The organism is Mesorhizobium sp. M0991 (assembly GCF_040318915.1).
Classification (GTDB): domain Bacteria; phylum Pseudomonadota; class Alphaproteobacteria; order Rhizobiales; family Rhizobiaceae; genus Mesorhizobium.
The window spans coordinates 1-115343 of sequence record NZ_JAMYNE010000010.1; the positions used below are offsets into that span (position 1 = coordinate 1).

The window sequence follows — 115343 nt, forward strand, 5'->3', positions numbered from 1 at the left end:
GGCCTCCACTCCAGCCAGCATCTTGAATCACAAAACAGATAAATCTGGAATCCCCTTTGATTCCGTCAAAGGGGGAACCGCTCTAAAGCACGTCGCGTTCGACCTGCCTCATGCGACACGCTTTAGGTTCTTGTTTTGACGCATGTCGTCATCGCAAAACCGCTGCACACCTTGCGCGACATGCATTAACTATCGAGCAGCGCCTGCAGAGTCTCGATGCGGTCGGCTTCGGCCGCCGGCTTGTCCCAGCGCAGCCGCGAAATGCGCGGAAAGCGCATGGCAACGCCGGATTTGTGCCGCGTCGAGCGGTTGAGCCCTTCGAAGGCTACCTCAAGCACCAGCCCGTTCCTGCGGTCGGCACGCACCGAGCGGACCGGGCCGAAGCGCTCGATCGTGTTGTCGCGGACATATTTGTCGATTTGCCTCAGTTCCTCGTCGGTGAAGCCGAAATAGGCTTTTCCCACCGGCACCAGCTCCTCCGATCCTTCCGGCCCGGACCAGACGCCGAATGTGTAGTCGGAATAGAAGCTCGAGCGCTTGCCGTGGCCGCGCTGGGCATACATCAGCACCGCGTCGACCGTGTGCGGATCGCGCTTCCATTTGAACCACGGACCCTTCGGCCGCCCGGCCACATAAGGCGAATCCCAGCGCTTCAGCATGACGCCTTCGATGACCGGATGCAGCGGCTTGCGGCGCAATTCCTCCAGCGCCTGCCAGTCGGTGAATTCGACCAGTGGTGAGATATCGAAGCGACTCGGATCGAGTGTCCTCACGAAGGCCTCAAGCCGGCCGCGCCGTTCGCGGAAGGGCAATCCCCGCACATCCTCGTCACCAATCTGCAGCGCATCGTAGCAGCGCATGAAGGCCGGGTATTGCTGCTGGATCTTGGGTGACACGCTCTTGCGGTTCAGCCGCTGCTGCAGGTCCGAGAAGGTGCCCGTCGCCTGCCTGGGGTCACCGACCAGAAGCTCGCCGTCGAGGGCGCCGGAAAAATCCATCGCCTCGGCAAGGTCCGGAAAGGCGCCGGAGACATCGTCGCCGGTGCGCGAATAGAGCCGGCGAATGCCGCCTTCGCAAACCGCCTGGACGCGGATGCCGTCCCATTTCCATTCGGCCGCGTAGTCGGCCGGGTCGAGCTTTTCGAGATCGCCGTCACCGACGGCATTCGACAGCATCACTGGCCTGAACAGCGCCAGCGCCGTTTTCCTGGGTTTTTCCGCCTTGCCCTCCAGCCAGGCGAACAGCGCCGTATAAGGCGGCGTCAGCCCGTGCCAGAGTTCCTCGATCTCGGCGATATCGACCTTACCGAAATCGGCCAGCGCCTGCTTGGCCAGCCGCGCCGAGACGCCGATGCGCAGGCCGCCGGTGACCAGCTTTATGATGGCGAAGCGCGCCGAAGTGCTGGCGCTGTCGAGCAGCCGGGCCAGCACTTGCGGCCCGTCGGAACGGCTCGCCGCCTGCAGCTTGGCCACCACCTCGGCCAGCGTCGGCTCGTGGTTCGCAATATCGACCGGCGCTTGCGGCCAGACCAGCGACACGGTCTCGGCCAGATCGCCGACATAGTCGTAGGAATAGCCGAACAGCACCGGATCCATGCGCTCGATCACCAGCGTGCGCAGCATCGCCGGCTTGACCGCGGCGATGGACAGATCGCCGGTGATGGCCGCCAGCGCCAGCCCGCGATCCGGATCCTCGACGCTGCGGAAATAGTCGGTCAAAAGCGTCAGCTTGCCATTGCGCGACGGCGTCAGGACGAGACGGTCGAGAAGCTCGGCGAAGCGGTTCATGGGAGGGGCGCCAACAGGATAGGTTTGCGCTCTGTCACACCCCAGAGGGGGGTGTGAAGGATCGCGGCGCCCGCGATTGGTGGTTCAACAATTGCCATCAATCGCCCTCGTCCTCATAACCGACGAGATGCAGTGGCCTGGCGGCGATGCCTTCGAGTTCGCACCAGCGCACCAGCGCCTCCTCGCGGCCATGCGTTACCCAGATTTCTTCCGCGCCGGTCTCCTTGATCGTCGCCGTCAGTTCGTCCCAGTCGGAGTGATCGGAGATGATCAGCGGCAGCTCGACGCCGCCCTGCTTGGCGCGCTGGCGAATGCGCATCCAGCCTGAGGCGAAGCACGACATCGGATCGGGAAAACGCCGCGCCCAGCGATCGGCGAAGGCGGATGGCGGGCCGACGACGATGGCGCCGGCAAAGTCGCTTTTTTGGCCGGTCTCGACGGTCGCCGGTTCCAATGTGCCGAGATCGATATTTTGGCTCTGGTAATACTCGCTGAGCTTGGCCAGCGCGCCATGGATGTAGATCGGCTTTTCGTAGCCGGCATCGCGCAGCAGGCGCATGACGCGCTGCGCCTTGCCGAGCGCATAGGCGCCGACCAGATGCGTGCGCTCGGGAAACTGCTCGGTCGATCTCAGCAGCCGGGCGATCTCTTCGCTATCGGGCGGATGGCGGAACACCGGCAGGCCGAACGTCGCTTCGGTGATGAAGACGTCGCATTTGAGCGGCTCGAACGGCTCGCAGGTCGCGTCCTTCTGGCGTTTATAGTCGCCGGACGCGACGATGCACGTACCTTGATGCGCCACCTTGATCTGCGCCGAGCCCAGCACATGGCCGGCCGGGTGAAAGCTGACGGCCACACCGCCAAGCGCAATCGTCTCGCCGAGCACCGCGGCTTGCGTCGTTCCGGCAAAACCTTCGCCGTAACGCAGGCCCATAATGTCGAGCGTCTGCTGCGTCGCCATCACCGAGCGGTGGCCGGAGCGGGCATGGTCGGAATGGCCATGCGTGATCAGCGCCCGGTTGACCGGCCGCACCGGGTCAATGAAGAAATCGCCGGGCGGGCAATACAGCCCTTCCGGCCGGGGATGAAGCAGGTCGCTGGCGCGCATGGCCCCAAGATAGGCGCTAATTCCGGCGCGGGAAGCCTTTTGTAAGTCACTGCTGACTCCAGCATAGAGCGCAAGCCGGCTGCAACACCCGGCGGAACTCGATCACAATGAAACCGCTCCAGACCTCGTCCGGCGATTTGACCGCCGACCGCCGCGCCGACTATGCCGAAATGCTCTATGCATCCGGCGATCATGCGGCAGCGGCGGAATTGCTGCTCGGCGCGCTCGAACTGGCGCCGCAATGGGCAGCCGGCTGGTTCCGCCTCGGCGAGATGCAGGAGACGGCGGGCGCGCCCGATCTCGCCGCGCAGGCCTGGACGACGGCACTGCGGCTCGACCCGGCGGACAGGCTCGGCGCGGTGCTCAAGCTGCAATTGATCGGCAGGACAGCGGCGGCCCAGGCGCCGCCCAGCGCCTTTGTCGAGACGCTGTACGACCACTATGCCGGGAGCTTCGAGGGTGAGCTGGTCGACAGGCTCGGCTATCGTCTGCCCGAATGCCTCGACCGCGCCATCCGGGCAGCACGGGCGGGCCGGTTTTCGCTGGTGCTCGATCTCGGCTGCGGCACCGGCCTCATGGGCCAGAAGCTGCGGCCGATAGCGGATCGGCTGGAGGGTTACGACATCTCGGCCGGCATGCTGAGGCAGGCGCGCGCCAAGGGTGTCTACGATCTGCTCGTCAAGGCGGACCTGCAGGAGTTTTCCTATTCTGGCCCGAAAGCCGATCTGGTTACGGCGGCCGATGTGTTCATCTATGTCGGCGCACTCGACAAGGTGGTGAATAAGATTGCCGGAATGCTTGCCGGCGGCGGTTTGTTTGCGTTCTCCGTCGAGACGCTCGCCGGCGGCGACTCGTCTGGCAGCGGCGATTTCGCCTTGCTGCCGTCCCGCCGCTACGCGCATTCGCAAAGCTATGTAGAGCGGGTTCTGGACGCCAACGGCTTTTCGGTCCTGTCGCTGCAGGCAACGATTATCCGGCAGGATCGCCGCGAACCGGTCGAAGGGCTGGCCGTAGTGGCAAGCTTGCTTTCCGGCAGCGTAAAATCTGGCTAAGACTCCTGCCGCTGCGCAGGAGCGCGGCAGCTGCGAAAGACAAGGAGCACGTTCATGCGCTGGAACATGATGGTCTTGGCGTCTTGCCTGGCGATGGCCGGCTGCGTCGGCAATTCGATGTCCGAACGGCAGGACGAAAACGTCCAGTCCTCGCTGCTATATGACAAGGTGCCTTGCGATCAATTGCTGGCGCAACGAAACGGCCTGGCGCAGCAATATCATTTGCCGGTGGACGCCAAGCCGTCCTTCTCCAACCCGGCGACGGGCTTTGGCCCGTTCACGCCGGACACGCGCTCAAAAGCCAAGCGTGACGCCGACCAGGCAAGCGGCAAGATCGACGCCATGAACCGGTCGATCAGCCGCCGCGAATGCGGCAAGCCGGCCAAACAGAACAAGTTCGGCCTGACCTGACCGGATCCTAATCCGCCACCTTCCATTGCTCCCGCGAGGCGCTGGCGGGATAGACGCCGAGTATGCGCATCTCGCGCGAGAAAAACCGCAACTCGTCGAGTGCCAGCTTCACCAGCGGATCGTCGGGATGGCCCTCTATGTCGGCGTAGAACAGCGTCGCTGTAAACGCACCGAGCTGGTAGCTTTCCAGCTTGGTCATGTTGATGCCGTTGGTGGCGAATCCGCCCATCGCCTTGTAGAGCGCCGCCGGCACGTTGCGGACGCGGAAGATGAAGGTCGTCATCATCCTGGCGTCGGCCGAGGGGCGTTCGGCCCATTGCTTGTTCTTAGTCAGCACGACGAAGCGGGTGACGTTGCTGTCGGTGTCCTCGACATTCTCCTCGATGATGTCGAGCCCGTAGAGCGTCGAGGCCAGCGCCGGCGCCAGCGCGGCCATGGTGCGGTCCTTCATCGCGGCGACCATCTTGGCGGCGCCCGCGGTGTCGCCGGCAACCGTCGCCTTCCAGCCGTTCTTGCGGATGTATTTGCGGCATTGGCCGAGCGCGTGGATGTGGCTGTGCACGGTCCTGATCTCGTCGCGCCTGACGCCGGGCAGCACCATCAGCTGGAAGTGGATCGGCAGGAAATATTCGCCGATGATGTGCAGCTTCGATTCCGGCAAGAGGTGATGGATGTCGGCGACGCGGCCGGCAATGGTGTTCTCGATCGGGATCATGGCCAGATCGGCCTTGCCGGTCTCGACCGCGTTGAAGGCGTCCTCGAAGGTCGGGCACGGCAACGGCTCCATCGACGGGAACATGTTGCGGCAGGCGGTGTCGGAATTGGCGCCCGGCTCGCCCTGGAAGGATATTTTGTTGGTCTTTTCAGGCATGCGCAGAGTCTCGGGAATTGGGGAAGAATTTCTTAGTTGGAAAGGAGCGCCCTGGCGCGTTCGAGATCGTCCGGCGTATCGACGCCAAGCGGCACCGACTGCACGATCTCCGCATCGATGCGCATGCCGGCCTCCAGCGCCCGCAATTGCTCCAGCCGCTCGCGGCGCTCCAGCGGCGACGGCCTCAGCGCAACGAAGCGTTCGAGTGCGGCGCGGCGATAGGCATAGAGGCCGATATGATGGTAGAGCGGGCCTTCGCCCCAGGGCGCGGTGGCGCGGGTGAAATAGAGCGCCCTGAGCCGTGTCGCCGAGAGTGGCGAGCCGACCAGCTTGACGACATTCGGATTGGTCTTTTCCTCGTCGCGGACGATCTCGACGCAGAGCGTGGCGATATCGACCGCAGCGTCCTCGAAAGGCTTCAGCGCGGCGCCGATAATAAGGGGGTCGATAGTCGGCAGATCGCCCTGCACATTGACGATCGTCTCGACGCTGTTGCCAGGGTCGAGAATGGTCAGCGCTTCGAAGATGCGGTCGGAACCGGTTTCGTGGTCCGCCCGCGTCATCACCGCCTCGAAATCATGCGCGCGCACCGCCTCCGCAACGCCTTGCGTATCGGTGGCGACGACCACCCGGCCGAGCCCCGCTTCGGCGGCGCGGCGGGCGACGTGGACGATCATTGGAGTGCCGGCAATGTCGGCCAGCGGCTTGCCCGGCAGGCGGGTCGAGGCCATGCGGGCCGGGATCAGGATGAGCGTGGACATGAGGCGGGCAGGGGCTCGAAAAAGAGGAGGACAAAAGTGGCAAAAGGTCTCACTGGCAGCGCCCTTATAGGTGTTGCAACGCCGGAGCAAAAGACCTAGTTTCCGCGCGATTTGACCGCCTCGCAGGGTGGTTCACGATACCGACGGACGGAGTGGACGGATCGGTCCGCCGGAAAAGGGAGCCTGGGGCGTATGGATTCCAACGAAGTCAACAAGCTGCTCGCCGCTTTCCTCGGCACCGTGTTCATTGTCTTTTCCGTTGGCATCGTGTCCGACGCGCTGTTTGCCTCTCCAGCGCCGGAAAAGCCCGGCTTCGCCATCGAGGCGACCGAGCCCGCCGAAGGCGGCCCGGCCGCTCCCGCCGCGGAGGCCAAGCCGATCGCCGAGCTGCTGACCACCGCCAACGCCGAAGCCGGCGCCGCCATCTTCAAGAAATGCCAGGCGTGTCATTCCGGCGAAAAGGGCGGCCCCAACAAGGTCGGGCCCGATCTGTGGGACATCATCGACCGTCCGGTCGCCGAGCATGAGGGCTTTGCCTATTCTGCCGGCATGAAAGAGTTCTCCAAGGGCGGCAGCGAGAAGTGGACCTACGACAACCTGAACCACTTCATCACCTCGCCGAAGAAGTTCGTGAAGGGCACGGCGATGGGCTTCGCCGGCCTGCCGAAAGATGAGGACCGCGCCAACGTCATCGCCTATCTGCGCACGCTGTCGGACAATCCGAAGCCGCTGCCGGCACCCGGCGCCTCGGCCGAGAACGCGCCCGCCAAGCCGGCCGAAGGTGCAGCCCCTGCCAAGCCGGCAGAAGGCGCGGCGCCAGCCGCTCCGGCCGCACCCGCAAAATAACAAAACTGTAATGACATAATCCTTGAAAAAGCCGGGTTCAGCCCGGCTTTTTCGTTAGGAAAAATGCATATGCGACGACAAAGCCGCTCGGTTGCGGTTTTCAGCGGCGCCAAATGATCTAGATTGGGCCCAGACGCTATGGTGACGGCGCTATATCGCGAAGGGGAGAACGCATGACGGTTGGCCGAGCGCGGACGCTTCTGAAATCGGTGCTGATGCTGGCTGCTTTTGCCGGCGGCCTGCAGGCGGCCTTCGCGGACGAATGGCGCACGACCTCGTCGCTGATCGGCGAATCCAAATACGGCGACAATTTCAAACACTACGATTATGTCAATCCAGATGCACCAAAGGGCGGCACGCTGAATTCGGTGGCGCCCGGCACGTTTGACAGCTTCAATCCCTACATCGTCCAGGGTTCTGCCGCCGCTGGCTTCGTCCCTTTTGGCGGCGGTCTGCTCTACGACACGCTAATGGAGCAGGCGACCGACGAAGGCAGCACCAGCCATTCGCTGGTCGCTGAAGCCTATAAATATCCGGCCGATTATTCCTCGGCGACCTACCGGCTCGATCCGCGGGCGAAGTGGCATGACGGTCAGCCGATTACCGTCGACGACGTGATCTGGTCGTTCCAGGTGCTAAAGGCCAACAGCCCGCAATATAGCCGTTATTTCGAGAACGTTACCGATGCGGTCGCAATCTCCGATCGAGAGGTCGAGTTCCATTTCAGCCAGAAGGGCAATCGCGAACTGCCCAAGATTCTCGGCGATCTCGTCGTACTGCCCAAGCACTGGTGGGAAGGCAATGACGCCAACGGCAAGAAGCGCGACGTCACCCGGCCGACGCTGGAGCCGCCGCTGGGTTCGGCCGCCTACAAGATCGCCAGCTTCAAGCCAGGTTCGGAAATTGTATGGCAGCGCGTGCCTGACTATTGGGCCGCCAAGTTGCCGGTGAAGATCGGCCGAGAGAATTTCGACACGAAGCGGTACACCTACATCCTCGATGAGAATGCAGCTTGGCAGGCATTCACCAAGGGAGGGCTTGAGGACATCAACGCGGAAAACAGCTCCAGACGCTGGTCGACGGCGTATAACTTTCCCGCGATCAAGCAAGGCGACGTCATCAAGAGGGAGTTCAAGACCGAGTCGCCCGAGCCGATGCAGGGTTTCGCGCTTAATCTGCGACGTCCGCAGTTTCAGGATCGACGCATACGCGAGGCGTTGACCGACGTGCTCGATTTCGAAAGCATGAATCGTACGCTGTTCTTCGGTCTTAACACCCGCACGAGCAGCTATTTCCAGGGCACCGACCTGGCGTCCAGCGGCCTGCCGAAAGGCAAGGAGCTGGAGATTCTCGAGCAATATCGTGACAAGCTGCCGCCTGAAGTGTTCACCGAGGAATTCAAACTGCCGGTCTACGACACGCCGCAGGCGGAGCGTAAATACCTGAAGTCCGCGGTCGACCTGTTCGCCAAGGCTGGTTGGGTCATCAAGGGCGGCAAAATGGTCAATGCCCAAACGGGCCAGCAATTCAAGCTGGAGATCCTGGGACGGGACCCGACAGACGAAGTCATCGCAAATCCCTACGTCGATAATTTGCGAAAGATCGGTATTGATGCCGCACTTCGCATTGTTGACCCCAGTCAATATGTGAACCGCACCCGCAGCTTCGACTTCGACATGGTGACGGGGATCTTCCCACAGTCGGATTCGCCCGGCAACGAGCAACGCGACTTCTGGAGTTCAAAAGCCGCCGACGCACCTGGCTCACGCAATCTGATGGGCATTAAGGATCCGATTGTCGACGCGCTGGTCGACCGCGTTATCTACGCCACCGACCGCGACGATCTGGTTGCTGCCACCCATGCGCTCGACCGAGTTCTATTATGGAACTACTATGTCGTGCCGCAATGGCATAGGCCGGTGGTCTGGCTGGCCTACTGGAACAAGTTCGGCATGCCTGAAAAGCAGCCTGCCTATTTAGGCGTGGACACGGATTCCTGGTGGATCGATCCGGACAAGGAAAAGGCGCTGGCGGCCAAATACAAGAGTGGCAATTGATGGCGGCGCTGCCCCGTCGCTACTTCCTCGCCCTGGGCGGTGCCGCCGCGGCAGCTGCATGGCTGCCCGGCCGGGCTTTCGCCACGATCCCGACCGGCGTGAAACTGCACGGCCTGTCCGCCTTCGGCGATCTCAAATACGCGCCGGATTTCAAGCATTTCGACTATGTCAACCCGGACGCTCCCAAGGGCGGCCGGATGAATTTCGCCCCGCCGAACGCTACCTTCAATCAAAGCTTCCTGACTTTCAACACGTTGAACTCGCTGGTGTTGAAGGGGGATTCGCCGCCGCGCACCGAGCTCTGTTTCGATTCGCTGATGACAAGCGCACTTGACGAGCCGGATGCGGTCTACGGCCTGCTTGCCGAATCCGTTACCTTGTCGCAGGACCGCAATGGCTTCCGCTTCAGCCTGCGGCCACAAGCCCGCTTCCATGACGGCTCGCCGCTAACCGCGGAGGACGTTGCCTTCGCATTGAACCTCTACAAAGAGCGCGGACATCCGAATCTTTCCCAACCGCTGCGGCATATGACGGATGCGGTCGCAATCGATCCGCTTACAGTCAGCCTTGCCTTCAACGGCCAACAGTCCGCGCAGAATATCCTCGCCATCGTTGTTATGCCGATCGTGTCGAAAGCCTTCTACACGGCCAACGATTTCGACGCCTCGACGTTAACCCCACCGCTTAGCTCCGGACCATACAGGGCGGGACGGGTCGCGGCCGGGCAGACTGTCGAATATGAACGCGTCGCCGATTATTGGGGCCGCGATCTGGCCGTGAACCGCGGGCTTAATAATTTCGACCGCATCCGCATCGATTTCTATCTTGATCGCCAGGCAGCGTTTGAAGCTTTCAAGAAAGGGGACACGCATTTTCGCGAAGAATTCACATCGCGGGTGTGGGCGACCGGTTACGACTTTCCAGCGCTGAAGGATGGCAGGGTCATCAAACGGGAATTTCCCGGCGAGAAATCGCCCTCCATGCAGGCTGTCGCGCTGAACCAGCGCCGTCCACAATTCCGCGACATACGCGTGAGACGGGCAATCGCCTATTGCTTCGACTTCGAATGGACCAGGCGGGTGCTGTTTTTCGGCGCCTACGAGCGTTCGCAATCGAACTTCGAACGATCGGATTACAAGGCCGAGGGCCTACCCTCGCCCCAGGAACTGAAACTGCTGGAGCCATTTCGAGCCGAGTTGCCGCCGGAGACCTTTGGCGAACCGGTGATGCAACCCGTCTCCGACGGTTCTGGCCATGACCGTAAGTTGCTGCGCGAGGCTTCGAGGCTGCTTGCCGAAGCCGGCTGGAAGCGAGCGGGCAATTTCGTCGTCAACGATAAAGGCGAGCGGCTGCGGGTGGAAATGCTGGCCGAGGACGAGGGCCTGGTTCGCATGTTGGCGCCCTGGTCCGAGAATATGAAGGCGATTGGCATCGACGCTTCGGTCCGGCAGGTCGATTCGACGCAATTTGAAGCGCGGCAGAGCAATTTCGACTTCGACTTCAACATGCTCGCATGGTTGATCGGGGCGACGCCCACCACCGACGGTTTAGAGATCCTCTATGCTTCGCGGATGGCGAAAACGCCGGGGATGCGCAACTATCCAGGTACGGAAAGCAAAGCCATCGACGCGCTGATCGAGGCAGCCGGCAAGGCGCAGACCCGCATCGAACTCGTCACCGCGCTCAATGCCCTCGATCGGGTCTTGCGCGCGCGGCTCGACTGGATTCCAACATATTATCAGGCGAATCACCGAGCGGCCTATTGGGACATGTTCGGCTTTCCCGCTCAGAAGCCGGATTACGGCTTTCCGGTCGAGACGTTGTGGTGGTTCGACAAAGACAAGGCGGCACAGATTGGCAAAGCCTGAGATTTTCGCACAAGCGAGGCAGAGAGCCTGATGGGCGCCTATATACTGCGCCGCATCCTGTTGATGATCCCGACCCTGTTCGGCATCATGGCGGTGTCATTTGCCGTCATCCAGTTTGCTCCGGGCGGGCCGGTCGAGCAGGTCATCGCCAGGCTGACCAACCAGGGCGGCAGCGATCGCCTCGGCGGCGGCGGGGGTGATGCCGGCGGCGCCAATTTCGATGTGGCCGGCGACGTCGGCTCGAAATATCGCGGTGCGCAAGGGCTCGATCCGGAATTCATCAAGAAGCTGGAGAAACAGTTCGGCTTCGACAAGCCGCCGCTCGAGCGCTTCGGCATGATGCTGTGGAACTATCTCCGTTTCGATTTCGGCGACAGCTATTTCCGCGACATATCGGTGCTCGACCTGATCCTGGAAAAGATGCCGGTGTCGATCTCGATCGGGCTGTGGATCACGCTTTTGTCCTATTTGATCTCGATCCCGCTCGGCATCCGCAAGGCAGTCAAGGACGGCTCCACCTTCGATGTCTGGACCAGCGGCGTCGTCATCGTCGGCTACGCCATTCCGGGTTTCCTGTTCGGCATATTGCTGATGGTGCTGTTTGCCGGCGGCTCGTTCTGGGACTGGTTTCCGTTGCGCGGAATCACCTCGGACAATTGGGACCAATTGTCATGGCCGGCGCGGATCGGCGACTATTTCTGGCACATGACCTTGCCGTTGACGGCGCTGGTGCTGTCGGCCTTCGCCACGACGACGCTTTTGACCAAGAATTCCTTCCTCGAGGAAATCCGCAAGCAATATGTGGTCACCGCCCGCGCCAAGGGCCTGTCGGAACGGCGGGTGCTCTACGGCCACGTCTTTCGCAACGCCATGCTGATCGTCATCGCCGGCTTCCCCGGTGCCTTCATCTCGGCGTTCTTCACCGGTTCGCTGCTGATCGAGAACATCTTTTCGCTCGATGGGCTCGGCCTGCTCGGCTTCAACTCGGTGGTGCAGCGCGACTATCCGGTGGTCTTCGCCAATCTCTACATCTTCTCGCTGCTTGGCCTGTTCGTCGGGCTGTTGTCCGACCTGATCTACACCTGGGTCGATCCGCGCATCGATTTCGAGCGGAGAGACGTCTGATGGCGCAGGCCACAGCCGAAACGGCGCCGGCACGGATCGCGCGGCCCTTTCTGTCGCCGCTCAACCAGCGGCGCCTGCAGAACTTCAAGTCCAACCGGCGCGGCTACTGGTCGTTGTGGATCTTCCTGTTCCTGTTCGTGCTGTCGCTGGGTTCGGAACTGGTCGCCAACGACAAGCCGATCATCGCCTCCTACAAGGGCGAGATCCTGTTTCCGGTCCTGGTCGCCTATCCCGAGGAGAAGTTCGGCGGCTTCTATGCGGTCACCGACTACCGCGACCCGGTCATCCAGGACGAGATCAATGCCAATGGCTGGATGATCTGGCCGCCGGTGCGCTACTCCTACCAGACCGTCAACAACTCCATTCCAGAGGCAGCACCGACCAAGCCGTCCTGGCTCTACGACAAGAAAACGCGCTGCAACCAGTATCCGAAAGGCGAGGCGGACCCCAATTGCATCGTCGGCAACTGGAACTGGCTCGGCACCGACGACCAGGCCCGCGACGTGCTGGCGCGCGTCATCTACGGGTTCAGGGTCTCGGTGCTGTTCGGCCTGATCCTGACCGCCGGCTCGGCGCTGATCGGTGTGGCGGCCGGCGCCTTGCAGGGCTATTTCGGCGGCTGGACCGACCTTCTGTTCCAGCGCTTCATCGAGATTTGGTCGGCCATCCCGGTGCTGTATCTGCTCTTGATCGTTGCTGCCATCCTGCCGCCCGGCTTCTTCATCCTGCTCGGGCTGATGCTGCTGTTTTCCTGGGTGGCACTGGTCGGCGTGGTCCGGGCCGAGTTCCTGCGCGCCCGCAACTTCGAATATGTCAATGCGGCGCGCGCGCTCGGCGTGTCCAACGTCACCATCATGTTCCGGCATCTGCTGCCCAACGCCATGGTGGCGACGCTGACCTTCCTGCCCTTCCTGCTCAGCGGCTCGATCTCGACGCTGACCTCGCTCGACTATCTCGGCTTCGGCCTGCCGCCCGGCGCCGCCTCGCTCGGCGAGCTGTTGAAGCAGGCGCAGCGCAATCTCAACGCGCCATGGCTCGGCATTTCCGGCTTCGTCGTCATCTCGCTGATGCTGTCGCTGTTGGTCTTCGTCGGCGAGGCCACGCGCGACGCCTTCGATCCGCGCAAGACGTTCAGATGAGGGCGATGCGGGCTGGCATTCGGCATGTTATATTCCCGAGAATGGCAATCCGGACAAAAGCGGACGTATCCTCAAGGCGTTGGGGAAGGAAAGGGTTATGAATAGGGTCATCCTTGAACACTACCCGGCATCGAAGCTCCCGGATGAACTGCGAAAAGGCATAGCTCCGAGCGCTTCGGTCAAAGTGACAGTGGAAGAGGAGGCCAACAGGCCTCTTGGCCGCGAACAATTGCTTGAACTCATGCGGAATGCTCAGGCCAACGCGCCGGGAACAAGCCTCGACGAGGCTGTCGCGCGTGTTCGTGCCCTCCGCGATGAGTGGGAGGATTGATGGCTGCAGTCCGGATTTATGTCGATACCAATATTTTCATCTATGCCTTTGAAAACAACGATGCGCTTGCAAAAAAACTGCTTCAGGTCATTTCACTGAACGGGGGCAGAAAGCAGCCTTTCCTGACGACGAGTGAGATCGTCCTCGCAGAGTTGATGGTCGATCCCTTGAGAAAGAACAATGAGCGACTGATCGAACTCTACGACAATATATCAATCGGCAACGCCTTCATCTCAATTGGGGCGGTAACTCGCGAGGTTCTCTGGCACGCAGCACAGTTGCGTTCGGAATTCGTTTCCTTGAGATTACCGGACGCGATCCATCTCTCCACAGCGATGCACTTCGGCTGCACCCAATTTCTGACTGCGGATACGAGATTGAAAGAGACCTATTCTATCGCGCCAAATCGTCTCGTTCCCCCTCAAATGGCAGCCAAAATTTCGATCATACGACCGGAAATTTCCGCCTTGGACAGGGTTGTCGCGGAAATTGAGCCATGACCGCCTCTCTCCTTTCCGTACAAGACCTCAGCGTCGCCTTCACGCAAGGCGGCGACCAGTCGATCGCCGTCGACCATATCTCCTTCGACCTCGCCAAGGGCGAGACGGTCGCGCTGGTCGGCGAGTCCGGCTCCGGCAAGTCGGTCACCGCGCTGTCGGTGCTGAAGTTGCTGCCCTATCCGACCGCCAGCCACCCGTCGGGAAAGATCCTGTTCCTCGGCGCCGACCTGCTTGCCGCCGACGAGAAGGACCTGCGCCGGGTGCGCGGCAACAAGATCACCATGATCTTCCAGGAACCGATGACGTCGCTCAACCCGCTGCATACGATCGAGCAGCAGATCGTCGAGGTGCTAAAGCTGCACCAGGGCCTGGGGGACCGCAAAGCCAAGGCGCGCACGCTGGAACTTCTGCACGAGGTCGGCATCCGCGAACCGGAGAAACGGCTCGACGCCTATCCGCACCAGCTTTCCGGCGGCCAGCGCCAGCGCGTCATGATCGCCATGGCGCTGGCCAATGAGCCTGAACTCTTGATCGCCGACGAGCCGACGACGGCGCTCGACGTCACCGTCCAGGCGCAGATCCTCGAACTGCTCGCCGGCCTGAAAAGCCGCAAGAACATGTCGATGCTGTTCATCACCCACGATCTCGGCATCGTCAGGAAGATCGCCGACCGGGTCTGCGTGATGACCAAGGGCAAGATCGTCGAGACCGGCCCGACCAAGGAGATATTCGCCAATCCGCAGCACGCCTACACGCGGCATCTGCTTGCCGCCGAGCCGAAAGGCAAGCCGCCGGCGGCCAACCAAACCGCCAAGCCGGTGATGGTCGGCAAGGAGGTCAAGGTCTGGTTTCCGATCAAGAAGGGCTTCTTCCGGCGCACCGTCGACAATGTGAAGGCGGTCGACGGCATCGACGTCACGGTGCGGGCCGGCCAGACGCTTGGCGTCGTCGGCGAATCCGGTTCCGGCAAGACGACGCTCGGCCTGGCGCTGGCCAGGATGATCTCGTCGACCGGGACCATCCAGTTCAACGGACGCGGCATCGATCAGCTGTCCTTCAACGAAATGCGGCCGCTGCGGCGCGAGCTGCAGATCGTCTTCCAGGATCCGTTCGGTTCGCTCAGCCCGCGTATGTCGGTCGCCGAGATCATCGAGGAAGGGTTGAAGATCCACGAGCCGAAACTGTCGCCCGATGCGCGCGACGAGCGTGTCGTCGACGTGCTGAAGGAAGTCGGCCTCGATCCGGCGACGCGCAACCGCTATCCGCACGAATTCTCCGGCGGCCAGCGCCAGCGCGTCGCAATCGCGCGCGCCATGGTGCTCAACCCGCGCTTCGTCATGCTGGACGAGCCGACCTCGGCGCTCGACATGAGCGTGCAGGCGCAGGTCGTCGACCTCTTGCGCAGCCTGCAGGCCAAGCATGACCTCGCCTACCTCTTCATCAGCCACGATCTGAGGGTCATCCGCGCGCTGGCCAACGAAGTCATCGTCATGCGCAATGGCAGGATCGTCGAGGCCGGCCCTTCCGAACAGATTTTTGGCAACCCGCGGACCGACTATACAAAGGCGTTGATCTCGGCCGCCTTCAAGATCGAAACGGCGCCGGTCGGCATCGTCAGCGAGTAGATTTTCGCCAGAGATCATGCACAAAATCAAAACGCTGCCGCGCCCTTGCACGTTGGGACGCGAACGCTGTTGGTAAAAAGGGATAAACAATCCGCAATGGAAAAAGGCCGCATACTGCTTGCCCTCACCGGTATTCATCCGCTGCGCTGGCGCGAACTGCTGTCGGCGGAACGCGAAGTGGTGCTCGAGCCGAATGGCGCCGGCGATCCCTCGATCACCTATGCGGTGGTGTGGAAACAGCGGCCGAACCTGTTGTCGTCGCTGCCCAATCTGCGGGCCATCTTCTCGATCGGCGCCGGCGTCGACCACATTTTCGCCGATCCCACCTTGCCCGACGTACCGGTCGTCAAGGTGGTGGCCGACAACCTGACCCAGTACATGACCGAATACGTCGTCTGGCGGGTGCTCGACCACCATCGCCAGGGCATGCTCTACCGCGCCCAGCAGCAGAAGAAGATCTGGCACGAACCGCAGCAGCGGCCGGCCAGCGACATCTCGGTCGGCATTATGGGGCTCGGCACGCTTGGCCGCGCGGCGGCATCGGTGCTGTTGTCACTCGGCTTTCCCGTTAATGGCTGGTCGCGCAGCGACCGGCCGATGCAAGGTGTCTCGACTTACGCGGGCGAGGCCGGCCTGATCCCGTTCCTAAACGCCACCGACATCCTGGTGGTGCTTCTGCCGCTGACGCCACAGACGCACGGCATCATCAATTACGGCGTGCTGAAGGAGCTGCGCAAGCGCAACGGGCTCGGCGGCTCGGTGCTGATCAATGCCGGGCGCGGCAGGCTGCAGAAGGACGCCGACATTTTGCGCGCGCTGGACGACGGCACGCTGAAGGAAGCCAGCCTCGACGTGTTCGAGGTCGAGCCGCTGCCGAAGACCAGCCCGCTATGGAGCCATCCGAAAGTGTTCGTGACGCCGCATGCGGCGGCGACCTCCGATCCGGTCCACCTGGCGCCGATCATGCTGCGCCAGATGGACGCCTTCGAGCGCGGCGAAGCGCTGGAAAATGTGGTGGATCGCGACGCGGGGTATTGATTTTCTAGAGCGCCGCTTTCCAGTCTCAGCCCCAGCCAAGCGGCACGTAGTCGATCTCCATAAACGCCGCGACCTCCGGGATCCAGCGGTCGCGGACGAAGGCGACGTGGTCGGGATGGTCGTTATAGCCGGAATAGGCCCGCTGGTCGGCGAACTCCATCGAGAAGCCGAAGCGGTAGTCGTTCTTGGGGCTGACCTGCCGCAACTGCTCGAAATGCGTGACGCCCTTTATCGCCGTGAGGATCCTCTTGGCGTCGGCGAGGAACCTTTTTTCCTCGAGCGAATGCGGCGGGTGTTTTAGCGTGAACACGACGGTGTGACGGATCATTTTCTGCTCCTGCGATGTCGATCCTGCTATGCGCTGTCGGCCCAGGCGCGGATCAGGTTATAGGCGATCGCCCCCTTCGGCGGCGTCACCAGGCCGCCCGGATGCTCGCGGGCCAGCATCGAGAGCACCTCGTCGCGAAAGAACCAGCGGCAATCTTCCAACTCGTTGAGGTCGGGCTGGATATCGTCGTTGAGCGGTTCGCCGAAGCAGCCGATCATCAGCGAATAGGGGAACGGCCAAGGCTGGCTGGCGTGGTAGACGACGCGGCCAAGCCGGATGCCGGCTTCCTCCAGCGTTTCGCGGCGCACCGCCGCCTCGATCGTCTCGCCCGGCTCGATGAAACCGGCGAGCGCCGAATACATACCGGGCCCGAAGTGCCGGCCGCGGCCGAGCAGGCATTTTTCGGGCGTTGCCGTCAGCATGATCGCCACCGGGTCGGTGCGCGGAAAGTGCTCGGTGCCGCAGGCCGGGCAACGCCGCTTGTAACCGCCCGCCCGCATCTCGGCTTCGGTGCCGCATTTGCTGCAGAAGCGATGGCTGGCATGCCAGGCGAGCAGCGCCGCCCCTTGCGCCAGCGCGCCGGCCGCCGCTTCGTCGATCAGCCCCTGCATATAGACCGAGCGATAGTCGATCGCCTTGATCGCCTCGGGAAGCTGCTCGGGCTCGACCCCGGCCGGCACCGCCAGCACCGGGCCGCTTTCGGAAAAGCCGAGCAGGACGCCGTTTTCGAGCGATGCTTCGAGCGGCCGGCTTTCGGCCGCTCCGAACCAGGGGTCGAATGCGCCTTGCGCAAGCTTCAAATAGAGCCGGCCGCCACGCATCAGCAAAAGCCGCGCCGAGGGATCGGCGAGCGCCTTTTCGACGGAATCATCGGCGCGGTTTTCGGACTGCCGGTCGATAATGTTGCCGGCGAAGCCGACGAACTGGCTCGGCTCGCGCAAGGGCGCGTCAAACAGGCGAAAGCTCATGCAGACTCGGGAAGGTTCAAGGTGGACACGGGAGAGGCTTATAGCGCTGCCTTGATCTTTTCCGCAAACTTGCGAAGGTCGGAGCGCTGATAGGGCTCACGCAGGCCGTGCCCCCACACCGGGCCGGGCCAGCCGGGATCGCCTTCCGAGCGCGCAATGACGTGTACATGCAACTGTCGCACGATGTTGCCGAGTGCGCCGGTGTTGATCTTGGTGCAGCCGGTCACGCGCTTCAGCGCCAGCGCCACCATGTTGGTCTCGAAGGTCAGCATCGCCTGGTCGAGCGGCGTCATATCGTGGATTTCCTCGATGCCCGGCCGCTGCGGCACCAGCAGCAGCCATGGCCAGCGGCGGTCGTTCATGACGCGCAATTCGCACAGGCCGAGCCACATCAGCTGTTCGCTGTCGGCTTCCAGCTGGGCGTCAAGCGTGAATCCGGCCTTGAGGCCCGGCAGCATCGGCGTTTCCCTCACTTTTGACGTTTTTTGAACTCCATCGACGCTAGAGCGGCTTCCGAAGGGCCGCAAGGGGCAGCAAGCAACATTGGCCGTCGTGGCGCTTATTGTGCGCGAAGAAGTGAGGGCCCGGGCAAATTGCATCAGGTTGGGCGCTGCCCCGCCGAGGTCGACAATTTTGATCACGGCCACATTTTGTTCTTGCTTTGTGCCGGCAGCTATGCTACTAATCTCGCTATGGTGATTATTCGCACCAACGACCCGCCCGCCGAGGCGGGTTTTTGGTTTCAGCTGTCGTCGTCGCTCACGACCTCTATCATCCGCACTTGCATTTCATCGCCGGATTGCCGATATGGAGGCTGGGAGGTTGGTGGTGGACGGTCCACTCGCCAACCGGGTCAGGTCCGGAAGGAAGCAGCCCTAACGAGCCCGGAACGGGTCATTGTTCCAGCCTCCCGCCTCTTCGCCTTTTGCCCCGACATTGACGGCGCCAAGCCGTGCGGGCGAAACTATGCGCAGGAATCGGCCGCCTCCAGTGGCAGCCCTTGGAGCTTAACGGGCGAATGAGCGAAGCCGGAAACGAGGCCGGGAAATTGGACAAGCCTGCCGCCTATCGCGTGCTGGCGCGCAAATACCGACCGTCGAATTTCTCCGAGCTGATCGGCCAGGAGCCGATGGTCCGCACGTTGACCAATGCCTTTGCCACCGGCCGCATCGCCCAGGCCTGGATGCTGACCGGCGTGCGCGGCGTCGGCAAGACGACGACCGCGCGCATCCTCGCGCGGGCCCTGAACTACAAAACACCGACGGTCGACCAGCCTTCCGTCGACCTTGCTGTGCTCGGCGAGCATTGCCAGGCGATCATGGAAGGCCGCCATGTCGACGTCATCGAGATGGACGCCGCCTCGCATACCGGAATCGACGACATCAGGGACATCATCGAACGTGTGCGCTACGCCCCGGTGTCGGCGCGCTACAAGGTCTACATCATCGACGAAGTGCACATGCTTTCCACCCAGGCCTTCAACGGCCTGCTGAAGACGCTGGAAGAGCCGCCGCCGCACGTCAAGTTCATCTTCGCCACCACCGAAATCCGCAAGGTGCCGATCACGGTCCTGTCGCGCTGCCAGCGTTTCGACCTCAGGCGCATCGATGCGGCGATGATCAAGGCCGACCTTGCCAGGATAGCCGGTCTGGAGGGTATCGAAGTCGAAGACGATGCGCTGGCGATGATCGCGCGCGCGGCCGAAGGCTCGATGCGCGATGCGCAGTCGATCCTCGACCAGGCGATCGCCCATGGCGGCGGCGCGGTCAGCGCCGAAGCGGTGCGTGCCATGCTCGGCCTCGCCGACCGTGCCCGCATCGTCGACCTGTTCGAACATGTCATGAAGGGCGACGTCGCCGCGGCACTTGCCGAATTCCGTGCGCAGTACGATACGGGCGCCGATCCTGCCGCTGTGCTGACCGACCTTGCCGAGTTCAACCATCTGGTCACCCGTCTGCGTTTCGTGCCGGCTGCCGTCGACGACGCCTCGCTGTCCGAGGACGAGCGCCGGCGCGGCGCCGATTTCGCCAGCACGCTGTCGGTCAAGGTGCTGTCGCGGACGTGGCAGATGCTCTTGAAAGGCATTCCCGAGGTGCAGACCTCCAACCGCCCGGTCAGCGCCGCCGAGATGGTGCTGATCCGGCTGGCCCATGCCGCCGACCTGCCGACGTTGGACGAGGCCCTGAAATCGCTGGAGAACGGCGGTACCCTGCTGGGCGCCGCGCCGCGCGTGAATGGCACGCCGGCAAGCCCCGGCCCTGCAAACCATGCGCCTGCAAGCGGTGGTGCCGGCGCCGTGGCGCAGGCGCGGATGCCGACGGCCAATGGCGGCGCGCAGACGATGCGCCTGATCGAGGCCGAGCCCGTGCCGACGAACTTCGTTGCTCCGCCGGAGCCGGCGGTCGAGGCGCCGCCGGTGCCGGTGAAATCGCTGGCAGACATTGTCGCCCTTGCCGACGCCCAGCGCGACATGGCCTTCAAGGTGCTGGTGAAGCGTTGCGTGCGCCTGGTGCGCATCGAGCCCGGCCGTATCGACGTCAGCCTGACCGACGATGCGCCGAAGATGCTGCTCAATGATTTGACCGCCAAGCTGCGCGCCTGGACCGGCCGGAACTGGCTGGTGTCGCTGTCGAGGGAGGAGGGCGGCCAGACGCTGGCAGAGATGGAATCGACAAAGCGCGAAAACGCCTTCCTCGATGCCAAGAGCGACCCGACGGTCGCCGCCATCCTGGCGCGCTTTCCCGGCGCCAAGATCATCGACGTGCGCATTCCCGACGCGCCGGAAGCCGATGCGGCCGAGGCCGAAATGCCGGTCGAGCCGCCGCCTGACGACGACGAAACCTGAACAACCAGCACCAACTGCAAAGGACAGTGCGATGAAAGATCTTCTTGGCCTGATGGGCAAGGCAAAGGAAATGCAGGCCAAGTTCCAGGCCATGCAGGATGAGATCGCCACGCTGGAAGCCACCGGGCAGGCCGGCGGCGGCCTGGTCAGCGTGACGCTGACCGGCAAATTCGAGATGAAGTCGCTGAAGATCGACCCGGCGCTGTTCAAGGAGGACGAGGTCGAGATTCTCGAGGACCTGCTGCTCGCTGCCCACAACGACGCCAGGACCAAGGTCGAGCAGACCATGCAGGAGAAGACCAAGGCGCTGACCGCGGGACTGCCGATCCCGCCGGGAATGAAGCTGCCGTTCTAAGGTGTGTTGATATTCAGGTGATGCCGGCCTGCAAACGGCGGCTTCCTGCGCTTCCGGTGCTCACGTACGAAAAGTACGCTCCGCTCCGGGTTCTCGGAAGCCACCATTTTCGGCTCGGCCTGACCTGAATCTCAGCACACCTCGAGCTGTGTTTACAGTTACCGCGTCGACTGAACCAATCTCTCCAGGCTTGGGCAAGCCCTCCTGCGGAGATTGCGGCGCCCCAAGGTCACGGCATGAATCCTTGGAACCATGCCGGCACCTGACCGAAGAGGGCAGCGATCCAACGCTCTTCGCCCGCCAGCTGTGTCTATTGGGCAACTCCCCACACTTAATAACGCTTTAGCCATCTTTTTGCCCGAAAGTGTCTCATTCTTGCCGCAACCAGGGGCGGGCTGGCAGCAGAATGAGGGGACGCCTGTTTGATCTCTACCCGATGGAAGACGCCGTTGCGGCTCGGCGTCGTTGTCTCGCCGCTGTTTTTGGCCGCTTGCAGTCAGACCGCCTCGCACGGCATGTCCAGCCTGACCGATGCCATTACGCCGGGTTTCCTGAGCTCGCGCTCCTACAATTCCACGCCCAAGGAGAAGGAGTGCCTGGAGCGGGCAATGTTCTTCGAGTCTAACCGGTCGAGCCGTGACGGCATGATTGCGGTCGGCACGGTGGTGATGAACCGGCTGCGGTCCGGCAAGCACGGCGACACCATCTGCGAAGTGGTTGGCGAGCGCGGCCAGTTCGCGCCGGGCGTCATGACACGGCCGATGAATTCGAAGGCGATGCCCGACGTCGAGGAAGCCGCCGAGGCGGTGCTCAAGGGCGAGCGCAAAGCCAAGCTGAAGAACACGATGTATTTCCACACCGCCGGCCTGCGCTTCCCCTACAAGAACATGCACTACACCATGGTCGCGGGCGGCAATGCCTTTTATGAAAAGCGCGGCCGCAACTGGCAGCCGCTGCCGGACGAGCCCGTGATTGCCATTGCCCAGGCCAAGCCGCAAGCGCCTGCCGCTCAGGCCATACTTGTCGCCTCGGCGGAGCCGGCACGCGAGGTCAAGCCGACATTCGCCAAGGCGACCTATGTGACCGCCGCTGCATTGCAGCCGGCAAAGCAGACAAGGGTGACTGCCGGAATGGCAACCGCGGAGAGGGCGACGGCGGAGAAGCCGATGCTTGTGGCGCTGCAAGAACCAATGCAGGAGCCCGATGCGGCCCGTTTTGGCGGAACCGTGAGCGAGCGGCCTGTCACCTCCTTCCAGGCCGCGCCGGCAGAGCCGACAATGTCATTCGAGGCGACGCCCGAGAACACCGACGCCATCGGCGCGATGATCGCCGGCCAGACCCGGCCGCTAGAAGACAACTGAGGCGGTCAACGTCGGCGCCGCCCCTCATCTGGCTGCCGCCATCTTCTCCCCGTATAGTGACGGGGAGCAGGACGCCTTTGCCAAGGATTTCGCCAATTTCCGGCGCTACAAAAAGGGTGCCGAGGTTGCGGTCAGCCCTTTCTCCCCGTCACTATACGTGGAGAAATGCCCGGCAGGGCAATGAGGGGCGGCGCAAACCCGGGCGATTGCCTCTTTGCGCGTTGAACAGCACGCGCCCCAGCAGTGTTCCAAAACCCGTTGAAAAATCATAGAGCCTGATCCATTCCGAAAGATCGGAATGGGGCTCTATCGTCTTGTTTGACCATGATCTTTTCCGAAAACCGGTTTCCACTTTTCGGGATCATGGTCTAAACCGGTGCGATGTCGAAGCGAATCGCCGGTCCCGAGATCGAACGCCTGATCCAGCTGCTGGCCAAGGTGCCGGGGCTCGGTCCGCGTTCGGCACGGCGCGCCGCGCTCCACCTCATCAAGAAGAAGGAGCAGCTGCTGGCGCCGCTCGCCGCCGCCATGGGCGAGGCGGTCGACAAGGTGCGCATCTGCTCGACCTGCGGCAATGTCGACACCTCAGATCCATGCATGATCTGCACCGACCCGCGCCGCGACCCCACCACGCTCATCGTCGTCGAGGACGTGGCCGACCTTTGGGCGCTGGAGCGGGCGACCGCCATGAACGTGCGTTACCATGTGCTCGGCGGTACGCTGTCGCCGCTCGACGGCATTGGCCCCGATGAGCTCAACATCCGCTCGCTGGTCGATCGCGTCGCCGGCGGCGAGGTCAAGGAAGTGATCCTCGCCGTCAATGCCACCGTCGAGGGCCAGACCACCGCACATTATCTCACCGACCAGCTTTCCGGCTTCGACATCAAGGTGACGCGCCTGGCGCACGGTGTTCCGGTCGGCGGCGAGCTCGATTATCTCGACGAAGGCACGCTGGCCGCCGCACTGCGCTCGCGGACGGCGTTTTGAGGCGAGCTGCGGGGAGGGTGCGAATGATGACTGCAAACTTGGCACTCCGTCCGCAGGAACCCAAACCTCTCCGATTGGCTCTGCTTTCCCTGTTTGCAGCCCTTATCGCCTTCCTCCTCGCCACCCCCGCCTCCGGGGCAAAGATCGACGACCAGTTCCGCGCCTGGCTTGGCAACAACCTCTGGCCCGAAGCCAAGGCCAAAGGTATCTCAAAGAAAACCTTCGATGCCGCCTTCGACGGCGTCAAGCCGAACCTCAAGCTGCCCGACCTGGTGAAGCCGGGCGAGAGGGCGACGACGCCGCAGAAGCAGCATCAGGCCGAGTTCGGTTCGCCCGGCGCCTATTTCGCCGAAAGGATAGTCCGAGCGGTGACCGCCGGCGGCCGCACCCGCGAGGCGGCCAACGCCAGCACGCTTGCCGCGATCGAGAAACGCTACGGCGTGCCTGGCGAAGTGCTGCTGGCGATCTGGGGCCGCGAGAGCGGCTTCGGTGCGGCAAAGCTGCCCTATGACGCCTTCGAGGTGCTGGGCACCAAGGCGTTCATGTCGACGAAGAAGGCGTTCTTCCGCACCGAGCTGCTGGCGGCGCTCGAGATTGTCGAGCGCGGGCTTGCCCCGGTCGACGCGATGAAATCGTCCTGGGCCGGCGCGCTTGGCCAGCCGCAGTTCATGCCGACATCGTTTCTGAAGCATGCCGTCGATTTCGACGGCGACGGCCGCACCGACATCTGGAATTCGACGCCCGACATACTGGCATCGATCGCCAATTATCTCGTGCATTATGGCTGGGTCAGGGGCCGCGGCTGGGGCTTCGAGGTGACGGTGCCGGACAGCGTCTCGTGCTCGCTCGAAGGTCCCGACCAGGGCAGGAAGATTTCGCAATGGGCTGATATGGGCATCAGGCGCGTGTCGGGCAAACCGTTTCCGGCGAGCGAACTGAAAGCCGAAGGTTTTCTTTTGATGCCGGCGGGACGCAGCGGCCCGGCCTTCATCGTCACCCCCAATTTCTATGTGCTGAAGCAGTATAACACCAGCGATCTCTATGCCCTGTTCATCGGCCATGGCGCCGATCGCATCGCCCATGGCGACAGCAATTTCTCGGGCAATTGGGGCGCGGTCGGCGGGCTCTACCGCTCCGACATCGCCGCCCTGCAGCGGGCGCTGGAGGCAAAGGGTTATGATGTCGGCAGCGCCGACGGCCTGCCCGGCTTCAAGACGCGCCGCTCGATCGGCAAATGGCAGGCCAGCAACGGCCGTTCCGCCACCTGCTTTCCCGACGCCGACCTGGTTACCGCGCTGAAATAGCCGGGTTTTCGCACCGCCGGTCTGGCCCAATCAACCGTTCTGCAAATGCTCGTTGCCGCGCTCGAAACCGCCGGATATGGTGAGCCGGAACTGCACAAAAAATTGCCTAGACAACGGTCCGGGGATCACCGTTCGACGCGGCAAGAAATGCCACAACCCTGAGCCGGGAACTCAGGTCAACAAAAACAGGGAACAGTTAAAATGATGATGGAAAAGTTTGCTCTACGCTCCCGCTTCTTGCTCGCGGGCGCGGCAATGTCCGCGCTACTTCTGGCCGGTGCGCCTGCCTTCGCGGTCACGCCCGCCGACACGCTGGTCGAGGGTTTCGCCATCGACGACATCATCTCCATGGATCCGGGCGAGGCATTCGAATTGTCGACCGCCGAAATCACCGGCAACACCTATGATCTTCTGGTGCGCCTCGACCTCAGCGACACCTCCAAGGTCAAGGGCGATCTCGCGGAAAGCTGGAGCGTCTCCGACGATGGCCTGACCTACACATTCAAGCTCAAGCCCGGCCTCAAATTCGCTTCCGGCAATCCGATCACGGCGGCGGACGTCGCCTATTCGTTCGAGCGCGCCATCAAGCTCGACAAGAGCCCGGCCTTTATTATCGGCCAGTTCGGCATCGATGGCGGCAACGTCACCGAGAAGGCCAAGGCTGTTGATGATACGACGTTCCAGTTCACCGTCGACAAGGCCTATGCGCCGAGCTTCGTGCTGAACTGCCTGTCGGCGACGGTCGCCTCGGTCGTCGACGCCAAGCTGGTCAAGGAGCATGTCGCCGCGGTCACGCCGAGCGCCGATTACAAATGGGACAATGATTTCGGCAATGCCTGGCTGAAGACCGGCTATGCCGGCTCCGGTGCCTTCAAGCTGCGCGAATGGCGCGCCAACGAGGCCGTCGTCCTCGAGCGCAACGACAATTACAACGGTGAAAAGGCAAAGCTTGCGCGGGTCATCTATCGCAACATGAAGGAAAGCTCCGGCCAGCGTCTGGCGCTGGAAGCCGGCGACATCGACGTTGCCCGCAATCTCGAGCCGAACGACCTCGATGCGATCGCCAAGAATGCCGACCTCACCACCACCAGCGCACCGAAGGGCACGGTCTTTTATATCAGCCTCAACCAGAAGAACCCGAATCTCGCCAAGCCCGAGGTTCGCCAGGCCTTCAAATATCTGGTCGACTACGACGCCTTGAGCTCGACCATCCTCAAGGGGATCGGCGAGATCCACCAGACCTTCCTGCCCAAGGGCGTGCTCGGCGAACTGGACGAGAACCCGTTCAAGTTGGACGTCGCCAAGGCCAAGGAACTGCTTGCCAAGGCGGGTCTCGCCGACGGCTTCAGCGTCACCATGGACGTGCGCACCGGGCAGCCGACGACGGGCATGGCGGAATCCATCCAGCAGACGCTGGGACAGGCCGGCATCAAGCTGGAGATCATCCCCGGCGACGGCAAGCAGACGCTGACCAAATACCGCGCCCGCAACCACGACATCTATATCGGCCAGTGGGGCCAGGACTATTTCGACCCGAACTCCAACGCCCAGACCTTTGCCAGCAACCCCGACAATTCGGATGAAGGCAAGACCAAGACGCTGGCCTGGCGCAACGCCTGGGACATTCCGGACCTGACCAAGCAGACCGAAGCGGCTCTGCTCGAGAAGGACGCGGCCAAGCGCGCCGCAATGTACCAGGATCTCGAGAAGAAGATCCTCGATACCAGCCCGTTCGTCATCATCCACCAGCAGCTGGAAGTGGCCGGCCTGCGCAAGAACCTCAAGGGCTTTGCCCTCGGCCCGAGCTTCGACACCAACTTCGTCGGCCCCGTCTCGAAGGAGTGACGGCGGCGGACGCGCCGTATGAGTGTGGCTGAAAGCGAAGCGATGGCAGGGCGCGGCGGCGCCCGCGCCGTTGCCGTGGCCTCATCGATCGCCAGGTTCCTGGTCATCGCGATAACGACCTATCTCGGTCTGCTCGCGGTGACCTTCTTCATCGGCCGTGTGATCCCGATCGACCCGGTGCTGGCGGTGCTCGGCGACCGGGCGCCGGCCAATGTCGTCGAACGCACGCGCCGCGAGATGGGCCTCGACCTGCCGCTGGTCGAGCAGTTCTACATCTATGTCAAACATGCCCTGAACGGTGATTTCGGCACCTCGGTGCTGACCACCAATCCGGTGATGACGGACATCCGCCGCGCCTTTCCGGCGACGCTCGAACTGGCAACGCTGGGGACGCTGATCGGTTCGGTGATCGGCGTGCCGCTCGGCGTGCTGGCCGCCGTGCGGCGCGGCAGCATCATCGACCAGATCGTGCGCATCATCGGTCTTGTCGGCTATTCCGTGCCGATCTTCTGGCTGGGATTGCTGGCGCTGGTGCTGTTCTATGCCAAGTTGCAGTGGGTCGCCTTTCCCGGCCGCCTCGATGTCGTCTACGAATACACCTTCACGCCGATTACCGGCTTTTACCTGCTGGATGCACTCTGGCAGCGGCAGTGGGACGTATTTGCCGATGCCTTCCGCCACATCATCCTGCCGGCCTCGCTGCTCGGCTATTTCTCGCTCGCCTATATCAGCCGCATGACGCGCTCCTTCATGCTGAACGAACTTACCCAGGAATACATCGTCGCGGCGCGCGCCAAGGGCCTGTCGGAAACGCGCATCATCTGGGGTCACGCGCTGCGCAACGCTGCGGTGCCGATGGTCACGGTGATCGCTCTGTCCTATGCCGGGCTGCTCGAAGGCTCGGTGCTGACCGAGACGGTGTTTTCGTGGCCGGGCATCGGCCTCTACATCACCAACTCGCTGCAGAACGCCGACATGAATGCTGTGCTTGGCGGCACCATCATCATTGGCTCGGTCTTCATCGCCATCAACCTATTCTCCGACCTGCTCTACCGGGTGCTTGACCCAAGGACCAAGGCGGGATGAGCACCGAAGCGATTCAAACCCGCCGCGACTGGCTGCTCAGCGAGCGGCCGGCGTCGCGCGTGCAGGCAAGGCTCGGCCGCGCCTATGTGGCATGGCGGCGCTTTTCCGCCAACCGGCTGGCATTCATCGGTCTGCTCATCATCATCGCGCTGCTGGTGGTCGCGGCCTTCGCCGATGTGCTGGCGCCCTATTCGCCGACATTCGGCGACCTCAAAGGCTCGCGGCTGCTGGCGCCGAGTGCCGGGCACTGGTTCGGCACCGACGATCTCGGCCGCGACATCTATTCGCGCATCATCTTCGGCTCGCGCTGGACACTCTACGTCGTCATTCTGGTTGCCATCATCGCCGCGCCAATCGGCTTGCTGGTCGGTACCGTCGCCGGCTATGCCGGCGGCTGGACCGATGCGATCCTGATGCGCATCACCGACATCTTTCTCGCCTTTCCGAAGCTGATCCTGGCGCTGGCCTTCGTCGCCGCGCTCGGCCCCGGCATCGAAAACGCCGTGCTCGCCATCGCCATCACCTCGTGGCCGCCCTATGCCCGCATCGCGCGCGCCGAAACGCTCACGGTGCGCAATTCGGACTACATCAAGGCCGTGCAGCTGATGGGCGCCTCGCCGTTCCGCATCGTGCTTCGCCACATCATGCCGCTCTGCATCTCCTCGCTGATCATCCGGGTGACGCTCGACATGGCCGGCATCATCCTGACCGCCGCCGGCCTCGGCTTCCTCGGCCTCGGCGCGCAGCCGCCGCTGCCGGAATGGGGCGCGATGATCGCATCGGGCCGCCGCTTCGTGCTCGACCAGTGGTGGGTTGCGGGCGCGCCGGGCTTTGCCATTCTCATCGTCAGCCTCGGCTTCAACCTGCTCGGCGACGGCCTACGCGACGCGCTCGATCCCCGAAGCGGTGACCAATGAGCACGCTTCTCGAAGTCGACGACCTGTGCGTCACCTTCCCGACGCGCACCGGCCTGATCGAGGCGGTGCGCGGCGTTTCCTTCTCGCTCGGCCGCGAGCGGCTCGGCATCGTCGGCGAGAGCGGTTCGGGCAAGTCGCAGACCGGCCGCGCCATCATGGGCGTCACCCCGCCGCAGGCCGAGGTGACCGCGAAGACGCTCGCTTTTGACGGCATCGACCTGCTTGCCGCCTCGTCGCGCGAGCGCCGCGCGCTGCGCGGCAAGCGTATCGCCATGATCCTGCAGGATCCGAAATATTCGCTCGACCCGGTGATGAGCATCGGCCGCCAGATCGTCGAGACGCTGCGCACGCATGAGAAGGTCTCCAAGGCCGAGGCTCGAGACCGCGCGCTGGCCATGCTGGAGGCCGTGCAGATCCGCGATCCGGCCCGTGTCTTCGACCTGCATCCGCACGAGGTCTCCGGCGGCATGGGCCAGCGCGCCATGATCGCCATGATGCTGATCGCCGGGCCGGAAATGATGATCGCCGACGAGCCGACCTCGGCACTCGACGTCACCGTGCAGCTCGACGTGCTCGGCATCCTCGACCGGCTGGTCAGCGAGCGCGGCATGGGGCTGATTTTCATCTCGCACGATCTGCGCCTGGTCTCGTCCTTCTGCGATCGTGTCATCGTCATGTATGCCGGCAAGGTGGTCGAACAGCTCAAGGCCTCGGAGCTCGGCCGCGCCCAGCATCCCTATACGCGCGGCCTGCTCAACTGCATGCCCAAGATCGGCGCCGACCGCCACCCGCTGCCGGTACTCGACCGCAAGCCGGAGTGGGCGGCATGACGGCAGCCCTTTCCGTCGACAGGCTGGAGGTGATGTTCGACCGCTTCCGCGCGCTGAAAGGCGTCAGTCTCGAAGTCGAATCCGGTGAATCCTTCGGCCTCGTCGGCGAGTCCGGCTCCGGCAAGTCGACGCTGCTCAGGGCAATCGCCGGCCTGGCGCCGGCCGCATCAGGCACCATTACCGTCAACGGCAAAACGCTCGGCGTGCGCCGCGACAAGGCGTTCTACCGCGAGGTGCAGATGGTGTTCCAGGACCCGTACGGCTCGCTGCACCCACGCCAGACCGTCGACCGCCTGCTGCAGGAGCCGCTCGCCATTCACGGCTTCGCCGACGGCGAAAAGCGCATCCAGCGGGCACTCGACGAGGTCGGCCTGGGCACCGGCTTCCGTTTTCGCTATTCGCATCAATTGTCCGGTGGCCAGCGCCAGCGCGTGGCGATCGCGCGCGCCCTGATTCTGGAACCGTCGATCCTGCTGCTCGACGAGCCGACCTCGGCGCTCGACGCTTCGGTGCAGGCGGAGGTGCTGAACCTGCTGGAAGAGATCAGGCGGCGGCGCAAGCTGACCTTCCTGATGGTCAGCCACGACCTCGCCATCATCACTCACATGTGCGAGCGGCTGATGGTGATGCAGAACGGCGAGGCCGTCGAAAATCTGGCGGCGAGTGACCTTGTCGAGCGTCACGTGACCAAGGACTATACGCGCAACCTGTTGAGGGCGAGCGACGGGTTTGTCAGGGCTTAGCGGTATCTTTCTATTCCACGTGCTGCGACTCAATTCGCAGCCGTGCGGTCAGGCCACGCTGCCTATAGGAACCTCGTCGCCACCGTTTGCGCTCTCCTCGTTTTCAGGCGTTCCTTTCGGCTCCTTGATCCTGAACCACGTCACATAGAGCGCTGGCAAGAACAGCAGTGTGATCGCCGTGCCGGCGATGATGCCGCCCATCATGGCATAGGCCATCGGCCCCCAGAACACTTCGCGTGCGATCGGGATCAGCGCCAGGCTCGCGGCCGCCGCGGTCAGCGCGATCGGCCGCATGCGATGCTCGGTCGCCTCGATGACGGCGGCCCAGCGGTCCTTGCCCTCGTTCACAAGATCCTCGATCTGGACGATCAGGATGACAGAATTGCGGATCAGGATGCCGATCAGCGCCAGCACGCCGAGGATGGCAACGAAGCCGAGCGGTGCCCCGCTCGGCACCAGCGCGGCCACCACGCCGATCAGGCCGAGCGGCGCCACCGCCACGACAAGGAACAGGCGCTGGAAGCTCTGCAACTGCACCATCAGGATGGTCGCCATGATGAACAGCATCAGCGGCACCACGGCGGCTATCGGCCCCTGGCTGTTGGCGCTTTCCTCGACCGAGCCGGCGGTGGCGATCGAATAGCCCGGTGGCAATTTGGCGATGAAGGCGTCGACCGACGGTTTCACCTCGTTGACCACGGTGGCGGGCAGCACGTCGCCGACCAGCCCGGCGCGCACGGTGATGGTCGGGATGCGGTCGCGGCGCCACACTGTCGGCTGTTCGAGCTCGTAGCGGAAGTTCGCCACCGCGGCCAGCGGGATCGCCTCGCCGGTTCCGGTTGGCAATTGCATGTTCTGCAGTGTGCCGATCGAACCCCGTTCGGCCTCGCGCGAACGGGCCACCACATTGATCAGATAGGTCGCGTCTCGCACCTGGGTGATGGTGGAGCCGCCGACCGTGCTGTTCAGCGCGCTGGCGATATCCGAAGAGGTGATGCCGAGTTGCCGTGCCTTGTCCTGCAGCACGTCGACCCTCAGCACGCGCTCGGGTTCATTCCAGTCGAAAGTGGGTGCGGCCAGCTGCGGATTGGCGGAAATGATGCCGGCGAATTCCTGCGCCAGTGTCCGTACCGTCTGGACGTCAGGACCACCGACGCGGTACTGCACCGGCCGCCCGACCGGCGGCCCGAGTTCGAGCGGCTTGACAAAGGCGTCGGTGCCGACGAACTCGTCGCGCAGCAGCTTTTCGAGCGCCGGCTTGACCCGATTGCGCGCCTCGATGCTCTTGGTGACGATGACGGTCTGGCCGAAATAGGGATTGGCCGGTTGCACGTCATAGGCCAGCACGAAGCGAACCGCGCCCTGGCCGATATAGGAGCTGAAGTGGTCGATATCGGGATTGCCGACCAGCGCCCGCTGTTCGAACCGCTCCATCTGGTCCCGGGTCTCGGCAATTGAGGAGTTCTGCGGCAGATTCCAGTCGACGATCAGTTCGGGACGGTCGGATGGTGGAAAGAACTGCTGCTGGACGAGGCCAAAGCCGGCCAGCGACGCCGCGAACAACAGCACCGTGGCGATGATGGTCAGCCAGTGATGGCGCACCGAGCCGACGAGGACGCGCCGGAACAGCGCGGTGAAGCGGCCGGGCTTTTCATGGTGCTGCTTCATCGTCGCCGGCAGGATGGTGACGCCGAGCAGCGGCGCAAACAGCACCGCGACGATCCATGACACCAGGAGCGACACGGCGATGACGACGAACAGCGTGAAAGTGTATTCGCCGGCGGCGCTGTTGTTGAGGCCGATCGGGATGAAGCCCGCGACCGTCACCAGCGTGCCGGTCAGCATCGGAAAGGCGGTCGAGGTATAGACATATGTCGCCGCCTTGCGCAGATTGTCGCCGACCTCCAGCCGCGCCACCATCATCTCCACGGCAATCATGGCGTCATCGACCAGAAGGCCAAGCGAGATGATCAGCGCGCCCAGCGAAATGCGCTGCAGCGATATGCCGAGATAGGCCATGGCCGTGAAGGTGATGGCCAGCACCAGCGGGATCGACAGCGCCACGACGAAGCCGGCGCGCATGCCGAGGCTGATGAAGGACACGGCAAGCACGATGGCGACCGCCTCGAACAGGGCGCGCGTGAAACCGGAAACCGCCTCCTCGACGATGACAGGCTGGTCGGCGACCAGATGCACGCCGACGCCGACCGGCAGGTCGGCCAGTACCTTGTTCATCTCCTCGTGCAGGGCCTCGCCGAACTCCAGCAGATTGGCATTGGGCTTCATGCCGATGGCAAGGCCGATCGCGTCCTGCCCGTTGAAGCGGAACAAGACCGTCGGCGGGTCGACATAGCCGCGCGAAATCGTCGCCACGTCGCTCAGCCGGAAGAAGCGATCGTTGACGCGCAAATTGATGGCGCGAAGGCTCTCTTCCGAGGTGAACTGGCCGCCGACGCGCACACTGATGCGCTCCGGCCCGGACTGGATGACGCCGGATGGGGTGATTGCGTTCTGCGCCTGCAGGCTGGCCACGATCGCTTGCTGGTTGAGGCCGAGGGCCGCGATCTGGCGGGTCGAGAATTCGAGGTAGATCGCTTCGTCCTGGGCACCGACCAGATCGACCTTGCCGGCATTCGGCACGGTCAGGATCTTCGTCCTGACATCCTCGACATAGTCGCGCAACTGGCGCGGCGTCAGCCCGTCGGCGGTGAAGGCATAGATGTTGCCGTAGACGTCGCCGAAGCGGTCGTTGAAGAATGGTCCCTGCACGCCTTGCGGAAACTGCGCCCAGATGTCGTTGACCATGTTGCGCACCTGCAGCCAGGTCGGCACGACGTCGCGCGCCTTGGTCGTCGGCTTCAGGTTGACGAAGATGACGGTCTTGCCGGCAGAGGTGACGGATTTGGTATAGTCGAGGCTGTCGAGCTCTTCGAGCTTCTTCTCGATGCGGTCGGTCACTTGCCGCACCGTCTCGTTGACCGATGCGCCCGGCCAGTTGGCCTGGATGACCATGGTCTTAATGGTGAAGGCGGGGTCTTCCTCGCGGCCGAGATTGAGATAGGCAAAGACGCCGGCCACGACGAAGACCAGCATGAAATACCACACCAGCGAGCGATGGCTCAGCGCCCAGTCGGAGAGGTTGAAGCCCTCCATATGGCCTCTCCCTCAGAGATCTTGACCTTCTGTCCCTCGGTCAGGCTGTGGACGCCGGCGGTGACGACGCGCATGCCTGCATTGAGGCCCTCGGCGACGGTGAAAGTGGCGGCACCCTTGGAGGCAATTTTGATGTCACGGGCACTCACGCTCGACGTCTGCTGGTCGACGACCCAGACCTTTTCTCTGCCGTTCTTCTCCAGCAGCGCCGACAGCGGCAACTCGATCGTCGGCGTGATCTTGGCAATGCGGGTCGCCGTCACCGTCGAACCAAGCCTGAATGCCGGCGGCGGATCGATGAGCATCAGCCGGACGCGGCGCGTGCGGGTCGAACCTTCGGCCTGCGGGGCGATCTCGCGCAGCTTGGCGTCGCTGCGTATCGTGGGCAGCGATTGCAGGATGATCTGGAAGGGGGTGCCGAAGGCGAGATCGCCGGTCAACTGGTCGGGAATGTCGACGACTGCTTCACGCGGGTCAGAGCGCGCCACCGTGACGACGGTCTGGCCGGGCGAGACCGTCTGGCCGACCTCGGCGCCGACGGCGGTGACCACGCCATCGAAGTCCGAGAACAACCTGGTATAGCCAAGCTGTTCCTGCGATTTGGCCAGTGCGGCATTGGCCCGCTCGACACCGGCCGCGGCGGCCTGCCTGGCTTGGCGCGCGGCGTCGAAGACGGCCTGCAAGGTGTTGGCGGCGACAAGCAACTGGCGCTGGCGCTCCTCGCTTGCGGCGGCATTGGCAAATTGCGCCTGCGCGTTGGAGAGTTCTGCCTTCGCCGCCTGCACGGCAAGCTCCAGCGCCGTCGGATCGAGCGCCGCGATCGTCGTGCCCCTGGTGACGATATCGCCGACCTTGACATCGCGGACGACGACCCGTCCAAGCAGGCGGAAGGCAAGGTCGGCGCTGAACTGCGGTTCGACAGATCCGGCGAATCCGAAGGTCTCTACGGTGCGGGGCTCGACCACCACCGACAGCACAGGCCGGATGATCTCGGGCGGCTTCTCTTCCGATTGCGAGCAGGCGCCGAGCACGAGCCCAAACAGGGCAGGAACAAGCGGGGCAGGGCTGCGCAGGAGCCGGTTCATTGCTCCGCTCCCGCTATCTCGACGGTCTGGCCGGGGCTGAGCAACTGGCCGCCGGCGGTGACGACGGTTTGGCCTGCCTCGAGCCCCTTGTCGATGATGACCGAGCCGGATCCGAAGGCCAGCACCTCCACCTGTCTCGCTGCCACCGCCTTGGTCGCTTGATCGACGACCCAGACGGCCGGCTTGCCCGCGTTCAAGGTCAATGCCTGCCACGGCACGATGACGGCCTTCGACGGCTGGGCGCTGACCGACCCGATGACGGCCGCGCCGAGCGGCATGCCCGCGGGCGTGTCGGGAATGGCGACCTTGACCCGGATCGAGCCTGAAGTCGGATCGACCGCCGGCGAGATTTCACGCACCTTGCCCATCGCCTTGATCTGCGGATCCGACAACAGCGTGATTGTCACCGCGGGTGCTGCCGGCGTCTTTGCTACCATCGTTTCCTCTACGTTGAAGACCGCATCGCGGTCGCCGTCCTCGGCAAGGGTGAAGACGGTCTGCGCCGCCTGCACCACCTGCCCGGCTTCGACCTGGCGCACTGTGATCACGCCTGCCGCACCCGCCTTGAGTTCGGTGAAGGAAAGGTCCTCTTTTGCATTGGCGAGCGCGCTCTGAGCGGCATCGACGCTGCCTCGCGCCACCTTCGACGCCTGCTCGGCCGCATCATAGTCGCGCCTCGTGGTGTAGCCCTGGGCAAGCAGTGTCTTTTGCCGTTCGAAGGCGGCGGCGGCCTGGGTCAATTGCGCCTGCGCGGCGTCGAGATCGGCCTGCGCCGAGCGCAGGTCGAATTCCTGTTCCTGCGGATCGATGCGGGCGAGCACGGTACCTTGATCGACATGTTGCCCGACGTCGACAAGCCGTTCGGCGACGCGGCCGCCGACCCGGAACGAAAGATTGTTTAGCGTGCGCGCCGCGATCACGCCGGTGAGCGAAGTCCTTGGCGCATAGTTGGCGGTCGCCACGGTCTCGGTGAGGACCATGATCGGCAGTTTCTTCGCCGCAGCCTCCTGCTTCTGGCAGCCGGCCAGAAGCAAAGGCAGCATTGCCATTGCGCAGGCTAGAATTGTGGAGGCAGGAAAAGACAAATGGCTGGGGGTTTTGACCGACGGCGGCGAGACGGACAATGTCGCGTTCCTGCTCATAACTCCCTCAACCGCGCGGACCGCCCCCTGTAGCAAGACGGCGCGGACAATGGCGAGGATAATTGATCCCCGCAAAAAGGAAACCTCTTCTCGTACGCGTATAGGCGGTTGGGTAAGCTGGCCAGTTAACGCATCGGCGACAGGCCCAATCACCCGCCGCCAGTGCCAACTTGAGGAAAACCTGAAATAAGCCCAGAAGAGTCTCAACAGCCATCAAACGAGAGCGGGCGCTGGCCCGGTAAGGGATACGATGACAAATTCAGCCATTTCCGAACGCAAGAGCCAGTCGATTTCGCGCGGCGTCGGCATGACCACGCAGATCTATGCCGATCGCGCCGAAAACTCGGAGATCTGGGATGTGGAAGGCCGCCGCTACATCGATTTCTCGTCCGGCATCGCTGTCGTCAACACCGGCCACCGTCATCCGAAGGTGATCGAAGCGGTCAAGGCGCAGCTCGACCGCTTCACCCACACCTGCTACCAGGTCGTGCCCTATGAGAGCTATATCAGGCTGGCCGAACGGCTGAACGGCATGCTGCCTGGTAAGTTCGACAAGAAGACGATTTTCGTCACCACCGGCGCCGAGGCGGTGGAGAATGCGATCAAGATTGCCCGCAACGCCACCGGCCGGCCGGCGGTCATCGCTTTTTCCGGCGGCTTTCACGGCCGCACCTTCATGGGCATGGCGCTGACCGGCAAGGTCGTGCCCTACAAGGTCGGCTTCGGCGCCATGCCGGCGGATGTCTTCCATGCACCGTTCCCGGTGGCACTGCACGGCGTGTCGGTCGCCGATTCGCTGGCCGCGCTCGACCGGCTGTTCAAGGCCGATGTCGATCCGGCCCGCGTCGCCGCGATCATCGTCGAGCCGGTGCAGGGCGAGGGTGGCTTCTACGAGGCGCCGCGCGATTTCATGACTGCATTGCGCAAGATCTGCGACCAGCACGGCATGCTGCTGATCGCCGACGAGGTGCAGACCGGCTTTGCCCGCACCGGCAAGATGTTCGCCATGGACCACCACGAGGTGGCGGCCGACATCACCACCATGGCCAAGAGCCTGGCCGGCGGCTTCCCGTTGGCGGCGGTCACCGGGCGTGCCGAGATCATGGATGCACCGAACCCCGGCGGGCTCGGCGGCACCTATGGCGGCAGCCCGATCGGCGTCGCCGCGGCGCATGCCGTGCTCGACGTCATCGACGAGGAGAAGCTCTGCGACCGCGCCAATACGCTGGGCAACCGGCTGAAGCAGCGCCTGCAATCGATCCGCGACGAAGCGCCGGAGATCGTCGACATCAGAGGCCCAGGCTTCATGAACGCGGTCGAGTTCAACGATGTGACGAAGGGCCTGCCGTCGCCGGAACTCGCCAATGCGGTCCGGCTGAAGGCGCTCGACAAGGGCCTGATCCTGCTGACCTGCGGCGTCTACGGCAACGTCATCCGCTTCCTCGCGCCGATCACCATCCAGGATGGCGTCATGAACGAGGCGCTCGACATTCTGGAAAGTTCGATCCGCGAGGCCCGCGCCGCCTGAGCGATACGATTATCCTGCCGCGCGGGCAGGCTCTGCCTGCTGGAAGGCGGCGAGCGCTGCCTTCAGCCCGTCGGGCCCGGTCGCAACAATCTGCGGCGACGGCGAAAAGCCGGCGCCGAGCATCTTGCGGCCAAGCATGTGGTCGCCGGGCCGGTTGACCGATTCGATGCCGAGCAGCCGGCTTCCGGCGTAGTGGTAGATGGAGAATTTGTTCTCGGCCACGTCGCCCAGCACGACATGGCTGTCGCCGCCCGAAATCAGGCCGACCATCTGCAGCTTCATGTCGCCGATATCGGACCAGAACCACGGCACCGCTGAGTAGTTATCGGCGTGGCCGACGATGGTGCGCGCGGCGAGCCGCGCCTGGTCAGTGGCGTTCTGCACCGATTCCAGCCGCACATCGCCACCGGTGAACCAGTGCCGGTAGGAGGCGGCATCGCCGATGGCAAGGATTTCCGGCACCGACGTGCGCATCTGCTGGTCGACGCGGATGCCGTTGGCGATGGCAATGCCGGCGGCTTCGGCCAATTCGACATTCGGCACGACGCCGATGCCGATGACGACCATCTGCGCCGGCAATCTTTCGCCGGATGAGGTGATTGCAGCCGAAACACGGCCGTTCTCGCCCTCCAGCCGTTCGATGGTGGTGCCAGTGAGGATGCGCACACCGGTGGCTTCCAGCCGCTGGCGGACATGGCCGGCGATGACCGGCGCCACGGCGCGGCCGAGCAGCCGGTCGACCGCCTCGACCACCGCAACCTTGCGGCCGGCCGCGGTGAGCGTCGCGGCAATCTCCAGGCCGATGAAGCCACCGCCGAGGATGACGACGTCCTCGCTTTGCGCGCTCAATTCGCGGATCAGGCGGGCATCGCCGAGCGAGCGCAGCGACACAACGCCGGAAAGCTCCGAACCCGGCAGCGGCAGCAGGCGCGGCCGCGCGCCGGTGGCGAGGACAAGCCGGTCGAACGGCAACACACCGCCGCCCGATATCTCCAGCCTGCGGCCGCCTACATCGATGCGCTCGATCCGGAGGCCTGGCCGGTAGTCTATGGCGCTGCCGGTATAAAAAGCCTCGCCGCGCAACGGCTGCGGCTTTGCTTGCTGATCCTTGATGAAGGTCTTCGACAGCGGCGGCTTGTGGTAGGGCAATTCGTTTTCGTCGCCGACCAGGATCACCGGGGCTTCATAGCCCTCTTCGCGCAGGCTGGCGGCCGCTTGCACGCCCGCATGTCCCGCACCGACAATGACGATCCCGTTCTTCATAACAGCCCGATTCCTCATCCAAATCTAGGACGTCTCGCCAGGTGGCGATTGTCCGGCGCCGCCGCAAGAGCGCCGATCCGGGTCGCACCCGGAACGGCCGCCTGTCAACCGCGTCATGCGCCGGCATTCCCTATACATCGATGTTAAAGTTGACAGTTCTAGTTTAGAATAATTCTAAACTATTGTTTCAATTGAATTTTTTCTGCGCCACCAGTTGACATCCGGCGTCTTCGCCGTTTTATGGAAGCTCGCGCGTCAGCGCATCCCTTTGATGTCTGGGCCTTGAACCCTTTCGATTGGAGGCATTTCGGTGTCTTTCTTCCGCGAAGCGCGCGATGGCGCGACCCCTCTTTGCCCGCTGGCAGCTGCCCGCCGCGGCGCCGGCATTTCATTGATTCCCGAGGAGAGACAGTCATGAGAACGATGATGACCGCGCGGTATGGCGGCAGGCTTGCGGCGATCGGCGCCGCCGCGATGCTTACTGCGGCGGTGTTCGTGCTGCCGGCCAAGGCGCAAACCGATGCCAAGGCGGTCATCAAGACTTATTCCGACATCGCGCTCGCCAAATACGAGGATTCGCTGATCACGGCCGAGGCGCTCGACAAGGCTGTCGATGCGCTGCTCGCCAAGCCATCGGCCGAAACGTTGAACGCCGCCCGCGAGGCCTGGAAGGCATCGCGCGTTCCCTATCAGCAGACCGAGGTCTATCGCTTCGGCAATGCCATCGTCGACGACTGGGAAGGCAAGGTGAACTCTTGGCCGCTCGACGAGGGCTTGATCGACTATGTCGCCAAGAGCTACGGCACCGAGTCGGACGCCAACGCGCTCTACACCGCCAATGTGATCGCCAACAAGTCGATCGAGATCAACGGCAAGAAGGTCGACGCCACCAATCTGACGCCGGAGTTCCTCTCCGGCACCCTGCAGGAGGCCGGCGGTATCGAGGCCAATGTGGCGACCGGCTATCACGCCATCGAATTCCTGCTTTGGGGGCAAGACCTGCACGGCACCGGTCCGGGCGCCGGCGAGCGGCCCTACACCGATTACGACCTCGCCAATTGCACCGGCGGCAATTGCGACCGTCGCGGACAGTACCTGAAATCGGCGAGCGACCTTCTGGTTTCCGATCTCAAGGATATGGTCAACGACTGGAAGGAAGGCGGCGCCGCCCGCAAGAACCTTGTCGATGGCGAGCAGAATGCCGCCATTTCGACCATCTTCACCGGCATGGGCTCGCTGTCCTACGGCGAGCTCGCCGGCGAGCGGATGAAGCTCGGCCTCTTGTTGCACGATCCGGAAGAGGAGCACGATTGCTTCTCCGACAACACCTACAACTCCCACCTATATGACGCGATCGGCATCCGTGCCGCCTATCACGGCAGCTACACGCGGCTTGACGGCACTGTCGTCGAGGGGCCGTCGGTGGCCGACATGGTCAAGGCGGCCGATCCGGCGATCGACAAGGAATTGTCGGCTAAACTGGATGTCACCATCGCCAAGATGGAGGCCATCAAGGCGCGGGCGCTTGCCGGCGAGGCCTATGACCAGCAGATCGCCGAGGGCAACGCTGACGGCAACGCCACCGTGCAGGCGGCGATCGACGCGCTGGTCGATCAGACCAAGTCGATCGAACGCGCCGTCGGCACCCTGAAGCTCAATGCCATCGCCTTCGAGGGCTCGGACAGCCTCGATTCACCGGACAAGGTGTTCCAGTAAACTTCGAAACCAACAGCCACGCGGCGCAATGAGCGCCGCTAGCCAGAGCGACAAATGCTGATCTGCCATTGCAACATCATCACCGAAAAGGAGATAGAGCAGACGATCGTCGGACTGCTGGATGAGGACCCCTGGCAGCTGATCGTGCCGGCGAAGGTCTATCATGCCATGCACAAGCGCGGTCGCTGTTGCGGCTGCTTCCCAAATGTGGTCGAAACGATCATTCAGGTCACCGAAAATTACCACGCCCGCTCGGCGGCGAGCGGCGTGGACATCGTTTCACACCTGGATCGCGTCAGAGGCCTGCGCGTCCAATACGGGAGCAGAACCCATGAAAGGCGAACAGCAGATCATAGAGCGGCTTAACGAGGCTCTGTTTCTGGAACTTGGAGCGGTCAATCAGTACTGGGTGCATTTCCGGCTGCTGGAAGACTGGGGATACGCCAAGCTGGCGAAGAAGGAACGCGCTGAATCGATCGAAGAAATGCACCATGCCGATCGGCTCGTGGCGCGCATCATCTTCCTCGAGGGCCATCCGAACCTGCAGTCCGTGGCGCCGCTGCGCATCGGGCAGAATGTCAAGGAAGTGCTCGAATCCGATCTTGCCGGCGAATATGACGCGCGCACCGCCTACAAGCGTTCGCGCGAGGTTTGCAACGAAGCAGGCGACTACGTGACGATGAAGCTGTTCGAGGAATTGCTGGCTGACGAGGAAGGTCATATCGACTTCCTCGAGACGCAACTCGACCTGCTCGCCTCGATCGGCGAGGAAAAGTACGGCCAGCTCAACGCGGCGTCGGCCGACGAGGCGGAATAAGGATATGCGGGAATGCGGCGCTCCCTAGAGTTCTTGCGCCGCTTGCGGCCGGCCGAAGGTTGCGGCCTGCCGCCTCAGAAGAAGCCGCGATACGGTATCCTTCGCGGCGCTTTTCTTGTCGTGGTGGCGACGCTCACAGCCTCGGCGCTGGCCGGAGCGCCGCGACCGGCGGGGCTTGCCACCAGCCGCACCGATCTGACGCCGAAGGATCTGGCGCGCGTCACCGCCATTACCAGGCCGACCAGCGATTTTTCCAAGCCCGAGCAATTCGAGCTGATGCAGGGCGGCGCCGGCACCTCGAAGAAGGACGTCAACAAGGACGCCTTCTCGCAATCCTCCGCCAACATCAGCTTCGAGGAAGAGGGCACCTTCAAGCTCGGCAACGCCATTTTCCGCAAGAACTGGGTGTCGTCGCCATCCTCGACACAGGCCTCGGATGGGCTCGGTCCGCTGTTCAACGAGCGCGCCTGCCAGAACTGTCATCTGAAGGACGGTCGCGGCCATCCGCCCGAAGGCGACAGCGGCACCACCTCGATGTTCCTGCGCCTGGCAAGGGAAGCCAGTACCGAGGAGGAGAAAGCCGCGCTCGCCGATCACAAGGTGCTCAACTTCCCCGACCCGGTCTATGGCACGCAACTTCAGGAGCTAGCCGTTCCCGGCCTGCAGGGCGAAGGCAGGATGCATGTCGATTATCAGGAGCAAAAAGTAAAACTGGCGGATGGTAGCGCAGTGTCGCTGCGCAAGCCGAGCTATTCGGTCGAGGGCCTCGCCTACGAGCCGCTCGATCCACACACCACGCTGTCGCCGCGCATGACGCCGCCGATGATCGGCCTTGGCCTGGTCGAGCAGATCGCTCCTGCCGACATCCTTGCCCGCGCCGATCCGGCCGACCGCGATGGTGACGGCATTTCCGGCAGGCCCAACATAATACGCGACGGCAGCAGCGGTGAACTGACGCTCGGCCGTTTCGGCTGGAAGGCGCAGGCCGCATCGATCCGCCAGCAATCGGCGGACGCTTTTGCCGGCGATATCGGCATTTCGACGCCCGAGGTGCCGAAGCACTGGGGCGATTGCACTGCCGTAGAAAAGACCTGCCTTGCCCTACCCAACGGTGTGCAGGAGCGCCTCGGTCCGGTCGAAGCGCCGCCGCCCGTCATGGACCTCGTGACCTTCTATTCGCAAAACCTTGCCGTGCCGGCCCGGCGCGACCTCGACAGACCGGACGTGCTCGCCGGCAAAAAACTGTTCTACGATATGGGCTGCATCTCCTGCCATACGCCGAAATTCGTCACCCGCCGCGGCACCCCGAACAAGGCGCAGGCCTTCCAGCTGATCTGGCCGTATTCCGATTTCCTGCTGCATGACATGGGACCGGGCCTTGCCGACGGCCAGGCGGTGGGCGAGGCCACGGGAAGCGAATGGCGCACGCCGCCGCTGTGGGGCATCGGGCTCACCCAGACCGTCAGCGGCAACACCTTCTTCCTGCATGACGGGCGCGCGCGCAGCCTGGCCGAGGCGATCCTGTGGCATGGCGGCGAGGGCCAGAAGGCGCGTGACCGCTTTGCCGCTGCCGATGCGGCCGACCGCGCCGCGCTGATCAAGTTTCTGGAGTCGCTCTGATGCCGAAGCGTCTTGCGTCTGCACTCGTTCTGATGCTGGTCCTCGCCGGTGCGCTGCCGGCATCCGCGGTGGTGAAGGCTTCGGATGTGATCCAGCGGGCGATCGACGGCTTCGTCCGCCCGGCCTATGCCAGGCTGCATGACCATGCGGACAGCTTGACCGAGGCCATGCACACGCTTTGCCAGACGCCCTCGCAAGACAATCTCGATGCGGCGCGCGCCGAATTCTCGGGTGTCGTGGATGCCTGGTCGGTGGTGGAAATCATCCGTTTCGGGCCGATCGCGGAAAACAACCGGCTTGAGCGCATGCTGTTTTGGCCGGACCGCAAGAGCATCGGCCTGAAGCAGGTGCAGGCAGCACTTGCCGGCAAGGATCCGACAGCCGCCGATCCGGCCCAGCTGGCGACAAAGAGCGTCGCCATGCAAGGGCTCGGCGCACTGGAATTCGTGCTCCATGGCGACGGCGCCGATCAATTGGCCGGCAGGGACGACGCCTATCGCTGCGCCTATGGCGCGGCCATTGCCGGCAATATCGAGGCAATCGCCGGCGAGGTCGGCAATGCCTGGACCAAGCCCGACGGCTTTGCCGCGCTCTGGGCCAATGCGGGTCCGCAGAACGCGCTCTATCACGACGGCGCCGAAGCGGTGACCGAACTGGTCGGCGTCTTCATCAACGAGCTGGAAATGGTGCGCGACGTGCGCCTGAAAAGCTTCCTGGGCGCCAAGCCGGAGGCCGACAAACCGAAACAGGCGATCTATTGGCGCTCGCAAAACACCGCCCGCTCGCTGACCGGGAATCTGGCGGGAATGGACGCGCTATTCCAGGCCTCGCAGCTTGGCGAAGCGCTGTCGCCCGATGCGCGCTGGATGGCGGAATCGGTCCACATCCAGCTCACCAACGGGATCGAGGCGGCCAAGGCATTCAGGGGTCCGATCGACAAGGCACTTGCCGATCCGGCGCTGCGCCAGAAGCTCGACTATTTCTCGCTGGTGACATCCAGCCTGACGAGCCTGATCGGCACCAGGCTGACCGCCGAATTCGGCCTGACCGCCGGCTTCTCGTCACTGGATGGCGACTGATCATGAGGACGCCGCTGATCGATCGGCGCGATTTCCTGAGGGCCGCAGGCGCTGGTTTCGTCGCGGCGATGGCGCCGTCAGCCTGGGCAAAGACACTCGACGCCGACGCGGTCTTCGCCACCGCTTTCGTCAAGCGCGACGGCGGCTATGGCGCGGCCATCCTGTCCGAGGCCGGCAAGTTGTTGCACACGATCGATCTGCCCGATCGGGGCCACGACGTTACCTTCGACCCGGTGTCCAAGCGTTCGGTGGTGTTTGCCAGGCAGCCGGGCACCTTTGCTGTCGTCTTCGACCATACCGGCCGCGGTGAACCGCACACCATTGCCAGCGTTGCCGGCCGGCACTTCTTCGGCCATGGCGTGTTCTCGGCCGACGGTGCGCTGCTCTACGCCACCGAGAACGATTTCGACAATGCCGCCGGCGTCGTCGGCATCTATGACGCGCATGCGAAATTCAAGCGCATCGGCGAGTTCCCGACCTATGGCACAGGCCCGCACGAGCTTTTGCTGCTTTCCGACGGCAGGACGATTGCTGTGGCCAATGGCGGCATCGAGACGCATCCGGATTATGGCCGCGCCGAGCTCAATATCGCAACGATGAAGCCGTCCTATGTTCTGGTCGACCGCCTTACCGGCGATCTCACCGAAAAGCACGAATTGCCGCCGGCCCTGCACCAGCTATCGATCCGCCATATGGATGCCGACCGCTCCGGCACCGTCTGGTTCGGCTGTCAGTATAGGGGGCCGGGCACCGATCGCCCCCCGCTGGTCGGCCGCGCGGCGCGTGGCAAGGACTTGCAATTGCTCGACATGTCGCAGGATGTGCTCTCCGGCTTCAGGAACTATATCGGCTCGGTCGCCGCCAACCCTGCCGCCGGCACTATCGCCGTGTCTTCGCCTGAGGGCAATTCGCTTGCCGTGATCGACGCGGCCAGCGGCCGCATCGTCGCCACCAAGGCGCTGGTCGAGGTCTGCGGCGTTGCACCCGATGGGGAGAGCTTCATGGCGACGACCGGCGCCGGCGAAATCGTCGAGGCCGGTGGCTCGATCCGTTCCGAGCCGGACTATGTCTGGGACAATCACGTGCTGCGTATCGAGCAGGTCGGCTAGTCCCGATACTTATTGTGGCGATTGCGTGCGTTGAAACTTACATTCGTGGACCCGCGCCGAAGCAAAGTCGCCTGACGATTTATCCATTATTCCCTTGCGGGGATCAGCCCTGGCGGGCAGAGGGAAGCTGTTTTCGAAACTGTCTCAACCGGCCGCTTCATGAAATTGCTTGCCATCGACTGTGCCGCCAATCTCTGCGCCGCCTGCGTCTACGACGCGGCGGACGGGAAAGAGCTCGGCCGTTCGGTGCTCGATCTCGGCAAGGGTCATGCCGAGCATCTGATGGGTGTCCTCGAAGGGGCGTTGAAGGCGGCCGGAACGGACTTTAGCGGCCTCGGCGCCATTGCCGTTTCCACCGGTCCGGGCTCCTTCACCGGTCTGCGCGTCGGCGTCTCGGCGGCGCGCGGCCTTGCGCTGGCACTGAAAATCCCGGCGATCGGCGTGACGACTCTGGAAGCACTGGCGGCGCAAGCGAGAGTAACGTTTCCCGGCCGCGCCGTTCTCGCCGCGCTCGATGCAGGGCGCGAGGAAATCCATGCGGCACTTTACGATGAAGCATCCGTTTTGACTTACGGTCCCTCGGTGACCACGCTTTCGCAAGCCGCCGCCATCGCGGTTGACTGCTCCGCGGTTCTTGCCGGCACCGCGACATCGCAAATTGCCGCCTCGGTCGGGCGCGCTTTTGATACAGGCCCGATCGGGGCCACCGCCGACATCGCCGTCTATGCCCGGCTGGCCGCGGCCCAAGGTGCCGGTAAAAAGGGCGAGGGCGAAAAGCCGAAGCCGCTCTATCTGCGCGGCGCCGACGCCAAGCCGCAGGCCGGCTTTGTTTTATCGAGGCAAAAAAACTGATGCGCATTCCGTTCCTCCAGCCGCGCCGCAGGGACTATGCGCTCGAGCCGCTGACGATTGCCGACAGCGCGGCCATGTCGGTGCTGCATCGCGAGGATTTCGCGCGGCCGTGGACCGACGACGAATTCGCCGCACTGCTCGAGCAGGATACGGTGTTCGGCTATGCCGCGCGCGAGACCGGACAGGGTGCCAAGCCGCCGGTCGGCTTCGTGCTCGCGCGGCTGGCGGCCGGCGAGGGGGAGATCCTGACGGTCGCGGTGGCACGTTCGCATCGGCGCCGGGGGCTCGGCTGGCAATTGATGGACGCGGTGCTGCGTGAACTGCACGCACAGCGCGCCGAGGCACTTTTCCTCGAGGTAGACGAGACCAATGTCGCCGCGATCGCGCTCTACCGGCGGCTCGGCTTCCGCGAGGTCGGCAAGCGCGCCAACTATTACAAGTCGCCGGAGCACGGCCCGACCGGCGCGCTTGTCATGCGCCGCGATCTTCGCTAGCCAAACGCCGGGGTGGTGCGGATGATCGGAAAAATCAGGATTTTCCTGGCGCTGGGGCTGGTTGTCGTCGGCTCATTGGTGCTTGTGCCGCTGCAGATCCTGTCGATGAGGACCGGACTCTGGCGCGAGACCTTCATCCTGAAGATCTGGCACAGGATGATCGTCAGGGCGCTGGGGCTGCGCATCCATGTCAAGGGAGCGCTGTCCGGCCAGCGCCCATTGCTGATTGCTGCCAACCACATCTCCTGGACCGACATCATGGTGCTGGGGTCGATGGTCGACGTGACGTTCATCGCCAGGGCCGACATGGCCGGCTGGCCGCTGATCGGCATGCTGTCGAAGCTGCAGCGCACCGTCTTCATCGAACGTGAGCGTAAGCGTTCGTCGGGCGACCAGGCGAGCGAGATCGCCGGCCGCATGGCCAAGGGCGACGCCATGGTACTGTTCGCCGAAGGCTCGACCGGCGACGGCAACATGATCCTGCCGTTCAAGAGCACGCTGTTCGGCGCCGCTACAATGGCGATTGCTGAAGGGGCGGCCGAACAGGTCTTCATCCAGCCGGTGGCCATCGTCTATACGCGCCTGCATGGCGTGCCGCTCGGCCGCCGGCATCGGCCGGTTGCCGCCTGGATTGGCGATGAGGAGCTGATGCCGCACCTCAAGGTGCTGATGGCCGAGGGCGCCCTCGACGTCGAGGTGCATTTTGGCGAGGCGATTGCTTTCTCCAAGGGCTCCAGCCGCAAGGAGACGGCAAAGCAGATGGAACGCCAGGTGCGCGAGATGGTGCAGGCGGCGCTCGCCGAACCGCGCCCAAGCCGGTAAGCTGCGCGGGTTCCGGCCAGATTCGTCTGTTTTTTGTCAGGGAAAGGCGCTAGAAGCCGCGAAATGGAATTGAACACGATAGAACGCGACGACATCGGCGCTGCCGCCGAAGACCTGGTCGTTCCGGCTGCCGCGACCAGGAAGGTCTTCGTCAAGACCTATGGCTGCCAGATGAACGTCTACGATTCGCAGCGCATGACCGATGCTCTGGCGGCCGACGGCTATGCCGCGACAGACGCCATCGGCGAGGCCGATCTGGTGCTGCTCAACACCTGCCACATCCGCGAAAAAGCGGCGGAAAAAGTCTATTCCGAACTTGGTCGCATCCGTGAGTTGAAGGCGGAACGTGCCAAGGCCGGGCGCGAAATGCTGGTCGGCGTCGCCGGCTGCGTGGCGCAGGCCGAGGGTGCCGAGATCATCCGTCGCTCGCCGGCCGTCGATCTGGTCATCGGTCCGCAGACCTACCACCGGCTGCCCGGTGTGCTGGCGAGGGCGCGTGGCGGCGAAAAGATCGTCGAGACCGACTATGCCGTCGAGGACAAGTTCGAGCATCTTCCGCAGCCAAAGCGCGCCGAACTGATCAGGCGCGGCGTGACGGCGTTCTTGACCGTTCAGGAAGGCTGCGACAAGTTCTGCACCTTCTGTGTCGTGCCCTATACGCGCGGCTCGGAAGTCTCGCGGCCGGTGGCACAGATCGTCGCCGAGGCCGAGCGCCTGGCGGATGCCGGCGTGCGCGAGGTGACGCTGCTCGGACAGAACGTCAATGCCTGGCACGGAAGAGGCGAAAACGGCGAGGAATGGGGCCTTGGCCGGCTGCTGTTCAGGCTGGCCGAGATTCCGGGTCTGGCGCGGCTGCGCTACACGACCAGCCATCCGCGCGATATGGACGATGAATTGATCGCCGCCCATCGTGATTTGCCTGCGCTGATGCCCTATCTACATTTACCGGTGCAATCCGGCTCCGACCGCATACTCAAGGCGATGAACCGCAGGCATATGGCCAAGGACTATCTGACGTTGATCGACCGCATCCGTGCCGCACGGAACGACATCGCACTGTCCGGCGATTTTATCGTCGGCTTTCCCGGTGAGACGGAAGCGGATTTCGAGGCGACCATGCAGTTGGTGGAAGACGTCAACTATGCCTCGGCCTTCTCGTTCAAATATTCTCCGCGCCCCGGCACGCCGGGCGCGGAGATGAGCGATCACGTGCCGGAGGCCGTCAAGGACGAGCGCCTGCAGCGGCTGCAGGCGCTGCTTCTGAAACAGCAGCAGGATTTCGGCGCAAGCCTGGTCGGCAGGACTATCGACACGCTGATCGAAAAGCCGGGCCGCCAGGCCGGCCAGAAGGTTGGCCGCTCGCCCTGGCTGCAGCCGGTTATTGTTGATGAAAAGGCCGGCGAAATCGGTGACATTATCCAGGTACGAATCACGAAGACGGGCTACAACAGCCTGTTCGCCGAATTGGCCTGAAGGCCTCGGCAGATGAGGAGAGACGGTTGAGCGCTGCTGAAGTCAAGAATCTGCCCCAGAATCTACCCTCCGGGGCCTCGGATATGGCGCACATCGTACTGACTTTCGACAATAACAAGCTTGCCAGCGCCCTTTACGGCCAGTTCGACGAGAATCTGGCCAGGCTCGAGCAGAAGCTCGGCGTCGACATCCGCTCGCGCGGCAATCAATTGACCATCAAGGGCTCTTCCTCGGCCGCCGAGCAAGCACGCCGCGCCTTGGACAATCTTTACGGCATTCTGCAGAAAGGCACCGATATCGGCCAGTCCGATGTCGACGGCGCCGTGCGCATGGCGATCGCCACCGACGACCAGCTGACGCTGCCGACGCTGGAGCGCAAGGGCAAGGTGTCCGCCGCCCAGATATCGACGCGCAAGAAGACCATCTATGCCCGCTCGCTCAACCAGGACGCCTACATGCGCGCGCTGGAGCGGTCGGAACTCGTCTTCGGCATCGGCCCGGCCGGCACCGGAAAGACCTATCTGGCGGTGGCGCATGCGGCAATGCTGCTCGAACGCGGCATGGTCGAACGCATCGTGCTGTCGCGCCCCGCGGTCGAGGCCGGTGAGCGGCTTGGCTTTCTGCCGGGTGACATGAAGGAGAAGGTCGATCCCTATCTGCGGCCGCTCTATGATGCGCTCTACGACATGATGCCGGCCGACAAGGTCGAGCGGGCGATTGCCGCCGAGGTCATCGAGATTGCGCCGCTGGCATTCATGCGCGGCCGTACGCTGGCGCACGCTGCCGTCATCCTCGACGAGGCGCAGAACACCACGCCGATGCAGATGAAGATGTTCCTGACCCGGCTCGGCGAGAACTCGCGCATGATCGTCACCGGCGATCCGACCCAGATCGATCTGCCGCCAAACACCAAGTCCGGCCTGGTCGAGGCGCTGAGAATCCTCGACGGCGTCACCGGCATGGTGACCGTACGCTTCAATGAAGGCGACGTCGTCAGGCATCCGCTGGTCGCCGAGATCGTCAAGGCCTACGACCGTGACGGCAAGCTGGCCAGGGGCTTGGGTGTCGAAAGTTGATATGATTATGCGGCCGCATGGCTGAGGAGCAAAAGGCGGGGGGGCCGCTTCCCGTCGAAATCGATGTGGCGATCGAGGCGGGCGACTGGCCCGACGAGGCGGTGCTGATGCGGCTTGTCGACCGCGCCGTCTCGGCCGCCTTTGCCGAAACCGGTGCAGACGGCCGTTCCGAGCTCAGCATCGTCTTTTCCGACGATGCCCATATCCGTACGCTCAATGCCGCCTGGCGCGGCAAGGACAAGCCGACTAACGTCCTGTCTTTCCCGGCTTTTCCGTTTGCCAGGGGCGGGCCTCTGCCGCCGATGCTCGGCGACATCGTGCTGGCCGCCGAGACTGTCGTGCGCGAGGCGGCACTGGAAGACAAGCCCGTCGAGGACCATATCTCCCATCTCGTCATCCATGGCCTGCTGCATTTGCTCGGCTATGATCACGAAACCGATGCCGAAGCGGAACTGATGGAAGCGACAGAGCGCGCAGCACTTGCGAGGCTTGCCATTCCCGATCCCTACACGTAATTACAAAAGACCAATTGACCGGACGATGATGAACGACAAACCAGAGACTGCCGCCCGCTCCGACGCCGGCAGTGCGATCAAGCCTTCCGAAACGACGGAAGAGGGCTCGAGTCCGAGTACCACGACCGGCAGCTTCGCCAGCGAGGCATCGCCTGCCGGTCCTTCCCTGTTCGATCGCGTGCTCGGGCTTTTCAGGCACCGCAACGGCACCAGCCTGCGCGAGGAGATTGCCGGTGCGCTCGCCGAAACGGCGAGCGATGCAGAATCCTTCTCGCCCGGCGAACGCGCCATGCTCAACAACATCCTGCGCCTGCGCGAAGTGCGGGTCGAGGACGTCATGGTGCCGCGCGCCGACATCGAGGCGGTCGAGATCACCACGAAGCTGGGTGATCTTCTGGGGCTGTTCGAGCAGTCCGGCCATTCCCGCATGCCGGTCTATTCCGAGACGCTCGACGACCCGCGCGGCATGGTTCATATCCGCGACGTGCTGGCGCACATCACCAAGGTCGCCCGCGTCAGAAAGGGCAGGACGACCAGGAAAACCCCGGTCGCGACGGTTCTCGATCTCGCCCAGGTCGATCTGGCGCGCACCATCGGCGATCTCAACCTGATCCGACCGGTGCTGTTCGTGCCGCCGTCGATGCTCGCCTCCGACCTGATGGGGCGAATGCAGACGACGCGCACCCAGATGGCGCTGGTCATCGACGAATATGGCGGCACCGACGGTCTCGTCTCGCTCGAGGATATCGTCGAGATGGTGGTCGGCGACATCGAGGACGAGCACGACGAGGACGAGCCGATGATTACCCAGGCCGGCGAAGGCGTCTTCATCGTCGACGGCAAGGCCGAGATCGATGACGTCGCCAAGATGATCGGCGAGGATTTCGCCGCCGGCGAGCACGGCGAATATGTCGACACGATCGGCGGCATGATCTTCAACACGCTTGGTCGGGTGCCGGCGCGCGGCGAAGTGGTGCAGGCCATACCCGGCTTCGAGTTCCATGTGCTCGACGCCGATCCGCGCCGCGTCAAGCGCGTGCGCATCGTCGAGACCTTGAAGGGCGAGCGGCGGCGCCGCGCCGTCCGCACCGAGCAGGCTTAGGGTTCATTTGGAACCGGGGCTCCGGCCTGATAAATCTTGCTTCCTGATTCGCACGACTCGGAAGCATAGATGGAGCGCCAGGCCGGCCGGATAATTCTGCTTTGGGGCTGGCGGCGCGCGCTGGTGGCGTTTCTTGCCGGGGCGCTGGCGGTTCTTGCCCAGGCGCCTTACGATTTCTTCGCCGTCTGTTTCGTTTCGTTCCCGCTGCTGGTGTGGCTCCTCGACGGCGCGACCGGCGAAGCCTCGGACGGTTTTCTGCGGCGCTTGCGGCCGGCTTTCGCCACCGGCTGGTGGTTCGGTTTCGGTTACTTTCTTGCCGGTCTCTGGTGGGTCGGCTCGGCGCTGCTGGTCGAGGCCGACAGCTTTGCCTGGGCCTTGCCGTTCGCGGTGGTCGGCATCCCCCTCGCGCTGGCCTTCTTTTACGGTTTCGCTGCCGTGGTTGCCCGGCTGTTGTGGAGCAACGACATTGGCCGCATCGCCGCGCTCGCCTTCGGTTTTGCGCTGGCGGAATGGCTGCGCGGCTTCCTGTTCACCGGCTTTCCGTGGAATGCCGTCGGCTATGCGGCGATGCCGGTGCCTTTGCTGATGCAGAGCGTATCGGTGACCGGCATGGTCGGCATGAACGCCCTTGCGGTCTTCGTCTTCGCGCTCCCGGCCCTGCTTGCGGCGCGCCAGCAGCTTCGCCTCGGCGCGGCATTGCTTGTCGTTCTCGTCGCCGCCGATGCCGGCTTCGGTTATATCAGGCTCGCCGCCCCCGAAAAGCCGGCGGCCCGCAGCCTCGACGTCCGTATCGTGCAGCCTGCCGTCGACCTCACGGAAAAATGGGATGCCTCGGTGCGTGACCGCATCTTCGCCACCATGATGGGCCTTTCGGCCAAGGCGCCGGAACCCGGCCATGACAGGCCGCAATTGATCCTGTGGCCGGAGACCTCCGTGCCGTTTCTGTTCACCGAACGTCCGGATGCCCTGCCTGCCATCGGAGAGATGCTTGGCGATGGCCAGATGCTGGTTGCCGGCGTCGTTCGCGAGGAAGGCGGCTCGGCGACCGGCAGCCGTTACTACAACTCGGTAGTGGCGATCGACGAAAGGGGCGAAATCGTCGATGCCGTGGACAAGGTCCATCTGGTACCCTTTGGCGAATATCTACCTTTCGCCGATCTGCTCGGCCGCTTCGGGCTTGAGCAGCTTGTTGCCGGCCCGATGACCTTCGCGGCCGGCAATGAGCGGCACCCGATCGCGCTGCCCGGCGGCATCCTGGCGCTGCCGTTTATTTGCTATGAGGTCATCTTTCCCGATCTGATCGCAGTTGACGCTACGTCAGCCGAGCTTATTGTGAACGTCACCAATGACGCCTGGTTCGGCGACACGCCGGGGCCGTACCAGCACTTCAGGCAGGCGCAGATCCGGGCGGTGGAGAATGGGGTGCCCCTGTTGCGCGCGGCTAATAACGGCATTTCGGCCGTTGTCGACCCGCGCGGTCGCATCGTCGACGCGCTGGCAATCGATGCACGCGGCGCCATCGATGTGCGTGTGCCGATCTCCAACCAAGCCATCGTTTCCTCCGGCCAACGACGCATTAACGGAATGCTGATCATGTTTTTGCTTGCCGTTGCGGCATGCATTTTGAACGTAAGGCAAAGGCTACGGGCGAATTGACAGCCGACGCATTAGAAACTCATACTGTAAGCGCCTGAAAAATTATCGAAGTCGATAGGTCGTTCTGTTGGGGCACGGGCCGCCGTCTTCGTTTGGGCAGCAAAATAGAAAAAGCCGGAAAAATTCGGCGAGGAAAAAATGACAGAAGAAAACAAGAAAAAGCCGAATCCGATCGACATCCACGTCGGAAGCCGTATCCGGCTTCGCCGCAATATGCTGGGAATGAGCCAGGAAAAACTGGGCGAAAACCTCGGCATAACGTTCCAGCAGATCCAAAAGTACGAAAAGGGCACCAATCGCGTCGGCGCCAGCCGTTTGCAGGCAATCGCCTCCATACTCGGCGTGCCCGTCGCCTTCTTTTTCGAGGATGCGCCCGGTCAGGAGCCCGTGGGCAACCGTGGATTTGCCGAGGATGCGTCGATGACCTCCGCCGTCGCGTTCTGCGGCAGCCCGGAAGGCCTCCAGCTGAACCGCGCCTTCGTCAAGATCGCCGACGTGAAAGTGCGCCGCAAGATCATTGAGCTTGTGAAGTCGCTCTCCGCCGACGAGGTCGATTGACTGGCCCGTGAAGAGTTCAAAGAGGAAGAGGTCGTCGTAGCTGGGATGTAATTTCTCGCGGCTGCGCGCATCGAGGGATGTGCATTCCGCAGATGCGCTAAAGCGCGGATCGATTTTGCCCGACACGCTTCCTCGAAGCCATTTTCCTCAGTCTGTTGGTGCAAGGGCTGATGGCAGTGCGCCCTGCCGCCATCTCGGGATGCAAAGATAATAACGTCAAAATTCATGCCAGAACGGCTGCACGGCTTGACGAGCGGCGCCCGGCACCGTTAACAACTGGCGCGCCAAAATCGGCAGCCTGCCGATATTTTTTCAAGAGGGGACACCCGTGACGCGGCACAATTACTTCTTCACCTCGGAATCCGTTGCCGAGGGCCATCCCGACAAGGTCTGCGACCGTATCTCCGACGAGATTGTAGATCTCGTCTATCGCGAAGCCAGAAAGACCGGCATGGACCCGTGGAAGGTCCGCGTTGCCTGCGAGACGCTTGCGACGACCAATCGCGTTGTCATCGCCGGTGAGGTGCGCGTCCCCGAGACGCTGCTCAAGAAGGACAAGGAGGGCAACATCCTGAAGGATGCGGCCGGTCATCCGCTTGTCAACCCGGCCAAGTTCAAGTCGGTCGCCCGCAAGGCAATCCGCGAAATCGGCTACGAGCAGGCAGGCTTCCACTGGAAGACGGCCAAGATCGAGGTCCTGCTGCACGGCCAGTCGCCGGATATCGGCCAAGGCGTCGACAACGCCTCCGACCGGCAAGGCGAGGAAGGAGCCGGCGACCAGGGCATTATGTTCGGCTATGCCTGCCGCGAGACGCCGGACCTGATGCCGGCGCCGATCTACTACAGCCACAAGATCCTCGAACTGCTGGCCGCTGCGCGCCATGAAGGCAGCGGTGATGCAGGCAGGCTCGGGCCGGATGCCAAGAGCCAGGTTACAGTCCGCTATGTCGACGGCAAAGCGGCGGAAGTGACGCAGATCGTGCTGTCGACCCAGCATCTCGATGAGACGTGGGATTCGAAGAAGGTGCGCAACGTCGTCGAGCCCTATATTCGCGAAGCACTGGGCGACCTGAAGATCGCCGATAATTGCAACTGGTACATCAACCCGACCGGCAAGTTCGTCATCGGCGGGCCTGACGGCGACGCCGGCCTGACCGGCCGCAAGATCATCGTCGACACCTATGGTGGGGCTGCGCCTCATGGCGGCGGCGCTTTTTCTGGCAAGGACACCACCAAGGTCGACCGCTCGGCGGCCTATGCGGCGCGCTATCTCGCCAAGAACGTGGTTGCCGCGAAGCTTGCCGATCGTTGCACTATCCAGCTTTCCTATGCGATCGGTGTCGCCCAGCCGCTGTCGATCTACGTCGACCTGCACGGCACCGGCAAGGTCGACGAGGCAAAGCTCGAGCGTGCGCTGCGCACCGTGATGGACCTGTCGCCGTCCGGCATCCGCCGCCACCTCGATCTCAACAAGCCGATCTATGCCAAGACGTCGTCCTACGGCCATTTTGGCCGCAAGGCCGGCCGCGACGGATCCTTCTCCTGGGAGAAGACCGATCTCGCCAAGGCGCTCAAGGACGCTCTCGCCGAACCAGTCGCCGAAGCAGTCGCCGCCTAACCGCGGCGCCTATGGACCCGAAGGACCGGCCAAGCCGTGCGACCGAGGCATTTTTCGGTCGCCGGCGCGGCAAGACCATTCGACCGCGACAGGCGGCGGCGCTGGAGAGCGGCTTCGCCGTTTACAGGCTCGATCTGACGGTCGAACCGCCAGCCGATCTGCGCAGCCTTTTCGAAGCCGAAGTTTCGGCTGTCCAGCTCGAAATCGGTTTTGGCGGCGGCGAACATCTTCTGCACCGTGCCACGGCCAGCCAGGCGACCGGCTTTATCGGCGTCGAGCCCTTCGTCAACGGCATGGCCAAGATGATGATGGCGGTCCGGGAGCGGCCGCTTGCCAATCTGCGCGTCTATGACGACGACGCCACACGCCTGCTGGACTGGCTGCCGCAGGCTTCGCTTGACGGCATCGATCTTCTCTACCCGGATCCGTGGCCGAAGAAGAAACACTGGAAGCGGCGCTTCGTCAGCCCGATCAATCTCGACCGCTTCGCGCGCGTCCTGAAGCAAGGCGGAAAGTTCCACTTTGCGTCCGACATCGACAGCTATGTGAACTGGACACTGCTGCATTGCCGGGCGCACGGCGCCTTCATGTGGCAGGCAAGCGAAGCAACCGACTGGCACCGGCCCTATGATGGCTGGCCGGGGACGCGCTATGAGGCCAAGGCCATTCGCGAAGGCCGACGGCCCGCCTATCTCACCTTCGTGCGGAAATAAGCAGGAAATCCGAGCTGAGCAAAAGGCGAGCGGGCCGAAGGCTCTCGTCGCTCACATGGCTCAGAAGCGACGGATCTTGTCGAAGGCGGCCGGCTCCATGCCTAGATTGCGCAAATCATGCGCATGCGGCTTGCGACCGCTTTCCACAGCCCGCGACGCTGCTACGGCGCTGCCGAACACGCTAAAGACATCGCCTATGGCTGAAAAAAATCCACGATTGTTCATGGTGGTACCCTTTCGAGCGCAGTGAGCGCTCCAATTGTGCAATGCAACATAGATAGTCGTGCGTCGCCGGTGCTCAAAGGGGGATCACTGCATGGGCGCCATGCATTTGGCGCAGCGCTGCGGACTCGACCCTTGCTGTTATGCACGACGGGCTTGAAACGAGCACCATGATCGTCTATATCAGCTTCAAATTCTTGGTCGGTATGACGAAGAGTGGGTCCACCCGGTCCCGCTCTTTTTTATTACCTGCCGGCCAAACAGGAATCGAGCGACAGGGACCGAATGACAGTGACGGCAAGCGAAGGCGACGACCGCATCATCCGCGAAAGCGGCATCGATGCGCGCATCGCGCTGATCGTTCAGCCGGTACTGCGCGCCATCGGCTTCCGCTTGGTGCGTGTGCACCTGTCGGGCCAGAACGGGCTGACGCTGCAGATCATGGCCGAGCGCGAGGACGGCACCATGACGGTCGAGGATTGTGAAGAGGTCAGCCGGGCGGTGTCGCCGGCGCTCGATGTCGATGATCCGATCGAGAAGGCTTATCATCTCGAAGTATCGTCGCCGGGCATCGACCGGCCGCTGGTCCGCAAATCGGACTTTGCAGCCTGGACCGGCCATCTGGTGAAGATGGAAACGTCGGTTCTCGTCGCCGACCGCAAGCGCTTCAAGGGCAAGATCGCCGAAAGCGACGCGGACGGTGTGCTGATCGAGCGCGACAAGGCCGCTTACGGCGAGGAGCCTACGGTGCGTGTCCCCTACGATGCGATTGCCGAAGCGCGGCTGATTCTGACCGACGACCTTATCCGCGATGCGCTGTCGAAGGACAATCGGGCGCGCAAGGAAGCCAGGAAACGCCGCGGCGAACCCGAAGATGCACCAGAGGGTGCGGAAGACGAAACCGAACAGGAAATGTGATTGGGCTGCCGGCCGTAAAGGTTGGCAACAAGCTCGGGAGAAAGAAGATGGTTGTAAGCGCCAACAGGCTTGAACTGCTGCAGATCGCCGATGCGGTCGCGCGTGAAAAGTCGATCGACAAGTCGATCGTCATCGCCGCCATGGCCGATGCGATCCAGAAGGCCGCGCGCTCGCGTTACGGCCAGGAAACCAACATCCGCGCCGACATCAACGCCAACACCGGCGAGATGAAGCTGCAACGGCTGATGGAAGTGGTCGAGAAGGTCGACGATTACGCGACGCAGATTGCCATTTCCTCGGCGCGCGAGCGCAATCCGGACGCCCAGCTCGGCGATTTCATCGCCGAACAGCTGCCGCCGATGGATTTCGGTCGCATCGCCGCCCAGTCGGCCAAGCAGGTTATCGTGCAGAAGGTGCGCGAGGCCGAGCGCGACCGGCAATATGACGAATACAAGGACCGTATCGGCGAGATCGTCAACGGCACCGTCAAGCGCGTCGAATACGGCAACGTCATCGTCGATCTCGGCCGCGGCGAGGCGATCATCCGCCGCGACGAGCTGATCCCGCGCGAAAACTACAAGTATGGCGATCGCGTCCGCGCCTATGTCTATGACGTGCGCCGCGAACAGCGCGGCCCGCAGATCTTCCTGTCGCGCACCCATCCGCAGTTCATGGCGAAGCTGTTCACTATGGAAGTGCCGGAAATCTACGACGGCATCATCGAGATCAAGTCGGTCGCCCGCGATCCGGGTTCGCGCGCCAAGATCGCTGTCATCTCGCGCGACAGCTCCATCGATCCGGTCGGCGCCTGCGTCGGCATGCGCGGCAGCCGCGTCCAGGCGGTCGTCGGCGAATTGCAGGGCGAGAAAATCGACATCATTCCGTGGTCGCCTTCGGCCGCGTCCTTCATCGTCAATGCGTTGCAGCCGGCGGAAGTCGCCAAGGTCGTGCTCGACGAGGATGCCGAGCGCATCGAGGTCGTCGTTCCCGACGATCAGCTGTCGCTGGCCATCGGCCGCCGTGGCCAAAACGTCCGTCTTGCGTCGCAGCTCACCGGCTGGGACATTGACATTCTGACCGAGCAGGAAGAGAGCGAACGGCGCCAGAAGGAATTCGTCGAACGGTCGTCGCTGTTCATGGAAGCCCTCGACGTCGACGAGATGGTCGGCCAGGTGCTCGCTTCCGAAGGCTTCACCAGCGTCGAGGAGGTCGCGTATGTCGACTCCGGCGAAATCGCGTCGATCGACGGCTTCGACGAGGACACGGCTTCGGAAATCCAGACCCGCGCCCGCGAATATCTGGAAAAGATCGAAGCCGAGCATGACGAGAAGCGCAAGGCGCTCGGCGTCAAGGACGAGCTGCGCGAGATTCCCGGCATCACCACCGCCATGATGGTGACGCTCGGCGAGGACGGCGTGAAGACGATCGAGGATTTCGCCGGCTACGCCGCCGACGACCTGACCGGCTGGAAGGAACGCAAGGACGGCGAGACGAAGGTATTCCCGGGTGTGCTCGCCAATCATGGTGTGTCGCGCGCCGATGCCGAGCAGATGGTCTTGGCCGCCCGCCTAAAGGCTGGCTGGATCACCGAAGACGAGCTTGCTGCCGAGGGCGTGCCGGCTGACGAAACCGTCGGTGCGTGAGGTGAAACCGCATCGCACCGAACCCGCCCTTGGACGAGATGAACGATCGCACCTGCATCGTCGCCCGCAGGCAAGCCGAACCGGATGAGCTGATCCGTTTCGTCGTCGGCCCGGATTCGGCCGTCGTTCCGGACATCAAGAGAAACCTGCCCGGCCGCGGTTGCTGGGTGACCGCCGACCGCCTACATATAGACAAGGCAGCGGCGAAGAACCTGTTTGCCCGTGCTTTTAAGGCGCAGGTGACCGTGCCAGCCGATCTTGGCGGCATGGTCGACGCGCTGCTTTCCAGGTCCGCTCTGGGCATGCTTGGCCTGGCCCGCAAGGCGGGCGCCATAGCGCTCGGAGCGACCAAGGTCGAGAGCGCCGTGCGCGGCGGACTTGCACTTTTCGTGCTCCACGCGACCGAGGCTTCCGACGATGGCGTCCGCAAGATAAGCCAGGCGCGACGGGCAACCGTCCACCTCGGCGGGCCTGCGATCCGCGCTTACAAACTTTTCTCCGAGGCCGAGTTGAGCTTGGCATTGGGGGGTACAAATGTGATACATGCTGCCGTTCTCGCGGGAGACGCGGGCAGGGCGGTCCAGAAGCGTATGGTTGCGCTCGACCGATATCGGGGCGGTTCCCCGGACGATCTGGCAATGCTTGCGGCCGTTGCTGACGAAGATGATGCCGCAGAGGATATGGAATGAGCGATACGAAATCGGGCGACGACAAGACGCTGAGTGTTACGCCGAAGAAGACCTTGACGCTGAAGCGCCCCGGTATGGAACAGGGCACTGTGCGCCAGAACTTCTCGCACGGCCGCACCAAGTCGGTGGTTGTCGAGACCAAGAAGCGCAAGTTCTCGCTGCCCGGCGACAAGCCGGAGCCGGCGGCAGCGCCTGTGTCCGTCTTCACGCCGAAGCCGGTCGCGGCAGCGCCTGCCGTGCAGGAAGCTCCCAAGGCGGCGCCGCCTCCGCCGCCAGTCGAACGCAGCGGCATGGTGCTGAACGAATTATCGCGCCAGGAAATGGAAGCACGCCGCCGGGCTCTCGAAGGCTCGAAGGTGCGCGACGTCGAGGATCGCCAACGCGCCATCGAGGAGGCCAAGCGCCGCAGCGAGGACGAAGAGCGCCGCCGCCGCGAGCGCGAGGAATCGGCCCGCCGTCAGGCCGAGGAAGAGGCGCGGCTGCAAGCCGAGGCCGAATCCCGCCGCCGTGCCGAGGAAGAGGCACGCCGCCGTGCGCCCCTGGCCGCCGAACTGGCGACAGTCGATGACGAGGAAGAGGTCAAGCCGAAGCGGACGGGTGCCGGTGCACCAGTGCGCCGTCTGGTCACGCCCGAAGTGGCGCGTCCAGCCAAGCCGACCAAGGGCGAGGAAGACCGCCGCCGCGGCAAGCTGACGCTGAATTCGGCGCTCTCCGACGAGGATGCGCGCGCCCGCTCGCTGTCGTCGATGCGCCGCCGTCAGGAGAAATTCAAGCGCGCGTTGCATAACGAGCCACGCGAGAAAGTCATGCGTGAAGTGATCCTGCCCGAAACCATCACCATCCAGGAGCTGGCGCAGCGCATGTCCGAGCGCGCTGTCGACGTGGTCAAGTTCTTCATGAAGCAGGGCCAGATCCTGAAGCCTGGCGACGTCATCGACGCCGACACGGCCGAACTGGTCGCGACCGAATTTGGCCACACGGTCCGTCGCGTCGCCGAGTCCGACATCGAAGAGGGCTTGTTCAACATCGCCGATCGTCCCGAGGACCTGCAGCCGCGTCCGCCGGTGGTAACGATCATGGGCCATGTCGATCACGGCAAGACCTCGTTGCTCGATGCAATCCGAAATGCCAACGTGGTGTCCGGCGAAGCCGGTGGCATTACCCAGCATATCGGCGCCTATCAGGTCGAGAAGAACGGTAACAAAATTACCTTCATCGACACGCCCGGCCACGCCGCCTTCACGGCGATGCGTGCCCGCGGCGCCCAGGCGACCGATATTGCCATTCTCGTGGTGGCGGCCGACGACAGCGTGATGCCGCAGACGATCGAATCGATCAATCACGCCAAGGCGGCCGGCGTTCCGATCATCGTGGCGATCAACAAGATCGATAAGCACGACGCCGACCCGCAGAAGGTGCGCTCGGAACTGCTGCGCCATGAGGTGTTCGTCGAATCCATGGGCGGCGAGGTGCTGGATGTCGAGGTGTCGGCGACTAAGGGCATCAATCTCGACAAGTTGCTCGAAGCGATCCTGCTGCAGGCCGAAATCCTCGACCTGAAGGCCAATCCGGACCGCACCGCCGAAGGCGTTGTCATCGAAGCCCAACTCGACAAGGGCCGCGGCCCAGTCGCAACCGTGCTGGTGCAGACCGGCACGTTGATGCCGGGCGACATTCTCGTCGCCGGCAACGAGTGGGGCCGGGTACGCGCGCTGGTCAACGATCGCGGCGAGCAGGTCAAGGAAGCGCCGCCGGCAATGCCGGTGGAAGTCCTCGGTCTGCAAGGTACGCCGCTGGCCGGCGACCGCTTCGCCGTTGTCAACAACGAGGCCCGCGCCCGCGAGATCACTGAATATCGCCAGCGCCTGGCGCGCGAGAAGGCGGTGGCCAGGCATGCCGGCCAGCGCGGCTCGCTTGAACAGATGATGTCGCAATTGCAGACCAGCGGATTGAAGGAATTCCCGCTGGTCATCAAGGGCGACGTGCAGGGCTCGATCGAGGCGATCAACGCGGCGCTCGACAATCTCGGCACCGACGAGGTACGCGCCCGCATCGTCCATGCGGGGGCTGGCGGTATCACCGAAAGCGACGTGTCGCTGGCGGAAACCTCCGGGGCTGCGATCATCGGCTTCAACGTTCGCGCCAATGCGCAGGCCCGCGCGGCCGCAGCTGCGGCAGGCATCGAGATCCGCTACTATTCGATCATCTACAATCTGGTCGACGATGTGAAAGCGGCGCTCTCCGGCCTGCTCTCGCCGGAGCGTCGCGAGACCTTCATCGGCAATGCCGAGATCCTCGAAATCTTCGACATCACCAAGGTCGGCAAGATCGCCGGCTGCCGTGTCACCGAAGGCAAGGTCGAGCGTGGTGCGGGCGTCCGCCTGATCCGCGACAACGTCGTCATCCACGAAGGCACGCTGAAGACCCTGAAGCGCTTCAAGGATGAGGTTTCGGAAGTTCCGGGCGGCCAGGAATGCGGCATGGCCTTCCAGAACTACGAGGATATGCGCGTCGGTGACGTCATCGAGTGCTTCCGCGTCGAGATGGTGACCAGGACGCTCTGAATTCGAGCACCTTGAGTTCGACCACATATTGAGACCGGGCGGTGGTCGAAAGGCCGCCGCCCAAACCATATGAGACATGCGGCGCGGTTCCATCCCGCGCTTCACGATTTCAGGACCGAGGAAAATGCCCCGTTCGACCCCGTCAGGCCCATCCCAGCGCATGCTGCGCGTCGGCGAGCAGGTGCGCCATGCGCTGTCCGAAACCTTGCAGCGCGGCGAGATCCTCGACCCGCTGATCGAGAACACAGTGGTCTCGGTCTCCGAGGTGCGCATGTCGCCCGATCTGAAGATCGCCACCGCCTTCGTCTCGCCGCTCGGCGCCAAGGATGCCGGTGCGGTGGTCGAAGCGCTCAACAAGCATGCGAAGTTCGTCCGCGGCCGCGTCTCCGGCGCGCTGCGGCAGATGAAGTACATGCCGGAATTCCGCTTCCGGCTCGATACCAGCTACGACAATTTCCAAAAGATCAACGAATTGCTGCACTCGCCCGAAGTGGCGCGCGATCTCAGCGCCGACGACAAAGACAAAGACGACAAGAAGGACGGCGAATAGTGGCGCGCCGCGGCAAGAAGAAGGGCCGGCCGATCTCGGGCTGGCTGGTACTGGACAAGCCGGTCGGCATGGGCTCGACCGAAGCCGTCTCCAAGATCAAATGGCTGTTCCAGGCGGAAAAGGCCGGCCATGCCGGCACGCTCGACCCGCTTGCGTCGGGCATGCTGCCGATCGCGCTTGGCGAAGCGACCAAGACCGTGCCTTACGTCCAGGACGGCGCCAAGGTCTACCGCTTCACGGTTGCCTGGGGCGAGGAGCGTTCGACCGACGACCTCGAAGGCCCGGCGACCAAAAGCTCGGACCGCCGTCCGGCGGAATCCGAAGTGCTGGCGCTGCTTTCGAAATATACCGGCGTGATCATGCAGACACCGCCGCAATTCTCGGCCATCAAGATCGCGGGCGAGCGCGCCTACGACCTTGCCCGCGATGGCGAGACGGTCGACATTCCAGCACGCGAGGTCGAGATCGGCCGGCTCGACCTGGTCGAGCATATGGCCGATCGCACCATCTTCGAGGTCGAATGCGGCAAGGGCACCTATGTCCGCTCGCTGGCCCGCGACATGGGCCGCGACCTTGGCTGTTTTGGTCACATCGCCGAGCTGCGGCGGGTCGAGGTCGAGCCGTTTACGCAGGAAGATTTCGTCACCCTGGCCGAGTTGGAAGCCGCCCGCTTCGGCGAACGGAGCGAGGAAGGTTCGCAAGCAGCGGACGCGCCGATCGACTTCGGTGCCATCGATGCACTTCTGGTCGACACCGCGGCGGCGCTCGAATGCTTGCCGCAGGTTGCGATCAGCGACGATGCGGCAACCAAAATCCGCCTTGGCAATCCGGTCATCATTCGCGGCCGTGACGCGCCGGTAGAAGCTGAGGAGGCCTGCGCCACCGCGCGCGGCAAGCTGGTCGCCATCGGCGCCATCGAGCAAGGCATGTTCAAGCCAAAGCGGGTCTTTGTCGGGTAACAGCTGTCGCCCGGCGCATGATCTCCAAACCGGATTCTATTTTGGGAAAGGATCATGCGCTAAATCAACAGGGCTACGGCGCCGTTTGCCGTCCGAAAGGATGCGCTGTGCTGTAGTGCCGTTCGATGCTGCACTCGAGGGGGCACATGGCAAAGGCTGACACGGTCAACAAGCGAGCGGCGCTCAAAACACGGCGGCCGCCGGTCGGGGCTTCGCCGGGCACGCTGATCGCCGACCCGGCGGCGCGCCGCTCCGAGCTCAGGCTGACTTTGATCTCGCCTGAAAAGTTCAAGACGATCGACAATGCCAGCATCGACGACGTCAACACCCATTGCCACAATTGGCCGATCATCTGGCTCGACTGCACAGGCCTCGCCAACATCCAGCTGATCGAGGAGATCGGCCGGATCTTCAACCTGCATCCGCTGGCGCTGGAAGATGTCGTCAACACCGGTCAGCGGCCCAAGGTGGATTTCTTCGAGGACCATGCCTTTGTCGTCGTCAGGATGATCGACGACGTCACCGCGCACCGTTACGAACAGATCGCCGTCTTCTTCGGCAAGAACTTCGTCGTCACCTTCCAGGAGCGCGAAGGCGACCCGTTCGATCCCGTGCGCAAGCGGATCGCAAGCTCGGTGCCCAACCGCTTGCGCTCGCGCGGCGCCGACTATCTCGCCTATGCTCTGATCGACGCTATCGTCGACAGCTATTTCCCGCCGATCGAGGCTGCTGGCGAATTGGTCGACAGCATCGAGGACCAGATGCTGAACCAGGCGCACAAGCACCAGATGCGGCAACTTCACGAATTGCGGCGCGACGCCAATGTGCTGAAGGGCGTGCTTTGGCCGATGCGCGACGCGCTGGCGACCATGATCCGCAACGACGTCTCTTATGTGAAGGCCGAAACCAAATTATTCCTGAACGACACGCTGGATCATTCGCTGCGATTGATCGAACTGGTCGAAACCCAGCGCGATATGCTGACCGGCCTGATCGAGATGCACCTGTCGCTCAGCCAGGCGCGCACCAACGACGTCATCAGCTATTTGACCATCGTCTCGGTGATCTTCATGCCGCTCACCTTTCTCGTCGGCGTATGGGGCATGAATTTCGACCCCGACACCTCGCCGTGGAATATGCCGGAGCTGAAAGCCTATTACGGCTATCCCCTGTCGCTCGTCTTCATGGCGATTGTTGCGGTCGGGCTCTACGCATACTTCAAATGGAAGAAATGGCTCTGACTAGGCGGAAGTGCCCGTTTATGCAGCAAAAAGCCGGCTTGTGAATTGGGCTGGCCTTTTTGTCGGAATTGCACTATATGCGCCGCAGCTTCGCGCTTTGACGCGTTGCTTGCACCGGCCCCTGCTGGACGACATCCCGGCTGAGGGCGTCCCGTTTCCTCAAACAGACAAGGAAAAACACGATGTCGATTACTGCCGAACGCAAGAAGGAATTGATGGGCGAATTCGCAACCGCCAAGGGCGATACCGGGTCTCCGGAAGTCCAGGTGGCCATCCTTTCCGAGCGCATCAAGAACCTGACCGACCATTTCAAGGACCACAAGAAGGATAACCATTCCCGCCGTGGTCTGCTCGCTCTCGTTTCCCAGCGCCGCAGCCTGCTTGATTATCTCAAGCGCAAGGACGACGCGCGCTATCAGACGCTGATCGAGAAGCTCGGTCTGCGCCGTTGACGAATTGACCGGCGGGTTCTTTCGAGAGCCCGCCGGTCGCGCATTGGAGCATCGGATCATCCAAGGCTCCAATGAAGAAAGCAGAGCGCCGCGCACCGGTTTGGATGCGCAAAGGACGCTCTGAAGTTTTAGATTTGCGCAGGATACTTTCCGAAAACCTGGTTTTCGGGTTCACGCGCAAGGCCAGTCGGATCGATTGGCCAACCCGGTTTCGAAACAGCAGAGGGCCACTCGAAACCGCCCATGGACGGTCATGGGGCAGGATTGCAGGACGCTCGTGCGGCAAATGCGCCGAATAGCCGAGCTTCCCGTTGTCTTGCCCGTGGCTGCCCGAGAAAGGAAGCCAAGGGAAAGGGGCATCCGCGCACGCTGAAACGGCGCGGCCCTTTCCGCATACGAAGGACAAGACATGTTCAATTACCACAAAGTGGAAATCGAATGGGGCGGCCGTCCGCTCATTCTCGAAACCGGCAAGATCGCACGTCAGGCTGACGGCGCGGTGCTGGCCACCTATGGCGAAACCAAGGTTCTCGCCACCGTCGTCTCGATGAAAGAGCCGAAGCCCGGCCTCGATTTCTTTCCGCTGACGGTCAACTACCAGGAAAAGACTTACGCCGCCGGCAAAATCCCGGGTGGCTATTTCAAGCGTGAAGGCCGTCCGAGCGAGAAGGAAACGCTCGTTTCCCGCCTGATCGACCGCCCGATCCGCCCGCTCTTCGCCGAAGGCTACAAGAACGACACCCAGATCGTCGTCACCGTCGTCCAGCACGATCTCGAAAATGACCCGGACATCCTGTCGATCGTCGCCACCTCCGCCGCCCTTACCTTGTCCGGCGTGCCGTTCATGGGCCCGGTTGGCGGCGCACGCGTCGGCTACATCAACGGCGAATACGTGCTCAACCCGCATGTCGACGAGATGCAGGAATCGAAGCTCGACCTAGTCGTTGCCGGCACCGCCGACGCCGTGCTGATGGTCGAGTCCGAAGCCAAGGAACTCGGCGAGGATCTGATGCTCGGCGCCGTCATGTTCGGCCACAGGGGCTTCCAGCCGGTGATCGACGCGATCATCAAGCTGGCCGAAGTCGCCGCCAAGGATCCGCGCGACTTCACCGCGCCGGACTATTCCGCACTTGAAGCCGAGATGCTCAAGATCGTCGAAGGCGAGCTTCGCGACGCCTACAAGATCACCGACAAGCAGAAGCGCTATGCCGCCGTCGACGCTGTCAAGGCGAAGGTCAAGGCCGCGTTCGCGCCGGCAGAAGGCGAAGAGGCCAAATACACGTCCGAACAGATCGGCACCGTGTTCAAGGAGCTCCAGGCCAAGGTCGTGCGCTGGAACATCCTCGACACCGGCTCGCGCATCGATGGCCGCGACCTGAAGACGGTCCGCAAGATCGTCTCGGAAGTCGGCGTCCTGCCGCGCACGCACGGCTCGGCGCTGTTCACCCGTGGCGAGACCCAGGCGCTGGTCGTCGCCACGCTCGGCACCGGCGAGGACGAGCAGTATGTCGATTCGCTGACCGGCATGTACAAGGAGAAGTTCCTCCTGCACTACAACTTCCCTCCCTATTCGGTCGGTGAAACCGGCCGCATGGGTTCGCCGGGCCGCCGCGAAATCGGCCATGGCAAGCTCGCCTGGCGCGCCATCCGGCCGATGCTGCCGACCGCCGACCAGTTCCCCTATACGTTGCGCGTCGTTTCGGAGATCACCGAGTCCAACGGCTCGTCCTCGATGGCTACCGTCTGCGGCACCTCGCTGGCTCTGATGGACGCAGGCGTGCCGCTGGCCAAGCCGGTCGCCGGCATTGCGATGGGCCTGATCAAGGAAGGCGAGCGCTTCGCCGTGCTCTCCGACATCCTTGGCGACGAGGACCACCTCGGTGACATGGACTTCAAGGTTGCCGGCACCGCCTATGGCATCACCTCGCTGCAGATGGACATCAAGATCGAGGGCATCACCGAGGAGATCATGAAGATCGCCCTCGACCAGGCCAAGGATGGCCGTCAGCACATTCTCGGCGAAATGGCCCATGCGCTGTCCGGCGCACGTGCCGAGCTCGGCGAGTTCGCGCCGCGCATCGAGGTCATGCACATCCCGACCGACAAGATCCGCGACGTGATCGGCTCGGGCGGCAAGGTCATCCGCGAGATCGTCGAAAAGACCGGCGCCAAGATCAACATCGAGGACGACGGCACGGTCAAGATCGCTTCGGCCAATGCCAAGGAGATCGAGGCGGCGAAGAAGTGGATACACACCATCGTCGCCGAGCCGGAAGTCGGCGAAATCTACGAAGGCACGGTCGTCAAGACCGCCGACTTCGGCGCTTTCGTCAACTTCTTCGGTCCGCGCGACGGCCTCGTCCACATCTCGCAGCTCGCCAATGACCGCGTCGCCAAGACTTCCGATGTGGTCAAGGAAGGCGACAAGGTCTGGGTCAAGCTGATGGGCTTCGACGAGCGCGGCAAGGTCCGCCTGTCGATGAAGGTCGTCGACCAGGCTACCGGCAAGGAAATCGTCCGCGACAAGAAGAGCGAAGGCGAAGAGAACGCCGCCTAAGCGGGGTTGCGTTCCGTCGAACGCATAGAGCAATCGAAGCGGGCGCGCCGGAAGGTCGCGCCCGTTTGCGTTTCAACAACAGCCTTGCAGTTCAAGAGTGGTGAATGTCCGCCGAGCCGCTGAAAACGCTTTTCCATCCGTTCGAGGCCGGTGCTGTTTCCCTGCCACGAAAGGATGAACGCATACTCTTTCTCGGTGCCGAGCCCGGCTTTCGCTTGCCCGAAGGGTTTGATGCCAAGCTTCATCTCGTCCAAGGCTTCAGGCCGCACTTTCGCGCCTTGCAGGCGTCCGGCTTCGCGGTCACGCCGCAGGTCGAAGGCGACGCTTTCGACGCGGCATTTGTGCTCGCTGGCCGCCATCGCGGCCAAAACGAGTTGCGCGTTGCCGAAGCGGTCAAACGCGCAGCACCAAGCGGGTTGATCGTCGTCGCCGGCGGCAAGGACGATGGTATCGCCAGCCTGCGCAAGTATGTCGGCGCCCTTGTGCCGCTCGAAGGCCACCTGCCGAAGCATCACGGCATTGCCTTCTGGTTTCGCCGGCCGGCCGATACCGTTGCCGCCGCAACGCTTCGCGCCGCCAATCCGGACTTGGTCGTCGAGGACCGCTTCCGCACGGCCCCAGGCATGTTTTCGTTCGACAAGATCGATGCGGGATCGAAGCTGCTGGTCGAAAATCTGCCCAACGATCTGCGTGGCAGCGTTGCGGATTTCTGTGCCGGTTGGGGCTATGTCGCCGCCGAAGTCGCCGCCCGCTCACCCGGCATATCGGCGCTTGACCTTTACGAAGCGGATTTCGAGGCGCTGGAGGCGGCGAAGGCCAATGTCGGCAACACAGGCGTGGAGCCACATTTCTTCTGGATAGATCTTTTGAGCGAGCCGGTCGAGCGCCGCTATGACGCGGTCGTCATGAACCCGCCCTTTCACCGCAGCCGAGCGACTGAGCCGGAGATCGGTGCCGGCATGATCCGCGCGGCAGGCAAGGCGCTGAAGCCGGGCGGCCGGCTGTTCATGGTGGCGAACCGTCAGCTTCCCTACGAACCGGTGCTGGCGGCCGCCTTCTCCAGCCATACGGAGCTCGCCCGCGACGGCATGTTCAAGGTCTTCGCGGCGCGGCGCTGAAACGCTGCGGGGCAAGCCGGCGACACGTCGCTCGCGCTATTCCCGCCCGCCGTCGGTCTGCTTCAACTCGTCAAGCGTCGGCATGGACACGATGTGATAGCCGGAATCGACATAGTGGATTTCGCCGGTGACGCCGGAGGACAGATCGGACAGCAAATAGAGCGCGGAACCGCCGACTTCGTCGATGGTCACTGTGCGGCGCAGCGGCGAGTTGCGCTGCTGATAGGAGAACATGTGGCGTGCGTCGGAAATCCCGGCGCCCGCAAGTGTCCGCACCGGTCCAGCCGATATGCCGTTCACCCTGATGCCGCGCGGGCCGTAGTCGTTGGCTAGATAGCGGACGCTGGCCTCCAGCCCGGCCTTGGCGACGCCCATAACGTTGTAATTCGGCATGACGCGGACCGAACCGGCATAGGTCAGCGTGATCATCGAACCGCTATCCTTCATCAACGTGGCGGCGTGACGGGCGACCTCGGTGAAGGAGTAGCAGGAGATCACCATGGTGCGGATGAAGTTGTCGCGGCTGGTGTCGGCGTAGAGGCCTTTCAGCTCGTTCTTGTCGGAAAAGCCGATGGCATGGACGACGAAATCCAGCCCGCCCCACGCCTTGCCCAAAGTCTCGAAGGTGGCAGCGACCGATGCGCTGTCCTCTACGTCGCAAGGCACCACCAGGGATGCGCCCAGTCTCTCGGCGAGCGGCTTGACCCGGCGCCCGAAGGCCTCACCCTGATAGGTGAAGGCGAGGTCTGCGCCATGTTCGGACAGTTTGCGGGCGATACCCCAGGCGATCGAATGATCGTTGGCAACACCCATGACAAGCCCGCGCTTGCCCTTCATCAATCCGTCCATGGTCGGCAAATCCTTATGCGGAATAGCGCTGGAAAATCAGCGTTGCGTTGGTGCCCCCGAAACCGAACGAATTGGACAAAACGGTGTCGATCCTGGCATCGTCGATGCGCTTGCGCACGATCGGCATGCCCTCGAATTCCGGATCGAGGTTGTCAATATGGGCGCTCTCGCCGATGAAGCCGCCTTGCATCATCAGGATCGAGTAGATCGATTCCTGCACGCCGGCCGCACCCAGCGAATGGCCGGTCAGCGATTTGGTCGACGTGATGAAAGGCATCTTCTCGCCGAACACCTCGCGGATGGCGCCCATTTCCTTGGAGTCGCCGACCGGCGTCGAGGTGCCGTGCGTATTGATGTAGTCGACCGGCGAGGACACCGTTGCGAGCGCCTGCTTCATGCAGCGCGCCGCGCCTTCGCCCGACGGCGCCACCATGTCATAGCCGTCCGAGGTCGCGCCATAGCCGACGATCTCGGCATAGATCTTGGCGCCGCGTGCCTTGGCATGCTCGAGCTCTTCAAGAATCAGCACGCCGGCGCCGCCGGCAATGACGAAACCGTCGCGATCGACGTCGTAGGCGCGGGAGGCGACCGATGCCCTGTCGTTGAACTTGGACGACATGGCGCCCATGGCGTCGAACAGGTCCGACATCGTCCAGTCGAGATCCTCATGGCCGCCGGCGAAGACTATGTCCTGCTTGCCCCACTGGATCAACTCGTAGCCATTGCCGATGCAATGCGCAGACGTCGAGCAGGCCGATGATATGGAGTAGTTGACGCCGTGGATCTTGAACCAGGTGGCAAGCGTCGCCGAAGCGGTCGACGACATCGCTTTTGGCACCGCGAATGGCCCGATCCGCTTGGGGCTGCCGTTTTTGATCGTCGTCTCGGCCGCCTCGACGATTGCACGGGTCGACGGTCCGCCGGAGCCCATCACGATGCCGGTGCGCTCGTTGGTGATGTCGGTCTCGTCGAGGCCGGCGTCTGCGATCGCCTGGTCCATTGCGACATGGTTCCAGGCAGCACCCTGCGACAGGAAGCGCATGGCGCGACGGTCGATCATGCCCGATGGATCCAGCGTCGGCGCGCCCCACACCCGGCAACGGAAGCCATGTTCGGCGAAAGAGTCGGAGAAACTGATGCCGGACCTTGCATCGTGCAGCGAGGTCTGCACCTCGTTGGCATTGTTACCGATCGACGACACGATGCCGAGACCTGTGACTACGACCCGTCTCATTCGCAACTCCTTCCAGCGCGGACTCCGAACCTGAAATCAATTTCCGGAACGGAACCATGCGCAAAATTAAAGTGCTACAGCGTCCATCAGACGTCCAAGACGTCGTACTGTAGGGTCTTCGTTCAGACGGCGGCCGGTTGCTTGGACAGACCGACCTTCAGATCCGTTGCCGCGTATATGGGCTCGCCATCTGCCTTCAGCCAGCCATCGGCGATGCCAAGCACAAGCCGACCGCGCATCACTCGCTTGAAGTCGACGCCATACTCCACCTTCTTGACCGAAGGCGTGACCATGCCTTTGAACCTCACCTCACCGGTCGACAGCGCCATCCCCTTGCCGGGTTCACCGAGCCATCCGAGATAGAACCCCGTCAACTGCCACATGGCGTCCAGGCCCAGGCATCCCGGCATGATCGGATTGCCGATGAAATGGCAGGCGAAAAACCACAAATCCGGCCTGATATCGAATTCCGCGCGGATGAAACCCTTGTCGAACGCACCGCCAGTTTCGCTGATCTCGGTGATGCGGTCGAACATCAGCATCGGCGGATAGGGCAGCTGCGCATTTCCCGGTCCGAACAGCTCGCCGCGGGCGCAGGCAAGCAATTCCTCGTAACCGTAGCTGGATTTCGAACCCGCCATCAATCTCGTCCCCGTGATCGTCCCGGGCGATAGGCGCCCTTGTCGGTGGTTTCCTAACACAATCTGTTTCAGGCCGGAAACCGGCGTTTGCGCTTAACCTGCCCGTCTGCCCGGGTCAATGCGCGCTATTGATCGCATTCGGCCGACAGAATATATGTCAGGACACGTCCAGTTTCGGCAGATGCTCTATTTCTGCCATTTTGGACGTGTCTGAGGCGGAACTGTGAGCGCGACGGATAGATGGATCTGGGTTGCCGGAAGGATAATGTCGCTGTGGACAAGCGGGTTCGCGAGGCCGGTCTGAGGCCGACACGCCAGCGCATCGCGCTGGCCGATCTGCTTTTCGCCAAGGGCGACCGCCATCTTTCGGCCGAGGAGTTGCACGAGGAGGCGCTTGCCGCCGGCGTGCCGGTGTCTCTGGCCACCGTCTACAATGCTCTGCACCAGTTCACCCAGGCTGGCCTTTTGCGCATCCTCGCCGTCGAGGGATCGAAGACCTATTTCGACACCAACACCTCCGATCACCATCATTTCTACATCGAGGGCGAAAACAGGATCTTCGATATCGACAGCGGCCCGGTGACGGTTTCCAACCTGCCGGAACCGCCGGAAGGCATGGAGATCGCCAATGTCGATATCGTGGTGAGACTGCGTCCGAAACGCTGCGACTGACCGGCGCCTTATGAAATTCCTGGATTTGACGCTCCGGCTCGAATGGGTTGCCGTCGCGGTGGCGGCTCTTGCCTTCTATGCAATCGCCGGTGTTTCCTGGTGGCTATTTGCAGTGCTCATTCTGGCGCCCGACCTGTCGATGCTGGGTTACATGGCCGGGCCGCGCGTCGGGGCCGTCGCCTACAACGCCATGCACATACTGATTTTGCCCGTTCTGCTGGCGCTTGTCGGCAACGTCTTTGACAATGCAATGGCGACAGCTGTTGCGCTGATCTGGATCGCCCACATCGCCATCGACCGCGCTCTGGGCTATGGCTTGAAGCTGTCGAGCAGTTTCCAGGATACCCATCTCGGCCGCATCGGCCGCTAAACCATCCCCGAACCGAAGATCAGCGAAACAAAATGCCGGATCCGGTGCTTACAGCGCTGGCCCGACCTCCGGTTCGGAAACGTCAGTTCTTGACCTTTTCGCCGGGATAGGCACCCCAGACGAGCGACTGGGCGAGCCAGCCGGTATGGCCGTCGAAGGTCATTTCGCACCATTGGCCATCGCAGGACTTGATTGTGCCCATCACCCCCGGTTCGAGGATCGCGATGACGCCTGCATCTTTTGCCGGGTCGTCGAGGAGGTTGACGCGGGCGTCCTTGCCGCGCTGCCAGGGCGCGACGATCGCCGTGCGGCGGCCCGACAGCAGCGACTGATTGATCCAGCCTTCCGAGCCGTCCGCATCGCGCACGCGGCGCCACGTATCGAACTCCTGGATGATCTCCATCGGCAGGCCTGGCTTCATATACATCCAGTCGACGGAATAATTGACGCCCGGCCCGACGCGCGAGTTGACGCGGCCGGATTTCAGACTGACGAAGCGCGGCAGCGGCAAGCCGCTTGGTCCGAGCGTGACGCTCTGGGCGGGTGCGGCGGCACTTTGCGCCATCACCAGTGGGCTATGGATGAGAGCGCCGAGGAATGCTGCACTGAGGGTCAGGCGGAGCGACGCGAAACCAGACACTTTCGTTCCTTTCGGCGCCGGCCCATCGGCCTTCGCCCCTTTTTCTTTGTCTTCGGCGGAACCGCTTGTTACATGGATGACCAGTACCGCGATCGGCTCTCAGTTTCGCCGTTCTTGGTTAAAGAGGTCTCAACGAGATCGGGTTCGAGGAAACAATGGTAGGCAAGAAGAAGCCCCTCGTCGTCATCACGCGCAAGTTGCCCGACCCAGTCGAGACCCGCATGCGCGAGTTGTTCGACGCCCGCTTGAATGTCGAGGACAGGCCGATGACGCAGCCGGAACTGGTGGCGGCGGTCAAGGAGGCCGACGTGCTGGTGCCGACCGTGACCGACAATATCGACGCGGCGCTGATTGCCCAGGCCGGCGACAACCTCAAGCTGATCGCCAATTTCGGCAATGGCGTCGACAAGATCGACGTTGCGGCAGCGGCCAAGAAAGGGATCACCGTCACCAACACGCCGAACGTGTTGACCGAAGATACGGCCGACATGACCATGGCGCTGATGCTGGCGGTGCCGCGGCGGCTGGCCGAAGGCGCCAACGTGCTGACCGGCGACAAGAAATGGGCGGGCTGGTCGCCGACCTGGATGCTCGGCCGGCGCATCTGGGGCAAACGGCTCGGCATTGTCGGCATGGGTCGCATCGGCACTGCCGTCGCCAGGCGCGCCAAGGCCTTTGGCCTCTCGATCCACTACCACAACCGCCACCGGGTGCTGCCGGCAATCGAAGACGAGTTGGAAGCGACGTATTGGGAAAGCCTCGACCAGATGCTCGCCCGCATGGACATTATCTCGGTCAATTGCCCATCGACACCGGCAACTTTTCATCTGCTGTCGGCACGGCGGCTGGCGCTTCTGCAACCGTCAGCTTACATAGTCAACACCGCGCGCGGTGATATCATCGATGAGGAATCGCTAGTCAAGCTCATCCATGACGGCAAGATCGCCGGCGCCGGCCTCGACGTCTACGAGCACGAGCCGGCGCTGAACAGCAAGCTGCTGAAGCTCGCCCACAAAGGCAAGGTCGTGCTGTTGCCGCATATGGGTTCGGCGACGCTCGAAGGCCGTATCGACATGGGCGAGAAGGTGATCATCAACATCCGCGCCTTCTTCGACGGTCATCGCCCGCCCGACCGCGTGCTGCCGCTGCGGGCGTGACCTGCCATCATGCCGGCATGGTCTTGCCGCGGCAACCACGCGTTCGTCTTTGGATAATGTTGGCTTACGAAAGCACCTTGCGCATAGTGATTGAGGTCGGCCGGTCGTAGCCCTTGTGCGCTGTCTGTTCGGTTTCACGAAAACCGAGGCGGGCAAAGGCTGCGTGATTTCCTATCAGCTCGATCCGGGTCTGGAGCTCGATGGCGGTCCTGTTGTGGCTACGGGCAAGATCTTCGACGGCCTGCATCAGCCGTTTTCCAACGCCTTGTCCCTGAAGAGCCGGCTCGACCGCGAGCTTTCCAATATAGAGGTCGTCTGCGCGCTTCAGGACGAAGACGCAACCGACGATCTCGCTTTGCTTCAGCGCCAGGAATGCTGTCTCCTCGATCGCTTTAGCCCTGATATTTTCGACAGTGAGCCGATGCGCCGAGGACGGCGGGTCAATAACCCCGTCCATGAAGGCGAAGGCGCGCAGGACAAGTGCCAAGACCTCGTCCCAACGGTCGAAATCGGCCGCAAGCTGCACGATGGAAACGTCGGCAGGCAGGCTCACCGGTTGGTTCGCTTGTAGCGGATCGTGTCGAAGCGTGCCGCCAGCGCATCGTAGAGCAGCAGTCGTCCGACCAGCGGCTCGCCAATCCCGGTGATCAGCTTGATCGCTTCCATTGCTTGCAGCGTGCCGATGACCCCGGTCAGCGCGCCGACAATGCCGGCCACCGCGCAGGACGGCACCAGTCCCGGCGGCGGCGCCTCGGGAAAGAGATCGCGGTAGCTTGGGTTCAACGTGCCGTCCGGGCCGGTTTCGAACGGCTTCAGCACGGTGACCGAGCCGTCGAAGCGGCCAACGGCGGCATGCACGAGCGGCCGGCTCTCGGCGGCGCAGGCGTCGGCCACCGCGTAGCGTGTCTCGAAATTGTCGGAGCCGTCAACGACGATGTCATAACGGGCGATGAGAGCAGGGGCGTTGTCCACGGTCAGCCTGAAATTGTGCTCTTCCACGACGACGTTTGGATTGATGCGGATGATCGCCGCTCTGGCGCTGTCGGTTTTCGCTATGCCGACATCGCCCGTGGCGTGGATCACTTGTCGTTGCAGGTTGGAAAGCGAAACGATGTCGTCGTCGACGATACCCAGAGTGCCAATCCCTGCGGCGGCGAGATATTCGAGCACCGGCGCTCCCAATCCGCCGGCGCCGATGACCAGCACCCGCGCCCGCTTCAGCCGCTGCTGGCCGGCGCCGCCGATTTCGGGCAGCACGATATGGCGGGCGTAGCGTTCGAGCTCTTCATCGGTGAGGGCGGCTGTGATCATCGCCGGACCATATAGCGGAGGAGAAAGCTTGTCAGCGCCATGCATGCCGCTCAGAAGTGCGCCATGAACCAAGTTCAAATGGTCGGCCTGACTGTGCCGTGATCGACGGTCAGGAATTGCGCGCGTCCCTTGAGGCTGTCAAACAACGCGGCATCGGTCCCGGTCATGAAGGCCTGGCAGTTCAGTTCCTCCAGGATCGAGAACAAGGCCGCCCGTCGACCGCCGTCGAGATGGGCGGCAATCTCGTCGAGCAGCAGGATCGGCGTCATGCCCGATATTTCGCCGGTTAGCCGCGCATGTGACAAGACAATGCCGACCAGCAGCGCCTTCTGCTCGCCGGTCGAACAGAGCTCGGCCGGCATCGCCTTGGGCCGGTGGCGCACCACGAGGTCGGAACGGTGCGGGCCGTCGAGCGTGCGTCCGGCGGTGCGGTCGCGGTCGCGCCCCTGGGCAAGCGCGCGACGGAACCGTTCCTCTACGTCGACGGCCGGCAAAATACCGATTTCGCCTTCCAGTTCGCCCGAGATGCCGATATCGGCTTGCGGAAACGGTCCGTCGCCGGGCAGCCGGTCGATCATGGCGGCGAGCAGGCGCACCAGTTCGGCACGCGCCGCGGCAATTGCCACGCCAGTCTCGGCCATTTGCATCTCGATCGCATCGAACCAGGCACCGTCGCGCGAACCGTCGGCGAGCAGTCTGTTGCGGCCGCGCATTGCCTTTTCGTAGTCAAGCGCGCGCTGGCCGTGGCTGGGATCGATCGCCAGTACCAGCCGGTCGAGGAAGCGCCGACGATCGGCCGCCGGCCCGGGGAACAGGCCGTCCATGGCCGGTGTCAGCCAGACCACGCGCAGCCATTCCAGCATGTCTTCGGCTGAGCGTGCCGCCGCGCCGTTGATCCGCACCCGCCTGCCGCCTTCGCCGTCGCTGCCCGGTATCCCGGTACCGATCTCGACCTGGCCTTCCGGCCCGTCAAGCCGAGCATGCAGCGCAAAGCCACCGTCGCCGCCTTCGCGCGCCACCTCGGCATAGGGTGCGCGGCGCAGGCCGCGGCCTGGCGTGAGCAGCGAGATCGCTTCAAGCAGATTGGTCTTGCCGGCGCCATTGTCGCCGGAGAAAACCACAGCGCCGGGATCAAGGTCGATTGCCAACGCCGCATAGTTGCGGAAATTCGTAAGTGTGAGCTTACTTATGTAGGTCTGCTGCGGTTTTGCAGATCTGGTCACGACAGCAAGATGGCCCCGTTCGGGCCCTACACCCGCATCGGCATCAGCACGTAGAGCGCGGTCTCGTCGGCCATGTCGTGGATCAGCGTCGGGGAACCGGCATCCGCCAGCATGAACTTCGCCTCCGTGCCGGTCAGTTGCGCGGCAACGTCGAGCAGGTATTTGGCGTTGAAGCCGATTTCGATCGGATCGGACGAATAGTCGGCCGCCAGTTCCTCGGTGGCACTGCCCGAATCCGGGTTGTTGACCGCAAGCGTGACCTGCCCTTCGGCGATCGAAAGTTTCACCGCCCGGCCGCGTTCGGACGAAATGGTCGAAACGCGATCGACGGCAGCCGCGAAACTCTGACGATCGATAATCAGCTTCTTGTCGTTGCCGGTCGGAATGACGCGCTGGTAGTCCGGGAAAGTGCCGTCGATCAGCTTGGAGGTCAAGATGACGCTGCCGATGGTGAAACGGATCTTGGTGTCCGACAGCTCGGTGGTCACTGCAACATCGGGATCGTCGACCAGCTTTTGCAGCTCGCTGACCGTCTTTCGCGGGATGATGACGCCAGGCATGCCCTCAGAGCCTGCCGGCGCATCGATCTCGGCGCGCGCTAGCCGGTGGCCGTCGGTCGCGACCGAGCGCAGCTTCAGCTTGCCGCCGGCCTCGTGCGTGTGCAGATAGATGCCGTTCAGATAATAGCGCGTCTCCTCGGTCGAGATGGCGAACTGGGTCTTTTCGATGAGGCCCTTTAGTCCAACGGAATCGAGCCGGAAAATATGCGAGAACGACCCGGCTGAAAGCTCGGGAAAGTCGGACTGCGGCAGGCATTGCAGGCGGAAGCTCGAGCGCCCCGACGTCACCGTCATGGCGTTGCCGTCTTCGTCGGTCTTCAGCGCCACCTCCGCGCCGTCGGCAAGCTTGCGCACGATGTCGTAGAGCAGATGCGCCGGGACCGTCGTCGCCCCGCCACGTTCGACCTTTGCCGGCGTTGCTTCGGTCACCTCCAGGTCGAGGTCGGTCGCCTTCATTTCAAGGCTGGCCCCCTCGGCGCTGAGCAGCACGTTCGACAGGATCGGAATGGTGTTGCGCCGCTCGACCACGCGGTGAACATGGTTGAGCGACTTCAGGAGATTTGACCGTTCCAGGATAACACGCATGACGAAACAGGCTCGCTTGAATGAATGAACGGGTCTCCGGCAAGCGGCGCCCCGCGAAAGGTCTGAACAGGCTCAGAATCTGCGTAAACTGACAGGAAAAACCCGGCAAACGCAAGCCCGCGCCACCGGTTCGGGCCGGCTGCGCGGGCTTTCTGGGGATAAAAAGGCCGAAGTCCGCGAGCCGGGGTTTTTCGGGCCGTCAGGCCTGGTCGTTGATCAGCCTTCTCAGCAATTCGAGTTCCTGCGCCAGTGTGTTGTCGGCACCGGAAAGATCCTCGATCTTGCGCACCGCATGCAGCACGGTCGTATGGTCACGGCCGCCGAACCGCCGCCCGATCTCCGGCAGCGAGCGCGGCGTCATCACCTTCGACAGATACATGGCGACTTGCCGTGGCTTGACAATGGTGCGTGTGCGCCGGTTGGACAGAAGTTCGGTCTTCGACACGTTGTAGTGGCGCGCGACGATGCGCTGGATGTCCTCGATACGCACCCGCTTGGGCTCGCCCGAACGATAGATGTGGCCGAGGATCTCGTCGATGCGGTCGATGGTGATCTGCGGTTCGAAGGATTGGCGAAACAAAAGCTGGTTGAAGGCACCTTCGAGCTCGCGCCCGCTGCCGGTCACCGTGCGGGCGACGTGGTTGAGGATCTCTTCGGAAATATCGAGCGACGCATCGTCGAGCTTGGCGGTGGCCAGCCTGAGCTTGAGCATACCGATGCGCATGGCGAAATCCGGGGCTGACATTTCCAACGCGACGCCGCCATTGAGGCGCGAGCGGACGCGTGGCTCCAGCGACTCCAATTCCGACGGCGGCCGGTCGGCAGCGACCACCACTTGCTTGGCGCTGTCGAGCAGCATGTTGATCAAATGGCAGAATTCGTGCTGGATCGACTTGCCCTGCAGGAACTGCATGTCGTCGATGATGAGGAGGTCGATGTCGCGCAGCTGTTCTTTCAGCGTCAGTGCGTTGTTGTCACGGATCGCGGTGGCGAACCGCCACATGAAATACTCAGCCGTCAGATAGACGACCCGCGATTTCGGATTCTGCTTCAGCGATTCTGCGGCGATGGCCTGCAACAGATGCGTTTTGCCCAGCCCGACCGTCGCGTGAAGAAAGAGCGGATTGAAACGCACCGCGCTCGACTGCGATTCCGCGACCGCCTTGGCGGCGGCAAAAGCCACTCGGTTCGATGGTCCTTCGATGAAGGAGGTGAAAGTGTAGCGTGGATCGAGCGGCGAACCGAGCACATTGTGCCGGAACTCGGTCTCTGCCGGCATCCCCGGGCGGGGTGCCGGGACCCGTTCGACCCTGCTGGGGCTCGCCGTGCCGACAGAGAGCGCGGTTTGCGTCTGCCTGGTCATCTTGCGCGCCGGGGCCACTTCTGGCTCGACGCTGTTGCGGCCCTGGCGTGTGGCGGTACGAACGACGATCTCGATCTTGAGGATCTCCGGATCCTCGTGCTTCCACAACTCGGTGATGAGATCGAGATAGTGGCCGTTGATCCATGAACGCAGGAATGCGGTTGGCACCGAGATGCGAACAATGCCCTTGGAGGATTCAGCGACCTTCATGCGCCCGAACCAGCTCGAATAGACCTCGGTTCCCAGACGCGCCTTTAGCTGGGCCTTGACCCGATCGAACTTCTGTTCAGCTTCATTGGAAGCCGCCATGTCGTTCCTTCCGATTAACGTTCCAGGAAATGGGAGGTCGCCTGTAAGCTCCCTTTCGATGCCGCCGCTCTGCATGATCGAGTTCCTTGTCTCTTGTACCTGTTTTCCGCCGGGGATGCGCCTCCTGCATCCATGTTTCCGGCGACCGTGTCTTCGCTGCGACACCATCGCCGCCGCCGGCTGATGAATCGCCTCCTTGTCGGTCCGGCGCCGAAGAGCCGATCCGCTTTGGTCATGTCAGGGCAACAAAATGCCGTCCGGCGAAAAACCGCCGGCGCACCGTCGACCTGCCATGTACAATTACGCCAGTCCCCTACCGTATCGAAAAGACAAACCAACCCCGTCCGCGGAGTTGAATCCGCGCTGTAAACTCTGCCAATTTGAGCTGGCCGGTTTCAGGCTGGTCAAGGGCCAAGGGCCCGTCCCTTCGATGGACAGACATTACCGAAATCGCTGTGGATAGGGCAAGGCCACCCCTAACGGATTTTTAAGGAATCTGACTAGCAAGGGACGTTTCGAACGCCATGCTGCAACAGTTGATTTTGACAAAGCCATTGTGATTCAAACCCTTTTCCGGCGAATATGAAAAAGGCCACACAACGCGAAATTTTCTGAAATAATTCACTTGACAGCCAATTGTCGCCTATCGGCTGCAGCTGATGTGAACAAGCTGTGGATCACCATCGGTAAGCTTCTGAAAAGAAACGGTAATCTGTGACGCTCGGAAATTTTCGTATTGGCGGTTTCGGAGGCTCCGAATATGAGCGGGCATGTATATGCCGGCAAAGCATTTCGAACTTTGAAATGCTCGCGGAGCGCCGTTTTGCGGGCTTTCTTTTAAGTACTTGCCGGCAAACGAAAAAACCCGGCGCGATTGGCCGGGTTTGAAGAAGCGCAGTTCAGGAATGGATATATTAGGCTGACAGCACCTTGACCCGTTGGGCCAGCCGCGACACCTTGCGCGATGCCGTGTTCTTGTGCACCACGCCCTTGGTCGCGGCGCGCATCAATTCCGGCTCGGCCACCTTGAAGGCAGCCTGTGCGGCCGCCTTGTCGCCAGCCGCGAGCGCCTCTTCGACCTGGCGGATGTAGGTCCGGACGCGGGAGCGGCGGTTCTTGTTGATCGCTGCGCGACGGGCGATCTTGCGCGTTGCCTTTTTGGCCGAGGAGGTATTGGCCATGGTGCCTCTCTTCTGATCTGGTGGGCGCTTGCGGGATACCGCAGGGCGCAAAAAACAAACGGGCAGCCACAGGGCCGCCTCGGTTGGTGCGGCTTATAGTTCAGCTTTTCCGGCGCGTCAACGCTGCAGCGCTTTCTTTTTGACCGGCGCCTTCGTCATCTCATCGGTTCGTGAAATTCGGCTTCCGCTTGCCGGTGAAGGCCGCCATGCCTTCCTTCTGGTCATCCAGCGCAAACAGCGAATGAAACAGCCGGCGCTCGAACCGCAGACCCTCGGTGAGCGTCGTCTCATAGGCGCGGTTGATGGCCTCCTTTGCCATCATCACCGACGGCAAGGAAAAACTAGCAATCTTGGCCGCTGCCTTAAGCGCTTCCTCGATCAACTCGCCGGCTGGCACCACGCGCGAGACCAGGCCGGAACGCTCGGCCTCGGCTGCGTCCATCATCCGCCCCGTCAGGCACATATCCATCGCCTTCGACTTGCCGACGAAGCGGGTCAGGCGCTGCGATCCGCCCATGCCAGGCATGACGCCCAGCGTAATCTCGGGTTGGCCAAACTTGGCGGTGTCGGCGGCGATGATGAAATCGCACATCATCGCCAGTTCGCAGCCGCCGCCCAGCGCATAGCCCGCCACCGCCGCGATGATCGGCTTTCGTGCCCGCGTAAATTCTTCCCAGCCGACGAAGAAATCCTGCAGATAGGCATCCACGTAGGAGATCGACTGCATTTCCTTGATATCGGCACCTGCCGCGAAAGCCTTGTCCGAACCAGTGATGACCATGGCGCCGATGTCTGCATTTGCGCCCATGCTGTTCACCGACGCGACCAGTTCCGCCAGCACTTGTGAATTCAGCGCATTGAGCGCCTGCGGCCGGTTCAACGTAATCAGCCCGACCTTGCCGCGGGTTTCGACGATGATGGTTTCGTAGCCCATGCTTTGCTCCTCCTCCTCGCTTCTGGTTCAAGCCTGACAGGTCCGGCAGTGGAAAGTCGAGCGACCGCTTTGCACGATACGCTCGATGTGGCCGCGACAACCAGGCTTGGAGCAGGCTTCCCCCTCGCGATCGTAAACCGCGAAGGAATGCTGGAAGTAGCCCAGCGATCCATCGGTCTGCATATAATCGCGCAACGACGAGCCGCCGGCGGCGATCGCATCGGCGACGACCGAGCGGATTGCTTCGGCCAGGCTTTCGCTCTGCTCTTTGGCTTTCTTGCCGGCTCTCGCGAGGGTGCCCGCTTCGCGCAGCGGCGACAGGCCGGCCCGCCAAAGCGCTTCCGAGACGTAGATATTGCCTAGCCCGGCGATCAGCCGTTGGTCCAGAAGTGCCGCTTTCAGCGGTGACTTGCGACCTTTCAGCAACGAAGCGAGCAGCGCGCCGTCCAGTGCATTGCCCGTAGGCTCGACGCCTAATCCCGCCAGCATCGGATGCATGTCGGGCTCGCCTTCCGAAAACAGCATAAACCCGAAGCGGCGCGGGTCGTTGAAGATCACGCGAGAGCGGACGCCGGCAGGTGATACGATTTCGAAGACGACGTGATCGTGAGCGGTGTTTTTCGAACGTTCGTAGTGGAACGCGCCGGGCGTTGCGCTCTCGTCGGCCGTTTCGATGCGAAACGACCCCGACATGCCGAGATGGCAGATCAGAACCGGGCCGTTGTCCACGTGCATCGTCAGATATTTGGCACGGCGGCCGAGCGCCGCAATCGTCTTGCCGGTCAGCCGCTCCGAAAATCTCTCGGGGAACGGAAACCGCAAGTCCGGCCGGCGTGCCTCGACACCGACAATGCGGGCACCTTCAAGGGCCGGCTGCAGACCGCGCCTGACTGTCTCGACCTCCGGTAGCTCAGGCATGGCCACCTATCGCGGCATGGAAGGAGGTGCCGTGACGGCCGCGCGCCAGCCCGAGATGTTCGGCCACGGTTTCGCCGATGTCGGCAAATGTTGTCCTCAGTCCGACGTCTGCGCCTTTGAAACCCGGCCGTGTCCCGATAACCGGAATACGCTCGCGCGTGTGGTCGGTGCCGCGCCACGTCGGATCGTTGCCGTGATCGGCGGTCAAAATGAGCAGATCGCCTGGCCTCAGCCGTGCGAATGCCTCGGGCAGGCGCCGGTCGAAAGCTTCGAGTGCGGCGGCATACCCCGCAACGTCGCGCCGATGCCCGAACTCGGTGTCGAAGTCGACAAAGTTCGCGAAGACGAGGTCGCCGTCGCGGGCGTCTTCCATGGCACCAAGCGCTTTGTCGAACATCGCCATGTTGCCGGCAGCCTTGCGGACTTCCGAGATCCCCCGATGGGCGAAAATGTCGCCGATCTTGCCGACCGCGATAACCCGGCTGCCGCGCGCCGTCAGCCGGTCGAGCAGCGTCGGTTCCGGCGGCGGTACGGCATAGTCGCGACGATTATGCGTTCGCTCGAACGTAGCGGCGATTTCACCGATAAACGGCCGTGCGATGACGCGGCCGATATTCAGCGGATCGACGAGCCTGCGCACCACTTTGCAGAACTCGTAAAGCCGTTCCAGGCCGAAATGGACCTCATGCGCGGCGATCTGCAGGACGGAGTCGATCGAGGTGTAGCAGATCGGTTTGCTGGTGCGAATATGGTCTTCGCCGAACCGTTCGATGATCTCGGTGCCCGGAGCATGGCAATTGCCGAGGATGCCGGGCACCTTCCCTTCACGCACCATTGCTTCGGTCAACTCGGCCGGAAAGGCGGGAATCGTGTCCGGGAAGTAACCCCAGTCGAAACGGACCGGCAGGCCGGCTATCTCCCAATGGCCCGATGGCGTGTCCTTGCCGCTCGAAACCTCTTGGGCCGCGCCGTGAAAGGCGGCGGCAAGCGGGGCACTGCCGCCATTCTCGAACCTGAAACCCGTCGCCGTTGCCGCGGCCTGGCCGAGGCCGAGCGCGAGCATGTTTGGTACGAGAAGGGGTCCGTCACGCAGGCCTTCGCGATCGGCGCGGCCTTCCGCGCAGGCCCGCGCGATGTGTGCGAACGTGTTGGAGCCGGTGTCGCCATAGCGTTCGGCATCGGCCGCGCCGCCGATGCCGAAAGAGTCAAGGACAAAAAGGAAGGCGCGTGCCATTAAAAGGTTCATCATTGCCTGTGTGTTGGCTCAGACATAGGGTTCCGCGCCGCCATTGGCAATTCGGAAACCCAAACAGCACGGCTTGGCGTGCTGGTCCGAGAGAGACGAATCGCGGCATGGTCGATCTGCCGATGGAAATGCGCGGCGTGGAGCCGTCCGCAGCGATCTGGACCCCGAAGCCAAGCGCCGGCTCACCGTGTTTCTCACCAATCTCAGATCAACCGCGCCGGACATTTACGATCTTCTGGAGCAGAGACACTCCGGCGGGTTCGCCGTTGCCGGTCCGAGGGACTATGTGCTGGCTGCGGCCATCGTGCGCCTAGTCTCGGCCCGCGGTCGCAAGCATTAGCAACAGCCCGGTTGGCGGGCTTCAGGCGTCAGCAATCGCTACACGGAATGGTCGGGCTCCGGCGCGGCCGCAGATAATAAGTTTCCGCCATCGATATCGAATTGAAGACCGAACTCAACCCGAACCGGCTTTGGCCGTCCGCCGACCAGGTGATGATTGGCTTGTAGGCGAGATCGCTTTCGACCCGAATGAGGAAAGTGCCTTTGATCTTGAGCGCGCTCGGGACCGTTGTGGTGGAATCCTTGACGGCGTCGACGCTAGAGACACCATCGACCACTTTGCGCGACCACACGACCAGGACTTTCGGCGTCGTCTCGTTCGTCACCTGTATCGCCGTGATAATGATCTTCGGTTTCGAGCGGTTGTAGGGCTGAAGCGTGGAACTGCCGATCGCCATGATGGCATCGACATCGGCCGCCTTGATGGTCTGCTGCTGCGTGACGAGGTCCGCTACCATGCTGCCGATGCGGCTGACCTTCTTGCTGGTCTCGATGGCTTGCGAGGCCTCCATTGTCATAAAGTACATGATCAACAGGACAGGCACGATGAGGGCAAACTCGACAGCCGCAATACCGCGGCGGTCCGAGCAAAGCCGGACTACTCTTGTACAAATCCCTGCGATGCCCAGCTGTGCCCCCGCACGAATCATGGCTTTGCCCTTTTCAAGCGACTACGTGGTTCAGTTGTCGAACGGCTCGTTCTGCCAAGTGATCGAAGCAAAATGCAGCGTTTTGCCGTCCTTCAGGTTGGCCATCGATTTGGCCATGAAGTCGGTCATCACCGGCCATTTGTAAAAAACCCGCAGCATGTTTCTCGACTCCGCCAGGCCAGGTGCGACGGTGAAGGTCTGTGTGCTCGTGCCCTTGGTCAGCACGACATCGCCATCCTGGATCTTGAAACCGGCCAGCGCCGCATCGGCGAAGGTCGGATATTCGCGCAAATCCACCAGCAATCCGGGACAGGTGCTGGCAACCATGATCTCCAATTTTGTGCAGATCATGTCCCGCAGCTTGGTCCCGGACACATCGGCCGGTCTTAGTTGGCCGGTACGCAGTTGGCGCGCGATGTCGTCTGTGGCGTTTGCCATCACCTCCTGTGCGGCAAAAGAAATGCAGCTCTCCAGGATGGCGAAGACAAGAAGCGCGAAAGGAATTGCAAGCATGGCGAATTCGATCGCCGTGCTTCCGCGTCGGTCGCCCAAAAACCGTCCGGGAAAACCTGCTCGTCGTGCCTTGCTCATGTTCTCTACACGCCGATGCCGCTTCTGTATCGGTCCCACCCTTAGTCGGAACCGATTGAAGTCCGGTTGGAATGACCGTTAAATTCAACGGGAAGGCCTTAACCCGGCGATAACCGAAGCACGTTCCCGCCAAAGGCGGAGACGTCGGCTAGCTAATGCCCGGCGCTCATTTCGGCTTCAGAGGCCTTCTCGGCATCGCTCTTATACGAGCTTTCGCAATATGGCGCGCAGGACATGGTCTGTACTTCGGAACGCCGATAGATGCGCACCGACGACGCTGCCTGGCGCACGACGGTTATTTGCTCATCGACGATCGGGTTGCCCTCCTGGTCGAGGACGACGAGATTGGTGACACCAAATCCCTTGCCGGTCAGTACGATCGTCGATGCGTCCTGCACGGAGGCGTCGGCGATCGCCGGATTGCCGACGACAATCGTATCGGCGGCGCGCGACAATTTGATAATCTTTGCCTGGTTCATCGTCACCTCGATGCCGGCGCCGGCCTTGGCTGGAACGGCGAAAGCCGCTGCGGCAAAAAGCACGGCAACTGGAAATGATGATCTCGGCCCGGCCATTGAGGCGCTCCCCTGGCAAACTGTTCAACAGAACATGAACGAGATTGGTGAACCAACCGTTAAGCGGCTGGAGTTCAGGATTAAGCCGGAACCGGTATTTGGGCTCAGCCGGCACGGCTGGAACGTCTTTGCCGAATTGCGCCTTTTGCGCCCTTTTGTCAGCCCGTGGGCCCAGCGGCGGGTATTTTAGTTCTGGGTTAACCACGCAATGTCGTCGAAGCGGGAAAGGAATCGGTAAGCCTGTTTATTAAGCCGATTGAAACAGCTTCTCCTTAGATTTGCAGCATCCGATCAACCACCAAGAGAAGTTGACGGAAGTGCTGTAACAATTGGAGTAGGAGCTCGAATGTCTAACCTCATCGCACGTTTTGTGAAGGACGAATCCGGCGCGACCGCTATCGAATACGGTCTGATCGCCGCTCTTATCGCACTCGCCATCATGGTCGGCGCCGGCCAGCTCGGCAACTCGCTGAACGCCAAGTTCACCGCCATCTCCACTAAGGTGAACGGTAGCTGACCGTAACAGGTTCGGTTGTTCTCAAATAAGGGCCGCCGCATTGGCGGCCCTTATTTAGTCCCGGCGTGATTTGAAATTTAGGCCTCGTCAATCATTAATCGAATAGGACTAGGCTGGGGGCCAGATGCAATTTGGTCATAGGCGCGCTGATGCTTGAAGCCGTGATCTTCGTCGTGTTTCCGTTCTGCATGCTTTTTGCCGCGATCTCGGACATGCTTTCGATGACGATCGCCAATCGCGTGCCGGTGTTGCTTGTGGTTGTCTTCGCCTTGGTTGCACCTTTGACCGGCATGGACTGGGCCACCTATGGCTGGCATTTCGCCGCCGCCGGCCTGGTTCTCGCGGTGACGTTCGGCCTGTTCGCGCTGGGCGGCATGGGCGGCGGCGACGCCAAGCTTCTGGCCGCCACTGCCATGTGGATGGGACTGAACATCCATCTCATCGAGTACCTCGTCGCCTCGACATTCATCGGCGGCCTGCTGACGCTAGCCATCCTCGCCTATCGAAAATCGCCGCTTGCCGCCGTCACACGCCACAATCCGTTCCTGCGCCATTTCGCCGATGAGGCGACCGGCGTTCCGTACGGCATCGCGCTTGGCATTGGCGGTCTGCTCACCTATTCCGACTCGCCGTTGATGGCCTGGGCACTTACCAGGCTGGCGGGCTGAATTTCGCTTTATGCCGTTGGCGCCGAGCAGGCGAGTTGGCCACGTTTTCCTTCGGGCCGGGCCTGTCGCTCTAATTTATGTAAACGTTAAATTAATCACGATCGTAAGTATAACATTAACCTTGTTTTGACGATTGCCGCTGCAAAGTCCGGCTTGGCTACGTGGTTTGCCAAGGCGAGGTTCGGACAGATGCCAGCATCCCGATTGATTATTCTGAGCGTGGCGATAGCCGCGGCCGGTGGTGCAGGCTATGTCGCGAAGAACATGGTCGTGGCTCCGCCGCCTCCGGTTGTCGATTCCGGTCCTCAGGCGCCGGCGATCGCGCTGCAGGATGTGCTGGTCCTTTCCGGCGACGTTCCGATGGGCAGTCCGCTTGAAAACAACATTTCCTGGGAGTCATGGCCGTCCGCCGGCATCAACGCAAATTTCATCACCCGCGCCGCCGAGCCTGAAGCGCTGGACAAGCTGAAGGGCGCCGTCGCCCGCGTGGCGCTGTACGCCGGCGAGCCGCTGCGGCGCTCGAAGCTGATCGGTGAAGGGCAAAGCTTCATGTCGTCGATCCTGCCCTCCGGCATGCGGGCCGTCGCCACAAGCATCTCGGCGGACACCTCGGCCGGCGGCTTTATTCTTCCCAACGATTTCGTCGACGTCATCATGACCCGCAGAGCCGATCCCGCCAATGGCGGTGGTCCGGGCTTCACGACCGAAACTATCCTGAAGAACATTCGCGTCCTGGCGATCGACCAGACCATTCAGGAGGACGAGGAAGGCAAGAAGACCAGGGTTGGCCAGACCGCCACCCTGGAACTGACGCCGCAGCAGTCCGAGATCATCACCGTCGCACAGCAGATGGCGGATCGCCTGACTCTGGCGCTGCGCTCGATCAAGGACAGTCAGGACAAGAATGTGGGCGAAGCCGACTACCTGGTTTCCGGCAATGGCCGGCGCGGAACGGTGCGGTTGATCAAGTCGGGCGAAGTTTCCGAAGTGGGGGCAAGGAAATGAGTCTAAAAACCAAACTGCCGCTCACGCTGGCTGCGGCGATCGGCCTGTTTCTCCTTGGAACGAATGCATATGGCATCCTCGATGCCAGTGCGGCGAACAATGCCAGGGTCACGGCTTCGACTGCCACCCAGCGGGTCAAGCTCGGGCTCAACAAATCGGTGGTCATCGACCTGCCGAGCGATGCCTATGATATTCTCGTCGCCAACCCCGCTGTAGCCGACGCGGTGACCCGCACCGCCCGGCGTATCTATCTGTTCGGAAAGGCGGTCGGCGAGACCAACATCTTCGTCTTTGGCCCGAATGGCGAGCAGATCGTCAGCCTCGACCTGGCGGTCGAACGTGATGTCGCCGGGCTGGAGGATTATATCAAGCGCTTCATCCCGTCATCGGAGGTCAAGGTCGAGTTGCTGAACGACAACGTCGTTCTGACCGGGACCGTGGACACTCCTCTGGACGCCAAGCGCGCGGCCGATCTGGCAACCATTTTCGTGTCCGGCGGCGAGGCGACCACGGGTCAATATTCGCAGACCGCTGCCGGCGGTTCGGCTGAAGCCGGCGTCGCGATCGATAACCCGGATGCCGAGCGCCGCGTCAGCAAGATCGTCAACCTGCTGCAGATTATCGGCGACGACCAGGTGACGCTGAAGGTGACGGTCGCGGAAGTCAGCCGCTCGGTGATGAAGCAGCTCGGCGTCAACATGGTCGGCAACGGCAGCAGCAACGGCATTAGTTGGGGCGCGGTAAGCGACAATTTCACTGGTTTGGGCAAGTCGCTGTCGAACTCGGGCCTCTCTATCGGCAGCTCGACGCTGCAGGCCTACATCAATGCCATGGAACAGTCCGGCGTCATGAAAACCCTCGCCGAACCAACATTGACGGCCGTATCTGGCGAGAAGGCGACCTTCAAGGTTGGCGGCGAATACAACATGGTGACCAGCGTTTCCCAAGCCGTATCCAACGATAACCAGACCGGTCTGAAGACGTATTCGGTCGAGAAGATCGAATACGGCATTGGCCTGGAATTCCAGCCGGTGGTGCTGTCTCCCGGCCGCATCAGCCTGAAAGTCAGAACCTCGGTCTCCGAGCCGACAACGGAGGGGTCTGTGTCTTTGTCCGAAGGCGTAACAAGCCCGGGCATGAATGCCCTGTCGCTCCGCAAGCGCTTGGCCGACACAACAGTGGAACTGCCTTCGGGCGGCTCGATGATGATTGCCGGCCTTGTCCGCGACGATCTCAGGCAAGCCGTCAACGGCTTGCCTGGTCTGACAAAGATTCCAGTGCTTGGCGCGCTGTTCCGCAGCAGGGATTTCGTCCGCAACGAGACCGAGCTCGTCATCATCATTACGCCCTATCTGGTGAAGCCGGTGGCGCGCAACGATCTTGCCAAGCCGGATGACAATTTCAACGCCGCCAGCGATGGCGCCGGCATTTTCCTTGGCCGCGTCAACCGTGTCTACGGCACCATGCAGACCGACAAGCCCAACGGCCGCTATCACGGCGTTGTCGGCTTCATCTACAAGTAAGCGGGGAAGTGGACATGTCTCAGTCAGTATCGAAGGCAAGGGCGGTCACCGCGATACAGTCCGTCCATTCGCGAATCTGGCGGCCGGCCGTTCCCATCATGGCGATCGCGGTGGCGGCATTGCTGGCCGGCTGCGCCAATCGCGACAGCGTCACGGTGGGTGCCATACCTGACGATTATCGCACCACCCATCCGATCGTCATCGCCGAGAAGATCCAGAAGATCGACCTTCCGGTCGGCGCCGGCGACCGCGGCATGACCAGGTCCCAGCGCGACACGCTCCTGGGCTTTCTGGACGGGTACGACAGGAGCGCAGCTCCGGTACTGACGATCGAGATTCCGAGTGGCTCGGCCAACGAAATCGCAGCGGCCGCGGCCGGCCGCGATTTCGCCAGGCTAGCCATAGCGAGCGGCATCAGCCGGAAGCGGATCGCCATGCGATCCTATCAGTCTGTTTCGGCCGAAGCGTCCGCACCGGTCCGTGTTGCCTACGTCTCGGTTAAGGCTCAGACGGATAGATGCGGGCGCTGGCCCGAAGACCTGCTGCAGACTTCGGAAAACAAGCACTATGCCGATTTCGGCTGTTCGTATCAGAACAACCTGGCTGCCCAGATGGCCAATCCGGCCGATCTGATCGGGCCACGCAAGCCGACGCCGATCGACGCGGAAAATCGCGGCGCGGTGATCGACGTCTATCGTGACAGAGGTATTTCGGACGAATTCCTCGGCAATTCGGAAGTCGAATATTAACGAGTGTTGAGGCTCAACAAACCCTAAGCCGCGCAAGTCACGGAAAGTGATGACAATGAGCAATCTTGCCTATGACACAGAGGTACCGGGCGGCGAAACCTCGGAGCAGGATATTGCCGCGATGCAGGCGTTGCGGCCGATCCCGCGCATTTCGATCCAGGCATTTTGCGAGACCGAAGGCGTAGCCAATCCGGTCGAGCGCGCCGGCGAGGATCGCCGCATGGCCAAGGCACATTTGAAGGTGCATATGGGGGGCATCCCCACCGCCATCGAATTCTATCAGTCTGCGCCGACACCGAACCTGATCCTGCTTGAATCGCGCAGCGAGCCGAAGCTGTTGCTGGAACAACTCGCCCAGCTTTCCGAGCATTGTGATCCGACCTCCAAGGTGGTGGTTGTCGGCCACTACAACGATGTCGGCCTGTACCGCGAACTCATCCGTTCGGGCATTTCCGAATATGTCATCGCGCCCGTATCGATGGCCGACATCGTCAGCGTGGTGTCTTCGATCTTCGTCGATCCGGAAGCTGAGCCGATCGGCCGCTCGATTGCCTTCATCGGCGCCAAGGGCGGCGTCGGCTCCTCGACCATTGCCCATAATGTGGCCTGGGCCATGTCGTCCCTTTTCAAATCCGAAGTGGTTGTCGCCGATCTCGACCTCGCTTTCGGAACGGCCAATATCAATTTCGACCAGGATCCGGCGCAAGGCATTGCCGAGGCGGTCTTCTCGCCGGAACGCGTCGACGAGGTCTATCTCGACCGGCTGCTCGCCCAATGCGCCGAGCACCTGTCGCTGCTTGCGGCACCTTCGACCCTGGAGCGGGTCTACGATTTCGATCCTGACGCCTTCACCCAGCTTATCGACATAGCCCAGCGTAGCGCGCCGCTCCTCGTGCTCGATGTTCCCCACGTGTGGGCCGGCTGGACCAAGAACACGCTGGTCAAGGCCGACGAGATCGTCATCACGGCGACGCCCGAACTGGCCAATCTGCGAAACACAAAGAACCTGGTCGACATGCTGAAGCGGCTTCGTCCGAACGATCCTGCGCCAAAGCTTGTAATCAACCAGGCCGGTGTGCCGAAACGTCCCGAGATTACGCCGTCCGACTTCTCCGAATCGCTCGGCCTTTCGCCGATGTCGATCATCCCGTTCGAGCCGCTTTTGTTCGGAAATGCTGCCAACAATGGACGTATGCTCGGTGAAATGGATGCCAAGAGTCCGGTCGTCGCCATGATCAACGAGATCGCCCATGTGCTGACAGGGCGCAGCGAAATCAAGGTGAAGAAAAAGGCTGGGCTCGGCAACCTGATCGGCAAGCTTTCGCGCAACAAGAAGTGATGCCTCAGCGGTGGAATTGGTAAGCGATCATGTTTGGTAAAAGAGGCAGCGACGACGGCAACCGGACCATTCCGGAATTCCGTCAGCCAGCACCCGCACCTGCTGCGCCGGCGGCCGCGAACCCTGTGGAAGCTGCTGTCACTGCCAGGCCGGCGGCGCTGCCGCCATCCGGCGCGCCTGCCGCGCCGGCGGTTCGCCGTGCGGTCGAGCCGCCGCCATTGGCCCCGGAGCCGAAAACTATCCAGCGCCAAAAGAGCGAAACCTACTACGACACCAAAAGCCAGGTCTTCGCCGCACTCATCGATACGATCGATCTGTCGCAGCTCGCCAAGCTCGATCCCGAAAGCGCGCGCGAGGAAATCCGCGACATTGTCAACGACATCATCGCGATCAAGAATTTCGCGATGTCCATCGCTGAGCAGGAAGAGCTTCTCGAGGATATCTGCAACGACGTTTTGGGCTACGGGCCGCTGGAGCCACTGCTTGCTCGCGACGATATTGCCGACATCATGGTCAATGGCTCCAAGAACGTCTACATCGAAGTCAACGGCAAGGTCGAGCAGACCGGCATCCGTTTCCGCGACAACCAGCAGCTCCTCAACATCTGCCAGCGTATCGTCAGCCAAGTCGGCCGCCGCGTCGATGAATCAAGCCCGATCTGCGATGCGCGTCTTCCTGATGGCTCCCGTGTCAACGTCATCGCACCGCCCCTGGCTATCGACGGCACCGCACTTACCATCCGCAAGTTCAAGAAGGACAAGCTGACGCTCGACCAGCTGGTCAAGTTCGGCTCGATTTCGCCGCAAGGGGCCGAGATTCTCAAGATCATCGGCCGTGTCCGCTGCAACATTGTCATCTCGGGCGGTACCGGCTCAGGCAAGACGACGCTGCTCAATTGTCTGACCAACTATATCGACCGCGAGGAACGCGTCATCACCTGCGAGGACTCAGCTGAGCTGCAATTGCAGCAGCCACATGTGGTGCGTCTCGAAACCCGTCCGCCCAACCTCGAAGGCGAGGGCGAAGTGACCATGCGCGACCTGGTCAAGAACTGTCTGCGCATGCGCCCCGAACGTATTATCGTCGGCGAAGTGCGCGGACCCGAAGTGTTCGACCTGCTGCAGGCGATGAACACCGGCCATGACGGCTCGATGGGAACGATCCACTCGAACAGCCCGCGCGAATGCCTCAACCGTATAGAGTCGATGATCGCCATGGGCGGCTACACGCTGCCGCAAAAAACCGTGCGCGAAATCGTCGTCGGCTCCGTCGACGTGATCATACAGGCTGCACGCCTGCGCGACGGATCGCGGCGCATCACCCACATCACCGAGGTGATCGGCATGGAGGGTGACGTCATCATCACCCAGGACATCGTTCTCTATAACATCAAGGGCGAGGACGCGAACGGCAGGCTGCTGGGCGAGCACGTGTCGACTGGCATCGGCCGTCCGCATTTCTGGGAGCGCGCCCGCTATTACGGCGAGGAGCAGCGCCTCGCCGTTGCGCTAGAGGCAATGGAGAAACGCGCTGACTGATCCGTCTGGAAGCCTGGGGGCCAGGGTCGATGTTCGGAATTGACGGCACCGCATTGGCATTCGTCGTGCTCGCCGGCTTCAGCGCCGGCGCTGTGGCCTATGCTTTCCTGTTCAACCGGATCAGCACCGAGAAGCAGGTCGGCAAGCGGCTTGAATCGATCAAGACCGCCGAGACGGATCGTTCCGTCGTCAAGGCTTCGCGCGATCGCGTGGCGGAAGCGGCCAAGCGTCGCAAGTCCGTCCAGGATTCGCTGAAGGATCTCGATCAAAAGCAAAAGTCCAATCAGAGCCTGGTCAAGAAACCACCGCTGAAGATCCAAATCCGTCAGGCCGGCATGAAGATCTCGCTTGAGCGCTTCTATGTCTACTCGGCGGTCTGCGGCATCGTCTTGACGGCTCTTGTCTATTTCATCGGCGCACCGTTGCTGGTCTTGCCGGCTGCGCTGCTGGTCGGCGTTTTGGGTCTCCCCCGCTGGTTCGTCTCGTTTCGCCGCGCGCACCGCGTCAAGGCGTTCCTCAACGAATTTCCGAACGCGCTCGATATCATCGTGCGTGCGGTAAAATCCGGCCTGCCGCTGAACGATGCCGTGCGCCTGATCGCCAACGAATCCCCCGAACCGGTCAAGACCGAGTTCCGCCGCATAGTCGATTCGCAGCAAATGGGTTTGTCGATCCCCGACGCGGCCATGCGCATGCCCGAAACGATGCCGTGCACCGAGGCGAGCTTCTTCGGCATCGTCATCCAGATCCAGTCTCAGGCCGGCGGCAATCTTTCCGAAGCGCTGGGCAATCTTTCGCGTGTACTTCGCGACCGCAAGAAAATGAAAGCCAAGGTCCAGGCGTTGTCCATGGAAGCCAAGGCATCCGCCGTGATCATCGGCGCGTTGCCTTTCGTCGTCGCCTTTCTCGTCTATTTGACGAGCCCGAACTACATCATGCCCCTCTTCGTCACCAGCACCGGCCATCTGATCCTCGGTTGTTCCGGCATCTGGATGTCGATGGGCGTCCTGGTAATGCGCAAGATGATGAACTTCGAAGTCTAGGACTCGCGTATGACCGATCACGTCATCAGAACTCTCACCGACCCGTCCCTGCTGATCGCACTGCTGGTCGGCATCGCGGTGTTTGCGACCGTCTTCACGCTGCTGCCCGCCTTTGGCGGGAACCAGCTCAAGGCGCGCATGAAATCCGTAGCGCTGGAGCGCGATGAGCTGCGCGCCAAGCAGCGCGCGCGACTGGCAGTCGAAGCCGACCGCCGCCGCAAGGGCCTGCGCGAAGAACAGTCGGTCGGCATGCGCAATATTGTCGATCGCCTGGATCTCAGGCGTGCGCTGGCGGATGAAGGTACCTTGCAGAAATTGAAAGTGGCGGGTTTTCGCGGGCAAAATCCGCTGACGCGCTTCCTTTTCTTCCGTCTCGTCCTGCCCTTCATAGGCTTTGCATTGGCGGCGATGTATCTGTTCGTGCTCGGAGGATTGCCGGAGCAGCCGATTTTCGTGAAGCTGTTCGTGTGCATCGTGGTTGCCTATGCGGGGTTCTACGCACCGGTGCTCTACGTCAACAACCGCGCTACCAAGCGCAAGCAGTCGATCCAGATGGCGTGGCCGGACGCGCTCGACCTGTTGCTGATATGCGTCGAGTCCGGCATGTCGGTGGAAGCAGCGCTTCGCAAGGTCGCCGATGAGATCGGCGCGCAATCGGTGGCATTGGCGGAAGAATTCATCCTGACCAACGCCGAACTTTCCTATCTCCAGGAGCGCAAGCAGGCCTACGAGAACCTTGCAAGCCGAACCGGCCTGGAATCCGTCAGGTCGGTGTCCCAGGCGTTGGTTCAGGCTGAGCGCTACGGTACGCCCGTGGCGCATGCGTTGCGCGTGCTTGCCAGTGAGAGCCGCGACATGCGCATGAATGCCGCCGAGAAGAAGGCGGCCGCGCTGCCGCCGAAGCTCACCGTGCCGATGATCCTGTTCTTCCTGCCGGTACTGTTCGCCATCATTCTGGGTCCCGCCGGCATCCAGGTGAGCCAGCGCGGCATCTTTGGCGACCAGCCGAAATCCAGCAGCGAGTAGCGCCAGCCGCGTCGCCACAAAGCTGATATGATTCAGAGCCGCGCTGCCGGTGCAGCGCGGCTCTTTGCGTTTGACATGTTGCGGAATTTCGCGCGCCGGTTCGGCGCTCGAGCCAGTCAGTTGGTGGCGGGCTTTGCCTTGTCCTGCTCCTTGAGCTGGCTCCAGGCATTCTGCTGTGCCAGCATCTGGCGAAGGTAAGCGACGTTCGCCTGCGCCTGATCCGGCGACAGCTCTTGCGAGGCGATCTTCTCGGCCTCGTCGAAACGGCCTTGCAGACCGACGACCAGCGCCAGGTTCTGGCGGACGCGGCTGTCGGCATTCGGCTGCTGGGCGGCCGAGCGCATATAGGTTTCGGCCGTGCGCAAATCGCCTTCCAGCACGTACGACATGCCGAGATTGGAAAGGATCGTCGGTTCGTTCGGCCTGAGGTCCAGCGCCTTGCGATAGCCTTGGCGCGCCTCATCCTTTTGGCCGAGCTGGTCGAGAATGGCAGCTTCCGCCGATACCAGTTTCCAATCAGGATATTCGGGGGTCTGCGCGCGGCGCACGGCATCGAGAGCCGGCTCGAACTGTCCGTTGGCGGCAAGCGCCTTGCCATAGGCGGCGAGCACGTCGCGATCCTTCGGCAAGGCGATCGCCAGCTTGCGCATCACCGCAAGCGACTGGTCTGCGTCGCCGTCCATCTGCAGCGCCGCGGCATAGTTTGTCGCGATCCGCTTGTCGGTGGGGTTTTTCGAATAGGACTGGCCGAGCGCCATCGTAGCGTTGTGCAGTTCGCCCGCCGACATTGTTTCCAGCGGCTTGCCGCTTGGACGAGAAATCGAGCCAGTCGTCAATTTGCTGGTTCCGCAGCCGGCGACGCCTGCAGCAAGCACCATCATCAACGCCGTGGTGATCAGCCTATTTGCGCTGGCGTTCATCCTGCGGTTGGTCGGCATCGGCACCAGGGCTCCGTTCATCGCGTGACCATTTGCGTGGCCATCTTCCCTCCCGCAGAAATATTCTGTTAACCCTAACGGAGAGTTAAGAAACGCCGACTCGGAAGCCCGGAGACCAGCGAATGCCTGTCGAACTCGTCGAGAAAGAATTGAGCAATGCGCTGCCGGTTCATCTGGTAGCGAAGGATGCTCTGGCGGCGGCGGGCCTTGCGCCATCCTCGGTCGCCTGGGCCAAGGCCAACGGCTTTTCCGGCGAGGCCGGCAGGACGGTGATCGTGCCTGGCGACAACGGCGCGATTGCCGGAGCCCTGTTCGGCACCGGTGATGGCGAGGGCGCACTGGCCATCGGCGCACTTGCGAGAGCCTTGCCCGAAGGCGACTGGCATTTTGCGTCGGCACCCGCCAAGCCGGAGCTTACGGCACTCGCCGTGGCGCTCGGCGGCTATGTCTTCACCCGCTACGGCAAGAGGCCAGGCAAGACGCTGCGCCTCGCGCTGCCGGCTGGCACCGACGTCGCCCGCATCCGCCGCCTCGCCGATGGCATTTTCCTGGCGCGCGATCTGGTTAACACGCCGACCAGCGATATGGGTCCCGGGCAGTTGGAGAAAGCCGCCCGGACCTTGGCCGCGACGCACAAGGCCGAAATATCGGTGACCAAGGGCGACGATCTTCTTACCGCCAACTTTCCGATGATCCACGCCGTCGGTCGGGCTTCTGCCGACGCGCCTCGCCTGATCGACATGATTTGGGGGCCGAACAATGCCCCCAAGATAACGCTGGTGGGCAAGGGCGTCTGCTTCGATACAGGCGGCCTCGACATCAAGCCGTCCTCGGGCATGCTTTTGATGAAGAAGGACATGGGCGGCGCTGCCAACGTGCTGGGCCTCGCTTCCATGATTATGGCCGCCGGGCTGAAAGTCCGCCTGCGCGTGCTCATTCCCGCTGTCGAGAATTCGATAGCCGGCAACGCCTTCCGGCCAGGCGACGTGCTGGTGAGCCGCAAGGGCATCACCGTCGAAATCGGCAACACCGACGCCGAAGGACGGCTGGTGCTCGCCGATGCCTTGGCCTTGGCCGATGACGAGGAGCCGCAGATGCTGGTCGATATGGCAACGCTGACAGGCGCTGCCCGTGTTGCGCTCGGTCCCGACTTGCCGCCGTTCTATACCGGTGACGAGGCGCTTGCATCCGAGCTGGCGGACGCCTCCGTTGCGGTCGAGGATCCGCTGTGGCGCATGCCGTTGTGGAAGCCCTATGACGCCAAGCTGGCGTCGAAGGTGGCCGACATCAACAACGTCACATCGGACGGTTTCGCCGGCTCGATCACCGCGGCGCTTTTCCTGAAGCGCTTCGTGGAAAAGACCGCCGGCTGGGCGCATTTCGACATCTTCGCCTGGAACCCGTCCGATCGCCCGCACGGCCTTGCCGGTGGCGAGGCGCAAGGCATCAGGGCGCTGGAGCGGGTCATTTCGAACCGCTTCGGCTGATGTCTCGGGCATAGCCGACGAAAGTATTGACTGAAACGGAACCGAAACAATTTTCCGTCATGCTGGCCGGATGTCGATTATCATGCGTCCAAGCCAGGCCTTGCGACTGTGGCAGCAGGTGGTGCTGTCGGAGGTGCGCGACGACGCGCCCGACCTTACCATGCGCCAGACGGCGATCCTGTTCACCATCTATCTCGATCCGCCGCCACACACGGTGCGCGGGCTCGCTGCCCGCCTCAACGTCACCAAGCCGGTGATCACCCGTGCGCTCGATACGATGGGGGCGCTGAAACTGGTGTCGCGCCACCGCGACGAGCTGGACAAGCGAAACGTGCTGGTGAGGCGCACAGTCGAAGGCGCGCTCTTTGTCGAGCGCTTTGGCGATGTTATCATTGCCAGAGCCCAAGAGTTGCCCATTTGACCAAATTGTCCATTTGAACGAGTTGCCGATTTGACCGCCAGGGATGCCCGCCTCCATGCCTTCCGCTCCGATCTCGCCGACGCCAGGCTGAGAGGCGAGATTTCCGCCGACCGTTTCGTCGCCGGCCGGCCGGCTCGCATCACCGCTTCCGTCGCAGACATCCGCAAGGCGCCGCGGCCGGATGCCGGCGTCAACACACAGCTTCTGTTCGGCGACGATATTCTCGTCTTCGAGGACGCCGAAGGCTGGGCCTGGATCCAGGCCGAACGCGACGGTTATGTCGGCTATGTCGCCGACACGGCACTGGGCGCGCGGGACCATGCGCCGACCCATGTCGTTTCGGTGCCGCGCACCTTTCTCTATCCAGGACCCGACTTGCGCTTCCCGGTGAGCGGACAGCTCTCGATGGGATCGTTGGTGACGGTGACGGGCTCAGCCGAAACGCGCGGCACGCATTATGCGCTGTTGCGGTCCGGCCAGGCGGTCATCTCGGGTCATCTCAGGCCTGTCGCCGAGGCAGCCGCCGACTACGTTGCTGTTGCCGAGAGCTTTCTCGGCACGCCCTATTTGTGGGGCGGCGCCTCGGGCTTCGGCATCGACTGTTCCGGCCTGGTGCAGCTTGCGATGCACATGGCTGGCAGGCAAGTGCTGCGCGACACCGACATGCAGGCGGCGACCATCGGCGAGCCGCTCGACCCCGGGCCGGATTTTGCCGGGTTGCGGCGCGGCGACCTGGTCTTCTGGAAAGGTCACGTCGCTGTTATGACCGACGCAGAGGCGATGATCCACGCCAACGGGCACACCATGCTGGTATCGCGTGAGGGGTTGAAGGAAGCGATCGCCCGTATCGGCTATCTCTATGGCGGCCCGACCGGGTTTCGCCGGCCGTAACGCGAATCGATCACCTTTTGTTCCGATTCTGCTTGGCGATTGCGCGTCGCCGCGCTACCTCTGGCGCGTGACAGAGCAGCCGCGCCTTGCCGAACAGAATGCCGCCGTCGTCCTGCCCGAGCCATTTGTCAAATGGTTTGCGGAAAAGGGCTGGTCGCCGCGCGCCCACCAGATCGATTTGCTGGCCAAAGCCCAGGGCGGCCAGTCGGCATTGCTGATCGCGCCGACCGGCGCCGGCAAGACGCTGGCCGGGTTCTTGCCATCGCTGACCGAACTGGCTGGCCGACCGAGGAGAAGGCCGGGGCAGGCGCATCGAGGCATCCACACACTCTACATCTCGCCGCTGAAGGCGCTGGCCGTCGACATCGAGCGCAATCTCGGCAAACCCGTCGCAGAAATCGGGCTGCCCGTCACCGTCGAGACGCGCACTGGCGACACGCCCGCACACAAGCGCCAGCGGCAGAAGCTGGCGCCGCCCGACATTCTCCTGACCACGCCCGAGCAATTGGCGCTGCTGATTGCCGCGCCCGATGCCAGGCGCTTCTTCGAGGACCTGCGCTATGTCGTGCTCGACGAATTGCATTCGCTGGTGACCTCGAAGCGCGGGCATCTCCTGTCGCTCGGGCTGGCCCGGCTGCGCTCGTTTGTGCCCGCCCTGCAGACGATAGGCCTGTCGGCGACGGTCGCCGAGCCCGACGAATTGCGGCGCTGGCTGGTCAACCAGAATCCACCGGGGCCGATGGCCGAACTGATCGTCGTCACTGGCGGCGCCAAGCCCGAGATCTCCATTCTCGATTCGGAGGAGCGCGTGCCGTGGGCGGGACATTCGGCCCGCTACGCAACGCCGGAGATCTACGACGAGATCAAGCGCCACAAGACAACCCTGCTGTTCGTCAACACGCGCAGCCAGGCGGAACTGCTGTTCCAGGAGTTGTGGCGGGTCAACGAGGACACCCTGCCGATCGCGCTGCATCACGGCTCGCTCGATGTCGCCCAGCGCCGGCGCGTGGAGAAAGCGATGGGCGAAAACGCCCTGCGCGCCATCGTCGCCACATCGACGCTCGACCTCGGCATCGACTGGGGCGACGTCGACCTGGTCGTCCATGTCGGCGCGCCGAAAGGTGCCAGCCGGCTGGCACAGCGCATCGGCCGCGCCAACCACCGTATGGACGAGCCGTCGAAGGCGATCCTGATCCCGGCCAACCGCTTCGAGGTGCTGGAATGCAGGGCGGCGCTCGACGCCAATTATCTCGGCGCCCAGGACACCCCGCCGTTGGTCAATGGCGGTCTCGACGTGTTGGCGCAGCACGTACTGGGCTGTGCCTGCGGTGCGCCGTTCCATGCCGATGCGCTGTTCGAGGAAGTGCGGACGGCTGCACCCTATGCCGATCTCGATCGGCCGACATTCGATCGCGTCGTCGATTTCGTCGCCACCGGCGGCTATGCGCTGAAGAACTACGAACGCTACGCCCGTATTCGTCTCAACAGGGACGGGCTGTGGCGGGTCTCAAATCCTCGCGTCGCCCAGCAATACCGGCTCAATGTCGGCACCATCATCGAAGTGCCGGCGCTCAACGTCCGCTACGTGCAGGCCGGCAGCAGAGGCGCGGCCTCGCGTGGCGGCCGGGTTCTGGGCAAGATCGAGGAGGCCTTCCTCGAGACGCTGACGCACGGCGATACCTTCATGTTCGCCGGCAAGGTGCTGCGCTTCGAAGGCATCCGCGAGAATGAGTGCTTCGTCTCGAACGCACCCGGCAGCGACGCCAAGGTACCTTACTATGGCGGTGGCAAATTCCCGCTTTCGACGTACCTAGCCGAACAGGTCCGCGCCATGCTGGACGACCCGCAGCGCTGGAAGAAGCTGCCGGAGCAGGTCGCCGACTGGCTGCGTTTCCAGGCCGACAAGTCGGTGCTGCCGAAACGCGACGATCTGCTGATCGAGACCTTTCCGCGCGGCAACCGCTACTACCTGGTGGCCTATCCGTTCGAGGGCAGGCTGGCGCACCAGACGCTCGGCATGCTGCTCACCCGCCGCCTCGACAGGGCGGGAGCCAAGCCGCTCGGCTTCGTCGCCACCGACTATGCGCTTGCCATATGGTCGCTGGCCGATATGGGCCACATGTTCAGGGCGAAGAAACCGTCGCTGGCTGCGCTCTTCGATCAGGACATGCTGGGCGACGACCTCGAAGCCTGGCTCGCCGGCAGCTGGCTGTTGAAGCGCACCTTTCGCAATTGCGCGCTGATCTCGGGATTGATCGAGAAACGCCACCCGGGCCAGGAGAAGAGCGGCCGCCAGGTAACCGTGTCGACGGATCTCATCTACGACGTACTGCGCAGCCACGAGCCCGACCATGTCCTTTTGCAGGCGACGCGTGCCGATGCCGCGACCGGTCTGCTGGATGTCAGCAGACTTGCCGAGATGCTCTCGCGCGTCCAGGGTCGAATCATGCATAAGAACCTCGAGCAGATCTCGCCGCTCGCCGTGCCGATCATGCTCGAGATTGGCAAGATGCCGGTGCACGGCGAGGCCGATGACACGCTGCTGATGGATGCAGCCACGCTGGTCGAGGAGGCCATGGGGACGAAATGACTGTCGCGCTGGCCATGGCTGCGCCTCTAGCGGATGCGGGCGCTGTCCGTATCGCCGGCGAACGCGCGATCTGCGACCGTCGCGGCGTGCTCTATTTTCCCGAATTCCGGCTTCTGGCCGTGTCCGATCTGCATCTGGAAAAAGGCTCCTCACTGGCCAGGCGCGGCACGCTGGTCCCACCTTACGACACCGGCGCGACGTTGCTCCGGCTGCAGGCGGTGATCGCCGATTATCAGCCTGCGATCGTCATCAGCCTGGGCGACAGTTTTCATGATGGCGGCGGCGCAGCGCGTATGCACGCGAGCTTTCGCGAAAGGCTGGAAGGGCTGATGGTCGGGCGCGACTGGTTCTGGGTCGCCGGGAACCATGATCCTGAAGCACCGGCCGACCTGCCCGGCGAGACCGTGCGCGAGCTGGCCATAGGCTCGCTACTCTTCCGGCACGAGCCTTCGGCGGTGAGAGTGGAAGGCGAGATATCAGGCCATCTGCATCCGTGCGCCCGCATCGTGCAGCAAGGCCGTTCGGTGCGGCGTCGTTGCTTTGCCGGCGATGGCGGCCGCATGATCATGCCGGCTTTCGGCGCCTATACCGGCTCGCTCAACGTGCTCGATCGCGCCTATCTGGGACTGTTCAAGCGCGAAACGCTGATGGCCTATATGCTTGGCAAGGAACGCATCTTCGCGATTTCCCACGCGATGCTCAGGCCGGGCTGAACCTACCTGCCGTAGTACAACGTGACCGTGTGTTTCGCCTCGGCGAAGAACAGCCAGCGCTCGACCAGCATTCCGGCGAGTTGCACGATTGCGGCGAGTATCGACGAAGCCGCCGCATAGGGCCACGGCAAGGCGAACGCGGCAATCAGCAGCAGGGCCGGCAAAGCAAAGGCCAGCGCTTGTGTGATCTGACGGAGTTTAGCACTATGCTTGCGCGCGATCCGAAAACCCATTTCCTTGAGCAGATAGTTTTCTTCCGTATGCGGCCACTCGATCGACCGCACCGTGCCGCCGGCCAAGCCCGTTGCCGTGTTGGCCGTGGTCGGGATCTCCAGCCGGTCGTTGTACCGCCAGGTCACCAGCTTCCAGCCCCAGCCGGCAAACGTTGCAAGCAGCGCACACGCCAGCACAGCCGCCGAGCCGACGCCGAATCCCTGCAGCAACGCGTTAAGCAGCACACTGCCGGTCATCGTCGCGAAGATCAGGTAGGCGGGCAGGGTGAAGCGGCTGTGCCATTGGGCGATCGGCTTCAACGACGCGTAGATCATGCCGGTAGTGCAAACGGTGGCGACCGCGCCGATGGCAGCGAGCAGCCCGGCGACAGCCACCCAGCCGCTCGTTCGGCCGAGGACCACCCAGCCAATACCGAACAGTCCCGCCGGCACGAAGGTGGCGACCGAGGCAATGCCTTCGCGCGACAGCCATGAGCTTCGCCATTGCGAGAAGGCACGCCAGGCGCGTTCGGGCCGACCGAGATGGCCGGCCGACGACAGCAGGCCTGCCGAGATCAGGCCAAGCGCCAGCCCCATGCCGGTAAGGCCAAGCCAGAAATCGGGCGGGATAAAGCCCTGTCCGGCCAGCACGCCAAGCAGCGCGAGCAGGCCGTAACCGGCGCCCGTGGCGGTGGTGAAAAAGACGACGGAGAATGCTGGATGCATGAAGGCACGGGTCAGTTCGAAAGCATGCGGTCGACCCAGCCGAGGAAGCCGCCTTCGGCCCGCACCGCTTCAAGCGCCGGCGCCGGTACCGATGCGGCGCGGGTGGTGTGGGCACGTGGCGGCAGATATTTGTTGGTCGGCTTATAGCCCATTTCCGGCATCAGATCGACACCGCCGCGCTCGGCCACCAGTTGCGAGATAGCCGATGCCGGATCGCCCAGATCGCCGAAATGCCGCGCGCTGGTCGGACAGGCGGCAACGCAGGCAGGCACGCGATCTTCTTCCGCCAGATTGTCGTTGTAGATGCGGTCGACGCACAACGTGCATTTCTTCATCACGCCAACATCGGTGTCGAATTCGCGCGCACCGTAGGGACAGGCCCAGCTGCACAGTTTGCAGCCGATGCACTTGTCCTCGTCGACCAGCACGATGCCATCCGACGCCCGTTTGTAGGAGGCGCCGGTCGGGCAGACCGTGACGCACGCCGGTGTCTCGCAGTGCAGGCAGGAGCGTGGGAAATTGACCGTGCGCCCACCCATCTCGGTCATGTGCTCATAACTGTGCACGCGGTTGAACCAGACACCGTCAACATTGCCGCCATAGGGGTCGATGTCGGTTAGCGGCGCCATATGGCCGCCGGTGTTCCATTCTTTGCAGGCGGTAACGCAGGCCTGGCAGCCGACGCAGGTGTCGAGATCGATGACAAGGCCGAGCTTCTTGTCGGTATGGGCGGGAAGGCAAGTCATTCGGCGGCTTCTCTTTTCATGCGGAACTCGGCGCCGAAACTCAGTTTGTCGGGCGAGGGCTCAGACTCCGGCGGCTGCCGGAACCGCTCGAACTGCGGTTCGGTGAAGCCAGCTTCCTCGGGCGCGCATTTGACGATGCGCACGCGCAGGTCGAACCACGCCGCCTGACCGGTCACCGGATCGGAATTCGAATAGCGTTTGCCGCTGGCATCGGCGGAGGTCTGGTCGCCGATGATGTGGTTGAGCAGGAAGCCGCGATTGGATTCGGCCGCGTCATCCTTGAGCCCCCAGCTGCCGCGCCGTTTGCCGATGGCGTTCCAGGTCCACACCGTATCTGCGTTGACGCCGTCGACCAGCTTGATCTGTCCTTTTACCTTGCCGTTGATGCTCTCGATCCACACCCAGTCGTCATCGACAAGCCCGAGGCTGGCTGCGGTCCGGTGATGCACGAACAGCCGGTTCTGGCTGGTGATCTGCCGCAACCACGCGTTCTGAGAACCCCATGAATGGTACATATGCATCGGCCGCTGCGTCAGCGCGTGGAGCGGATAGACTTGGCTATCGACCGCAGCCTCTTCGAAGGGCGCGTACCAGAACGGCAGCGGATCCATATAGGTCTCGATACGGCTGCACTCTGCCTTCGGCGGCAGCACCCCGCCATGGCCGCGCGCCGCAAGGCGAAAGCGCTGCATCGGCTCGGAATAGAGTTGGAAGGCGATCGGCTCGGCCTTCGGGATGAAGCCCATGCTCTCGGCGAATTCGAGATACGAGCGGTTGGCCATCTTATAGTAGCGCTGATCGACGGCGAAATCCTGGTGCCAGAAGCCGCCATTATCGATGTAGCGCTGCAACTGGTCGGGATTGACCTCGCCCTTGCCAACCGAGGCCCCGTCCTTTCCGCGCCAGCCGGCGAGCGGACCGACACCTGGTGTGCGCTCGTGATTGACGATGTAGTCGGCATAGTCGCGGTATTTGGCGGAACCATCGTCGTCGACGAAGCCGGGCAGGCTGAGCCGCGCGCCGAGTTCGATCAGCACCGTCTGGAACGGCCTGACCTCGCGGTCCGGCTCGACGACGGGATGGCGGATGGCGTCGCCCGGCCCGTCGGCGTGGCTGATCGGCCGGTCGAGCAGACTGATACAGTCATGACGCTCGAGATAGGTCGTATCCGGCAGCACCAGATCGGCGAACGGCACGGTCTCGGAATAATAAGCGTCGGAATAGATGATGAACGGGATCTTGTACTCGCCCGACGCATCCATGTCGGTCAGCATCGCCATCGTCTCGACCGTGTTCATCGACGAGTTCCAGGCCATGTTCGACATGTACATGAATAGCGTGTCGATCGTGTAGGGATCGCCGGCCCAGGCGTTGCGGATGACCGTGTGCATGAGGCCGTGTGCTGCAAGCGGCGCATCCCAGGAGTAGGCCTTGTCGATACGAATGGGCTTGCCGGCTTCATCGATCAGCAGGTCCCCCGGTCCGCAGACGAAACCGAGCGGCATGCCGTCCAGCGGCGTCATCGGCTTCACATTCTTGCCGGCTGGCTTCGGACCCGGCGGTGCACACCGTGGATAAGGCGGTTTGAAGCGGAAGCCGCCCGGCACGTCCACCGTGCCGAGAAGCACCTGAAGCAGATGAATGGCGCGGCAGGAGTGAAAACCGTTCGAATGGGCCGAGATGCCGCGCATCGCATGCATCGACACCGGCCGGCCCTTGATGGTCTCGTGCCGGCGGCCGGCCCAGTCCGTCCAGGCCACCGGCAATTCGATTTGCTGTTCGAAGGCGACATGAGCGAGTTCTGCAGCAATGCGTCGGATCGTGTCGGCGGAGATGCCGCACCGGTCAGCGACGGCGTCGGGTGAATAGCTCTCGTCCAGATAGCGGTCGGCGACGAGTTGGAAGACCGGCACGCCGCGGCGGCCGTCAACTAGAACGCTGCCGGTCAATGCCGGTTTCGCATCGGCATTGCTGGCATCGACAGGCATCTTCGCCACCCTGTCCCAAGCCAGTGGATTGCCGCCATCATCGCGCATGAACAGCCCGTCGTCGGCCGCACCAGGCTCCTGAATGACGAGAAGATGGGCGTTGGTGTAGCGCAAGAGGTAGTCGAGATCGACGCGCCCTGCCTTCAGCAATTCGTGGATGAGGGCAAATACGAACAGGCCGTCGGTGCCAGGCCGGATGCCGATCCAGTCGTCGGCAATTGCATTATAGCCGGTGCGGCAGGGATTGATCGAGACCACCTTGGCGCCGCGCGCCTTGAGCTTGCCGAGGCCGATCTTGATCGGATTGGAATCATGGTCTTCGGCAACCCCGAACAGCATGAAATATTTGGTGTTGTCCCAATCGGGTTCGCCGAACTCCCAAAACGAGCCGCCAATCGTGTAGAGGCCGCCGGCCGCCATATTGACCGAGCAGAAGCCGCCATGGGCGGCAAAGTTCGGCGTGCCGAACTGGCTCGCCCACCAGCCGGTCAGCGATTGCGACTGGTCGCGCCCGGTGAAGAAGGCGAGTTTCTTCGGATCGGTTCGGCGGATATTCGAAAGCCGCTTCGTCGCGATCGACAAAGCTTCCTCCCACTCGATCTCGCGGAACTCACCCGAGCCGCGCGGGCCGGTGCGTAGCAGCGGCTTCTTCAGCCGGGCCGGGCTGTAATGCTGCATGATGCCGGCGCTGCCCTTGCCGCACAGCACGCCGCGGTTGACCGGGTGGTCCTTGTTGCCGTTGATGTAGCGGACCTTGCCGTCCTTGATATGGACGTCGATGCCGCAGCGGCAGGCGCACATATAGCAAGTGGTCTTGGCGACGCTGTCGGAGACATCGGGCGAAGTATCGACGCCGTCGCCTTCAGCGGGCGCGCGCGTATCGGCAAGCGGCCGTTGGGATGGTGCTGAGTTGGCGCCGCGCAGCGGTTCGTTGGTCATGATCCGGCGATGTTTTTGCGTTCCGCGGCCTTGGCTCTCGTCTTCGGGCCTGGGCCGCGCATGTAATGCTGTTCCGGCCGATAGCGTTCACCGACGAGCCGCCATGGCAGGCTGCGGGTCCAGTGCGCAAACACGGATTTGAACAGCCTCACCAATTTCTAGCCTCGACTGTTCTGGCGCGACTTTTTTCCAATTTCGGGCCAAAATCTAGAACAAAGCAATCAATCTGTCTAACAACTTGCTCTTGTAATTCCAATCGGATTTGCTTCTTAATGCCGGCATGACTCTGGACCAATTGCGGATCTTCGTCGCCGTCGCCGAACGGGCGCACATGACCAAAGCGGCCGAGTTGGTGGGCATCTCACAGTCGGCGGCATCCGCCGCGATCCGCTCGCTCGAGCAGCAGCATGGCGTCCAGTTGTTCAATCGCGTTGGCCGCAACATAGAGCTCGCCGAGACCGGGCGCCGGTTCCTGCCGGAGGCCAAGGCGGTTCTCGAGCGGGCGGCGGCCGCCCACAACGTGCTGGAGCATGTCTCGCAGACGATATCAGGCAGTCTCTCGATCGCTGCCAGCCAGACCATCGCCAGCTATTGGCTGCCGCGCCGGCTCGCCTCTTTCCACGAAGCCTATCCTGCCGTCAGGCTGAGCGTGAGCATTGGCAACACCAGGCAGGTCGAGACCAATGTGCTTGATGGCGCAGCGGATTTTGGCCTGGTCGAGGGGCGCACCGAATCCGACATATTGCGGCGTGCCAAGGTCGATATCGATCGCATGATACTGGTCGTGGCGCGCTCGCATTCCGAGATCGCCGAAGTTTCGCCTGGGCATCCGGACCTTGGGGGGCTTCGCTGGATCATTCGCGAAGGCGGGTCGGGCACGCGCGAGGCGCTGGAGGACCTTGCCCGACGCGACGGGATTTCGTTTGCGGACCTGCAGATATTCCTGGTGTTGCCGAGCAATGAGGCTATTCGCCAGGCAGTCGAGGCCGGCGCCGGCGCCACCATCATTTCGGAACTCGTCGTCGCGCGCGCGGTCGCCGAAGGCAGCCTGCGTTCCGTGCCGATCGATCTGCCGAAGCGCGAATTTGCCATGATCACGCATCGCGACCGGCAGCCAAGCCTGGCCCAGATGGCGCTCAAGGCGCATCTCGGCGGCAAAGCTGAGAGAGCCACGCCGCTTTAAGCCGATCAGCCGAACTTCCGCTGCGCGTCGAGCGCCAGCCCAAGCCCGACCGAGCCGAACACGTCGCCTTCGATTACCGACGCCTGCGGCACCAGAGCCAGGATCTGCTGCCTGGCCAGCGGGATCGCGGTCGATCCGCCGGTCAGGAACACCGCCGTGATATCGGAGGGCTTCACCTGCGCGTCGCGGACGGTCTGCTCGACGGTACCTGCAACGCGCTCAATATCCCGAGCGATAGTGGCTTCGAGACCTTCGCGCGTGATCTCTGCCGTGAACCTCACCTCCGGTAGCGCGACCTCGATACCGGCCGACGATCGGTGCGTCAGCTCGATCTTGGCCCTTTCGACCAGCGCCGCCAGAGCGTGGCCGTAACGATGCTCGACGATGTGGATGAAGCGTTCGACCAGGTCTGCGCGCTCCGCCTCGTAGCGGATCTGGCGCAGATGCGTCATCGCCCTTGCGGTGTAGACCAGGTTGATGCGCTGCCATGTAGCCAGGTCGATGAAGTAGCTCGCCGGCAGATTGCGCTTGCCGTCCTTGGTTGACGTCAGATAGCCGAGCTGCGGCATTACATGGGCGATGCTCAGCAGCCGGTCGAAGTCGGTGCCGCCGATGTGGATGCCGCGGCTGGCCAGGATATCGTCCTTGCGGTCGAGCGAGCGGGCGCGCTCGGGCGAGACCCGCACGATAGAGAAATCGGACGTGCCGCCGCCCATGTCGACGATCAGCGCCAGTTCCTCGCGCGTCACTTTCTGCTCGTAATCGAGTGCCGCCGCGATCGGCTCGAATTGGAAGGCGATATGCTTAAAGCCTTGGGCGCGAGCGGCATTTTCGAGTTCGTGCTCGGCCCCGGCGTCGGCCCCGGCGTCGTCGTCTACGAACTGTACCGGCCGTCCGAGCACGACGCTTTCGACGGTGTCGAGGGCGTTTTCTTCGAGCTTCTTTTTCAGGTGGCCGACAAATAGGCCGACAATTTCCATGAAGCCGATCGAGCGCGCCTTGATGCGCGTCTTTTCATGAGCGAGCGAGCTGCCGAGCACGCTCTTCAGCGAGCGCATCAGGCGGCCTTCGATACTGTCCGTATAGTTGGCGATGGCGCGTCGCCCGAAATAGGTGCGGTTGTCCTCGAAATTGAAAAACACCGCACTGGGCAGCGTGACCTGGCCGTCTTCCAACGGCACCAGCCGCGGCTGCCCGTTCCTGACCACGCTCACGGTGGAATTTGAAGTGCCGAAGTCGATCCCGGCAAATGCTGGTCGCATCGTGCGTTCCTGTATTTCTGATTTGGGGAGCAGCAGCTCGTGTCCGGTCGGGCCGGGGGTCGCGGTCTAGCCCATACCCTCGGAAAGGGAAACCACTTTTACGAGAGTTCAGTCTTTCCTGAAGACCAGTCTTCCGAGCCAGCCTGTCAGCATGGCCAGCGATACGGCAAAGACACCGTAGAGGAAGGAGTAGTCGTGCGCGACGCGGAAGATCGACTGTTCGAAACCGGACTTGCGGATTTCGAGCTGGGCGGAGCTTTCCTTGATGAACAGGCCGCTCTTGAACAGGAAGGCGCGGGCCTTGTGGGTGCCGACCGGAACGTTGGGAGCGAGCCTGACGGTGGCGCGGAACAGGTTCTGCGACAGGAACTGCACACCGCCGACATTCTCGCTGTAGAGGCCTGTTGCCGCCTTGCGCTCGCGCAGCGCGGCGGTGAACTCCTCGATTGTCGCCGGGCTGTCCTCGGCGTCGGCCGGCTGCAAATAGAGGTTGGAGGCGCCAAGCGACAGCTGCCTGTAGCTGTTCGGATCGGTGACGTCCTGCAGCGGCCGCGTCGTCGCCACCGAATAGGAGACAGGTACGTTTTCGAAGGTCTCCGACTCCAGATTGACCCAGACGCCGAGCACCCGGTCCTTGCGGCGCACGACGACCGGTCGGGCCGGGCCTTCCAGCACAACGATCACGTCGTAGCGCCCTTGCCGTGCGACAAGCGGATCGGCATTTTCCAGCGATCCGAAGATGGTCAGGTCGGCGCCGGAAAAGCCGGCGGTAATCGAGACATTGTCGGTGGAAAGGCCGATCTGGATGTTTTCGGTTAGTGGCGTCTGTGCCTTCGCCGGTGACGCCGCGGCCAGCAGCGACAGCAAGGCGGCGGCCGCGAGCGTCCTCAAGCCAGCCATCAGCTCAGGCCCACGCCGGACAGCGAATAGAGATTGGGAGGCGTGACGAAAAGATCGATGGCGAGCCGGATGGCGACCGCCAGCACAAGCAGCGCCAGCAGTGCCCTGAGTTGTTCGCCCCGCAGCCTCTGACCGGCCTTGGCGCCATATTGTGCGCCGGCGACGCCGCCTGCCATCAACAGGAAGGCGAGCATGACGTCGACCGTCTGGTTGGTGGTGGCGTGGACCAGCGTGGTGTAGGCCGAGGTGAAGATGATCTGGAACAGCGAGGTGCCGATGACGACGTTGGTCGGCACTTTCAAAAGGTAGATCAGGGCGGGCACCATGATGAAGCCGCCGCCGACTCCCATGATCGACGACAGGAAGCCAATCGCCGCGCCCAGCCCAAGCACCGGAATAACGCTGACAAAGAGCTTCGAGGCCCTGAACCGCATCTTCAGCGGCAGGCGGTGGATCCAGTTGTGCTGGCCGGATTTCTTCAACACCGGTGCGGCGCCGCTGCGGGTGGCGCGCAGTGCATTGACACTCTCGACCAGCATCAGCCCGCCGACAGTGCCGAGCAGCACGACGTAGAGCAGCGATATGAACAGGTCGAGCTGGCCGAGCCGGCGCAGGAGTGCAAAGACATAGATGCCGCCGGTCGAACCGACGATGCCGCCGGCCAAAAGCACGCCGCCGAGCTTGAAGTCGAGCGTGCCGCGCTTCATGTGCGACAGGGCGCCGGAAAAGGAGGAAGCGATGACCTGGTTGGCGCCGGTGGCGACCGCGATTGCCGGCGGTATGTTGTAGAAGATCAGCAGCGGCGTGATGAGAAAGCCGCCGCCCACGCCGAACATGCCCGACAGGAAACCCACCGCTGCGCCCATTGCCAGCAGCACGAAGACGTTGACGGAAATTTCCGCGATCGGGAGATAGATGCCCACCCGTCAGTCTCGATCAGTTTGCCTCCTGGCGAATGCAACCGTTGCGGGCATTTTGCGTCAGAAGGTTATCTCGTTCTTGCGCCGGCCGGGCGGTGAAGTCAAACTTCGTCGCGCTGCCGAAACAAAAAACAACTCAATCAGTTAACAGGCAAATCTGTGGCAGGGACGTCGCGGAAACGACGCATCCGCCGTTATTTGCGCGCGAGCAGCGCCTTGACCAGTTTTTCGTCGATCGCGCCGGTTGCCTTCATGTCGTTGTCGGCCTGGAAGGCCATGATCGCGTTCTTGGTTTTCTGGCCCATCATGCCGTCGGGATTGCCGGCTTCGTAGCCGTTCTTGTTGAGAATGCGCTGGATGTTCTGGACCGCTTTCTTCATGTCGATGCCGGCCGTCGTCTGCGGTGTGCCATCCTGCCACGATTCAGGAATGTCGGCCGAATTGGCGGCTGGATCGAGCGGCTTGGCCTTCCACAGTTCAGCCGCGGCCCGCGCACGCTCCAGCTGCTCGGGCCTCAGCGCCTTGGCGATCTCGTCGCGCTTGGCCGCCGCATCCTTGTCGCCGGTCTTGGCGACGAGCGCGAACCATTTGTAGCTCTCCTCGAGGTTCTGCTTCATGCCGACGCCCTTCGCCGCGAGGATGCCGAGATTGAACTGGCTGTCCTTGACACCGAGATCCGCCGCCGCCTGGAACCAGCGCGCTGCCGATTCATTGTCGGTCACGCCATCCGCCGCCATCGCAAACAGCACGGCCAGATTGTGCATGGCGCTGGCATTGCCCTGCTCTGCGGCAAGCTGGTACCAGGTCTTCGCTTTCTTGATGTCGCGTGCGACGCCGATGCCCTTCTCGTAGAAATTGCCGATGCGGTATTCTGCCGGTGCGAAACCGAGGTCGGCAGCTTTCTCATACCATTTGGCCGCCGCCGCCATGTCTTCCTTGACACCGCGCGACTCGGCGTAGCGCGAGCCGATCTCGAACAGCGCCTTGGCGTCGCCGCCGGCCGCTGCATCGCGCAGGGCGACCGGACCGGCATCGGCCGGAACGTCGATCTCGGCGCCTGCTGCCGCGGCAGCATCCGCTGGCGGCACCGTGCCCGTCGTGTCCTGCGTCGCAGCGGTGGTGATAGCAGGCGCGGCAGCCATTGGCTCGGCGTAGCTGACCGTCGCCGCTGCAGGCGCGGGCACTGCGGCCGTGGTGTCTGGCGCCGCTAGGTCAGCGGATGCCGCGGCAGCCGAGGGCGCCGTCGATGCCTCGGTTGCCGCTGTGGCGGGGCCAGTTTGCGCCGCCGTGTCGTCCTTGGTCATCGATGCGGATGGTTCTGCCTGCCTGACGGTGGGCGACGGCGCGCTCTCCTGTGCTGTCGTCTGCGCGTCCGCCTTCGGCTCGCTGGCAACGCTGGCCAATGCAGTTTCCACCGGCTGTACGGCCACGGCCGGTGCCGCCTCATTGTTGGCGACTTCGACCGGGTCGGAGAAGAAGGCTTTGCCCAGTTGCAGGCCGGCAAGCGCCAGCATGATGGCGATTGCCCCCATCAGGATCGGCTTGCGCCGCGCCTTGAGCAGGTCGCCGATCCTGAGTGCCTTGACCGGGCCTTTCATCGTCGACTGGCGCTTGAGGGCGTCCGCCTCGGCGGCCGCCGCTTGCGCAGCCCGTCTGGCTGCCGCGATGAAGTCCGATTTCGCCGCCTCAGCGCCGCCTTCCCGGGACGGCTGCCCGCGCTCGTCGCGCACGCGCTTCATGATGGCGCTGAGGTCGGGTGCGCCGGAGCCGGGTTCCAGTGGCCGGTTGGCGAGCTTGGGGTCGAGGGGCTCGTCGAGATCGACGCTCGGTATCTCGGCGCTCGGCGCCGAGCCTGCAAGCGGCGGCATCTCGGCGTCCTTCTTGCCCTTCAAGGCGCGCGCCAGCCCGCCTAACATCGATTTCCTGCCGCCGCCTTGCTCGGTTTTTTCACGCGTCGTGTCTGAACCGAGAGCCGCCAGGGCGGCTGCGGCGGCGGCCTCAGCCGGCGTACGCGGACCTGGTTCGTCGCGCACGAGCGCCGCGGCGCGGCCGTCGAGATCGGCCATGCTGCCCGTCAACGGCAGCGGCTGGTCGAGGTCCATCGACGGTGCGTCCTGCACCGAGATCTTGGATGCCCGGCCGAAGCGCTTGCTCAACTCCGCGCTTGCCGGTTCGCCGGTCTCCAGTGAACCAAGCCTGTCAACGATCTTGAGCAGCGTATCGTGGATAGCCTCGAACGTCCTCGAATTGCGCTCGTCCGAACGGCGCGTCAGTGCCTCAAGCGTCTTCAGGTCCTGGGCGAGGCCGGTAACGGCCGCCGTGTTCGCGCTTGATCCGGCCAGCGAGCGGACGGCGCTCTCAGCCGCCTCGCGCGCCGCGCCGAGGATGGAATCGCGGGTTCCGGCCAGCGACTTCTCGATTTCGTTGAGGCGCGGGCTGATGTCGTCGAATTCCGGCAGCGGCGTGCCGGGCTTGGAAAGATGCGCCGTCAGGCCGGCGACCTGCGCTTCAAGGCTGCGGATCAACGCCGGGTCGATGCTGGCGACCTGTGCCGCGGACGAATCCAGCCGGCTTGAGATGTCTTCGAGCCGGCTCTCCAGGCCACGGATCGCCGCCTCGTTGGCAGGATCCGGAACGCGCGTCTCCATCCGCTTGGCCAGCGCGGTGAAGCGGGCGTCGATGGCATCCATGATGCCGGCGCTGTCGACCTGCGGCATGCGCTGGTCGAGCCTGTCGGCGACCTCGTCCAACCGGCGCTCAAGGTCGCGAAACAGCATGTTGCCTTGTTCGATGGCGTCGCCCTGGCGACGTTCCATCATGCTGGACAGCACGTCGAAGCGCTGCTCGAGCCCCTGGAAGATGTAGTCCGCGTCGGGCATGGCAGGTGCATGGTCGATCTTGTCGGCAATAAGCGCGACTTGCCTGGCAAGCCGCTCCATCGCCTGTTCCGGCAGATTGGCTCGGCCGGCCAGCTCATCCACACGGCTCGACAATGTGTTGAGACGGTCGATGACCTCCCGACCCGGACGATCCTGCGACACTTCTTCGATTTGCTGGGCCAGTGAATCGATCCGCTTCTCGATGCGTTCGAAGGGCTCGGGGTCGAACGAATTGGCTTGCGCGGCAACCGTCGAGGCGACGATCGCGCGGGAAATCTCGTCGAGCCGCTCGTCGATCTGACTGAATGTGTCGCCGCCGCGATTGTCCTGCTGGCGGGCGAAATGGTCGACCGCTCCGGCAAGCGTGCGGACCTTTTCCTCGAGCGAGCGCAGCGACAGCGATTCCGGCAGATTGCTGACGGCATTGCTGATCTGTTCGAGCCGCTCCGTCAGCGCCGACAGGCCGGGTGCATCGGAACGCTTGCGCTGATCGGCCTCGACGCGGTCCTCGAAGGCGTTCCAGCGGCGGTCGAAATCGTCCCAGCGGCGTCCGACCGCCTGCACGCTCTCCTCGCGCGCCAGCGTATCGAGCGCGGCCTTGACCTGCTCAAGCTCGAGCCGCAGCATATTGACGCTTCTGTCGTCGCTTTTTTCGGCCAGTGTCTGGATGGCGCCGGAAAGGCGCTCGAACTCGACGCCGAGTTCGGCGCTGCCCTTGCCGCCACCATTTGACTGGAAGGCTCGCTCAATATTCTTGCGCAGTACATCGAACTCGCGTTGCAGGCCGGAGGTCATCTGCTGGCGCAGCTCTTCGCGCAGGCCGCGCAATTCCCCGGCGATCTTGCCGGCTAGGGCGACGCCGTCCTCCTGACCGCGCACCCGGTCGATATCGCGGGCGATCGCCTGGTAATTCTGGTCGAAAGCCGCTGCTGGACCTTTCGGCCGCTGCGCGCGTGGATCCTCATACCGGCGCTGCTGGCCATAGGGTTGGGCGCTGGAATAGCGCGGTTCTGCCGCTGATCGGCGCGGATCGGGGTGGCTTGCCGTCTCCTCGCGCGTCCGCTCTAGTCGCTGCTCCAGCGTTTCCAGGGAGCGGTTGAGCTCTTCAAGCGTCGTGTGCGGCCGGCGTTGCCTGCCGGCGTTGAGTGTATCGAGGTAGGACCGCTTGCTGTTCATCAATGCGCCCGTTTCAGAATTGCTGGCTTTCACCAGGTTCCCAAAGTCCTGCCGGGACGAAGGCGACTGCTTGGCTTGTTGCAGTGGAAGACGAGCTTCCCGGGTCTCATCCGCGCTCCGAAAAACCGTGAAAAATTCAATACAGGATAGACACGGGTAACCGACATGCGCACATTTCGCCCCAACGTGGTAAACAACGCGTTAACCAAGCTTAAGAAGTTGCA

The 115343-nt window shown here is 62.9% G+C and carries 103 protein-coding genes, 1 other RNA gene and 1 pseudogene; 69 read left to right on the forward strand and 36 right to left on the reverse strand.

The features are described 5' to 3' along the window. Positions 1-185 precede the first annotated feature (185 nt). Positions 186-1787 carry a cisplatin damage response ATP-dependent DNA ligase gene (locus tag NKH70_RS16170; RefSeq protein WP_352721706.1) on the reverse strand — a complete coding sequence of 534 codons (1602 nt, stop codon included), beginning with the start codon at positions 1785-1787 and terminating at the stop codon, positions 186-188. 97 nt (positions 1788-1884) lie between these two features. Beyond that, the gene (locus tag NKH70_RS16175; protein WP_352721707.1) at positions 1885-2895 is read right to left on the reverse strand and encodes a ligase-associated DNA damage response exonuclease; all 1011 of its coding nucleotides are present in this window, start codon (positions 2893-2895) and stop codon (positions 1885-1887) included. A gap of 107 nt (positions 2896-3002) precedes the next feature. On the opposite strand from NKH70_RS16175, the gene NKH70_RS16180 reads away from it, so the two are divergent. Beyond that, on the forward strand, positions 3003-3947 hold the full coding sequence (locus tag NKH70_RS16180; RefSeq protein WP_352721709.1) for a class I SAM-dependent DNA methyltransferase: 945 nt from the start codon (positions 3003-3005) through the stop codon (positions 3945-3947). A 54-nt stretch (positions 3948-4001) separates the two neighbouring features. Next, positions 4002-4358 (forward strand): hypothetical protein, encoded by a 357-nt coding sequence (locus tag NKH70_RS16185; RefSeq protein ID WP_352721710.1) that lies wholly within the window; start codon positions 4002-4004, stop codon positions 4356-4358. A gap of 7 nt (positions 4359-4365) precedes the next feature. Here the strand turns inward: NKH70_RS16185 and NKH70_RS16190 are convergent, their stop codons facing one another. Then, a complete protein-coding gene (locus tag NKH70_RS16190; protein ID WP_023717847.1) occupies positions 4366-5229 on the reverse strand; it encodes a prephenate dehydratase in 864 nt (287 codons plus the stop codon). A 32-nt stretch (positions 5230-5261) separates the two neighbouring features. Next, positions 5262-5990, reverse strand: a complete 729-nt coding sequence (locus tag NKH70_RS16195; protein WP_352721714.1) for a 3-deoxy-manno-octulosonate cytidylyltransferase — start codon at positions 5988-5990, stop codon at positions 5262-5264. 192 nt (positions 5991-6182) lie between these two features. Here NKH70_RS16195 and NKH70_RS16200 point away from each other — a divergent pair, with 192 nt between their 5' ends. The 9 genes from NKH70_RS16200 to NKH70_RS16240 all read left to right on the forward strand — a co-directional run bounded on the left by NKH70_RS16200 (position 6183) and on the right by NKH70_RS16240 (position 16519). Further along, complete coding sequence (locus NKH70_RS16200) at positions 6183-6836, forward strand: c-type cytochrome (protein ID WP_352467475.1); 654 nt, start codon at positions 6183-6185, stop codon at positions 6834-6836. Positions 6837-7009: 173 nt separating this feature from the next. Further along, complete coding sequence (locus tag NKH70_RS16205) at positions 7010-8893, forward strand: extracellular solute-binding protein (RefSeq protein ID WP_352914387.1); 1884 nt, start codon at positions 7010-7012, stop codon at positions 8891-8893. Further along, positions 8893-10761, forward strand: coding sequence for an extracellular solute-binding protein (locus NKH70_RS16210; protein ID WP_352914384.1), 1869 nt, complete (start codon positions 8893-8895; stop codon positions 10759-10761). The genes NKH70_RS16205 and NKH70_RS16210 overlap by 1 nt, the downstream gene beginning before the upstream one ends. 30 nt (positions 10762-10791) lie before the next feature. Further along, entirely contained in the window at positions 10792-11886 is a 1095-nt protein-coding gene (locus tag NKH70_RS16215) for a microcin C ABC transporter permease YejB (protein WP_292662264.1), read from the forward strand. Continuing rightward, on the forward strand, positions 11886-13025 hold the full coding sequence (locus NKH70_RS16220) for an ABC transporter permease (RefSeq protein WP_292662261.1): 1140 nt from the start codon (positions 11886-11888) through the stop codon (positions 13023-13025). Before NKH70_RS16215 ends, NKH70_RS16220 begins: the two co-directional genes overlap by 1 nt. 97 nt (positions 13026-13122) lie before the next feature. Further along, positions 13123-13356, forward strand: coding sequence for a hypothetical protein (locus tag NKH70_RS16225; protein WP_236379202.1), 234 nt, complete (start codon positions 13123-13125; stop codon positions 13354-13356). After that, positions 13356-13856, forward strand: a complete 501-nt coding sequence (locus NKH70_RS16230; protein ID WP_352721718.1) for a type II toxin-antitoxin system VapC family toxin — start codon at positions 13356-13358, stop codon at positions 13854-13856. Before NKH70_RS16225 ends, NKH70_RS16230 begins: the two co-directional genes overlap by 1 nt. Beyond that, entirely contained in the window at positions 13853-15481 is a 1629-nt protein-coding gene (locus tag NKH70_RS16235; protein ID WP_352721720.1) for an ABC transporter ATP-binding protein, read from the forward strand. Before NKH70_RS16230 ends, NKH70_RS16235 begins: the two co-directional genes overlap by 4 nt. A 96-nt stretch (positions 15482-15577) precedes the next feature. Next, complete coding sequence (locus NKH70_RS16240) at positions 15578-16519, forward strand: 2-hydroxyacid dehydrogenase (protein ID WP_352721722.1); 942 nt, start codon at positions 15578-15580, stop codon at positions 16517-16519. A 25-nt stretch (positions 16520-16544) separates the two neighbouring features. On the opposite strand, the gene NKH70_RS16245 is transcribed toward NKH70_RS16240, so the two are convergent. The 3 genes from NKH70_RS16245 to NKH70_RS16255 are packed head-to-tail and all read right to left on the reverse strand — an operon-like array spanning position 16545 to position 18273. Then, on the reverse strand, positions 16545-16847 hold the full coding sequence (locus NKH70_RS16245) for a Dabb family protein (RefSeq protein WP_292662251.1): 303 nt from the start codon (positions 16845-16847) through the stop codon (positions 16545-16547). Between the two features lie 26 nt (positions 16848-16873). Beyond that, the gene (nudC, locus tag NKH70_RS16250) at positions 16874-17815 is read right to left on the reverse strand and encodes an NAD(+) diphosphatase (protein WP_352721723.1); all 942 of its coding nucleotides are present in this window, start codon (positions 17813-17815) and stop codon (positions 16874-16876) included. A gap of 38 nt (positions 17816-17853) precedes the next feature. After that, on the reverse strand, positions 17854-18273 hold the full coding sequence (locus tag NKH70_RS16255; RefSeq protein ID WP_023676868.1) for an HIT family protein: 420 nt from the start codon (positions 18271-18273) through the stop codon (positions 17854-17856). A gap of 359 nt (positions 18274-18632) precedes the next feature. On the opposite strand from NKH70_RS16255, the gene ffs reads away from it, so the two are divergent. From ffs to NKH70_RS16310, 11 genes are all read left to right on the forward strand, one after another. Next, positions 18633-18729, forward strand: an RNA gene (ffs, locus tag NKH70_RS16260) — signal recognition particle sRNA small type. 104 nt (positions 18730-18833) lie between these two features. Next, complete coding sequence (locus tag NKH70_RS16265; RefSeq protein WP_352721725.1) at positions 18834-20660, forward strand: DNA polymerase III subunit gamma/tau; 1827 nt, start codon at positions 18834-18836, stop codon at positions 20658-20660. Between the two features lie 31 nt (positions 20661-20691). Further along, entirely contained in the window at positions 20692-21015 is a 324-nt protein-coding gene (locus tag NKH70_RS16270; protein WP_292662242.1) for a YbaB/EbfC family nucleoid-associated protein, read from the forward strand. A gap of 422 nt (positions 21016-21437) precedes the next feature. Further along, entirely contained in the window at positions 21438-22376 is a 939-nt protein-coding gene (locus tag NKH70_RS16275) for a cell wall hydrolase (RefSeq protein WP_353025629.1), read from the forward strand. Positions 22377-22757: 381 nt separating this feature from the next. Beyond that, on the forward strand, positions 22758-23363 hold the full coding sequence (gene recR / locus NKH70_RS16280) for a recombination mediator RecR (protein WP_352493754.1): 606 nt from the start codon (positions 22758-22760) through the stop codon (positions 23361-23363). A 26-nt stretch (positions 23364-23389) separates the two neighbouring features. Then, on the forward strand, positions 23390-24667 hold the full coding sequence (locus NKH70_RS16285; protein WP_502908368.1) for a lytic murein transglycosylase: 1278 nt from the start codon (positions 23390-23392) through the stop codon (positions 24665-24667). A gap of 201 nt (positions 24668-24868) precedes the next feature. After that, positions 24869-26512, forward strand: a complete 1644-nt coding sequence (locus NKH70_RS16290) for an ABC transporter substrate-binding protein (protein WP_352721731.1) — start codon at positions 24869-24871, stop codon at positions 26510-26512. An 18-nt stretch (positions 26513-26530) separates the two neighbouring features. Then, a complete protein-coding gene (locus NKH70_RS16295; RefSeq protein ID WP_352721733.1) occupies positions 26531-27598 on the forward strand; it encodes an ABC transporter permease in 1068 nt (355 codons plus the stop codon). Further along, complete coding sequence (nikC, locus tag NKH70_RS16300) at positions 27595-28515, forward strand: nickel transporter permease (protein WP_353025632.1); 921 nt, start codon at positions 27595-27597, stop codon at positions 28513-28515. Before NKH70_RS16295 ends, nikC begins: the two co-directional genes overlap by 4 nt. Beyond that, positions 28512-29345 carry an ABC transporter ATP-binding protein gene (locus NKH70_RS16305; protein WP_353025633.1) on the forward strand — a complete coding sequence of 278 codons (834 nt, stop codon included), beginning with the start codon at positions 28512-28514 and terminating at the stop codon, positions 29343-29345. Before nikC ends, NKH70_RS16305 begins: the two co-directional genes overlap by 4 nt. After that, the gene (locus tag NKH70_RS16310) at positions 29342-30088 is read left to right on the forward strand and encodes an ABC transporter ATP-binding protein (protein ID WP_352914374.1); all 747 of its coding nucleotides are present in this window, start codon (positions 29342-29344) and stop codon (positions 30086-30088) included. The genes NKH70_RS16305 and NKH70_RS16310 overlap by 4 nt, the downstream gene beginning before the upstream one ends. A 48-nt stretch (positions 30089-30136) precedes the next feature. Here the strand turns inward: NKH70_RS16310 and NKH70_RS16315 are convergent, their stop codons facing one another. The 3 genes from NKH70_RS16315 to NKH70_RS16325 are packed head-to-tail and all read right to left on the reverse strand — an operon-like array spanning position 30137 to position 35369. Next, positions 30137-33241, reverse strand: a complete 3105-nt coding sequence (locus tag NKH70_RS16315; RefSeq protein WP_352721737.1) for an efflux RND transporter permease subunit — start codon at positions 33239-33241, stop codon at positions 30137-30139. Then, a complete protein-coding gene (locus NKH70_RS16320) occupies positions 33208-34326 on the reverse strand; it encodes an efflux RND transporter periplasmic adaptor subunit (RefSeq protein ID WP_353025635.1) in 1119 nt (372 codons plus the stop codon). The genes NKH70_RS16315 and NKH70_RS16320 overlap by 34 nt, the downstream gene beginning before the upstream one ends. Further along, the gene (locus NKH70_RS16325; protein WP_352978676.1) at positions 34323-35369 is read right to left on the reverse strand and encodes an efflux RND transporter periplasmic adaptor subunit; all 1047 of its coding nucleotides are present in this window, start codon (positions 35367-35369) and stop codon (positions 34323-34325) included. The genes NKH70_RS16320 and NKH70_RS16325 overlap by 4 nt, the downstream gene beginning before the upstream one ends. 349 nt (positions 35370-35718) lie before the next feature. Here NKH70_RS16325 and NKH70_RS16330 point away from each other — a divergent pair, with 349 nt between their 5' ends. Then, the gene (locus tag NKH70_RS16330; protein WP_352715831.1) at positions 35719-36996 is read left to right on the forward strand and encodes a 4-aminobutyrate--2-oxoglutarate transaminase; all 1278 of its coding nucleotides are present in this window, start codon (positions 35719-35721) and stop codon (positions 36994-36996) included. A gap of 9 nt (positions 36997-37005) precedes the next feature. Here NKH70_RS16330 and NKH70_RS16335 read toward each other — a convergent pair whose 3' ends face one another. After that, positions 37006-38259 carry an NAD(P)/FAD-dependent oxidoreductase gene (locus NKH70_RS16335; protein WP_352715830.1) on the reverse strand — a complete coding sequence of 418 codons (1254 nt, stop codon included), beginning with the start codon at positions 38257-38259 and terminating at the stop codon, positions 37006-37008. Between the two features lie 426 nt (positions 38260-38685). Between NKH70_RS16335 and NKH70_RS16340 the strand changes: the two genes are divergently transcribed. From NKH70_RS16340 to trmB, 17 genes are all read left to right on the forward strand, one after another. Next, a complete protein-coding gene (locus tag NKH70_RS16340; protein WP_352978713.1) occupies positions 38686-39975 on the forward strand; it encodes an imelysin family protein in 1290 nt (429 codons plus the stop codon). A 54-nt stretch (positions 39976-40029) separates the two neighbouring features. Then, entirely contained in the window at positions 40030-40341 is a 312-nt protein-coding gene (locus NKH70_RS16345; protein ID WP_353025637.1) for a (2Fe-2S)-binding protein, read from the forward strand. Further along, positions 40307-40792 (forward strand): bacterioferritin, encoded by a 486-nt coding sequence (gene bfr / locus NKH70_RS16350; protein ID WP_023676883.1) that lies wholly within the window; start codon positions 40307-40309, stop codon positions 40790-40792. Before NKH70_RS16345 ends, bfr begins: the two co-directional genes overlap by 35 nt. Positions 40793-40804: 12 nt before the next feature. Next, positions 40805-42412 carry a di-heme oxidoreductase family protein gene (locus tag NKH70_RS16355; RefSeq protein ID WP_352715828.1) on the forward strand — a complete coding sequence of 536 codons (1608 nt, stop codon included), beginning with the start codon at positions 40805-40807 and terminating at the stop codon, positions 42410-42412. Next, positions 42412-43491, forward strand: coding sequence for an imelysin family protein (locus NKH70_RS16360; RefSeq protein WP_352715826.1), 1080 nt, complete (start codon positions 42412-42414; stop codon positions 43489-43491). Before NKH70_RS16355 ends, NKH70_RS16360 begins: the two co-directional genes overlap by 1 nt. A gap of 2 nt (positions 43492-43493) precedes the next feature. Beyond that, the gene (locus NKH70_RS16365; protein ID WP_352715825.1) at positions 43494-44600 is read left to right on the forward strand and encodes a DUF1513 domain-containing protein; all 1107 of its coding nucleotides are present in this window, start codon (positions 43494-43496) and stop codon (positions 44598-44600) included. Between the two features lie 159 nt (positions 44601-44759). Continuing rightward, the gene (gene tsaB, locus NKH70_RS16370; protein WP_353025639.1) at positions 44760-45452 is read left to right on the forward strand and encodes a tRNA (adenosine(37)-N6)-threonylcarbamoyltransferase complex dimerization subunit type 1 TsaB; all 693 of its coding nucleotides are present in this window, start codon (positions 44760-44762) and stop codon (positions 45450-45452) included. Further along, entirely contained in the window at positions 45452-45946 is a 495-nt protein-coding gene (gene rimI, locus NKH70_RS16375; RefSeq protein WP_352715821.1) for a ribosomal protein S18-alanine N-acetyltransferase, read from the forward strand. The genes tsaB and rimI overlap by 1 nt, the downstream gene beginning before the upstream one ends. 21 nt (positions 45947-45967) lie before the next feature. Further along, positions 45968-46768 carry a lyso-ornithine lipid O-acyltransferase gene (gene olsA, locus NKH70_RS16380; RefSeq protein WP_352715819.1) on the forward strand — a complete coding sequence of 267 codons (801 nt, stop codon included), beginning with the start codon at positions 45968-45970 and terminating at the stop codon, positions 46766-46768. A 63-nt stretch (positions 46769-46831) separates the two neighbouring features. Next, positions 46832-48241 (forward strand): tRNA (N6-isopentenyl adenosine(37)-C2)-methylthiotransferase MiaB, encoded by a 1410-nt coding sequence (gene miaB, locus NKH70_RS16385; RefSeq protein ID WP_352715818.1) that lies wholly within the window; start codon positions 46832-46834, stop codon positions 48239-48241. A gap of 83 nt (positions 48242-48324) precedes the next feature. Beyond that, positions 48325-49317, forward strand: coding sequence for a PhoH family protein (locus tag NKH70_RS16390; protein ID WP_352464821.1), 993 nt, complete (start codon positions 48325-48327; stop codon positions 49315-49317). Positions 49318-49334: 17 nt separating this feature from the next. Then, entirely contained in the window at positions 49335-49832 is a 498-nt protein-coding gene (ybeY, locus tag NKH70_RS16395) for an rRNA maturation RNase YbeY (protein ID WP_352715815.1), read from the forward strand. Between the two features lie 28 nt (positions 49833-49860). Beyond that, a complete protein-coding gene (locus tag NKH70_RS16400; RefSeq protein WP_254816261.1) occupies positions 49861-50934 on the forward strand; it encodes a hemolysin family protein in 1074 nt (357 codons plus the stop codon). Positions 50935-51003: 69 nt separating this feature from the next. Further along, on the forward strand, positions 51004-52590 hold the full coding sequence (gene lnt, locus NKH70_RS16405) for an apolipoprotein N-acyltransferase (RefSeq protein WP_352715814.1): 1587 nt from the start codon (positions 51004-51006) through the stop codon (positions 52588-52590). 138 nt (positions 52591-52728) lie between these two features. Next, positions 52729-53148, forward strand: a complete 420-nt coding sequence (locus tag NKH70_RS16410; RefSeq protein ID WP_352715811.1) for a helix-turn-helix domain-containing protein — start codon at positions 52729-52731, stop codon at positions 53146-53148. Between the two features lie 328 nt (positions 53149-53476). Continuing rightward, on the forward strand, positions 53477-54766 hold the full coding sequence (gene metK / locus NKH70_RS16415; RefSeq protein WP_352715809.1) for a methionine adenosyltransferase: 1290 nt from the start codon (positions 53477-53479) through the stop codon (positions 54764-54766). Between the two features lie 11 nt (positions 54767-54777). After that, positions 54778-55479, forward strand: coding sequence for a tRNA (guanine(46)-N(7))-methyltransferase TrmB (gene trmB / locus NKH70_RS16420; protein WP_352715807.1), 702 nt, complete (start codon positions 54778-54780; stop codon positions 55477-55479). 60 nt (positions 55480-55539) lie between these two features. Here trmB and NKH70_RS16425 read toward each other — a convergent pair whose 3' ends face one another. Beyond that, entirely contained in the window at positions 55540-55704 is a 165-nt protein-coding gene (locus NKH70_RS16425; protein ID WP_352914345.1) for a hypothetical protein, read from the reverse strand. 282 nt (positions 55705-55986) lie between these two features. Here NKH70_RS16425 and rimP point away from each other — a divergent pair, with 282 nt between their 5' ends. The 10 genes from rimP to NKH70_RS16475 all read left to right on the forward strand — a co-directional run bounded on the left by rimP (position 55987) and on the right by NKH70_RS16475 (position 68392). After that, on the forward strand, positions 55987-56619 hold the full coding sequence (gene rimP / locus NKH70_RS16430) for a ribosome maturation factor RimP (protein WP_023676900.1): 633 nt from the start codon (positions 55987-55989) through the stop codon (positions 56617-56619). 47 nt (positions 56620-56666) lie between these two features. Then, positions 56667-58262, forward strand: coding sequence for a transcription termination factor NusA (nusA, locus tag NKH70_RS16435; RefSeq protein ID WP_023676901.1), 1596 nt, complete (start codon positions 56667-56669; stop codon positions 58260-58262). Positions 58263-58300: 38 nt separating this feature from the next. After that, complete coding sequence (locus NKH70_RS16440; RefSeq protein ID WP_353025642.1) at positions 58301-58951, forward strand: RNA-binding protein; 651 nt, start codon at positions 58301-58303, stop codon at positions 58949-58951. Continuing rightward, positions 58948-61515: a translation initiation factor IF-2 gene (gene infB, locus NKH70_RS16445; RefSeq protein WP_352715804.1), complete on the forward strand. Its 2568-nt coding sequence runs from the start codon at positions 58948-58950 to the stop codon at positions 61513-61515. Before NKH70_RS16440 ends, infB begins: the two co-directional genes overlap by 4 nt. A gap of 124 nt (positions 61516-61639) precedes the next feature. Then, on the forward strand, positions 61640-62065 hold the full coding sequence (rbfA, locus tag NKH70_RS16450; RefSeq protein WP_352715802.1) for a 30S ribosome-binding factor RbfA: 426 nt from the start codon (positions 61640-61642) through the stop codon (positions 62063-62065). Further along, a complete protein-coding gene (gene truB / locus NKH70_RS16455; protein WP_352978682.1) occupies positions 62065-63024 on the forward strand; it encodes a tRNA pseudouridine(55) synthase TruB in 960 nt (319 codons plus the stop codon). The genes rbfA and truB overlap by 1 nt, the downstream gene beginning before the upstream one ends. Before the next feature lie 146 nt (positions 63025-63170). After that, positions 63171-64265: a magnesium/cobalt transporter CorA gene (gene corA / locus NKH70_RS16460; protein ID WP_352715797.1), complete on the forward strand. Its 1095-nt coding sequence runs from the start codon at positions 63171-63173 to the stop codon at positions 64263-64265. Positions 64266-64405: 140 nt separating this feature from the next. Beyond that, a complete protein-coding gene (rpsO, locus tag NKH70_RS16465; protein ID WP_280940423.1) occupies positions 64406-64717 on the forward strand; it encodes a 30S ribosomal protein S15 in 312 nt (103 codons plus the stop codon). Between the two features lie 409 nt (positions 64718-65126). Further along, positions 65127-67274 carry a polyribonucleotide nucleotidyltransferase gene (gene pnp / locus NKH70_RS16470; protein ID WP_292654001.1) on the forward strand — a complete coding sequence of 716 codons (2148 nt, stop codon included), beginning with the start codon at positions 65127-65129 and terminating at the stop codon, positions 67272-67274. 104 nt (positions 67275-67378) lie between these two features. Then, positions 67379-68392, forward strand: a complete 1014-nt coding sequence (locus tag NKH70_RS16475; protein ID WP_352715794.1) for a class I SAM-dependent methyltransferase — start codon at positions 67379-67381, stop codon at positions 68390-68392. 36 nt (positions 68393-68428) lie between these two features. Here NKH70_RS16475 and fabI read toward each other — a convergent pair whose 3' ends face one another. From fabI to fabA, 3 genes are all read right to left on the reverse strand, one after another. Further along, positions 68429-69241, reverse strand: coding sequence for an enoyl-ACP reductase FabI (gene fabI / locus NKH70_RS16480; RefSeq protein ID WP_353025645.1), 813 nt, complete (start codon positions 69239-69241; stop codon positions 68429-68431). Positions 69242-69254: 13 nt separating this feature from the next. Further along, positions 69255-70475: a beta-ketoacyl-ACP synthase I gene (gene fabB / locus NKH70_RS16485; RefSeq protein WP_254816276.1), complete on the reverse strand. Its 1221-nt coding sequence runs from the start codon at positions 70473-70475 to the stop codon at positions 69255-69257. Positions 70476-70597: 122 nt separating this feature from the next. Then, a complete protein-coding gene (fabA, locus tag NKH70_RS16490; RefSeq protein WP_352715788.1) occupies positions 70598-71116 on the reverse strand; it encodes a 3-hydroxyacyl-[acyl-carrier-protein] dehydratase FabA in 519 nt (172 codons plus the stop codon). Positions 71117-71356: 240 nt separating this feature from the next. Between fabA and irrA the strand changes: the two genes are divergently transcribed. After that, on the forward strand, positions 71357-71788 hold the full coding sequence (irrA, locus tag NKH70_RS16495; RefSeq protein ID WP_023676913.1) for an iron response transcriptional regulator IrrA: 432 nt from the start codon (positions 71357-71359) through the stop codon (positions 71786-71788). Positions 71789-71798: 10 nt separating this feature from the next. Then, entirely contained in the window at positions 71799-72158 is a 360-nt protein-coding gene (locus NKH70_RS16500) for a DUF4260 domain-containing protein (RefSeq protein ID WP_352715784.1), read from the forward strand. A gap of 82 nt (positions 72159-72240) precedes the next feature. Here NKH70_RS16500 and NKH70_RS16505 read toward each other — a convergent pair whose 3' ends face one another. After that, positions 72241-72798, reverse strand: a complete 558-nt coding sequence (locus NKH70_RS16505; RefSeq protein ID WP_023676915.1) for an SH3 domain-containing protein — start codon at positions 72796-72798, stop codon at positions 72241-72243. 155 nt (positions 72799-72953) lie between these two features. Between NKH70_RS16505 and NKH70_RS16510 the strand changes: the two genes are divergently transcribed. Beyond that, positions 72954-73955 carry a 2-hydroxyacid dehydrogenase gene (locus NKH70_RS16510; protein WP_292654007.1) on the forward strand — a complete coding sequence of 334 codons (1002 nt, stop codon included), beginning with the start codon at positions 72954-72956 and terminating at the stop codon, positions 73953-73955. 64 nt (positions 73956-74019) lie between these two features. Here the strand turns inward: NKH70_RS16510 and NKH70_RS16515 are convergent, their stop codons facing one another. From NKH70_RS16515 to NKH70_RS16555, 9 genes are all read right to left on the reverse strand, one after another. Continuing rightward, on the reverse strand, positions 74020-74508 hold the full coding sequence (locus tag NKH70_RS16515) for a GNAT family N-acetyltransferase (RefSeq protein ID WP_352715782.1): 489 nt from the start codon (positions 74506-74508) through the stop codon (positions 74020-74022). Continuing rightward, positions 74505-75266 (reverse strand): molybdopterin-synthase adenylyltransferase MoeB, encoded by a 762-nt coding sequence (locus NKH70_RS16520; RefSeq protein ID WP_352715781.1) that lies wholly within the window; start codon positions 75264-75266, stop codon positions 74505-74507. The genes NKH70_RS16515 and NKH70_RS16520 overlap by 4 nt, the downstream gene beginning before the upstream one ends. A gap of 74 nt (positions 75267-75340) precedes the next feature. Then, a complete protein-coding gene (recF, locus tag NKH70_RS16525; RefSeq protein WP_352715778.1) occupies positions 75341-76489 on the reverse strand; it encodes a DNA replication/repair protein RecF in 1149 nt (382 codons plus the stop codon). A gap of 26 nt (positions 76490-76515) precedes the next feature. Then, positions 76516-77634, reverse strand: a complete 1119-nt coding sequence (dnaN, locus tag NKH70_RS16530; RefSeq protein WP_023676920.1) for a DNA polymerase III subunit beta — start codon at positions 77632-77634, stop codon at positions 76516-76518. A 199-nt stretch (positions 77635-77833) separates the two neighbouring features. Then, complete coding sequence (gene dnaA / locus NKH70_RS16535) at positions 77834-79381, reverse strand: chromosomal replication initiator protein DnaA (protein ID WP_502908366.1); 1548 nt, start codon at positions 79379-79381, stop codon at positions 77834-77836. An 839-nt stretch (positions 79382-80220) separates the two neighbouring features. Beyond that, complete coding sequence (gene rpsT, locus NKH70_RS16540; RefSeq protein WP_023676922.1) at positions 80221-80487, reverse strand: 30S ribosomal protein S20; 267 nt, start codon at positions 80485-80487, stop codon at positions 80221-80223. Positions 80488-80647: 160 nt separating this feature from the next. Further along, on the reverse strand, positions 80648-81421 hold the full coding sequence (locus tag NKH70_RS16545; protein WP_352914324.1) for an enoyl-CoA hydratase: 774 nt from the start codon (positions 81419-81421) through the stop codon (positions 80648-80650). Between the two features lie 27 nt (positions 81422-81448). Continuing rightward, complete coding sequence (mutM, locus tag NKH70_RS16550) at positions 81449-82339, reverse strand: bifunctional DNA-formamidopyrimidine glycosylase/DNA-(apurinic or apyrimidinic site) lyase (RefSeq protein ID WP_352914322.1); 891 nt, start codon at positions 82337-82339, stop codon at positions 81449-81451. Then, positions 82332-83573: a phosphopentomutase gene (locus tag NKH70_RS16555; protein ID WP_352978687.1), complete on the reverse strand. Its 1242-nt coding sequence runs from the start codon at positions 83571-83573 to the stop codon at positions 82332-82334. Before NKH70_RS16555 ends, mutM begins: the two co-directional genes overlap by 8 nt. Positions 83574-83727: 154 nt before the next feature. Here NKH70_RS16555 and NKH70_RS35810 point away from each other — a divergent pair. Continuing rightward, a pseudogene (locus NKH70_RS35810) lies at positions 83728-84002 on the forward strand (phosphate/phosphite/phosphonate ABC transporter substrate-binding protein); the annotation flags it as partial. Here NKH70_RS35810 and NKH70_RS16560 read toward each other — a convergent pair. The 3 genes from NKH70_RS16560 to NKH70_RS16570 form a co-directional block, all read right to left on the reverse strand. Continuing rightward, on the reverse strand, positions 83954-84574 hold the full coding sequence (locus tag NKH70_RS16560; RefSeq protein WP_352914318.1) for a TadE/TadG family type IV pilus assembly protein: 621 nt from the start codon (positions 84572-84574) through the stop codon (positions 83954-83956). The pseudogene NKH70_RS35810 and the gene NKH70_RS16560 sit on opposite strands and share 49 nt — an antisense overlap. Before the next feature lie 30 nt (positions 84575-84604). Then, positions 84605-85165 (reverse strand): TadE/TadG family type IV pilus assembly protein, encoded by a 561-nt coding sequence (locus tag NKH70_RS16565; RefSeq protein WP_352978689.1) that lies wholly within the window; start codon positions 85163-85165, stop codon positions 84605-84607. A gap of 152 nt (positions 85166-85317) precedes the next feature. Beyond that, complete coding sequence (locus NKH70_RS16570; RefSeq protein ID WP_352715763.1) at positions 85318-85740, reverse strand: pilus assembly protein N-terminal domain-containing protein; 423 nt, start codon at positions 85738-85740, stop codon at positions 85318-85320. A gap of 346 nt (positions 85741-86086) precedes the next feature. On the opposite strand from NKH70_RS16570, the gene NKH70_RS16575 reads away from it, so the two are divergent. The 9 genes from NKH70_RS16575 (at position 86087) to NKH70_RS16615 (ending at position 95148) form a co-directional block, all read left to right on the forward strand. Next, complete coding sequence (locus NKH70_RS16575; RefSeq protein WP_023676929.1) at positions 86087-86257, forward strand: Flp family type IVb pilin; 171 nt, start codon at positions 86087-86089, stop codon at positions 86255-86257. Between the two features lie 149 nt (positions 86258-86406). Beyond that, the gene (locus tag NKH70_RS16580; protein ID WP_353025648.1) at positions 86407-86925 is read left to right on the forward strand and encodes an A24 family peptidase; all 519 of its coding nucleotides are present in this window, start codon (positions 86407-86409) and stop codon (positions 86923-86925) included. Between the two features lie 189 nt (positions 86926-87114). Further along, the gene (cpaB, locus tag NKH70_RS16585; RefSeq protein ID WP_023676931.1) at positions 87115-87930 is read left to right on the forward strand and encodes a Flp pilus assembly protein CpaB; all 816 of its coding nucleotides are present in this window, start codon (positions 87115-87117) and stop codon (positions 87928-87930) included. Then, positions 87927-89453 carry a type II and III secretion system protein family protein gene (locus NKH70_RS16590; RefSeq protein ID WP_352715760.1) on the forward strand — a complete coding sequence of 509 codons (1527 nt, stop codon included), beginning with the start codon at positions 87927-87929 and terminating at the stop codon, positions 89451-89453. Before cpaB ends, NKH70_RS16590 begins: the two co-directional genes overlap by 4 nt. Before the next feature lie 14 nt (positions 89454-89467). After that, positions 89468-90202, forward strand: coding sequence for a CpaD family pilus assembly protein (locus NKH70_RS16595; protein WP_352715757.1), 735 nt, complete (start codon positions 89468-89470; stop codon positions 90200-90202). Positions 90203-90257: 55 nt separating this feature from the next. Next, positions 90258-91541, forward strand: a complete 1284-nt coding sequence (locus NKH70_RS16600; protein ID WP_352464866.1) for a CpaE/TadZ family protein — start codon at positions 90258-90260, stop codon at positions 91539-91541. 29 nt (positions 91542-91570) lie between these two features. Beyond that, entirely contained in the window at positions 91571-93079 is a 1509-nt protein-coding gene (locus NKH70_RS16605) for a TadA family conjugal transfer-associated ATPase (protein WP_352715754.1), read from the forward strand. A gap of 29 nt (positions 93080-93108) precedes the next feature. Further along, positions 93109-94122 (forward strand): type II secretion system F family protein, encoded by a 1014-nt coding sequence (locus NKH70_RS16610; protein ID WP_352715752.1) that lies wholly within the window; start codon positions 93109-93111, stop codon positions 94120-94122. Positions 94123-94131: 9 nt separating this feature from the next. Then, on the forward strand, positions 94132-95148 hold the full coding sequence (locus NKH70_RS16615; protein ID WP_352715749.1) for a type II secretion system F family protein: 1017 nt from the start codon (positions 94132-94134) through the stop codon (positions 95146-95148). 116 nt (positions 95149-95264) lie between these two features. Here NKH70_RS16615 and NKH70_RS16620 read toward each other — a convergent pair whose 3' ends face one another. Continuing rightward, the gene (locus NKH70_RS16620) at positions 95265-96086 is read right to left on the reverse strand and encodes a tetratricopeptide repeat protein (RefSeq protein ID WP_352715853.1); all 822 of its coding nucleotides are present in this window, start codon (positions 96084-96086) and stop codon (positions 95265-95267) included. Positions 96087-96208: 122 nt separating this feature from the next. On the opposite strand from NKH70_RS16620, the gene NKH70_RS16625 reads away from it, so the two are divergent. The 5 genes from NKH70_RS16625 to pdeM all read left to right on the forward strand — a co-directional run bounded on the left by NKH70_RS16625 (position 96209) and on the right by pdeM (position 102188). Beyond that, the gene (locus NKH70_RS16625; protein ID WP_352715746.1) at positions 96209-97573 is read left to right on the forward strand and encodes a leucyl aminopeptidase family protein; all 1365 of its coding nucleotides are present in this window, start codon (positions 96209-96211) and stop codon (positions 97571-97573) included. A 70-nt stretch (positions 97574-97643) separates the two neighbouring features. Next, positions 97644-97994 carry a MarR family winged helix-turn-helix transcriptional regulator gene (locus NKH70_RS16630; RefSeq protein ID WP_023676939.1) on the forward strand — a complete coding sequence of 117 codons (351 nt, stop codon included), beginning with the start codon at positions 97644-97646 and terminating at the stop codon, positions 97992-97994. A gap of 30 nt (positions 97995-98024) precedes the next feature. Then, a complete protein-coding gene (locus NKH70_RS16635) occupies positions 98025-98885 on the forward strand; it encodes a C40 family peptidase (RefSeq protein WP_353025650.1) in 861 nt (286 codons plus the stop codon). Positions 98886-98952: 67 nt separating this feature from the next. Beyond that, the gene (locus NKH70_RS16640) at positions 98953-101475 is read left to right on the forward strand and encodes a ligase-associated DNA damage response DEXH box helicase (protein WP_352978694.1); all 2523 of its coding nucleotides are present in this window, start codon (positions 98953-98955) and stop codon (positions 101473-101475) included. Further along, a complete protein-coding gene (gene pdeM, locus NKH70_RS16645) occupies positions 101472-102188 on the forward strand; it encodes a ligase-associated DNA damage response endonuclease PdeM (RefSeq protein ID WP_352715740.1) in 717 nt (238 codons plus the stop codon). Before NKH70_RS16640 ends, pdeM begins: the two co-directional genes overlap by 4 nt. Positions 102189-102190: 2 nt before the next feature. On the opposite strand, the gene NKH70_RS16650 is transcribed toward pdeM, so the two are convergent. Genes NKH70_RS16650 through NKH70_RS16660 form a run of 3 tightly spaced genes read right to left on the reverse strand, consistent with a single transcriptional unit; the run spans position 102191 to position 106799 of the window. Continuing rightward, the gene (locus tag NKH70_RS16650; RefSeq protein WP_352715737.1) at positions 102191-103126 is read right to left on the reverse strand and encodes a dimethyl sulfoxide reductase anchor subunit family protein; all 936 of its coding nucleotides are present in this window, start codon (positions 103124-103126) and stop codon (positions 102191-102193) included. Positions 103127-103137: 11 nt separating this feature from the next. After that, on the reverse strand, positions 103138-103872 hold the full coding sequence (locus tag NKH70_RS16655) for a 4Fe-4S dicluster domain-containing protein (RefSeq protein WP_352470094.1): 735 nt from the start codon (positions 103870-103872) through the stop codon (positions 103138-103140). Then, positions 103869-106799: a molybdopterin oxidoreductase family protein gene (locus tag NKH70_RS16660; RefSeq protein WP_352715734.1), complete on the reverse strand. Its 2931-nt coding sequence runs from the start codon at positions 106797-106799 to the stop codon at positions 103869-103871. Before NKH70_RS16660 ends, NKH70_RS16655 begins: the two co-directional genes overlap by 4 nt. Positions 106800-107079: 280 nt before the next feature. On the opposite strand from NKH70_RS16660, the gene NKH70_RS16665 reads away from it, so the two are divergent. Continuing rightward, complete coding sequence (locus tag NKH70_RS16665; RefSeq protein ID WP_352715731.1) at positions 107080-107982, forward strand: LysR substrate-binding domain-containing protein; 903 nt, start codon at positions 107080-107082, stop codon at positions 107980-107982. A gap of 5 nt (positions 107983-107987) precedes the next feature. On the opposite strand, the gene NKH70_RS16670 is transcribed toward NKH70_RS16665, so the two are convergent. The 4 genes from NKH70_RS16670 to NKH70_RS16685 form a co-directional block, all read right to left on the reverse strand. Further along, positions 107988-109244: an Hsp70 family protein gene (locus NKH70_RS16670; RefSeq protein WP_352715728.1), complete on the reverse strand. Its 1257-nt coding sequence runs from the start codon at positions 109242-109244 to the stop codon at positions 107988-107990. Positions 109245-109352: 108 nt separating this feature from the next. Then, positions 109353-110144: a TIGR02186 family protein gene (locus NKH70_RS16675; protein ID WP_352715726.1), complete on the reverse strand. Its 792-nt coding sequence runs from the start codon at positions 110142-110144 to the stop codon at positions 109353-109355. Further along, a complete protein-coding gene (locus tag NKH70_RS16680) occupies positions 110144-111067 on the reverse strand; it encodes a sulfite exporter TauE/SafE family protein (RefSeq protein ID WP_352715723.1) in 924 nt (307 codons plus the stop codon). Before NKH70_RS16680 ends, NKH70_RS16675 begins: the two co-directional genes overlap by 1 nt. Before the next feature lie 191 nt (positions 111068-111258). Next, a complete protein-coding gene (locus NKH70_RS16685; RefSeq protein WP_352978700.1) occupies positions 111259-115119 on the reverse strand; it encodes a peptidoglycan-binding protein in 3861 nt (1286 codons plus the stop codon). Positions 115120-115343 lie beyond the last annotated feature (224 nt).

Excerpts from the sequence above, each read along its gene's own strand:
- NKH70_RS16170 (WP_352721706.1), bottom strand. The coding sequence starts at position 1,787 with ATGAACCGCTTCGCCGAGCTTCTCGACCGTCTCGTCCTGACGCCGTCG.
- NKH70_RS16175 (WP_352721707.1), bottom strand. The coding sequence starts at position 2,895 with ATGCGCGCCAGCGACCTGCTTCATCCCCGGCCGGAAGGGCTGTATTGC.
- NKH70_RS16180 (WP_352721709.1), top strand. The coding sequence starts at position 3,003 with ATGAAACCGCTCCAGACCTCGTCCGGCGATTTGACCGCCGACCGCCGC.
- NKH70_RS16185 (WP_352721710.1), top strand. The coding sequence starts at position 4,002 with ATGCGCTGGAACATGATGGTCTTGGCGTCTTGCCTGGCGATGGCCGGC.
- NKH70_RS16190 (WP_023717847.1), bottom strand. The coding sequence starts at position 5,229 with ATGCCTGAAAAGACCAACAAAATATCCTTCCAGGGCGAGCCGGGCGCC.
- NKH70_RS16195 (WP_352721714.1), bottom strand. The coding sequence starts at position 5,990 with ATGTCCACGCTCATCCTGATCCCGGCCCGCATGGCCTCGACCCGCCTG.
- NKH70_RS16200 (WP_352467475.1), top strand. The coding sequence starts at position 6,183 with ATGGATTCCAACGAAGTCAACAAGCTGCTCGCCGCTTTCCTCGGCACC.
- NKH70_RS16205 (WP_352914387.1), top strand. The coding sequence starts at position 7,010 with ATGACGGTTGGCCGAGCGCGGACGCTTCTGAAATCGGTGCTGATGCTG.
- NKH70_RS16210 (WP_352914384.1), top strand. The coding sequence starts at position 8,893 with ATGGCGGCGCTGCCCCGTCGCTACTTCCTCGCCCTGGGCGGTGCCGCC.
- NKH70_RS16215 (WP_292662264.1), top strand. The coding sequence starts at position 10,792 with ATGGGCGCCTATATACTGCGCCGCATCCTGTTGATGATCCCGACCCTG.
- NKH70_RS16220 (WP_292662261.1), top strand. The coding sequence starts at position 11,886 with ATGGCGCAGGCCACAGCCGAAACGGCGCCGGCACGGATCGCGCGGCCC.
- NKH70_RS16225 (WP_236379202.1), top strand. The coding sequence starts at position 13,123 with ATGAATAGGGTCATCCTTGAACACTACCCGGCATCGAAGCTCCCGGAT.
- NKH70_RS16230 (WP_352721718.1), top strand. The coding sequence starts at position 13,356 with ATGGCTGCAGTCCGGATTTATGTCGATACCAATATTTTCATCTATGCC.
- NKH70_RS16235 (WP_352721720.1), top strand. The coding sequence starts at position 13,853 with ATGACCGCCTCTCTCCTTTCCGTACAAGACCTCAGCGTCGCCTTCACG.
- NKH70_RS16240 (WP_352721722.1), top strand. The coding sequence starts at position 15,578 with ATGGAAAAAGGCCGCATACTGCTTGCCCTCACCGGTATTCATCCGCTG.
- NKH70_RS16245 (WP_292662251.1), bottom strand. The coding sequence starts at position 16,847 with ATGATCCGTCACACCGTCGTGTTCACGCTAAAACACCCGCCGCATTCG.
- nudC (WP_352721723.1), bottom strand. The coding sequence starts at position 17,815 with ATGAGCTTTCGCCTGTTTGACGCGCCCTTGCGCGAGCCGAGCCAGTTC.
- NKH70_RS16255 (WP_023676868.1), bottom strand. The coding sequence starts at position 18,273 with ATGCTGCCGGGCCTCAAGGCCGGATTCACGCTTGACGCCCAGCTGGAA.
- NKH70_RS16265 (WP_352721725.1), top strand. The coding sequence starts at position 18,834 with ATGAGCGAAGCCGGAAACGAGGCCGGGAAATTGGACAAGCCTGCCGCC.
- NKH70_RS16270 (WP_292662242.1), top strand. The coding sequence starts at position 20,692 with ATGAAAGATCTTCTTGGCCTGATGGGCAAGGCAAAGGAAATGCAGGCC.
- recR (WP_352493754.1), top strand. The coding sequence starts at position 22,758 with ATGTCGAAGCGAATCGCCGGTCCCGAGATCGAACGCCTGATCCAGCTG.
- NKH70_RS16285 (WP_502908368.1), top strand. The coding sequence starts at position 23,390 with ATGACTGCAAACTTGGCACTCCGTCCGCAGGAACCCAAACCTCTCCGA.
- NKH70_RS16290 (WP_352721731.1), top strand. The coding sequence starts at position 24,869 with ATGATGATGGAAAAGTTTGCTCTACGCTCCCGCTTCTTGCTCGCGGGC.
- NKH70_RS16295 (WP_352721733.1), top strand. The coding sequence starts at position 26,531 with ATGAGTGTGGCTGAAAGCGAAGCGATGGCAGGGCGCGGCGGCGCCCGC.
- nikC (WP_353025632.1), top strand. The coding sequence starts at position 27,595 with ATGAGCACCGAAGCGATTCAAACCCGCCGCGACTGGCTGCTCAGCGAG.
- NKH70_RS16305 (WP_353025633.1), top strand. The coding sequence starts at position 28,512 with ATGAGCACGCTTCTCGAAGTCGACGACCTGTGCGTCACCTTCCCGACG.
- NKH70_RS16310 (WP_352914374.1), top strand. The coding sequence starts at position 29,342 with ATGACGGCAGCCCTTTCCGTCGACAGGCTGGAGGTGATGTTCGACCGC.
- NKH70_RS16315 (WP_352721737.1), bottom strand. The coding sequence starts at position 33,241 with ATGGAGGGCTTCAACCTCTCCGACTGGGCGCTGAGCCATCGCTCGCTG.
- NKH70_RS16320 (WP_353025635.1), bottom strand. The coding sequence starts at position 34,326 with ATGAACCGGCTCCTGCGCAGCCCTGCCCCGCTTGTTCCTGCCCTGTTT.
- NKH70_RS16325 (WP_352978676.1), bottom strand. The coding sequence starts at position 35,369 with ATGCTGCCTTTGCTTCTGGCCGGCTGCCAGAAGCAGGAGGCTGCGGCG.
- NKH70_RS16330 (WP_352715831.1), top strand. The coding sequence starts at position 35,719 with ATGACAAATTCAGCCATTTCCGAACGCAAGAGCCAGTCGATTTCGCGC.
- NKH70_RS16335 (WP_352715830.1), bottom strand. The coding sequence starts at position 38,259 with ATGAAGAACGGGATCGTCATTGTCGGTGCGGGACATGCGGGCGTGCAA.
- NKH70_RS16340 (WP_352978713.1), top strand. The coding sequence starts at position 38,686 with ATGACCGCGCGGTATGGCGGCAGGCTTGCGGCGATCGGCGCCGCCGCG.
- NKH70_RS16345 (WP_353025637.1), top strand. The coding sequence starts at position 40,030 with ATGCTGATCTGCCATTGCAACATCATCACCGAAAAGGAGATAGAGCAG.
- bfr (WP_023676883.1), top strand. The coding sequence starts at position 40,307 with ATGAAAGGCGAACAGCAGATCATAGAGCGGCTTAACGAGGCTCTGTTT.
- NKH70_RS16355 (WP_352715828.1), top strand. The coding sequence starts at position 40,805 with ATGCGGCGCTCCCTAGAGTTCTTGCGCCGCTTGCGGCCGGCCGAAGGT.
- NKH70_RS16360 (WP_352715826.1), top strand. The coding sequence starts at position 42,412 with ATGCCGAAGCGTCTTGCGTCTGCACTCGTTCTGATGCTGGTCCTCGCC.
- NKH70_RS16365 (WP_352715825.1), top strand. The coding sequence starts at position 43,494 with ATGAGGACGCCGCTGATCGATCGGCGCGATTTCCTGAGGGCCGCAGGC.
- tsaB (WP_353025639.1), top strand. The coding sequence starts at position 44,760 with ATGAAATTGCTTGCCATCGACTGTGCCGCCAATCTCTGCGCCGCCTGC.
- rimI (WP_352715821.1), top strand. The coding sequence starts at position 45,452 with ATGCGCATTCCGTTCCTCCAGCCGCGCCGCAGGGACTATGCGCTCGAG.
- olsA (WP_352715819.1), top strand. The coding sequence starts at position 45,968 with ATGATCGGAAAAATCAGGATTTTCCTGGCGCTGGGGCTGGTTGTCGTC.
- miaB (WP_352715818.1), top strand. The coding sequence starts at position 46,832 with ATGGAATTGAACACGATAGAACGCGACGACATCGGCGCTGCCGCCGAA.
- NKH70_RS16390 (WP_352464821.1), top strand. The coding sequence starts at position 48,325 with ATGGCGCACATCGTACTGACTTTCGACAATAACAAGCTTGCCAGCGCC.
- ybeY (WP_352715815.1), top strand. The coding sequence starts at position 49,335 with ATGGCTGAGGAGCAAAAGGCGGGGGGGCCGCTTCCCGTCGAAATCGAT.
- NKH70_RS16400 (WP_254816261.1), top strand. The coding sequence starts at position 49,861 with ATGAACGACAAACCAGAGACTGCCGCCCGCTCCGACGCCGGCAGTGCG.
- lnt (WP_352715814.1), top strand. The coding sequence starts at position 51,004 with ATGGAGCGCCAGGCCGGCCGGATAATTCTGCTTTGGGGCTGGCGGCGC.
- NKH70_RS16410 (WP_352715811.1), top strand. The coding sequence starts at position 52,729 with ATGACAGAAGAAAACAAGAAAAAGCCGAATCCGATCGACATCCACGTC.
- trmB (WP_352715807.1), top strand. The coding sequence starts at position 54,778 with ATGGACCCGAAGGACCGGCCAAGCCGTGCGACCGAGGCATTTTTCGGT.
- NKH70_RS16425 (WP_352914345.1), bottom strand. The coding sequence starts at position 55,704 with ATGAACAATCGTGGATTTTTTTCAGCCATAGGCGATGTCTTTAGCGTG.
- rimP (WP_023676900.1), top strand. The coding sequence starts at position 55,987 with ATGACAGTGACGGCAAGCGAAGGCGACGACCGCATCATCCGCGAAAGC.
- nusA (WP_023676901.1), top strand. The coding sequence starts at position 56,667 with ATGGTTGTAAGCGCCAACAGGCTTGAACTGCTGCAGATCGCCGATGCG.
- NKH70_RS16440 (WP_353025642.1), top strand. The coding sequence starts at position 58,301 with ATGAACGATCGCACCTGCATCGTCGCCCGCAGGCAAGCCGAACCGGAT.
- infB (WP_352715804.1), top strand. The coding sequence starts at position 58,948 with ATGAGCGATACGAAATCGGGCGACGACAAGACGCTGAGTGTTACGCCG.
- rbfA (WP_352715802.1), top strand. The coding sequence starts at position 61,640 with ATGCCCCGTTCGACCCCGTCAGGCCCATCCCAGCGCATGCTGCGCGTC.
- corA (WP_352715797.1), top strand. The coding sequence starts at position 63,171 with ATGGCAAAGGCTGACACGGTCAACAAGCGAGCGGCGCTCAAAACACGG.
- pnp (WP_292654001.1), top strand. The coding sequence starts at position 65,127 with ATGTTCAATTACCACAAAGTGGAAATCGAATGGGGCGGCCGTCCGCTC.
- NKH70_RS16475 (WP_352715794.1), top strand. The coding sequence starts at position 67,379 with ATGTCCGCCGAGCCGCTGAAAACGCTTTTCCATCCGTTCGAGGCCGGT.
- fabI (WP_353025645.1), bottom strand. The coding sequence starts at position 69,241 with ATGGACGGATTGATGAAGGGCAAGCGCGGGCTTGTCATGGGTGTTGCC.
- fabB (WP_254816276.1), bottom strand. The coding sequence starts at position 70,475 with ATGAGACGGGTCGTAGTCACAGGTCTCGGCATCGTGTCGTCGATCGGT.
- fabA (WP_352715788.1), bottom strand. The coding sequence starts at position 71,116 with ATGGCGGGTTCGAAATCCAGCTACGGTTACGAGGAATTGCTTGCCTGC.
- irrA (WP_023676913.1), top strand. The coding sequence starts at position 71,357 with ATGGATCTGGGTTGCCGGAAGGATAATGTCGCTGTGGACAAGCGGGTT.
- NKH70_RS16500 (WP_352715784.1), top strand. The coding sequence starts at position 71,799 with ATGAAATTCCTGGATTTGACGCTCCGGCTCGAATGGGTTGCCGTCGCG.
- NKH70_RS16510 (WP_292654007.1), top strand. The coding sequence starts at position 72,954 with ATGGTAGGCAAGAAGAAGCCCCTCGTCGTCATCACGCGCAAGTTGCCC.
- NKH70_RS16520 (WP_352715781.1), bottom strand. The coding sequence starts at position 75,266 with ATGATCACAGCCGCCCTCACCGATGAAGAGCTCGAACGCTACGCCCGC.
- dnaN (WP_023676920.1), bottom strand. The coding sequence starts at position 77,634 with ATGCGTGTTATCCTGGAACGGTCAAATCTCCTGAAGTCGCTCAACCAT.
- dnaA (WP_502908366.1), bottom strand. The coding sequence starts at position 79,381 with ATGCAGAGCGGCGGCATCGAAAGGGAGCTTACAGGCGACCTCCCATTT.
- rpsT (WP_023676922.1), bottom strand. The coding sequence starts at position 80,487 with ATGGCCAATACCTCCTCGGCCAAAAAGGCAACGCGCAAGATCGCCCGT.
- NKH70_RS16545 (WP_352914324.1), bottom strand. The coding sequence starts at position 81,421 with ATGGGCTACGAAACCATCATCGTCGAAACCCGCGGCAAGGTCGGGCTG.
- mutM (WP_352914322.1), bottom strand. The coding sequence starts at position 82,339 with ATGCCTGAGCTACCGGAGGTCGAGACAGTCAGGCGCGGTCTGCAGCCG.
- NKH70_RS16555 (WP_352978687.1), bottom strand. The coding sequence starts at position 83,573 with ATGGCACGCGCCTTCCTTTTTGTCCTTGACTCTTTCGGCATCGGCGGC.
- NKH70_RS16560 (WP_352914318.1), bottom strand. The coding sequence starts at position 84,574 with ATGATTCGTGCGGGGGCACAGCTGGGCATCGCAGGGATTTGTACAAGA.
- NKH70_RS16565 (WP_352978689.1), bottom strand. The coding sequence starts at position 85,165 with ATGAGCAAGGCACGACGAGCAGGTTTTCCCGGACGGTTTTTGGGCGAC.
- NKH70_RS16570 (WP_352715763.1), bottom strand. The coding sequence starts at position 85,740 with ATGGCCGGGCCGAGATCATCATTTCCAGTTGCCGTGCTTTTTGCCGCA.
- NKH70_RS16575 (WP_023676929.1), top strand. The coding sequence starts at position 86,087 with ATGTCTAACCTCATCGCACGTTTTGTGAAGGACGAATCCGGCGCGACC.
- NKH70_RS16580 (WP_353025648.1), top strand. The coding sequence starts at position 86,407 with ATGCTTGAAGCCGTGATCTTCGTCGTGTTTCCGTTCTGCATGCTTTTT.
- cpaB (WP_023676931.1), top strand. The coding sequence starts at position 87,115 with ATGCCAGCATCCCGATTGATTATTCTGAGCGTGGCGATAGCCGCGGCC.
- NKH70_RS16590 (WP_352715760.1), top strand. The coding sequence starts at position 87,927 with ATGAGTCTAAAAACCAAACTGCCGCTCACGCTGGCTGCGGCGATCGGC.
- NKH70_RS16595 (WP_352715757.1), top strand. The coding sequence starts at position 89,468 with ATGTCTCAGTCAGTATCGAAGGCAAGGGCGGTCACCGCGATACAGTCC.
- NKH70_RS16600 (WP_352464866.1), top strand. The coding sequence starts at position 90,258 with ATGAGCAATCTTGCCTATGACACAGAGGTACCGGGCGGCGAAACCTCG.
- NKH70_RS16605 (WP_352715754.1), top strand. The coding sequence starts at position 91,571 with ATGTTTGGTAAAAGAGGCAGCGACGACGGCAACCGGACCATTCCGGAA.
- NKH70_RS16610 (WP_352715752.1), top strand. The coding sequence starts at position 93,109 with ATGTTCGGAATTGACGGCACCGCATTGGCATTCGTCGTGCTCGCCGGC.
- NKH70_RS16615 (WP_352715749.1), top strand. The coding sequence starts at position 94,132 with ATGACCGATCACGTCATCAGAACTCTCACCGACCCGTCCCTGCTGATC.
- NKH70_RS16620 (WP_352715853.1), bottom strand. The coding sequence starts at position 96,086 with ATGCCGACCAACCGCAGGATGAACGCCAGCGCAAATAGGCTGATCACC.
- NKH70_RS16625 (WP_352715746.1), top strand. The coding sequence starts at position 96,209 with ATGCCTGTCGAACTCGTCGAGAAAGAATTGAGCAATGCGCTGCCGGTT.
- NKH70_RS16630 (WP_023676939.1), top strand. The coding sequence starts at position 97,644 with ATGTCGATTATCATGCGTCCAAGCCAGGCCTTGCGACTGTGGCAGCAG.
- pdeM (WP_352715740.1), top strand. The coding sequence starts at position 101,472 with ATGACTGTCGCGCTGGCCATGGCTGCGCCTCTAGCGGATGCGGGCGCT.
- NKH70_RS16650 (WP_352715737.1), bottom strand. The coding sequence starts at position 103,126 with ATGCATCCAGCATTCTCCGTCGTCTTTTTCACCACCGCCACGGGCGCC.
- NKH70_RS16655 (WP_352470094.1), bottom strand. The coding sequence starts at position 103,872 with ATGACTTGCCTTCCCGCCCATACCGACAAGAAGCTCGGCCTTGTCATC.
- NKH70_RS16660 (WP_352715734.1), bottom strand. The coding sequence starts at position 106,799 with ATGACCAACGAACCGCTGCGCGGCGCCAACTCAGCACCATCCCAACGG.
- NKH70_RS16665 (WP_352715731.1), top strand. The coding sequence starts at position 107,080 with ATGACTCTGGACCAATTGCGGATCTTCGTCGCCGTCGCCGAACGGGCG.
- NKH70_RS16670 (WP_352715728.1), bottom strand. The coding sequence starts at position 109,244 with ATGCGACCAGCATTTGCCGGGATCGACTTCGGCACTTCAAATTCCACC.
- NKH70_RS16675 (WP_352715726.1), bottom strand. The coding sequence starts at position 110,144 with ATGGCTGGCTTGAGGACGCTCGCGGCCGCCGCCTTGCTGTCGCTGCTG.
- NKH70_RS16685 (WP_352978700.1), bottom strand. The coding sequence starts at position 115,119 with ATGAACAGCAAGCGGTCCTACCTCGATACACTCAACGCCGGCAGGCAA.